The sequence below is a fragment of the Paeniglutamicibacter sp. genome (assembly GCF_046714615.1).
Lineage (GTDB): Bacteria > Actinomycetota > Actinomycetes > Actinomycetales > Micrococcaceae > Paeniglutamicibacter.
The window spans coordinates 1-85,647 of record NZ_JBKKAP010000029.1 but is presented as its reverse complement, the minus strand read 5'-3'; the positions used below and the strand labels follow the sequence as shown (position 1 = coordinate 85,647).

General features: G+C 65.2%; 79 protein-coding genes. 53 read left to right on the top strand and 26 right to left on the bottom strand.

The features are described from left to right. Nucleotides 1–163 precede the first annotated feature (163 nt). From trxA to rlmN, 8 genes are all read right to left on the bottom strand, one after another. Entirely contained in the window at nt 164–529 is a 366-nt protein-coding gene (trxA, locus tag ACLQ7E_RS03795) for a thioredoxin (RefSeq protein ID WP_411731217.1), read from the bottom strand. Nucleotides 530–881: 352 nt separating this feature from the next. Continuing rightward, nucleotides 882–1,436, bottom strand: a complete 555-nt coding sequence (locus tag ACLQ7E_RS03790) for a hypothetical protein (RefSeq protein WP_411731216.1) — start codon at nt 1,434–1,436, stop codon at nt 882–884. Beyond that, nucleotides 1,433–2,620, bottom strand: coding sequence for a signal peptidase I (locus ACLQ7E_RS03785; RefSeq protein ID WP_411731215.1), 1,188 nt, complete (start codon nt 2,618–2,620; stop codon nt 1,433–1,435). The genes ACLQ7E_RS03790 and ACLQ7E_RS03785 overlap by 4 nt, the downstream gene beginning before the upstream one ends. A 23-nt stretch (nt 2,621–2,643) precedes the next feature. Next, complete coding sequence (locus ACLQ7E_RS03780) at nt 2,644–3,252, bottom strand: SipW-dependent-type signal peptide-containing protein (RefSeq protein ID WP_411731214.1); 609 nt, start codon at nt 3,250–3,252, stop codon at nt 2,644–2,646. A gap of 7 nt (nt 3,253–3,259) precedes the next feature. Further along, nucleotides 3,260–3,907: a SipW-dependent-type signal peptide-containing protein gene (locus ACLQ7E_RS03775; protein ID WP_411731213.1), complete on the bottom strand. Its 648-nt coding sequence runs from the start codon at nt 3,905–3,907 to the stop codon at nt 3,260–3,262. Nucleotides 3,908–4,107: 200 nt separating this feature from the next. Beyond that, nucleotides 4,108–4,926, bottom strand: coding sequence for an oxygenase MpaB family protein (locus ACLQ7E_RS03770; protein ID WP_411731212.1), 819 nt, complete (start codon nt 4,924–4,926; stop codon nt 4,108–4,110). 7 nt (nt 4,927–4,933) lie between these two features. After that, nucleotides 4,934–5,413, bottom strand: a complete 480-nt coding sequence (locus ACLQ7E_RS03765; RefSeq protein ID WP_411731211.1) for a carboxymuconolactone decarboxylase family protein — start codon at nt 5,411–5,413, stop codon at nt 4,934–4,936. Between the two features lie 41 nt (nt 5,414–5,454). Next, on the bottom strand, nt 5,455–6,660 hold the full coding sequence (rlmN, locus tag ACLQ7E_RS03760) for a 23S rRNA (adenine(2503)-C(2))-methyltransferase RlmN (RefSeq protein WP_411731225.1): 1,206 nt from the start codon (nt 6,658–6,660) through the stop codon (nt 5,455–5,457). 349 nt (nt 6,661–7,009) lie between these two features. Between rlmN and ACLQ7E_RS03755 the strand changes: the two genes are divergently transcribed. After that, complete coding sequence (locus ACLQ7E_RS03755) at nt 7,010–7,576, top strand: MarR family winged helix-turn-helix transcriptional regulator (RefSeq protein WP_411731210.1); 567 nt, start codon at nt 7,010–7,012, stop codon at nt 7,574–7,576. Here the strand turns inward: ACLQ7E_RS03755 and ACLQ7E_RS03750 are convergent. Together ACLQ7E_RS03750 and ACLQ7E_RS03745 are read right to left on the bottom strand one after the other, a co-directional pair. After that, complete coding sequence (locus tag ACLQ7E_RS03750) at nt 7,573–9,045, bottom strand: SDR family oxidoreductase (RefSeq protein WP_411731209.1); 1,473 nt, start codon at nt 9,043–9,045, stop codon at nt 7,573–7,575. The two genes, ACLQ7E_RS03755 and ACLQ7E_RS03750, sit on opposite strands and share 4 nt — an antisense overlap. Beyond that, a complete protein-coding gene (locus tag ACLQ7E_RS03745) occupies nt 9,042–9,860 on the bottom strand; it encodes a tryptophan-rich sensory protein (protein WP_411731208.1) in 819 nt (272 codons plus the stop codon). The genes ACLQ7E_RS03750 and ACLQ7E_RS03745 overlap by 4 nt, the downstream gene beginning before the upstream one ends. 121 nt (nt 9,861–9,981) lie before the next feature. Here ACLQ7E_RS03745 and ACLQ7E_RS03740 point away from each other — a divergent pair, with 121 nt between their 5' ends. The 9 genes from ACLQ7E_RS03740 (at nt 9,982) to ACLQ7E_RS03700 (ending at nt 18,890) form a co-directional block, all read left to right on the top strand. Next, nucleotides 9,982–10,482: a MarR family winged helix-turn-helix transcriptional regulator gene (locus tag ACLQ7E_RS03740; RefSeq protein ID WP_411731207.1), complete on the top strand. Its 501-nt coding sequence runs from the start codon at nt 9,982–9,984 to the stop codon at nt 10,480–10,482. Then, on the top strand, nt 10,479–11,597 hold the full coding sequence (locus ACLQ7E_RS03735; protein WP_411731206.1) for a polyprenyl synthetase family protein: 1,119 nt from the start codon (nt 10,479–10,481) through the stop codon (nt 11,595–11,597). Before ACLQ7E_RS03740 ends, ACLQ7E_RS03735 begins: the two co-directional genes overlap by 4 nt. A 3-nt stretch (nt 11,598–11,600) precedes the next feature. After that, entirely contained in the window at nt 11,601–12,545 is a 945-nt protein-coding gene (locus ACLQ7E_RS03730) for a phytoene/squalene synthase family protein (RefSeq protein WP_411731205.1), read from the top strand. An 11-nt stretch (nt 12,546–12,556) separates the two neighbouring features. Next, the gene (gene crtI / locus ACLQ7E_RS03725) at nt 12,557–14,203 is read left to right on the top strand and encodes a phytoene desaturase family protein (protein WP_411731204.1); all 1,647 of its coding nucleotides are present in this window, start codon (nt 12,557–12,559) and stop codon (nt 14,201–14,203) included. Continuing rightward, nucleotides 14,200–14,580 (top strand): lycopene cyclase domain-containing protein, encoded by a 381-nt coding sequence (locus tag ACLQ7E_RS03720; protein ID WP_411731203.1) that lies wholly within the window; start codon nt 14,200–14,202, stop codon nt 14,578–14,580. Before crtI ends, ACLQ7E_RS03720 begins: the two co-directional genes overlap by 4 nt. Further along, nucleotides 14,577–14,975: a lycopene cyclase domain-containing protein gene (locus ACLQ7E_RS03715; protein WP_411731202.1), complete on the top strand. Its 399-nt coding sequence runs from the start codon at nt 14,577–14,579 to the stop codon at nt 14,973–14,975. Before ACLQ7E_RS03720 ends, ACLQ7E_RS03715 begins: the two co-directional genes overlap by 4 nt. Further along, nucleotides 14,975–15,832 (top strand): prenyltransferase, encoded by an 858-nt coding sequence (locus ACLQ7E_RS03710; protein ID WP_411731224.1) that lies wholly within the window; start codon nt 14,975–14,977, stop codon nt 15,830–15,832. The genes ACLQ7E_RS03715 and ACLQ7E_RS03710 overlap by 1 nt, the downstream gene beginning before the upstream one ends. A 36-nt stretch (nt 15,833–15,868) precedes the next feature. Continuing rightward, entirely contained in the window at nt 15,869–17,284 is a 1,416-nt protein-coding gene (locus tag ACLQ7E_RS03705) for a cryptochrome/photolyase family protein (RefSeq protein WP_411731201.1), read from the top strand. 61 nt (nt 17,285–17,345) lie between these two features. Then, a complete protein-coding gene (locus ACLQ7E_RS03700) occupies nt 17,346–18,890 on the top strand; it encodes an FAD-dependent monooxygenase (RefSeq protein ID WP_411731223.1) in 1,545 nt (514 codons plus the stop codon). On the opposite strand, the gene ACLQ7E_RS03695 is transcribed toward ACLQ7E_RS03700, so the two are convergent. Then, complete coding sequence (locus ACLQ7E_RS03695; protein ID WP_411731200.1) at nt 18,887–20,035, bottom strand: hypothetical protein; 1,149 nt, start codon at nt 20,033–20,035, stop codon at nt 18,887–18,889. The genes ACLQ7E_RS03700 and ACLQ7E_RS03695 overlap by 4 nt on opposite strands. A gap of 126 nt (nt 20,036–20,161) precedes the next feature. Between ACLQ7E_RS03695 and ACLQ7E_RS03690 the strand changes: the two genes are divergently transcribed. The 3 genes from ACLQ7E_RS03690 to ACLQ7E_RS03680 are packed head-to-tail and all read left to right on the top strand — an operon-like array spanning nt 20,162 to nt 21,813. Beyond that, on the top strand, nt 20,162–20,524 hold the full coding sequence (locus tag ACLQ7E_RS03690; protein WP_411731199.1) for a hypothetical protein: 363 nt from the start codon (nt 20,162–20,164) through the stop codon (nt 20,522–20,524). A gap of 31 nt (nt 20,525–20,555) precedes the next feature. Continuing rightward, nucleotides 20,556–21,209 (top strand): VWA domain-containing protein, encoded by a 654-nt coding sequence (locus ACLQ7E_RS03685; RefSeq protein ID WP_411731198.1) that lies wholly within the window; start codon nt 20,556–20,558, stop codon nt 21,207–21,209. Nucleotide 21,210: 1 nt separating this feature from the next. Continuing rightward, nucleotides 21,211–21,813, top strand: a complete 603-nt coding sequence (locus tag ACLQ7E_RS03680; protein ID WP_411731197.1) for a dual specificity protein phosphatase family protein — start codon at nt 21,211–21,213, stop codon at nt 21,811–21,813. A 46-nt stretch (nt 21,814–21,859) separates the two neighbouring features. On the opposite strand, the gene ACLQ7E_RS03675 is transcribed toward ACLQ7E_RS03680, so the two are convergent. Continuing rightward, complete coding sequence (locus ACLQ7E_RS03675) at nt 21,860–24,397, bottom strand: ABC transporter (protein WP_411731196.1); 2,538 nt, start codon at nt 24,395–24,397, stop codon at nt 21,860–21,862. Nucleotides 24,398–24,538: 141 nt separating this feature from the next. Between ACLQ7E_RS03675 and ACLQ7E_RS03670 the strand changes: the two genes are divergently transcribed. The 3 genes from ACLQ7E_RS03670 (at nt 24,539) to ACLQ7E_RS03660 (ending at nt 26,535) form a co-directional block, all read left to right on the top strand. Beyond that, complete coding sequence (locus ACLQ7E_RS03670) at nt 24,539–25,030, top strand: DUF6328 family protein (RefSeq protein ID WP_411731195.1); 492 nt, start codon at nt 24,539–24,541, stop codon at nt 25,028–25,030. A 159-nt stretch (nt 25,031–25,189) separates the two neighbouring features. Then, a complete protein-coding gene (locus ACLQ7E_RS03665) occupies nt 25,190–25,744 on the top strand; it encodes a Dps family protein (RefSeq protein ID WP_411731194.1) in 555 nt (184 codons plus the stop codon). Nucleotides 25,745–25,899: 155 nt separating this feature from the next. Continuing rightward, entirely contained in the window at nt 25,900–26,535 is a 636-nt protein-coding gene (locus tag ACLQ7E_RS03660; protein WP_411731193.1) for a GNAT family N-acetyltransferase, read from the top strand. Nucleotides 26,536–26,545: 10 nt separating this feature from the next. Here the strand turns inward: ACLQ7E_RS03660 and ACLQ7E_RS03655 are convergent, their stop codons facing one another. Genes ACLQ7E_RS03655 through ACLQ7E_RS03645 form a run of 3 tightly spaced genes read right to left on the bottom strand, consistent with a single transcriptional unit; the run spans nt 26,546 to nt 30,064 of the window. Then, on the bottom strand, nt 26,546–27,325 hold the full coding sequence (locus ACLQ7E_RS03655; protein WP_411731192.1) for an IclR family transcriptional regulator C-terminal domain-containing protein: 780 nt from the start codon (nt 27,323–27,325) through the stop codon (nt 26,546–26,548). A 25-nt stretch (nt 27,326–27,350) separates the two neighbouring features. Beyond that, entirely contained in the window at nt 27,351–29,192 is a 1,842-nt protein-coding gene (locus ACLQ7E_RS03650) for a bifunctional sugar phosphate isomerase/epimerase/4-hydroxyphenylpyruvate dioxygenase family protein (RefSeq protein ID WP_411731191.1), read from the bottom strand. Further along, on the bottom strand, nt 29,192–30,064 hold the full coding sequence (locus tag ACLQ7E_RS03645; RefSeq protein ID WP_411731190.1) for a shikimate dehydrogenase: 873 nt from the start codon (nt 30,062–30,064) through the stop codon (nt 29,192–29,194). The genes ACLQ7E_RS03650 and ACLQ7E_RS03645 overlap by 1 nt, the downstream gene beginning before the upstream one ends. A gap of 156 nt (nt 30,065–30,220) precedes the next feature. Between ACLQ7E_RS03645 and ACLQ7E_RS03640 the strand changes: the two genes are divergently transcribed. Continuing rightward, nucleotides 30,221–31,582, top strand: a complete 1,362-nt coding sequence (locus tag ACLQ7E_RS03640) for an MFS transporter (protein WP_411731189.1) — start codon at nt 30,221–30,223, stop codon at nt 31,580–31,582. Between the two features lie 77 nt (nt 31,583–31,659). Here the strand turns inward: ACLQ7E_RS03640 and ACLQ7E_RS03635 are convergent, their stop codons facing one another. Beyond that, entirely contained in the window at nt 31,660–33,027 is a 1,368-nt protein-coding gene (locus ACLQ7E_RS03635; RefSeq protein ID WP_411731188.1) for a plasmid pRiA4b ORF-3 family protein, read from the bottom strand. 124 nt (nt 33,028–33,151) lie between these two features. Between ACLQ7E_RS03635 and ACLQ7E_RS03630 the strand changes: the two genes are divergently transcribed. Then, nucleotides 33,152–33,970: a helix-turn-helix domain-containing protein gene (locus tag ACLQ7E_RS03630; protein WP_411731187.1), complete on the top strand. Its 819-nt coding sequence runs from the start codon at nt 33,152–33,154 to the stop codon at nt 33,968–33,970. 15 nt (nt 33,971–33,985) lie between these two features. On the opposite strand, the gene ACLQ7E_RS03625 is transcribed toward ACLQ7E_RS03630, so the two are convergent. After that, nucleotides 33,986–34,519, bottom strand: coding sequence for a VOC family protein (locus ACLQ7E_RS03625; protein WP_411731186.1), 534 nt, complete (start codon nt 34,517–34,519; stop codon nt 33,986–33,988). A gap of 154 nt (nt 34,520–34,673) precedes the next feature. Here ACLQ7E_RS03625 and ACLQ7E_RS03620 point away from each other — a divergent pair, with 154 nt between their 5' ends. Beyond that, a complete protein-coding gene (locus tag ACLQ7E_RS03620; RefSeq protein WP_411731185.1) occupies nt 34,674–35,951 on the top strand; it encodes a CynX/NimT family MFS transporter in 1,278 nt (425 codons plus the stop codon). Nucleotides 35,952–36,017: 66 nt separating this feature from the next. Here ACLQ7E_RS03620 and ACLQ7E_RS03615 read toward each other — a convergent pair whose 3' ends face one another. Genes ACLQ7E_RS03615 through ACLQ7E_RS03605 form a run of 3 tightly spaced genes read right to left on the bottom strand, consistent with a single transcriptional unit; the run spans nt 36,018 to nt 39,087 of the window. After that, entirely contained in the window at nt 36,018–36,836 is an 819-nt protein-coding gene (locus ACLQ7E_RS03615; RefSeq protein WP_411731222.1) for a carbohydrate ABC transporter permease, read from the bottom strand. Continuing rightward, nucleotides 36,836–37,777: a carbohydrate ABC transporter permease gene (locus tag ACLQ7E_RS03610; protein WP_411731184.1), complete on the bottom strand. Its 942-nt coding sequence runs from the start codon at nt 37,775–37,777 to the stop codon at nt 36,836–36,838. The genes ACLQ7E_RS03615 and ACLQ7E_RS03610 overlap by 1 nt, the downstream gene beginning before the upstream one ends. Before the next feature lie 2 nt (nt 37,778–37,779). After that, nucleotides 37,780–39,087, bottom strand: coding sequence for an ABC transporter substrate-binding protein (locus ACLQ7E_RS03605; RefSeq protein WP_411731183.1), 1,308 nt, complete (start codon nt 39,085–39,087; stop codon nt 37,780–37,782). A 313-nt stretch (nt 39,088–39,400) separates the two neighbouring features. On the opposite strand from ACLQ7E_RS03605, the gene gcvPA reads away from it, so the two are divergent. Together gcvPA and gcvPB are read left to right on the top strand one after the other, a co-directional pair. Next, a complete protein-coding gene (gene gcvPA / locus ACLQ7E_RS03600; RefSeq protein ID WP_411731182.1) occupies nt 39,401–40,771 on the top strand; it encodes an aminomethyl-transferring glycine dehydrogenase subunit GcvPA in 1,371 nt (456 codons plus the stop codon). 2 nt (nt 40,772–40,773) lie between these two features. Then, the gene (gcvPB, locus tag ACLQ7E_RS03595) at nt 40,774–42,375 is read left to right on the top strand and encodes an aminomethyl-transferring glycine dehydrogenase subunit GcvPB (protein ID WP_411731181.1); all 1,602 of its coding nucleotides are present in this window, start codon (nt 40,774–40,776) and stop codon (nt 42,373–42,375) included. Nucleotides 42,376–42,520: 145 nt separating this feature from the next. On the opposite strand, the gene ACLQ7E_RS03590 is transcribed toward gcvPB, so the two are convergent. The 3 genes from ACLQ7E_RS03590 to ACLQ7E_RS03580 form a co-directional block, all read right to left on the bottom strand. Further along, entirely contained in the window at nt 42,521–42,865 is a 345-nt protein-coding gene (locus ACLQ7E_RS03590) for a hypothetical protein (protein ID WP_411731180.1), read from the bottom strand. Nucleotides 42,866–43,209: 344 nt separating this feature from the next. Next, nucleotides 43,210–43,968, bottom strand: coding sequence for an SDR family NAD(P)-dependent oxidoreductase (locus tag ACLQ7E_RS03585; protein ID WP_411731179.1), 759 nt, complete (start codon nt 43,966–43,968; stop codon nt 43,210–43,212). Between the two features lie 19 nt (nt 43,969–43,987). After that, nucleotides 43,988–45,136: an ATP-NAD kinase family protein gene (locus ACLQ7E_RS03580; protein WP_411731178.1), complete on the bottom strand. Its 1,149-nt coding sequence runs from the start codon at nt 45,134–45,136 to the stop codon at nt 43,988–43,990. Nucleotides 45,137–45,243: 107 nt separating this feature from the next. Here ACLQ7E_RS03580 and ACLQ7E_RS03575 point away from each other — a divergent pair, with 107 nt between their 5' ends. The 24 genes from ACLQ7E_RS03575 to ACLQ7E_RS03460 all read left to right on the top strand — a co-directional run bounded on the left by ACLQ7E_RS03575 (nt 45,244) and on the right by ACLQ7E_RS03460 (nt 73,577). Continuing rightward, a complete protein-coding gene (locus ACLQ7E_RS03575) occupies nt 45,244–45,909 on the top strand; it encodes a GntR family transcriptional regulator (RefSeq protein ID WP_411731177.1) in 666 nt (221 codons plus the stop codon). A 259-nt stretch (nt 45,910–46,168) separates the two neighbouring features. Further along, nucleotides 46,169–47,758 carry an amidohydrolase gene (locus ACLQ7E_RS03570; RefSeq protein WP_411731176.1) on the top strand — a complete coding sequence of 530 codons (1,590 nt, stop codon included), beginning with the start codon at nt 46,169–46,171 and terminating at the stop codon, nt 47,756–47,758. Between the two features lie 15 nt (nt 47,759–47,773). After that, nucleotides 47,774–48,733 carry an ABC transporter substrate-binding protein gene (locus tag ACLQ7E_RS03565; protein WP_411731175.1) on the top strand — a complete coding sequence of 320 codons (960 nt, stop codon included), beginning with the start codon at nt 47,774–47,776 and terminating at the stop codon, nt 48,731–48,733. A gap of 39 nt (nt 48,734–48,772) precedes the next feature. Then, nucleotides 48,773–49,711 carry an amino acid ABC transporter permease gene (locus ACLQ7E_RS03560; RefSeq protein ID WP_411731174.1) on the top strand — a complete coding sequence of 313 codons (939 nt, stop codon included), beginning with the start codon at nt 48,773–48,775 and terminating at the stop codon, nt 49,709–49,711. Then, nucleotides 49,708–50,514: an amino acid ABC transporter ATP-binding protein gene (locus tag ACLQ7E_RS03555; RefSeq protein ID WP_411731173.1), complete on the top strand. Its 807-nt coding sequence runs from the start codon at nt 49,708–49,710 to the stop codon at nt 50,512–50,514. Before ACLQ7E_RS03560 ends, ACLQ7E_RS03555 begins: the two co-directional genes overlap by 4 nt. Before the next feature lie 6 nt (nt 50,515–50,520). Beyond that, the gene (locus ACLQ7E_RS03550) at nt 50,521–51,276 is read left to right on the top strand and encodes an SDR family NAD(P)-dependent oxidoreductase (RefSeq protein WP_411731172.1); all 756 of its coding nucleotides are present in this window, start codon (nt 50,521–50,523) and stop codon (nt 51,274–51,276) included. A 444-nt stretch (nt 51,277–51,720) separates the two neighbouring features. Continuing rightward, nucleotides 51,721–53,037, top strand: a complete 1,317-nt coding sequence (locus ACLQ7E_RS03545; protein WP_411731171.1) for an ABC transporter substrate-binding protein — start codon at nt 51,721–51,723, stop codon at nt 53,035–53,037. Beyond that, a complete protein-coding gene (locus ACLQ7E_RS03540; protein WP_411731170.1) occupies nt 53,034–54,005 on the top strand; it encodes a carbohydrate ABC transporter permease in 972 nt (323 codons plus the stop codon). Before ACLQ7E_RS03545 ends, ACLQ7E_RS03540 begins: the two co-directional genes overlap by 4 nt. Continuing rightward, nucleotides 54,002–54,904, top strand: coding sequence for a carbohydrate ABC transporter permease (locus ACLQ7E_RS03535; RefSeq protein WP_411731169.1), 903 nt, complete (start codon nt 54,002–54,004; stop codon nt 54,902–54,904). Before ACLQ7E_RS03540 ends, ACLQ7E_RS03535 begins: the two co-directional genes overlap by 4 nt. Nucleotides 54,905–54,907: 3 nt before the next feature. Then, on the top strand, nt 54,908–56,638 hold the full coding sequence (locus ACLQ7E_RS03530; RefSeq protein WP_411731168.1) for an amylo-alpha-1,6-glucosidase: 1,731 nt from the start codon (nt 54,908–54,910) through the stop codon (nt 56,636–56,638). Between the two features lie 118 nt (nt 56,639–56,756). Beyond that, entirely contained in the window at nt 56,757–58,805 is a 2,049-nt protein-coding gene (locus ACLQ7E_RS03525) for a beta-galactosidase (protein WP_411731167.1), read from the top strand. 371 nt (nt 58,806–59,176) lie between these two features. Beyond that, nucleotides 59,177–59,863 carry an HD domain-containing protein gene (locus ACLQ7E_RS03520; protein ID WP_411731166.1) on the top strand — a complete coding sequence of 229 codons (687 nt, stop codon included), beginning with the start codon at nt 59,177–59,179 and terminating at the stop codon, nt 59,861–59,863. Between the two features lie 107 nt (nt 59,864–59,970). Next, a complete protein-coding gene (locus tag ACLQ7E_RS03515; protein ID WP_411731221.1) occupies nt 59,971–60,789 on the top strand; it encodes an IclR family transcriptional regulator in 819 nt (272 codons plus the stop codon). Nucleotides 60,790–60,922: 133 nt separating this feature from the next. Continuing rightward, nucleotides 60,923–62,209 (top strand): cytochrome P450, encoded by a 1,287-nt coding sequence (locus tag ACLQ7E_RS03510; RefSeq protein ID WP_411731165.1) that lies wholly within the window; start codon nt 60,923–60,925, stop codon nt 62,207–62,209. Continuing rightward, nucleotides 62,206–63,300, top strand: coding sequence for a PEP/pyruvate-binding domain-containing protein (locus ACLQ7E_RS03505; protein WP_411731164.1), 1,095 nt, complete (start codon nt 62,206–62,208; stop codon nt 63,298–63,300). Before ACLQ7E_RS03510 ends, ACLQ7E_RS03505 begins: the two co-directional genes overlap by 4 nt. Before the next feature lie 74 nt (nt 63,301–63,374). Next, nucleotides 63,375–65,240: a PEP-utilizing enzyme gene (locus ACLQ7E_RS03500; RefSeq protein ID WP_411731163.1), complete on the top strand. Its 1,866-nt coding sequence runs from the start codon at nt 63,375–63,377 to the stop codon at nt 65,238–65,240. A 129-nt stretch (nt 65,241–65,369) separates the two neighbouring features. Next, the gene (locus ACLQ7E_RS03495; RefSeq protein WP_411731162.1) at nt 65,370–66,131 is read left to right on the top strand and encodes an SDR family NAD(P)-dependent oxidoreductase; all 762 of its coding nucleotides are present in this window, start codon (nt 65,370–65,372) and stop codon (nt 66,129–66,131) included. An 18-nt stretch (nt 66,132–66,149) separates the two neighbouring features. Beyond that, entirely contained in the window at nt 66,150–66,470 is a 321-nt protein-coding gene (locus ACLQ7E_RS03490) for a 2Fe-2S iron-sulfur cluster-binding protein (RefSeq protein WP_411731161.1), read from the top strand. A gap of 2 nt (nt 66,471–66,472) precedes the next feature. Further along, nucleotides 66,473–67,771: an NAD(P)/FAD-dependent oxidoreductase gene (locus ACLQ7E_RS03485; protein WP_411731160.1), complete on the top strand. Its 1,299-nt coding sequence runs from the start codon at nt 66,473–66,475 to the stop codon at nt 67,769–67,771. 49 nt (nt 67,772–67,820) lie between these two features. Continuing rightward, a complete protein-coding gene (locus tag ACLQ7E_RS03480; protein ID WP_411731159.1) occupies nt 67,821–68,525 on the top strand; it encodes an HD domain-containing protein in 705 nt (234 codons plus the stop codon). Further along, nucleotides 68,522–70,024, top strand: a complete 1,503-nt coding sequence (locus ACLQ7E_RS03475) for an aldehyde dehydrogenase family protein (RefSeq protein WP_411731158.1) — start codon at nt 68,522–68,524, stop codon at nt 70,022–70,024. The genes ACLQ7E_RS03480 and ACLQ7E_RS03475 overlap by 4 nt, the downstream gene beginning before the upstream one ends. 481 nt (nt 70,025–70,505) lie before the next feature. Continuing rightward, on the top strand, nt 70,506–71,099 hold the full coding sequence (locus ACLQ7E_RS03470) for a TetR/AcrR family transcriptional regulator (protein ID WP_411731157.1): 594 nt from the start codon (nt 70,506–70,508) through the stop codon (nt 71,097–71,099). 11 nt (nt 71,100–71,110) lie between these two features. After that, nucleotides 71,111–72,367, top strand: coding sequence for an MFS transporter (locus tag ACLQ7E_RS03465; protein WP_411731156.1), 1,257 nt, complete (start codon nt 71,111–71,113; stop codon nt 72,365–72,367). A 220-nt stretch (nt 72,368–72,587) separates the two neighbouring features. Beyond that, nucleotides 72,588–73,577, top strand: coding sequence for a VOC family protein (locus ACLQ7E_RS03460; RefSeq protein ID WP_411731155.1), 990 nt, complete (start codon nt 72,588–72,590; stop codon nt 73,575–73,577). Between the two features lie 219 nt (nt 73,578–73,796). Here the strand turns inward: ACLQ7E_RS03460 and ACLQ7E_RS03455 are convergent, their stop codons facing one another. Continuing rightward, a complete protein-coding gene (locus tag ACLQ7E_RS03455; RefSeq protein WP_411731154.1) occupies nt 73,797–73,970 on the bottom strand; it encodes a hypothetical protein in 174 nt (57 codons plus the stop codon). A gap of 64 nt (nt 73,971–74,034) precedes the next feature. Then, the gene (locus ACLQ7E_RS03450; protein ID WP_411731220.1) at nt 74,035–74,982 is read right to left on the bottom strand and encodes a trypsin-like serine peptidase; all 948 of its coding nucleotides are present in this window, start codon (nt 74,980–74,982) and stop codon (nt 74,035–74,037) included. A gap of 472 nt (nt 74,983–75,454) precedes the next feature. On the opposite strand from ACLQ7E_RS03450, the gene ACLQ7E_RS03445 reads away from it, so the two are divergent. Then, a complete protein-coding gene (locus ACLQ7E_RS03445; protein WP_411731153.1) occupies nt 75,455–75,940 on the top strand; it encodes a very short patch repair endonuclease in 486 nt (161 codons plus the stop codon). 93 nt (nt 75,941–76,033) lie between these two features. Here ACLQ7E_RS03445 and ACLQ7E_RS03440 read toward each other — a convergent pair whose 3' ends face one another. Further along, a complete protein-coding gene (locus ACLQ7E_RS03440; RefSeq protein WP_411731152.1) occupies nt 76,034–76,930 on the bottom strand; it encodes a LysR family transcriptional regulator in 897 nt (298 codons plus the stop codon). 164 nt (nt 76,931–77,094) lie between these two features. On the opposite strand from ACLQ7E_RS03440, the gene ACLQ7E_RS03435 reads away from it, so the two are divergent. The 7 genes from ACLQ7E_RS03435 to ACLQ7E_RS03405 all read left to right on the top strand — a co-directional run bounded on the left by ACLQ7E_RS03435 (nt 77,095) and on the right by ACLQ7E_RS03405 (nt 85,606). Further along, nucleotides 77,095–78,432 (top strand): MFS transporter, encoded by a 1,338-nt coding sequence (locus ACLQ7E_RS03435; protein ID WP_411731151.1) that lies wholly within the window; start codon nt 77,095–77,097, stop codon nt 78,430–78,432. A 62-nt stretch (nt 78,433–78,494) separates the two neighbouring features. Then, nucleotides 78,495–80,180: an acyl-CoA dehydrogenase family protein gene (locus tag ACLQ7E_RS03430; RefSeq protein WP_411731219.1), complete on the top strand. Its 1,686-nt coding sequence runs from the start codon at nt 78,495–78,497 to the stop codon at nt 80,178–80,180. A 22-nt stretch (nt 80,181–80,202) separates the two neighbouring features. After that, nucleotides 80,203–81,384, top strand: coding sequence for a CaiB/BaiF CoA transferase family protein (locus ACLQ7E_RS03425; RefSeq protein WP_411731150.1), 1,182 nt, complete (start codon nt 80,203–80,205; stop codon nt 81,382–81,384). Nucleotides 81,385–81,424: 40 nt separating this feature from the next. Then, a complete protein-coding gene (locus ACLQ7E_RS03420) occupies nt 81,425–82,615 on the top strand; it encodes an acyl-CoA dehydrogenase family protein (protein ID WP_411731149.1) in 1,191 nt (396 codons plus the stop codon). 22 nt (nt 82,616–82,637) lie between these two features. Continuing rightward, nucleotides 82,638–83,414, top strand: coding sequence for an enoyl-CoA hydratase/isomerase family protein (locus tag ACLQ7E_RS03415; protein WP_411731218.1), 777 nt, complete (start codon nt 82,638–82,640; stop codon nt 83,412–83,414). 38 nt (nt 83,415–83,452) lie between these two features. Beyond that, complete coding sequence (locus tag ACLQ7E_RS03410) at nt 83,453–84,328, top strand: 3-hydroxyacyl-CoA dehydrogenase family protein (protein ID WP_411731148.1); 876 nt, start codon at nt 83,453–83,455, stop codon at nt 84,326–84,328. 66 nt (nt 84,329–84,394) lie between these two features. Beyond that, entirely contained in the window at nt 84,395–85,606 is a 1,212-nt protein-coding gene (locus ACLQ7E_RS03405; RefSeq protein WP_411731147.1) for a thiolase family protein, read from the top strand. Nucleotides 85,607–85,647: the final 41 nt, after the last annotated feature.

Genomic DNA, 85,647 nt, shown 5'->3' with positions numbered 1-85,647 from the left:
TCCCTGCTCGAAAAGATCGACGGCAGCCAGCCGCTGCTCGGCGGTCAATGAACTATTTTGACGCATGAAAAACTCCCCGAAAGTAAGGATCTGAATTATTCAGTCCAACTTTCGGGGAGCAGTTCATATGGTGGGGCCTTCGAATCGCTGGCGCGCCGGAGAATTACGCCTTGGAGCCGGCCGCAATATCACTCTTGATTGCTTCCATGTCCAGTCCCTGGACCTGGCCTATCAAGTCTTCCAGTGCTTCAGCGGGCAGTGCGCCGGGCTGGGAGAAAACAAGGATTCCGTCACGGAATGCCATCAACGTGGGGATGGAGGTGATGTTGGCGGCAGCGGCCAGCTGTTGCTCGGCCTCGGTGTCGATCTTGCCGAAAGTGATGTCGGGGTACTTCTCGCTGGCCGATTCAAACACCGGTGCGAAGTTGCGGCACGGGCCGCACCACGCGGCCCAGAAGTCAACGAACACAGTGCCGGGTTCGGTAATGGTGGATTCAAAATTTGCGGAGTTGAGTTCAACGGAAGCCATACGTGCTTCATCCCTTCGGGAGGTTTGATTGGCGCGGATCACGAGCGTATCCGCAAATAGGTCAACCACACGCGCAAGGGTAATATTCCTAGGTAGTTCTTCCAGATTTTATTCAAAGGAGTCACCACATGTGCAAGAAAGTCACCTGCGACAGCTGCGCCAAGCCAACCTGGGCAGGCTGCGGCGAGCACATCGAGGATGCGCTCGGCGACGTCGCCGTTGCGGATCGCTGCAACTGCGCCTAACCGGACGTCTTGGACGGACAGAGTTTCAAACCGTCACCGCTACTTCCGCAGTTGAAGGCGCCAATTAGTCCAAGGACCACCGTCGACATCTAATTCGTTGATCGCTCTCAGGATGCGTTGGTGATCACGCACGTTCCCGAGCCTACGAGCAGGGGGAAGGTCGCACGAACGGTGGATGTCTTGGAAGACCAGCCCGACGCGTGCCCGGCAGATAGTCCGACGTCGGCACTTCCCCCGAGAAGCCCGGCCAGCAGGCCGCCCTGAAAGGTGCTGGTGTAGGGGCCGGGATCCAAACCTGTCGTCGATACCCCGTTTCCGTCGGACACGGGAGCCAGATTGGCCACACTCGTCCCTGACCAATATTGTGCGTTGGCACGCGTGTATCCGGTTGATGGATAGTGCCAGGTGAGCGTGACACGGGGTCTAAGGCTCAAGTTGACCAAAACGCTCTGCGCCGTGCAGCTGTCGATGACGGGCGCCGGCACCTCCAGCGCCGAGAAGCCGGCCGAGGAATGTTCGGCATCCGTCCAAGTGGCCGTCGTTGACGCGGGCGGCACAGACGCAACGAGAAGCCCCGCACACACAACCAAGGACGCGCAGATGCGCAGGCGGTTGGGGAGTTTCCGACGCGTGACCGCTCCTCGGGACATGATGGATTTCATCGGTTCCGTTTCCCTCGCCACCTTGCCGCGCCGGCCAGTGCGAGGCCGAGACCGACGGAGCCCACGGCGGCGAACAAGGCCAGTAGCGGGTTGGTTCCGGTGGGGGCCAGCGGGCCGACCAGCCCGGGTGAAGTCGTGACATCATCGCCCGATCCGGAGGCGTGCACCTGCAAGTGAACGGGCCCGCCGGCTGCATCCGGGGTGCCGTCCGCAGGCAGCCAGAGATCGAACAGCAGCCAGCGCTCCTCCGCCACGGGCATGGTCGTCAGCTGCCGTTTGGTCCCGTCAACGGCAACCGGTCCCCCAACTTGCACCCTGTCTGCTCCGCCGGCGCAGGTCCCCTCGACCCATCGCCGGTCACAGGAACGAATGGCTGCGTGCAGCCCGAGGCCCGCATTCCCTTTGCCCAGCAGTTCGATCCGGACCACGCCGGGCCCCGATTCCACGGCGGCAACGCCGACCTGCCACTGCACGGGTTCCCCGGGGGCCAGATGTGCCATTGCGGCGTGGTCGCCGATCGCGGTCAACCGCAGATGGCCACTCGCAACGACCTCCTCCGTGGCGGCCTGGGGCGGGGCGGACAGGGCGAATCCAAGGGTCAGCGGTACGACGAGGAAGACCAGCGAAGCCTGCGAGCCATTCTCGGGTTGCCCCGGCACGCGAACCTGATCGCCGTCACTGGTTTCGTCACGGCCAGAGGTTTCCCGCGGCCAGAACGCCCACGTGACCAACGCCGATGCGCCGAGGGTCAGCAGGGCCAGCACCCAAGGGCTGGACAGCCACACCACTCCGTATGCCAGGTTGGGAATGGAGCCCATGACAATCCGGACGCTACTGACGGTGTACGGGGCCGGGTCCTCTGCCTCGTTCGCGTCCCCCTTCATCGTGATGACGCGCTCGGCATTTGACGGCCCGCCGCCCACGGAGGTCACGCGGTGGGTGATGGGGAGGGCCGCCGGGCGGTCAACGGTCAAGACATCCCCGACCCGGATCTCTGGTGCAGGGATCTCGCGCACGACGGCCAGGGATCCGGCAGGAATCGTCGGACCCATGGAACCGGTCTTGAACATGATCAGGGAAACGTTGAACGCGAAAGCCAGAACGACCAGCACCACGCAGACGAATCCGCCGAAGGCCGCCAGGCTCAACACGGCATCGCCAAGGAATCTTCCTGCGCCCCGCATGCGTCTATCCATGTCCGGCCCGGCTAATCGGCCGTCGCCGCAAAGACCCAGCGTCCCGTGAGCGTGGTGCCCTGGGCGGCGTTGGGTGCGGTCGTGGGCAAGGTGACGGCGAAACAGTAGTTGGTGGTGGAGGCCCCGCTGGCCGCCAACGCGCCCTCTGCGGTGGATCCCGTGGTCAGCACGGTTCCGGTGCCGACGACCGCAGTGCCGGCGGCGAAGGTGGTGGCGTTGCAGGTGGTTCCCGCGACCGTGTTGACGCCGTAGCGCAGGTAGGATCCCAGCCCGATTGCGTTGCCCTCGTCTGCTGTCAGTTGCACTGAGCCGGCCACGCTCGAGGCTGCGGTCTTCACCGAGTACAGGGCGAACGCGGTCGTGCCCGGCGTCATGGCGTCTGGGGTCACGGTGAACACGAGCGCGGCGCCGGGCGCGGTCGGATGGTCGCTGAATTCGGTGCCGTTCGTGCTGCCAACGATCGAGAACGTGCCGGCCGTGAACGATCCTGAGGCGTGTTCTTCATCGGTCCACGCGGCAAGCGTTGTCGTGGTGCCGACGCCGAGCACGAGGCCGCCTGCGAGCACGGCCCGCAGGCGGATGAATCGCCGCCTGCGCTCCGGCGTCAGATCGCGTCGCATCCGGGCGTTACGACGTCGAGGTGCCGAGGAATTCCCAGGTGCCGACGGCCGCTGTGTCCTGGGCGATGGTCGAGCTGGCGGTTACCTGCACGCACAGGAACACGTCGGTGCCAGGGTCGGTGCCAGGCGCTGTGCTCTTCGCCAGGGTGAACGTGCTTGCGCCGATGACCGAGTCCAGGGTCGTGCCGGCCGGGACAATCTGCGTGCCGGTTGCAGTCGGTGTGCAGGCGGCCATTGATGCCACTTGCACGATTGAGTAGCTGAGCTCGTCCGCGGCGGTGCCCGAGACGGTGGCCGAAGCAACGCTGACCTGCGCGTCGTTGGTGGTGTCCTGGTCCAGGTGGAGCACGAATGGTGCGGCGACCGTGTCGGTGGGGCTGAGGCTGTCGAAGCTGAGGGAGAAGCCCAGCTGTGCCGGCGCGCCCGCTGCGTGGTCGCTGAAGTCCGTGCCGTTGGTGCTGCCCTGCATGTTGAAATGGCCGGCGCCGAATGTTCCCGTCGCGAATTCGGAGTCGTTCCATGCGGCAAGCGTTACCGCCGCACCTACACCGAGGACCAATCCACCGGCCAGGACCGCCCGGATCTTGCGGTTCTTTTCCTTCTGAGCTATTAGCTCCCCCTTAGCAGGTAATACAGCGGAGCTGCTGGAGATCACGAAGAATCCAGACCGTGAAACACCGTTTTTCGGCGTTGCATCCCACCCTCACAAGCTAACAGCGGCGAAGCGCAAGTACAGCATGACTTCAGGTGTTTGGCGAAACGATGACCAATCTCCGGGCAAGTCTGGATGATCGGCACTAACCGCTGGCCGCATGGGGGATGCCATGTGGCCAAGCATCTAGTTCGAAAGGCCGTTCAGCTACCCAGGCGGCGCAGGTAGAAGTGCATGGGAAAGTGCCGGATCCCCCGCGGCAAGATCCGCATGGAAACACGCGCGCAGCGCAATACCAGATCCATTCGGCGTTGTTGGCGCGGGCCGAATGCGAAGCCGTACATGGCACGCACCTGCTCGGGCAACAACCCGATGGTCATGAGCCGGACCAGCGGCATCGCGGCACGGATCCACAGGGGTGCATGTTCGGCGGCCAGGAGTTTTTGCGCAACTACTCGCACCGGCGCGTCGACCCGCAATTGCCCGAGGGTGTCGGCCCAGTACTCGGCGAAGTCCGCCCGGGTGGCCGGCCAGAGGTGTCCGGGCATGCCCAGCTCGGTTCCCAGTTGCGCGTAGTCGCGGTACAGCGCCTCGGCTGTGTCATCGTCGAGCGGCGGGAACACCGCGCGCTGGATCGCCATGGCTGAGTCATAGAGCGTGGCCGCGACCCACAATTGCAGCTTCGGGTCGCGTGCGGAATACGCGGGGTGCGAGCCGTCCTTGGCGGCGGCCGCCTTGACCGGCGCGTGGGCGGCGTGGACGATGTCCGTGACCTTGGCCCGGTGTTCATCGGTGCCGTTGCTCAGGGCGTAGATATACGTCAAGGTGCCATTGAGGCGGCCCAGCGGGTTGACGGCAAAATTCGAATGCCTGGCCACTCCGTGGCCGACACCGGGCAGCGCGAGCTGCAGCAGGATCGCGCGACCGCCGCCCAGCAGGTAAACCCCTTCGGGGGCATAGCGGGAGAGCACGGATTCGGGCCGCGTTTCCGCGTCCCAGGAATTGGTCGTGCCCGCGGCCATGGCGCGGCTACTTCTTGCTCGGGCGCACCGGGTGCTGGGACAGGATGGAAACGCGGTTGAAGGCATTCATGGCAATGGCAGCCCACTGGACGGCGGAGAACTGTGCGTCATCCAGCACCAGTCGTGACGCCGCGAGCTCGGCAATCCGGGTCTCCGAATCCGGCAGCTCGGTCGCGGCCTCGGCGACCGAGAGCGCGGCCGACTCCAGGTCGTCGAACAGCGAAGTTTCACGCCACGTGGAGAGCACCGCCAGTCGCTGGGTGGTCTCGCCGGCCTCCAGCGCCATCCGGCCGTGCATGTCAAGGCAGAACGAGCAGCCGTTGATCTGGGAAATGCGCACATTGAGCAGCTCGACGAGCCGGGTGCTCAGCCCGGCGGCAGCCGTGGCCTCCTTGACCTTGAGCGAGAGCCCGTTCAGGGCCTTCCAGCTCGCGGTGTCGGACTTGTCCAGGAAAAACGGTGCTGCCAATGACATCCAAAAACTCATCTCATCAATGGCGCCTTGCGCCCCAACGTGGTGGTTACAGCCTACTCAGCCGCTGCAAGCTGGCCGCAAGCGCCGTCGATTTCCTTGCCGCGGGTGTCGCGCAGCGTGGTGGGAACGCCGGCGGACTCGAGGCGGTCGATGAACTCGGCCGTGACGTCAGGTTCGGAAGCGGTCCATACAGAGCCCGGGGTCGGGTTCAGCGGGATCGGGTTCACGTGAACCCAGCCGCGGCCGCGGGCATTGAGCTTGCGCGCCAACAGGTCCGCGCGCCAGCCGTGGTCGTTCATGTCCTTGATCAGTGCGTACTCGATGGAGACACGGCGGCCGGTCTTCACGTAGTAGTTGAACGCGGCGTCCAGCGCCTCGTCGACCTTCCAGCGCGAGTTCACCGGGATCATCTCATCGCGCAGCTCGTCGTCCGGCGCGTGCAGCGACAGCGCGAAGGTGACCGGGACGCCCTCCTCGGAGAGCTTGTTGATCGCAGGGACCAGGCCCACGGTGGAGACCGTGATGCCGCGGGCGCTCATGCCCAGACCCTCGGGGGCGTCGGCCACCATGCGGTGCACGGCGTTCATGACGCGCTTGTAGTTGGCCAGCGGTTCGCCCATGCCCATGAACACGATGTTGCCCACGCGCTCTTCCGGGTGCTTCTGGCCGCCCAGGCCGCCCTCGGCGATCACGCGGTTGGCCTGGACGATCTGGTCCAGGATCTCCGCGGTGGACATGTTGCGGGTCAGGCCCGCCTGGCCGGTCGCGCAGAACGGGCAGTTCATGCCGCAGCCACACTGCGAGGAGATGCACAGGGTGATGCGGTTGCTGTAGCGCATCAATACCGACTCGACCAGCGAGCCGTCGAAGAGGCGCCACAGGAACTTGATGGTCTTGCCATCGTCGGTGGCCAGTCGCTTGACCTCGGTGAGCAGCGTGGGGAACATGACCTCGGCGATCTCGGCGCGGCGGTCCTTGGGAAGGTCGCTCATCAGCTCGGGATCGGTGGTGTAGTGCTGGAAGTAGTGCACCGAGAGCTGCTTGGCGCGGAAGGCTGGCAGGCCCATTTCCTTGAGCTTGGCGGCGCGTTCGGCCAGCGTGAGATCGGCAAGGTGCACCGGCGGCTGCGAGACACGGGCCTTGGCGGTGAACTGGAGCTGCGGGCGGCCGTCCTCGCCCATGGCCTGCTTCCACCCCTCGGCGGTGGGGCGCACCTGTGCGCGGCCTTCGGCCTTGGCACGGGATTCGGAGATGCGCATTTGCTGGGCACCCTGGGCCGCGGCCTGGGCGGCGCGGCGGGCCGCGGCGTCCTCTGCGGCGGGCGCAGTAGTGGCAGGCACGGTCACTGGGGTATTTTCGGGGGAAGTCATTGCTTCCATTCTCCCATGCATGTCCAGAATGTGGGCGGTGAGATTGGGCACCACGGATGCCGGACAGTATCGGCCATGGGCCCCGGCGTGCGTTTAGGAGATGCGATGGCTTACTTCAACGGGCCGGTGCGATTGTTCCGCCACCGCCAGACCTTGCAATGGGGTTCGAGACGAGGCGTGGTCGTATCATGAGGTGGTCACGCATATCAGCACGCCCAGGGGAAGAGAGTGGAATCCAGTGGACCGCGAAGAGCTCCCCACCATCTTCAACCTTGCCTCGAGCGACCCGCGCAGCGAATTGATCGACAGGTCGCAGCTCAGCGAGGAAACGCTGCAGCAGATCGATCGGATCATGGCGGAAATGGGCAGGTTGCGGGCCGTCGAGCGCAAGATCTCCCGTGCATCGCAAAGCTACATGAACCTGAACGAGACCGACATGCGCGCCATCAGGTTCCTGATCTCGGCGAAGAACACCAATACCGCGGTGACCCCCGGCATGCTTGCCAAGCACCTGGGCATCACCACCGCCTCGGTGACCAAGATGGTTGACCGGCTGGAGAAGGCCGGACACGTGGTGCGCGCCGCGCACCCGACCGACCGCCGGTCGCTGTGCATCACGGTCACCGCCGAGACGCACCTTGCCGCCCGCCAGCAGGTCGGGCGGCACCACGCCGCGCGCTTTGGCGCGGCCGCGCGGCTGAGCCCCGCCGAGCGCGAAGTGGTCATCCGTTTCCTCGCAGAGACGGCCATGGACCTCGAGGACAGCATCGGCTCGGTCGGCGAGCGCGAGACCACCGCCGACTAGCCGGAGTCCTTGGCAGTCAGCTCTTCCGCGGCAGTCGTGATGCGGCGTGCCATGGAGGAGAAAATCATCCCGTGGAACGGCAGGATCGCCAGCCAGTAGAGCCGGCCGGCCAAACCCTTCGGAAAGAACACCGCACGTTGCAGGTAGTGGCTCCCGGTATCCGTCGGTTCCACCGCGAGCTCCAGCCATGCCCGACCGGGAACCCGCATTTCCGCGCGCAGGCGCAACAGCCTATCCGGCACCAATTCCTCGACGCGCCACCAATCCAGCGCGTCTCCCAGGGCCAGGGATTCGCGGCTGCGCCGTCCGCAGCGCAGCCCCACGCCCCCGGCCAGCTTGTCCAGGATCCCGCGCAGCGCCCACGCACCGGGCAATGAGTAGTACCCGGTCTCTCCGCCCAGGGACTGGATGACCCGGAACAGCGCGGCAGGGGCCGCGGTGGTTTCGCGTTCCCGCACATCGGTGAAGACTCTGTGCCCCGCCCATTGCGGGTCAGAGGGCAAGGGCTCGGCGGGTGCCTCCAGGGCATGGGCGGTGGCCCATGTCGTTTCCACCGTGTCATCACGCATCTTGGCCAGCGCCAATTCAACGGAGCTCCGGTACCCGGTCAGTCCCCCGGCGGGCCGGTCGATGATCGAATCGATGTCCCGGTTTCGCATGACGCAGTCGTGCTGCAGGGACTCGACCAACGGGATGGCCAGCGAGCGCGGGATCGGGGTGACCAGGTTGACCCACTGGGCAGCCAACCACGGCGTCAGCACCGGCAGCGGCAGGATGACCGGGCGGCGGATGCCCGCCGCATCGGCATAGATCCGCATCATGTCGCCGTAGCTGTGGGCCTCGGGTCCGCCGATGTCGTAGGCGCCGGTGATCTCCGGCGGAAGGCCGGCGCATTGGCCCAGGTAGTGCAGGGCATCACGCACGGCGATGGGCTGGACGCGGTTGAGAACCCAGCGCGGGGCGGGCATCACCGGCAGCACGTCGGTGAGGTGGCGGACCATTTCGAAGCTTGCGGACCCGGAGCCGATGATCAGCCCTGCCTGCAGCGTGACGGTGGGGACGGAACTTGATTCGAGAATCTGCCCGACCTTGACCCGCGAGGCGAGGTGGCGGCTGAGTTCCCCCTCGGGATGCAGTCCCGAGAGATAGATCAGACGCCCAATTCCCGAGGCCTTGGCCGCTTCCACGATGGTGTTGGCGCAGCGTTCCTCGACGGGGGCAAAGTTGGTGCTGCCGCCCATGGAGTGGACCAGGTAGTACAGGATCGTGGCTCCCTCACACAGTTGGGCAGCGGCCTCCGGATCGGTGAGGTCTCCCTCCACGATCTGCACCCGCTTGCCCCACGGAACATCCCGCAGGGCATTGCTGCGGCGGGTGAGCACCCGCACGCTGTGGCCCTGTTCCAGCAACAGGGGGACCAAGCGCCCGCCGATGTAACCGGTGGCCCCGGTAACGGCAATGACGCTCATGCCAACACCTCGGACCTTGCCGGGGCACCTCGACGAACCCGACGTCTTGCCGCCGCGACGAGGGCGAAGAGCAACAGGGCTGCAGCCGCCCCATACGCAGCGACGGAGACGGGCGCGGATTCCAGGCCGCCGTCGCTGCGCCCCACTCCGATCCAGGCGATGCCCCACACCATGGCGAGGGCCGCTGCGATCCTGCCACCGGAATACACCACGGTCATGGCGCCGATCAGGGCCGCGACCGCCACCAGAACGCAGGCCAGGGGCGTGGCCCATTCAGCTCCGTCGCCCACGCCCCGGGCCGTCAGCCACGCGGCGATGTTGGCCACCGTCGCCACGCTGACCCAGCCCAGGTACGGGCCGAAGGTCAGTGCCATGATCCAGCGTTCGGCGGGATGTTCGATTTGCGGCCTCATCAGCATGAAGATCCTGGCCAAGACCGCGAGCAGGAGCAGCATCACCACGACACTGGCTCCCAACCAGCCAACTTGCACCACACCGATCCACAGGGCGTTGAGTATCGCGGAGCCTGCCGCCAACGGACGGATCCGCCGCTGGGTGTCGCTCCGTGCGGCGAGGGGCGTCAGCTGCCAGATCGCGTAGACAACCAGACCCAGATACACGAGGCTCCAGATGGAAAAGGCACCGGTGCCGGGAGCCAGCAAGGTCGAATCTGCGCCCAGCCTGCCGTCCGCAGCCTCGGCAATAGGGGTGCCGCCCATCGCTCCGCTGCCGATGAAGGCGCCGGCGATCGCGGCGAAGACCGCGGTGGCACAGATTATCCGGATGGTCCAGGAGGCCTTTGTTGGGGAATGCATCGGGAGATCTCCTTGGCTCGGGGGAAATTTTCACTGAATTCGTCAGTCCTACTCGACAAACACTAACTTGTTAACCCATGATGTATCTAGCTAAGCTAGTAATCAACCCTTCGAGGTATAGATGATCAAGGTTTCCACGGGTGAGACGCCCGGTCCGCACGCAGCATCGACGCTGTTACACGAGGTCCTCATGCTCAATGATGTCCTGGAACACGCGGTGTGTCGCCATCTGGGCATCAACGAGACCGACTTCTTGGCCCTGCAACACCTGATGCTTGACCGCCCGATGACCCCGGGGGAACTTGCCGGAAAACTGCATATTTCCAGCGCCGCCACCACCGCGCTCATCGACAGGATGAGCGATCGCGGGTACATGTCGAGGGCGGCCCATCCCACCGACCGACGTAGCATCCGCGTCCATCCAAGCCCCCGGGCGGTGAACCTGACCCTGACCGCACTGCGCCCTCTGTTCAATGATGCGGAACTCGGCATCCAGGAACTGGACCCCGACGAACAACGCGCCGTGGTGCGGTACCTGGAGGGCATCCTCACGGCTATGCACACCCAGATCGACACTCTGACACCTGCCGTCACCACCGAGAAACGGAACGAACGATCATGAGCCGGCCAACCCAAAGTCCCGCGCAAACTTGCGGGTCCACCGCACCCGGGAAGACGGAAGTGCTCCAGTCGCGGGTCCGCTACCAGTTGTCCTCGGTCATCGAGGAACATCGGCAAGCGGCAGGGGAATACTCCAAGGCCACCCAAACGCTCTGGTCCCGCATTGGACAGGCGCTGGAAGGTGGCAAGCTCACCCGCCCGCGCCTGGTCATGCTGGGCCACGAGGCATTCGCCCCTCCCTCGGCAGCCAACGCGGAACCCGGCGAAGATTTCGAACGCGTCGTCCTGCTGGGCTGCGCCTTCGAATTGCTCCATGGGTCGCTGCTGATGCACGATGACGTGATCGACCGCGACTTCACCCGGCGCGGGCGCCCCACGCTCTCGGCGCTGTACCGCGACGATGCGCTGGCGCGCGGCAAGTCGGCGGAGAACGCCGAGCATGCCGGGCACGCTGCAGCCATCATCGCCGGCGACCTGCTGCTGGCCGCGGCCATCAAGCTCGCCTTGCGGGCCGCCGATTCACTGCCCCAGGCAGCCATCATCGAAAACTCCTTCCACCAGGCAATCCACCACGCGGGCGCCGGGGAGCTGGAGGACCTGCTCTTCTCTCTGGATCCAGCGCCCGCCCAGGTGCAGGAGGTGCTGCGCATGGAAAAACTGAAGACCGCCGCCTATTCCTTCCAGGTGCCGCTGCACACCGGTGCCCTGTTGGCAGGCGCAGATGCCGCCGGAGCCGCCGCCCTGGCCAACATCGGCAGCCAGCTGGGCGTTGCCTACCAACTCATCGACGATGTGCTGGGGACCTTCGGGGATCCGGCCCGAACCGGAAAATCCATCGAGTCCGACTTGCGCGAGGGCAAAAGCACCATCCTCACCGCCATGGCGGCCTCCACCCCCGGGTTCACCGAGGACCTGCAGCGCTTCCGCGACCGGGGAGCGGACGTGAAGGCCATGCGCTCGGCGCTCGAATCCACCGGCGCCGAGCGCTTTGCCCGGCAATTGGCGCAGGACTTGTGCACCGGCGCCACCTCCGCCTCACGCGCATTGGGGCTGCCTGCCCATGTGTCCACCGAGCTCGAGGGCTTCGCCGGCCTCATCCTGAACCGGGGGGCCTAGGCCATGAAGCACGACACCGCAGTCAAAACCGGGGCATCGGCCGTCAACCACGCGACCGGCCAGCCCACGGCCCTGCAACGCTACTCGGCCACGGCCAGCTGCAGCGCCCAGGTGGTCATCGCCCGATACTCAACCTCGTTCTCGCTGGCCTGCCGCATGCTGGGGCGCCCCGCGCGCGAACACATCTCCAATATCTATGCCCTGGTGCGCCTGGCCGACGAGGTCGTCGACGGGGTGGCCCGCGAGGCCGGGCTGGACGCATCTGCCGTCGCTGCCGCGCTGCAACGGCTCGAGGAGGAAACCGAGGCGGCGCTGGCCAGCGGCTACAGCACCAACATGATCGTGCACGCCTTCGCCTGCACCGCCCGCTCCCAAGGCATCGACACCGCGCTGACCCGCCCGTTCTTCGCCTCAATGCGCAGCGACCTGGAGGTGTCCACTCACGACGCCGCGACTCTGGAGGGCTACATCTACGGATCGGCGGAGGTCGTGGGATTGATGTGCCTGCGCGTCTTCCGTTCCATGCCCCACGCCCCGACCGGACACGAGGCGGAAACCGAGGCCGCCGCCCGACGCCTGGGCGCAGCCTTCCAGAAGGTCAACTTCCTGCGCGACCTGGCGGAGGACACCTCCGGACTGGGACGCAGCTACTTCCCGGGCCTGGACCCGGCGGCATTCACCGACGCGCACAAGAACGCATTGGTCCACGAGATCCGGGCGGACCTGGACGCCGCGGCCCGCGGCATCCCCCACCTGGCGCCGCGCGCCGCTCAGGCAGTGGCCATGGCCCACGGGTTGTTCAGCGACCTGAACCGCCGACTCGAACACACCGACGCCGCCGAGCTCATGACCCGACGAATCTCCGTTCCCGCCCGCCGCAAGGCATACATCGCGCTGCGCACCACCATGGGCCGGCGCCCCAAGTCGGCCACGGTCAACGCGGCATGAAAGGGACACCCATGAAGAACACTGCCCACACTGCCGCACAAGAGGTGGTCGTCATCGGCGGCGGTTTCTCCGGGTTGGCCACCGCGGGCCTGCTTGCCGCCTCCGGCCACCGGGTCACGCTGCTGGAAAAGCAGAAGGTGCTCGGCGGCCGCGCCGGACGCCTGCAGCGCGAGGGCTTCAGCTTTGACACCGGTCCCTCCTGGTATCTGATGCCCGAAGTCATCGAGCACTGGTTTGAGCTCATGGGCACCTCCACGGAAATCGAGCTGGATCTCGTGGACCTCGAGACCGGCTACCGGACCTGGTTCCAGGGCGACTACACCCCGCTGGACATGCCGTCCGGAGCTGGGGCCCGCGACGCCTTCGAATCCCTCCAGCCCGGTGCCGGTGCCGCACTGGATAAATACCTGGAACATTCCGCCGAGAGCTACGACTTGGCGCTAAGGCATTTCCTCTATGCGGATTTCTCCTCCCCGGCCAGCTTCCTGGATCCGCGGGTTGTGGCGCTGCTGCCCAGGCTGGCACCGCTGCTGGCAGGCTCCCTGGACTCCTTCGTGGCCAGCCGCTTCAGCGATCCGCGCCTGCGCCAGATCCTGGGTTACCCCTCGGTGTTCCTGGGCTCGAGCCCCAAGCGCACCCCGGCGCTCTACCACCTGATGAGCCACCTGGACCTGACTCAGGGCGTGAAATACCCGATGGGTGGCTTTGCACACCTGGTCGACGTGATGGCAGGACTCTGCCGGGCCGCCGGCGTCACGATCATCACCGGTGCCCGGGTGACGGGCATCGATGCCGACACCACCGCGGGCACACCCCGGGTCGAGGCAGTGCGCTGGGTCGATGCGGGCGACCCCGGCCACGTATCAGGCGCGGAACAACGCTTGGAAGCCGACGTGGTGGTGGGTGCCGCAGACCTGCACCACCTGGAGACCGAACTGCTCCCGGCGAAACTTCGCTCCTCCTCCGAAGCCAGTTGGAAGCGGCGCGATCCCGGGCCCAGTGCCGTACTGCTCTGCCTGGGCATCCGGGGCAAGCTCCCCAAGCTCAGCCACCACAATCTGTTGTTCACCACCGACTGGGACGACAACTTCGGGCGCATCCACCGCGGAGAAGACCTTTCGGAGGAAACCAGCCTGTATGCCTGCATGCCCAGCGCCACGGACCCCTCCGTGGCACCGGCCCGACATGAAAACCTGTTCATCCTCGTTCCTTCCCCTGCCCTGCCCGCGTGGGGCAAGGGCGGCCCGGACGGCACCGGATCACCACAGGTGGAGGCGGTAGCGGATGCCGCGCTCGACCAGTTGGCCGCTTGGGCGGGCATTGCGGACCTGCGCGAGAGGGTCGTCGTGCGCCAAAGCTTTGGCCCCGGCGACTTCGTGGAGAACGTCAATGCCTGGCAGGGCGGTGCCCTGGGGCTGGCCCACACGCTGGGCCAGTCGGCCTTCTTCCGCCCCTCGAACCAAAGCTCGAAGGTCCGCGGCCTGCACTATGCCGGCAGCTCGGTGCGTCCGGGCATCGGAATTCCGATGTGCCTGATCAGTGCGGAGATCATCGCCAAGGCAGTCAACGGGGTCAAGGACAAGGGACCCCTGGTCCCTGGCCATCTGTCGCCAGTGGCACAGCCCAAGACCGAACCCACCCGAACGGTGGCACCATGACCTACCTTCTCATCCTGCTGGCACTCATTGCCTGCATGGCGGTGCTGGATGCCAAGTACCGGCTATTCGTCTTTGCCCAACCGCTGTCCGCGCTGCTCGCGCTGGCCGGTGGAACTGCGATGTTCCTGCTCTGGGACGTAATCGCCATCGACCTGGGGATCTTCCTGCATCGTGATTCGGCGCTCATGACCGGGGTGATGCTGGGCGACCAGTTGCCGCTGGAGGAAGCCTTCTTCCTGCTTTTCCTGTGCTACAACACGATGGTCCTGCTCACCGGCGCCATGGCCTGGCGGACCCGGCGGGCGCGGCGGAATGCCGCCGGCACCGACCGCCATTCCGCCGCCACGCCAAGACCGGATTTGAAGGAGACAGCATGAACTTCGCCGTTCTGTCCCTGTGCTTCATGCTGGGTTCGTTGTTGCTCTTCCTCCTGGCCGTGCGCCTGCGCCGGATCAGCTTGCGCACGGTCCTTCCGCCGGTGCGGCTCGCCCTGCTCGTGCTCTGGGTGCTGACCGCGGTGTTCGACAACGTGATGATTGGCTCCGGGCTATTTGGTTACGGGAGCCAGACGTTGCTGGGCCTCCGCATCGGGCTGGCCCCGGTGGAGGACTTCAGCTACCCGGTCTGCGCGGTGCTCTTCGTTCCTGCCCTGTGGTGGCTAGCAGGGGGCAGGGTGCCGGTGGGAACCGGAGCTTCGGTGACGGGAACCGGTTTTGCCGAGGCCCCATCGGGCCCGTCGCCAGTGATCCGGACCGGGAAGGAGCCGCAATGATGCTGCGCGAACTGCTCATGACTTCCCGCCCGGTTTCCTGGGTCAACACCGCCTACCCCTTTGCCGCCGCATACCTGTTGGCAGTCGGGAAGATCGACTGGATCTGGGTGGTCGGAACGTTCTTCTTCCTCATCCCCTACAACCTGGCCATGTACGGGATCAACGATGTCTTCGACCACGAATCGGACCTGCTGAACCCCCGCAAGGGCGGTGCCGAGGGCGCCGTGGTGGACCGCAGCCGGCACCGCGGGATCCTGGTGGCCTGCGCGGTTGCCTGCCTGCCATTCTTGGTGGTGCTGGGAATAATTGGTTCCTGGCAGGCGAACCTGGTGCTGCTGGTATCGATGGCGGCGCTCTATGCCTACAGCGCCCCGCACCTGCGCTTCAAGGAGCGTCCCTTCCTGGACTCGCTGACTTCCAGCGCCCACTTCGTCTCCCCCGCGCTCTACGGGGTCGTGTTGGCCGGGGCAACACTGGAACCCACGCTGGTGGCGATCCTGGCGGCGTTCTTCCTGTGGGGCGTGGCCTCACATGCGTTCGGCGCGGTGCAGGACATCGTCCCCGACCGCGCAGCGTCGCTGGGTTCCATCGGCACGTTGTTGGGGGCGAAGTGGACCGTCAGGTTCGCAGCCGCGGCCTACCTCGCCGCCGGCGCGTTGCTCCTGTTCACCGACTGGCCGGGCCCGTTGGCGGGTCTGCTGGCCCTGCCCTACCTGGCCAACGTGCTGCCCCATGCCGGGCTGGACGACGAGGATTCCGCCCGCGCCCATGCCGGATGGGTGCGCTTCCTCTGGCTGAACTATGCCACGGGGTTCCTCGTCACCATGCTGCTGATTTGGTACGCCCTGTCCCGCTAGTCCCAAAAACCACCGTCCGCACGAAAGAGCACGAACATGAACCAGGCATCATCCACCATCGTGTGGTTCCGCGACGACCTGCGCGTGGCCGACAATCCGGCGCTCTGTGCCGCCATGGCCTCGGGGCCGGCAACCGCCCTGTTTATCCTTGACGAGCAGTCCCCCGGCGTGCGTCCGTTGGGCGGCGCTGCCAAGTGGTGGCTGCATCACGCATTGAACGAGCTGCGTGAATCACTGGCAGGACTCGGCGTGCCCTTGCTCTTGCGCAGCGGCGCCGCGGCCGAAGTCCTTCCGGGGCTCCTGGCCGCCGCAGGCATCTCCACCATGCATTGGAACCGTCGCTACGGCGGACCGGAACGCGCCGTCGATGCAACGGCCAAGAAGTTGGCGACCGACGCCGGGCTCGAGGCCCACAGTCATGCCGGAACGCTCTTGCACGAACCCTGGACCGTGCTGACCCAGGATTCAAGGAACTTCAAGGTCTTCACGCCCTTCTTCAACGCGCTGCAGCGGCTGCCGATGCGCCCGGTGCTGGACAGGCCCGAAGCGCAGGAACCTGTGACCACCAATCTTCCCTCGGAGAAACTGGATGACTGGGGCCTGTTGCCCTCGGCTCCCGACTGGTCGCACGGACTGGCCGCCGCCTGGGTGCCGGGCGAGGCCGCAGCCCGGGACCGCCTGGGCGTGGTGTTGGAGGAAATCGCCGGCGACTACGCCACGTCCCGCGACAGGCCCGACACCGACGGCACCTCGCGGTTGTCGGCGGCCCTGCGCTGGGGACATCTGGGTCCCGTCGAGGTCTGGGAGGTCCTCAGCGGCATGCTGCGCGTCCATCCCGAGCGAGCCGAGGGCACGCGGGCCATGATGCGTCAACTGGGGTGGCGCGACTTCTGCTGGAACCTGCTCTACCACTACCCGGATTTGGCCACCCGGAACCTGCGCAGCGAGTTCGACGCGTATGACTGGGCCTGGCCCGGCGCCGGCGCACAGAGTGGGCCGGCGGGAACAACGGCAGCTCTCCACTTCAAGGCCTGGTGCGGCGGTTCGACGGGTTACGGGCTGGTGGACGCCGGCATGAAGCAACTTTGGGAAACCGGATGGATGCACAACAGGGTCCGCATGGTCACCGCCAGCTTCCTGGTCAAGAACCTGGGTATCCACTGGCGGGTGGGCGAGGAATGGTTTTGGGACACGCTCGTGGACGCGGACGCGGCATCCAACCCGGCCAACTGGCAATGGGTCGCCGGGTGCGGGGCCGACGCGTCCCCGTTCTTCAGGGTCTTCAACCCGCTGCTGCAGGCCAAGAAGTTTGATCCCCGCGGTTCCTATATTGACCGCTTTGTCCCGCTTTCCCGGGTCGAGCAGATCGTCGACCTGATGGCCTCCCGTGCCCGGGCCCTGGACTCGCTCGCACGGATGAAGGAGGTACCCCCGGCGGAAACCCGCACGTGATTGCACCGCCACAAGGCCCGTATCAGTGCTTTGCCCGGCATGGGGGCGTAGCGTGGGTTCCATGGACGCGACGCTACTGAACACAGACGTTTTGGTAATCGGTGCCGGGCCCACGGGCCTGATGGCGGGTGCGTGGCTGCAAAAATTCGGGATCGACTCCAAGGTCGTTGACCTGAAGTCGGGCCCGACCCGCGAATCACGCGCCCTGGCGCTGCAGGCACGCAGCATGGAGATCTACCGCCAACTGGGGCTGGCCGACGAGGTCAAGGCCCGGGCGGTTCCCACCGGAGAGTTGCGCCCGGGCATCGGCGCCCGCAGCTTCAAGAGCATCAAGCTCAACCGGCTCGGCTACGCCCAGACGCACTATGCGGGGCTGACGATGCTGGAGCAAAGCGCCAACGAGGAACTGCTGGCCGAATACCTCAAGAACGCGGGCAACGAAGTGCTCTGGGAACACGGCTACGAATCCTTCGCGGACACCGGGGACCGGATGCTCGTCAAGTGCACCGGGCCACAGGGGCCGGTGCATATCTCCGCGCGCTACGTGATCGCCGCGGACGGCGCCGCCTCCCCGATCCGCGAATCCCTTGGCATTGCCTTCGAGGGAACGACAGACGACGAGGCCTTCTACGTGCTCGACGCCCAGGGCGTCACGGGCATGGGTTCGGGTATCAACCTGCGATTTTCCGACGAGAACTTCATGCTCGGCTTCCCGATGGGCAACGACGAAAACGGCGGCGAGCGCCGCCGCCTGCTGGGCATCCTGCACGAAGAGAATGACTCCGGTCAGGGGAAACCCGAGATCGATGAGGACCGTGCCCGGGCCAGCCTGCGCGGTGAGTTCGGTGTCAGGTACAAGACGGCCACGTGGTTCACCACCTACCGGGTGCATCACCGCGTCGCCGAGCACTTCAGCAAGGACCGGGTGTTCCTTACCGGGGACGCCGCGCACATCCATTCGCCGGTCGGCGCCCAGGGGATGAACACCGGGCTGCAGGACGCGCACAATCTGGTGTGCAAGCTGGCCGACGTCTTTTCCGGCCGCATGGAGGAGTCCTACCTCCAGCGCTACGAACTCGAACGCCGCCCGGTGGCGCTGCGTCTGGTGGCCACGACCGACAAGCTTTTCAGCGCCGCCACCTCGAATTCTGTCTTGGCCCGCACGGTTCGCACGCGTGTGCTGCCCATTTCTTGGCCGGCGGCGGTGCGCCTGGCGGGCAGGATTCCGGCCGGGCGCCGCTTCTTCGGGTATCTCTCGCAGATCCGCATTCACTACTGGATGGATGACAGCGCCAAGGACCGTGCCACGCTGGCCACCGGCTTTGCCCGGACCCGGCGCCGCGGCCAGGTGCTGGGCCGCCGACTGCCGTGGGTGCCAAACCGCGCGGGCGAACACGCGGACAATTTCGAGGTGCTCAACGACGCCAGCTGGCAGGTGCACATCTATGGCCCGGCCGGCAGGGAGCGCGGGGAGCAGCTGGCCGCCGAATACGAGGTTCCGCTGCACGAATTTGTCGCCGCCCCCAAGCGCCGCCTGCCCAATGGCTCGGTGGTGCTGGTGCGCCCGGACATGTTCGTGGCCCACTTCGAACAGGTGCGTGCCTAGGCTCGGCCGTTGACGGCCAGCACGTCGGAAAGTTCCTTGTCCTTGACGGCGAGCGCGGCGGCGGTGGTGCGGATGAACACGACCAGCCAGCCAAAAACGATGCCCACGACCGCCAGCTCGAACGCCGTGAGATTGTAGTACGCCAGCGGCTGCCACAGCAGGGCTGCACCCACCAGTCCCACGAAGCAGGCAAACGAGAGCAGGTGGAAGATCCAGGGGAATCCCGGCAGCCAGAGGGCAGCACCCAGGAGCAGCACCACGATGAATACCGCGGCGATGCGCACCATTGCTGAGTGGACGGGTGCCGAGACGTTGAACGGGATCAGCCCGATGCCGATGACACATGCGCCCAGTCCCAGCAGGCAGGTGCGCACCACCGCGGGCCGGGGCCTGATGAAACGGGGACGCGGCTTGCCCACGGCGGCGGCATAGTCGTCGATAATGCCTGCCAGCAGGGCCACATCGCGCACGATGAACGCGGTGAGGGTGCTGAGCACCAGCCCGGAAACCACCAGGGTGACGTTGAAGGTCCAAAAGGAGGTGAGCCCCGAGGCGCGGGTCCCCAGCGCGGAAAACATCGAATGCCACCAATAGGGGTTCTCGGCGGCCAGCATGCTGATGAACACACCGGTGGCCATGAAGATCGCCAGCAGCGTGGAGAGGCTTTGCGCCGTCACCCGGGCGGCGGAGACCAGCGCGACGTAGCCGGCGATGCCTGAGCAGACCCCGACCATGAGGCTTCCCGCATATCTATCCACGGTCAACCCCAGGAAGGCGTCCTGGATGATCCGGAAGGTGACCAGGGATGCCATGGCGGAAATCGCCGCGTGGAGGATCACCAGGGCTGCGGCGTTGATGATTTGCCGGTAGCGGGGAAACTCGAGCAGCCACTTCTGGGTCCGGGTCAGGATCAACAGGTACCCCAGGATGCTTCCGGCCGTTGCCGCTACCGCGGCGATGATCGAGGCGTAGATGGCCACCGAGCGGTAGCCCGCCAGATCCGGGCGGTAGGTGGCAAAGCCGATCAACCCCGTGAGAGTGCCCAGCACCGTGGCGCCCAACCCCAGCCACAGGGCCCAGCTTTCGCCACGAAGCTGCAAGTCGGCGAGGTCTTGCCGGGGCCGGGAGGCGGGTTCATCTACCACGCCTACGATTCTGCCATTCTTTGTGCGCCCGCCCTTAGGCGCTGGGGTTCGGCCGAAAACAACGATGCGCAAAAGAACTACGCTCGCACTATTGACACACGCTCACAAACTGCGCATGATGAGTTTATGAACAAGAAGAAGCGTACCCCGATCGACGAAGCCCGCAAGCTGCTTGAGGATGTTCCATCCGATCCGCTTGGCGCGGTCGAACGACTGGGAGAGGTCCGCGAATTGATCGACACCGCACTGAATGAGGAGATGGCCAAGGCCACCCTCGAGGGCGCATCGATCCGTTCGGTGGCCGTCCGCGCCGGGCTTTCGCCCAACGCGGTCCCCCCGCGGCTGGCCCGCACCTCGCAGTTGTCCAGCTATACGGACTCCGGCGGCAAGGTGTCTAGCTCCTCCATCGAGCGAGCCCGCTACGACTCGGAAACCGGGCGCCCCGCGCCCAAGGAACCCATGACTTTCAAACCCAGGCGCTCCAGCTAGGACACGCGCCACTTCCCGAAAGGCACTCGCAATGTCTACCAATGATTCCGCACTGCTAGTCTTCCTGCTTGACCGCTCCGGCTCCATGTACGACATCAAGGCCGACATCGAGGGCGGCCTGAATGCCTATGTCGCCAAACAGCTGGCCGAGCCCGGCAGCGCAACCGCCTCCCTTCACCAATTCGATAACGTCTACGAGGACGTCTATCTGGATATACCACTGGATCAGATCCCGGCATTCAACTTGGAGCCTCGCGGCTCAACCGCACTGTTCGACTCGATCGCCAGGACCATCACAGAGACCCGCAAGCGCATTGCCGCGATGCCTGTGGACAAGCGCCCGGGCATCGTGCACCTGAACATCGCCACGGACGGCTTGGAAAACGCCTCAACCAGGTACTCGCGCAGGGCCATCCGCGATATGGTCCAGACCCAGGAGCAGGTCGACAAGTGGCTCATCTCCTATATGGGGTGTGACCAGGATGCCATTGAGGTCGGCACCAGCCTGGGTATCTCCCCCGACCGTTCGCTGACCTATACCCGCGATACCGCGGTTGCGGCCATGGACGCATACAGCCAGATGACCAGCACTGCGCGCAGGGCGCGGGCCCGCGGAGCAGACTTGGACGAGGTCCTCGCCGAGTCCGTCTTCACCGAGCGCCAGCGCAAGAACACGGGAAAGTAGTATGCGTGCCAACCTGAGCTGGGTCACCAGCGACCTGGCCGTGGGCGGGGATTTGGACTACGCCGACAAGGTCATGGTCGCCCAGGTGCTCGAGATCATCGACGTCGGCATCACCCACGTGGTGGACCTGCGCATCGAGGCCAACGACGCCGAGATCTGGGAAGCCGCCCACATCGCGTACCTCTCGGTCGGCACCAATGACGCCGACGGCCACGTCGTTGCTCCGGAGGTCTTCGACCGCGGTGTCCGCTTCGCCCGACTGGCCGTGCGCGACGGAGGGAAGGTGCTGGCCCACTGCCACATGGGGATCAACCGCGGCCCGTCCATGGGGTTCGCGATCCTGCTGGATCGCGGGTACTCCCCCATCGAGGCCTTCGACATGATCCGCGCCGCACGGCCGCAGGCCTTCATCGCCTACGCGCAGGACGCGCTCGCGGCCCACGCCTCCCGGCAGCTGCGCAAGGGTGGCCGCCCGGTCAACGCGGCGAGGCAGGCGCGGGCACTACAGAAGCACATCGATGAGGTGCTCACGCCCAGCGCCGTGGGACGCATTCGGCACGTGATGCGCCAGAACCACCGACGGGACCTGGGCTTCTCGGCCTGATTCCCCCCGCTGTCGACCGGCGAGCGCGAGGTGCCGCGCTCGCCGGTTACTGCGCGTTCGACCCCGCGAGCCCCAGGCGCTTGGCCAGGTAGGGCGCGGTCCTGGAATCCGGATGGGCGGCCAGCTGGTCCGGGGTTCCGGTCGCGACGATCTTCCCGCCCTTGTCTCCCCCTTCCGGGCCCATGTCGATGATCCAGTCGGCTGCCGCAACCACATCCATGTGGTGCTCGACCACGATCACGGTGTTGGACTCATCGACCAGCCGGTGCAGCTGGCCCAGCAGCAATTGCACGTCCGCCGGGTGCAGGCCGGTCGTGGGCTCGTCCAGCAGGTAGAGCGTGTGCCCGCGCCGGGCGCGCTGCAGCTCGGTGGCCAGCTTGATGCGCTGCGCCTCGCCGCCGGAGAGCTCGGGTGCCGGCTGGCCCAGGGAAAGGTAGCCCAGCCCCACGTCGCGCAACGTCTCCAGCGACCTGGCGGCGGCCGGAATCCCCGATAGGAACTCGGCGGCAGTATCCACGTCCAAGGCCAGGACCTCGGCGATGTTCTTGCCCTCGTAGAAGACCTCGAGGGTCTCCGGGTTGTAGCGCGAGCCGTGGCACTCCGGGCAGGGGCCATAGCTTCCGGGAAGGAAGAGCAGTTCCACCTCCAGGTAGCCCTCGCCCAGGCACGTCTCGCAACGCCCGCCCGCCACGTTGAAGGAAAATCGTCCGGCGCCGTAGCCGCGCTGCTTGGCCAGCGGTGTGTCGGCGAAGGCCTTGCGCACCGCGTCGAACAGGCCGGTGTAGGTGGCCAGGTTCGAGCGCGGGGTGCGGCCGATGGGCTTTTGGTCCATGGCAACGATTCGCTCGATCCGCTCCGCTCCACGCACCTCGCCCAGGGTCGCCCGGGGCGCATCGGCGTCCGGGCCCCCGGCGTCGGCTTCGGTGGCATCGGCGGCTCCGCTTCTCCCGCCGTCGCGCAGCTTGTCTTTGAGGCCAAGTGCCAGTGCCTGGCTGATGAGGGATGACTTGCCCGATCCGGACACCCCGGTGACTGCGCTGAGCACGCCCAGCGGGAATCGCGCATCCAGGTCCGACAGGTTGTGCAGGGAAATCCCGTCCAGTTCCAGCCAGCTCTCGGCACTCCGCGGTACTCGCGTCACCGCGGCGTCCTCGCGGGGTTCCAGGAAACGCCGGGTCACCGATTCGTCCACCTGCGACAGCCCCGCCACCGGGCCGCTGTAGAGCACCTTGCCTCCTCCGGCACCCGCCCCGGGACCCACGTCGATGATCCAGTCAGCGCGGGAGACCACCTCCATGTTGTGCTCCACCACGAAGACCGAGTTGCCGCCGGCCTTCAGCGCCTCGAGCACCTCCAGCAGCGGCCTGGCATCGGCCGGGTGCAGGCCCGCGGACGGCTCGTCGAGCACGTAGATGACCCCGAAGAGGCCCGAACGCAGCTGCGTGGCGATGCGCAGGCGCTGCATCTCGCCCGGGGAAAGCGTCGGGGTGCCGCGGTCAAGGCTCAGGTAGCCCAGGCCCAAATTCGTCAGCACCTCGATGCGGGAGAGCAGGTCGGCGGCGATCGAGACGGCGACCTCGTGTGCGGGTTCCCCGCCGGGAACCGGCCGGTTCCCGGCGACAGGCCGCAGCACCGAGGCAAGGGCATCGAGTGCGGTGGCGTTGAATTCGGCGATGTCCAACCCGGCAAAGCCAACTGCAAGTGCCTCCGGGCGGAAGCCGGTTCCCGAACAGGCAGGGCAGGGCCCGGAGCGCATGAAGCGCAGCGCCTTGGCCCGCATCGATTCGGACTTGGAGTCGGCCACGGTGTGCAGCACATAGCGTCGCGCACTCCAGAACCGGCCCTTGTAGGGTTTCGCGACCCTGTCGCGCTCGGGAGCCACCTCCACCACTGGTTGCTCGTCGGTGAACAGCAACCAGTCGCGCACCTTCCTGGGCAGCTGGCGGAAGGGCACATCCACGTCGTGGCCCAGGTGCGAGGTGATGTCACGCAGGTTCTTGCCCTGCCAGGCGCCGGGCCACGCGGCAATCGCACCCTCGCGGATGCTCAGGCCCGGGTCTGGGACCAGGGAATCCTCGGTGACGGTGTGGGCGACGCCCAGGCCGTGGCATTGCGGGCAGGCACCCACCGCGGTGTTCGGCGAGAAGGAATCCGAGTCCAGGCGCGGCGCCCCCGCTGGATAGTCCCCAGCCCGGGAGAAGAGCATCCGCACCGAGTTCGACAGCGTGGTCAGCGTGCCCACGGTGGAGCGGGAGCTGGCAGTGCCGCGGCGCTGCTGCAGGGCCACGGCAGGGGGCAGGCCGGAAATGAACTCGACCTTGGGCGTGTGGCCCTGGGCGATGAGCCGGCGCGCATAGGGCGCCACGGATTCCAGGAATCTTCGCTGCGCCTCGGCAAAGATGGTGCCGAAGGCCAGCGAGGACTTTCCTGACCCGGAGACCCCGGTGAAGGCGACGATGGCATCGCGCGGGATGCGCACCTCCACATCCTGCAGGTTGTTCTCGTTGGCGCCGCGCACGTGGACGAATCCGTCATGGGTGTCTGGTGCCGGTGTGTACTTGGTGTCCTGCCCAATGCTGTTCACCTTCCCCACCCTAGGCCCGGCGCACGCACGAATTCCAACCGCCCGGCCGTTTCGACGCCGCCCAACGGCCGTGTTGCCGGGTCGGACCGCGGTGCGTCGCATAGGGTTTTCCCACAAACCATCCCCAACAGAGGAACCGACATGGCCAAGCACAGCGACACCGGCAGGAAGACCGAGGACAGCGACGAGGAGCTGCACCGCAAGTGGAACGAGCTACTGCAGGAGATGCGGGTGATGCAGACAGGTGCGCAGATCCTTGCAGCCTTCCTGGTGGTCCTTCCCTTCCAGTCCCGATTCGACACCCTGGAGGTGCCGGATGAAAGGTTCTATCTGGTGCTGCTGGTCGCCTCGGCGCTGTTGATCCTTCTGCTGGTCACTCCCGTGGCGGTGCACCGGCACTTCTTCGGGCAGCAGCTGAAAGCCACCACCGTCCATCTGGGCCACAACATTTCCAGGTTTGTTGTCGTGGGGGTGGGCGTGTTGGTGGCAGGGTGCGTCTGGTTTGTCATCCAGGTCCTGCACGGCTGGCAGATGGGCCTGATGGTGGGAGGAGTCCTGATGGCGGCAGCACTGTTCCTGCTGCTCATCCTGCCGCGGATTGTCACCCCGCGCTCGACGCTTCCGGCGGAATGATCGGCTGACCGGACCCAAGAGGGGATTAACCCATCAGTGTTTTCTGTTCGCGAAATCCCCGGGCGTTTCCCTCCCGGTGCGTGATACGTTGCTGGTACCGCTACATCACATGGATATCCACGGAAGACTGCGCGGCAGTCGATTATCGAGGAGGCAGTTATGGCAGCAAAAACAAACGCAGGATTCACGGTTCCGGGCATGAGCCTGGCCAATGGCCACAAGGTCGCGGGCGCCCTGCAGATGCGGATCCACGCATTCAACGACCTGCAACTGACCCTCAAGCACGCCCACTGGAACGTGGTGGGACGCGACTTCATCGGCGTCCACGAAATGCTTGACCCGCAGATCGACCTGGTCCGCGCCATGATCGACGCACTGGCCGAACGCATGGCCACCATGGGCGTGGCGCCCAACGGCCTGCCAGGCGCCCTGGTCAAGGCGCGCAGCTGGGACGACTATGAGATTGGCAGGGCCAGCACCAGCGAGCACCTCGCCGCGCTCGACCTGGTCTACACCGGAGTCATCACTTCCATGCGCAAGACCATCGCAGAGGTCGGTGAGCTGGACCCGATCACCGAGGACATCCTCATTGGCCAGACCGGCGAGCTCGAGCAATTCCAGTGGTTCATGCGCTCGCACCTGGAAAACGACGAGGGCGAACTGGCCAACAAGGACGCCCGGACCGAAAAGGGCGCAGCCAAGAAGGCCAAGTAGCACGGGCCGCACGATGAGCCGAGGGGACGGAAGAGCATGCTCTTCCGTCCCCTCCTTTTGCTCTTGACCGGCCCCTGCGGCGGTGGCAGTCTCGAAACCGGAAGGACCCAAGTCTCGACGGCAAGCACACGCCACCCCGGCAGGAGAACACTGGCATGGAACCGAACCCCGAAACCACCACGGCCGCCGCCCTGCGCATTGTTCCTGCCAACCAGGCCAGCAGCGAGGATCTGGGGCTGATCTTCGGCACCCGGGGCGAGCCAGGGCACTGCCAATGCCAGTGGTTCCAGAATCCCGGAAAGAGCTTCGGCGCGCTCACCGACGAGGAACGGGCTCACCGCCTGCGCGTCCGGACCGCGTGCGGAAACCCGCGGGCAGCAAACACCAGCGGGCTTATCGGCTACCTCGACGACGAGCCGGTCGGCTGGTGCGCCGTCGAGCCGCGTACCGCCTACCCGCGACTGCGCACCTCAAGGATCCCGTGGAGCGGCCGCGACGAGGACAGGGACAGTGAGGACGTCTGGGCGGCGGTCTGCTTCGTCACGCGCACCGGCTACCGGCGCATGGGTGTCAGCCGGGCCATGGCGCTCGCGGCCGTGGACTTCGCACGCGACCGCGGGGCCAGCGCCCTGGAGGGCTACCCGATGCTCCTGCCCGAGGGCAAGGCGGCGATGTGGGGCGAGATGTATGTGGGCAGCCGGTCCATCTTCGAGGAGGCAGGTTTCACCGAGGTCAGCCATCCGACACCTCGCCGGCTGGTCATGCGCATCGACTTCGGCGGCGCGCAGTAGGGCAGACGTGTCAGTTCCGCGCCTCGGAGCGCCCGCCGAAGTCGTCGGCAATGTCCTGGGCGACCCGGCGCATCAGCGGCACCATCTCATCGGTGATCGACGCGGAGCCGATGCGCCCGGGCTGCACCGAGACATTCAGCGCACCGAGCAGCTGCGCGCCCCGGTAGACGGGAACCGCCAGCCCGCGCAGCCCCTCGTCCAGTTCCTGCGCGACCAGCGACCAGCCCTGGGCGCGCACGGTGTCGAGCTCGGTGCGCAATTCATCGATGCCGGCCACCGTCTTGGAGGTGAAGTGCGTCAGCTTGGCGTTGGAAAGGAATTCCTCGCGTGCAGCCTCCGGCAGCTCGGCGACCAGCACCCGGCCCATGGAGGTGGCCCAGGCCGGGAGCCGGTTGCCGATGGACACGTTCATCGAATGCAGGCGCGGGGCGGAGATGCGCTCCACGTAGAGGATGTCCTGGTCATCGAGCACGCACAGGGCGGTGGTCTCGGAGAGCTCGGCGGCCAGGGACTGCAGGTGCGGGCGCGCCACCTGGGGCAGGGTCAGCCCGGAGAGGTAGGAGGCACCGATGTCCAGCACCCGCGGGGTCTGCCGGAAGGCATTCCCGTCGGCCTCCAGGTACCCCAAATCCACCAGGGTGAGCAGGAAGCGGCGGGCCGCGGCACGCGAAACGCTGATGGCCTCGGCCACCTGGGTCACGGTCAGCAGCGGGTGCGCGGCGTCGAACGCCAGCAACACCGCCAGCGTCTTTTCCGCCGACTTCACATAGTAGTCAGGCTGCTCGGCCATGGCTCACCAATCCCCTTGTTCTTTCCTAGTACGTCATCAAACGGTTGCGCTCGAATTGCGCTGCCAGGCGCACCGGTGCGTTCGGTGCCCCGTAGCCGTCGTAGCCGCCGCGGCGCTGCACGACCTCAAGGAACATCGAGCCCACGGTTTCGGTGTAGAAATGCAGGAATTCGCCGTGCTCGTCGCGGTCGTAAAGCAGGTTCAGTTCCTGCAAGTGCGCCAGCGTGGCCCCATCCAGCCCGAACCGTGCCGCCAGGTCCTCATAATAGTTGTTCGGCACGGCCAGGAACTCCATGCCCGCCGCCACCGCGCGGCGGGCCAGGGCGATGATGTCATCGGTGTGCACCGCAATGTGCTCGGGATAGCCCGGGGCGCTCTCGCGGGTGTCCTCAAGCCCGTGCGGGACGATGTTCAGCGCCAGGCGCACTGCGCCGTCTTCGGTGCGCAACACCTGGGAGCGGACCAGGCCCATGGGGCTGGGGACCTCGGTGCCGGGACGGGCCGAAAGGTTCAGCGTGGAGGTGTAGAAGAGGACCGATTCGTCAAAGGCCTGCCAGGGCTGGGCCAGGTTGATGTGGTCGATGCCGGTGATGCCCCCGGTGTCCGCGGGCTTGGTGCCGTCGCCGAATTCGGCGGCCCAGGCCGGCTCGTTGGCAGTGGTCCCGAAGAACACCTCGGTGGCATCGGGTGCCGTGATGCCGTGCAGGGGCTGCTCGCCAGCGGTGTGGTGGCGCGGGACGGCGGGTGCCTTCAGCGCGGTGGCGCGCATCGTGCCCAGGGCCGCGTCGGGGACCTGGATGCCGAAGCCGGAGACCTCCGCGGTGATCCCGCGGCTGCGCTGGGTGTTGATGATGATCCGCGCGTCCCCTGCACTCCACAGCGTGACAGGCTTGCGGCGGTGCTGGCCGCGGAAGGCGAATCCCAGCTGGGCCAGCATCCCCGCAACCGCTTCCGGGTCCTCGGTGCGGATCTCCGCGTAGTCGAAGCCGGAGGCTATCTGGGCCCCTGGCAGGGCGGAGAGCCCCAGCGGGTAGTCCTGCGCCCCGGCACCCAGGTGCGCGGCGGTCTTGTCCTGCAGCCAGATCAGCGAGCGCATCCCGTCCACGGCGGTGCGCTCGACGTTGGACTGGCGGAAGACGTCGTTGAAGATCTCCAGAGAGACGATCCCGTCATAGCCGGAACGGACCAGGTGCCCCATGAAGGCATCGAGCTCGAAGCCGCCCTCGCCGGGGAACACCCGGTAGTGCCGGGACCAGGAGAGCACGTCCATGGACAGCACCGGGGCGTCGGCCAGCTGCACGAAGAAGATCTTTTCCGCCGGAATCTCCGCGATGCCCGCCGGGTCGTCCCCGCGCGAGAGGATGTGGAAGGAATCCAGGCAGAGCCCGACGTTGGGGTGGTCGACCAGTTCCACGATGCGCCAGGAGTGCATATAGGTGTTCACGAACTTGCCCCAGGCCAGGGCCTCGTAGGCGATCTTCACCCCGTGTTCGGCGGCGAGTTCGGCCAATTGGCGGATCTGCGCGGCGAAGAGCTCGTCGTCGTCGATGGTCGCGGTGCCCACGTTGGAGCACAGCAGCATGGTGTCGATGCCCAGCCGGTTCATGAGCCGGAACTTGGCCTCGGCGCGGGCCAGATTTGCCTCCAGGGTCGGTGCATCCACGCCCTCGAAGTCGCGGAAGGGCTGGAAGAGATCCAAGGTCAACCCGAGCCGGTTGGCCAGGGCGCGGACCTCCTCGGGGGACATGGGTGAGACGGTGAGGTCTTGTTCGAAGATCTCGATGCCGTCGAAGCCGGCCTTGGCGCAGGCGAGCATCTTCTGCTCGAGGGTGCCGGAGATGCAGACGGTGGCGATGGAGGTGCGCATTAGAGGCCCGCCTCCAGCATTTCGAGCAGGTGGTTGCGCATCCGGGAGGTGTCGGGCGTGATGCCTGTGATGATCCCAAAGGCGTCGACGGCCTGGCCCACGGCCATGTGCCCGCCGTCGAGGGTGCGGCAGCCCAGGGCCTGGGCGGCTCGGATCAGCTCGGTGTCCACCGGCCGGTAGACCACGTCGGCCACCCAGTGGTCGCCAGTGAGCCCGGCGATGTCCAGTGGCAGGCCGGGGTGGTGGTGCATGCCGATGGGGCTGGCGTTGAGTACGCCGTCCACGCGCGGCAGCAGGGCAGGGACCTGGTCGATGCCACAGGCCATGATGGTGCGGTCGGGGAATTGCATGGCCAGGGTTGCTGCGCGTTCGGCGGCGCGGGCGGTCTCGGGGTCCACCAGCAGCAGTTCCTTGACCCCGGAGTCCAGCAGTGCGTAGGCCACCGCTGAGCCGGCCCCGCCGACGCCCAGCTGCAGTACGGTGTTCAGCGTGGCTCCGGGCAGGCCGTTGGCCAATGCCCAGGAGAAGCCCGAGGCGTCGGTGTTGTGGCCGTGGAACTTTCCGTCGCGGATGATGACGGTATTGACCGCGCCAATGGCGCGGGCCTCGTCGCTGATTTCATCGAGGTGTTCGAGCACCAGCTGCTTGCAGGGGTGGGTGATGTTGAAGGCGTTGAATCCCAGCATGGCCCCGGCACGCAGCAGCTCTCCGACATCCGTGGCCTCCTTGCCGATGACGGCGAGGTCAATCGGGCGGTAGAGGTAGCGCAATCCGTGGGCGTCGGCCTCGGCCTCATGCATCGGCGGGGTCAGCGATTGTCTGACCCCGTCCCCGATCAGGCCTACAAGGTACGACTGCGTGGTGGTGCTCATGAGTGTTCCAGTCCTTGAGATTTTTCGCGTGAGGATTGTCTTGGATGTGATTTAGCTCTACTCTAATGGTTGTACGCAATTCGTACAACTGTACGCTTTGCGCACAACGAGCCGTTCAGCTCCCCCCACGATTCCCGTCATACCTAGGAGTACCCGATGCCAAACACCGATCACCCACCGGCGCAGTCCGCGCCCGGCACCGGGGGCAGGACGCCGGTCAAGGCCGCGCTTGCCAGCTTCATGGGCAGCGCCGTCGAATACTACGACTTCTTCATCTTCGGCTCCGCAGCCGCCCTGATCTTCCCGCACGTATTCTTCCCCGACGCGGGCGCCAACGCAGCGGTGATGTCCCTGGCGACCTTCGGGTTCGCCTACGTGGCACGCCCCGTCGGCGCCGTCATCCTGGGCCACTTCGGCGATCGCATCGGACGGCAAAAGGTCCTGATGTTCACCCTGGTCCTGATGGGTGTGGCGACCTTCATGATCGGCTGCCTGCCCACCTTCGACCAGGTTGGCTGGCTGGCCCCGATCCTTCTGGTGCTCGCGCGCCTGCTGCAGGGACTCTCGGCCGCCGGCGAGCAGGCGGGCGCCTCCTCGCTGACCCTGGAGCACGCGCCGGATGACCGCCGTTCCTTCTTCACCTCCTGGACGCTGACCGGCACCCAGGGCGGCCAGATCCTCGCCGCGCTGATCTTCATCCCCGTGGTCGCGATGCCGGACGAATTCAAGTACTCGATCGGCTGGCGCATCCCGTTCTGGCTCTCCGCGGTGGTAGTCATCGTCACCTTCTTCATCCGCCGCTCGCTGCACGAGACCCCGGAGTTCGAGGAAGCCAAGAAGAACAACGAGATTGCCAAGCTGCCCCTCGGCGTGCTGATCCGCTTCCACTGGCGCGACGTGCTGCGCGTGGTCTTCTGCGCCTTCATTGCCGCGGTGTCAACCGTCTATGGCACCCTGGCCATTTCCTATGGCAAGACCGTAGGGGACATGGATTCCTCGATCACCCTGTGGCTGGTGGTTGCCGGCAACGTCGGCGCCCTGTTCACCCAGCCGTTCTTCGGCAAGCTAGCGGACAAGATCGGCCGCAAGCCGGTGTTCATCTACGGAGCCCTGGCCTCGGCCGCGTTCATGCCGTTCTACCTGCGCTCCATGGAAACCAGTAACACCGTACTGCAGTTCGCGCTCTCGCTGCTGGTCTTCTCCTGCGCCTACGCCGCCGCCAACGCCGTCTGGCCGTCCTTCTACGCCGAGATGTTCTCCTCCCAGGTCCGTTTCTCCGGTCTGGCCATCGGCACCCAGCTCGGCTTCCTGATGGCAGGCTTCGCCCCGTCCATCGTCGCCGCCCTCGGCGGCCTGGAGCCAGGCGGCTGGGTGAAGATCAGCCTCTTCACCGTCGTGATCGCACTCATTGCCTCGGTCTCGGCACTGACCGCCAAGGAAACCTACAAGGTGCCCACGCACCTTTTGGGCCGCACCGCACACAAGGTGGAGAACGCTTCCGGCGCCCACGTGCAGTAGGCCGGCGCACCACGACCGAGGCCCCGGCGCATCTCCAGGACGGGAAGCGCCGGGGCCTTCGCGCGCCACGGCAACTTTCAGGAGCGCAGCACGGCCAGGGCGAAGGCTCGCTCGAGCCCAACGGCACGGCCCTTGTTGCCATTTTTCAGCACCGCCATCCGGAACGCCTTGGTGATGCTGACGTAGCGGTCGCCGAGCCGGTTGAAGTCCTTGTCCTCGATCCGGCGCCCGTCGCGGTGGACGTATTCCAGCAGGCGCATGCCCTCGTTGGTGCGCGCCTCGATGGTCTTCCGATCCGCGTCCCCTGCCCCGGAGGCGGCCATCAGCGCCAGCATGGTCGCGTCGTAGGTAACCTTGTCCCGGGCTGAATTCCTGGCCCGCTTGGCCAGGTGCGCCCACAGCTTGGCCGGGTCCTGGGCGGCGCGCAGCGCTGCGGGAGTGGCCACCAACTTCTTGCCCTGGGCCTTGAGCAGGCCGATGTCCATCAGCATTTCGCGGAAGTCCAGGATGCCGTGGAGATGGACCTCGGTCTTGCCGCCGAATTGTACGAAGTCCTCGTGTTCCCAGCCGATCCCCTCGATCACTTCCGGCAGCACGGACGGGGACAGGTAGCCTGCAGCGGTCAGCGGCAGTCCCGTACCGTCGCAGGCGTTGATCCACCAGAGGATCGATGCCATGGCGCGCGGTGCCTCCTCGGGCATCGGCGTGGTCGCCGGAGAGGCAAACACATCGATTCCCATGGCGTACAGGAACTCGGCCAGCATCAGGCGTCCGTACACCGGGAGGGTGGAAAGCCACTTGCCGGTCGCGGTCCCCTCCGGCATCCCGCCGAGCAGCAGGCGCACCCGCATGTTCGCCGCTCCCGCGTCGAAGGCCTCGGGGTCAACGGGAGTGAAGTAGCCGAAGTGGGCCCTGAACCAGTCCAGGATGTAGCTGCGGTCAGGGTCGGCGGAGGCGGCCTGGGCCAGCTTGAGCATCTCGTACCAGCCGCCCAGTCCCCCGCTGTCCTCCAGCGGAACGCGCAGTGCACCGTCGAGCACGCGGGCTTCGGGGTCCTCGGGGTCCAGGGCCCGGGAGGATTCCTCGGTGATGAGGTGCATCCAGCTGTCGCCGAGGTCGTATTCGTACCAGAGCGTGCCCCCGGAGCGGGCCAGCGCTTGGGTGAGGGTCGTGCCGGCTTCGTCCTCGCCTTCCAGCCCGTCCTCGATGCTGCCGGCCATCAGCCAGGTTGTCGGTTTCTCGCCTGCTGCAACCTGGCCGCGGATGAAGGGGTTGCTGTCCATATAGAGGTGCAGGTGCGAGTTGGTCCAACCCAGTGCACCTTGGAGGACCTCGTGGAAACGTTCCAATGTCATGGATCCGTCAACCTCGATGCGCCGCCAGATGGCTGGCTCCGAGCCGTGGAGTTCAATGTGCAGCGTGTGTTGGGTACGCAGGTTCTTCATCGTTCCAGTCTGGTGCACCAGGTACCGGTCGAGGTAAATCGGCACACCCGTCCGACACACAGCCCATCGAACTAATCGCGCCGAATCATCGAGTTCGCCTCGTCGTGGCGACATAATGTCATTCATGGACATCCCTCGCGGACCGCTGCTGCCCACAGGAGAAGGAACTGCGCACGTCGTTCGCTGTGAGCCGCCCGAAGCGCTGCGTGATCTCGTGGTCCATTACTGGCTCCCCACCTGGCAGATCCCGGCCGGGGCGATCCACGAACAGCGCATCCTTTCCTATCCGAGCTGCAACCTGGCCGTCGAGGACGGCATCGGGACGCTCTATGGGCCGGTGACGCAGTTGTCAATCAAGCGACTTTCGGGTGCTGGCCGCGCATTCGGGGTGCTGTTGCGACCGGGTACCGGCGCCCTGCTCAGCGCCGTGCCCATCTCGGAGCTGGTGGACGGCTCGATACCGGCCATCGATTGCGGACTGGACCGCGCCGAGTCCATCCAGGCCGCCCTTTACGCGGAGGGAACCACCGGGCAACGGCACCGGGCGGCCATCAAGATCTTCGAGGACTGGCTGGTGCGCAGACTCCCCGATGGATTGGATCAGGAAGGGCAGCTGCTGAACCGGATTTGCGCGGACATCGAGTCCACGCCGGGAATCCAGCGGGTCGCGCAGTTCTGTGAGCGCTCGCAGGTCGGCGAGCGCAGCCTGCAGCGACTGATGGCCTCACGCATGGGCATCACCCCGAAGTGGCTGTTGCAGCGCCACCGACTCCAGGAGGCAGCGGCGCTGATGGGCAGGGGCGCGGGCCCGGACCTGGCGCGCCTGGCCCATGCCCTGGGCTACGCGGACCAGGCGCATTTCACCCGGGATTTCGCCGCCGTCACCGGAATGAGCCCCGGCGAGTACGTGCGGCAGGTCCAGGCCAGTCCCGCCGGCAATTGATTCGCACAGACGCCTTTACTCGGTGCCCGTGGCGTTGAAGGTCTCCAGCCAGGTGCTGACCCGGCGTTCGGATTCCTCCCGGGATAGGTCCTCCACGCGGGTCATGACGTTCCAGCGCCGTCCGAATGGATCCGCCAGGGTGGCAAAGCGGTCCCCGGAGACAAAATTCGCGGGTTGCTCCACGGCGGTGGCGCCGCGTTCCACTCCTCGGGCAAAGACCGCATCCACGTCCTCGACGTACAGCCCGATGGAATTGTTGGTGTGCTGCGCATCGGCCGCAACCAGCCCGTAGCTCGGCTGCGGGTCCGAGAGCTGCAGGATGCCGTTGCCGAAATCGAGTTCCGCATGCGCGATGGTGGTGCTTCCGTCCTCCCGCGGGGCGCCGGGCATCACCGAGAGCACGGTGGCGCCAAAGACCTCGCAGTAGAACTCGATTGCCTCGTGTGCCGGGTCAACGACGATGAACGGTGTCAACGCCGTGTAGCCGCGGGGCACCCCGTTGGTCGTGTGCTTGCCGGTTGCTGCCGTGGTGGTTGGTTCCGTGGACATGATCGGTCGCCCTTCACTGGTGCGGATGGTTGGTCGTCATTCCATTGAACGCCTCGCGGTGGCCTTGGTCTTGGTCTTGAAGGAATCCGACAGGCCTCGGGCAGTCCCACACCCGGTTGCGGTTCGACACATCTTCGTGTTCCGGATCACCGACATGGAAGAATCCGATCAACTGCCCAACGAAGGACCTGTTCCATTGACCCTGATCCAACCGAGCCTCCAACGCACTGCCCGCGGCAACGCCGCCTGGATCGTGGTGGTTGTCGCCGGCATCACCGCCGCCCTGCATATCTGGAAACTGCCCGCGGCGCTTCCGAAGATCCAGGAGGATCTGGGCCTGTCCCTGCTGGCCGCCGGCGTGCTGCTGGGTGTTGTGCAGGTGGCCGGCATGGTCGGCGGCCTGGCGGTGTCGTTGTTGGCCGAGGTCATCGGCGAGCGCCGGACCCTGCTGTTGGGGCTGCTCTTCCTGAGTGCCGGTTCGATCTTTGGCGCCCTGTCGATCGGCGCGAACACCCTGTTGGCCTCCCGGGCGGTTGAAGGAGTCGGGTTCATTGTGGCCACCGTGGTGGGGCCCGGGTTGATCCGCCGCCATGCACCGTTCCGCCGAGTCAACATGGCCGTCGGCTGCTGGAGCGCCTACCAGGGCACCGCGACCTTCGTGGGCTTGATCTCCAGTGCCTATTTTCTGCGGGTCGGCACGTGGCAGGCGTGGTGGTGGGTCATGGCCGCAGTCAGCCTCGTGCCGATTCCGCTGGTGCTGCGCATGGTCCCGAAGGACCACCCCGCCGGTGCCGGAGGCGCCAAGGCCGCAGCCGGACGCATCGGCATCACCGCCCGTTCGCCCAAGGTGTGGATCGCCGGGGTGGTCTTCGGTTGCTACACCGTACAGTGGATGGCCGTGGTGGGTTTCCTGCCCACTCTCTACGGGGAAAGTGGCCTAAGCGGCACGCATGCCGGGGTCTTGTCCGCCGTTGTCGGCGGGCTCAACGGCGTCGGCGCCATCATCACCGGGATGCTGCTCCAGCGCGGCGCCCCGGCCCGCGCCCTGTTGTTCCTGTCCTTCGTGCTGATGGCCGGAGCCGGCCTGCTGACCTTTGCCGTTGACTGGTCGCCGGTTCCCGGCGGGCTGGCCTGGCAGGTCGCATGCGTCGGATTCTTTTCCTTTTCCGGTGCCATGATCCCGGCGACCATGACGCGGATGGCGGTGGATCTGGCTCCGGAGGGCGGTTCGGCCCCGGCGGCCATGGGATTGATGCAGCAGATCTACAACATCGGCAACTTCACCGGCCCGATGATCGTGGCATGGTTGGCCATGAGCACCGGCGGATGGTCCTCCACCTGGTGGATGACCTGTGGCTTCGCGGTCTTGGGCATCATCCTGTCCGCGGTCCTGGTCGGCCGCCGCGGGAGCATGCATTTCTCGCACGTCTAGAAACCGCGCAAACGCGCAGGCTTCCCATGCCGGCCAGTCGGCCTCCGGCACGATTGAAACCACCGGCTACCCCTTGACCGCGCCACCCATGAGCCCGGAGATGAACTGCTTCTGGAAGAGCAGGAAGACGATGAGCAGTGGCAGTGTTGCCAGCAGCGAGCCGAGCATCAGCCCCGAGTAGTCGACGCGGGACAGCCCCACCATGGTGTTAAGCGCGACGGGCAGCGTGTACTTCTCCTCGCTGTTGAGCATCAGCAGCGGCCAGATGAAGGAGTTCCACTGGCTGATGAAGGTGTAGATCACCAGGGCGGCAAGCTGCGGCCGGGCCACCGGCAGCACGATCCGGTAGAAAGTCTTGATCTCGCTGGCCCCGTCGATCCGCGCGGATTCAATGAGGCTGTCGGGGAAATCGAGGAAGGCCTGGCGCATCAGGAAGATGCCAAAAGCGTTGGCCAGAAACGGCAGGATGAGCGCCTGGAAGCTGTTGATCCACCCGACGCTGGCCATCATCTGGAACAGCGGCACCAGCAGCACCTGGCCGGGAATCATCATGGTCAGCAGCACCCCGCCGAGCATCAGGCCCCGCCCGCGGAAGCGGTACTTGGCCAGCCCGTACCCGCACATGGCACTGACGATGCAGGAGAAGACGGTGTAGAGGGTGGCCACCAGCACACTGTTGAGCATGACCCGCGCGAAGCCGGTCTCCGCCTGGAGCCGGGCCAGGTTGGTCCACAGCTCTCCCCCGGGCAGCAGGGGCATCGGCGTGGAGAAGATCTCCGCCGTCGTGTGGGTCGAAGCGATGACCATCCACAGGAACGGGACCAGGGACACCGCGGCGCCCAGGGCCAGCAGCACGTAGAGCGGGGAACGGCGCAGTGTCTGCATCACGATTTTTCCCTCATGATTCGGAATTGGACGACGGAGATGACGGCGATGATGGCCACGACCAGCCAGGCGATGGCCGAGGCATAGCCGAAGTCGAATTGCTGGAAGCCGACCTTGTAGAGGTACAGCACCGGGGTCAGGGTCGCATTGTTGGGTCCTCCCCCGGTCAGGATGAAGTTCTCGTCGAAGAGCTGCAGCGCGCCGATCGTCGAGGTGATGGAGCTGAATAGGATCACCGGGCGCAATTGCGGCACCACGATCTTGGAGAACACCGCCCAGCGGCCGGCCCCGTCGATCCGGGCGGCCTCGTACTGTTCCGCGGGGATCGCCTGCAGGCCTGCCAGGATGATGATCATGTTGTAGCCGGTCCAGCGCCAGGTGATGGAGGCGATCAGTGCCACCCGTGCCCAGCCCTCGGAGTTCAGCCAGTCGATCGGGTCCATCCCGATCAGTCCCAGCAGCTGGTTGGCCGCTCCCCCGTCGGTGGCCAGCATGACCCGGAAGACCAGCGAGTAGGCCACCAGCGTGGTGACCGCGGGCAGGAAGTAGATGGCCCGGAACCCGGTCCGGAAGCGCACCCAGCTCTGGTTCAGGATGTATGCCAGCCCGATGGCGATGCACACCATCAGCGGCACCTGGATCACCAGGATCAAGAAGACGTTGAACAGGCTTTGGGCCACCAGCGGATCCTCGAACAGGCGCCGGTACTGGGCCAGTCCCACCCAGCTGGTTTCCCCGCCGGATATCGATTGGAAGCTTTGGATAAACGAGGAAATCAACGGGTAGATGAAGAACAAGGCAAAGAGAGCGAACGCCGGAAGGATGAAGAAGTAGCCGGGACGATGGCGCCGGGCGGCCCGCCGGGCGGCCTGGCCGGCTGCCGCGCGTGCCGTGGAGCGGCCCTCCTTCGGTGCGGAGGGCCGCGTCAACGTGGTGGTCATGGTTACTGCGCGATCTTGCGGCCGGTGGCGGTGGCGATCTGGTCGGCGGCGGATTTCAGCTCTGCTGCCGGGTCGGCGCCGTTGAGCACGGCCGAGACCACGGCGTTGGCCACGATGTCCCCGGCCTTTGCGCTGTCTGCGTTGGTGTTGCCTGCAGGGATCTTGGCCGTCTGCTCGGCGAAGAGCTGGTAGACCTTCTCGCCTCCGAAGTACTCCTGCGGTTCGGCGAAGAGCGGGTCGCTGAATGCCGGCAGGTAGGACGGGAACAGGCCCTCGTCCTTCATCATCGAGACCTGGTTGTCCTTGTTGGCCAGCACGTACTTGACGAACGACCCGGCCAGTTCCGGGTTCTTTGCCTGTGTGGGAACGGCCAGCGTCGAGCCGCCGTTGTTGGAGGTGGTTCCGCCTCCGGGCGTAAACGCAGGCAGGGGCAGCACTCCATAGCTTCCGGAGAGCTCCGGCGCCTCCCCGGTCAGCGTGCCGATCCACCAGACGGCTTCGGGGTTGGTTGCCGACTTGCCGTCCTTGGCGGCCGTGACTTGTCCGTCCCAACCCTTGACGTTGTGCAGCAGGCCCTTGTCGTTCATGGTCTTCATCAAGGTCAGCGCTTGCACCGCCTCCGGTGAATTCAGGTCGATTTCGCCCGCTGCGTTGAAGGTGCCCTTGCCCTGTTGCTGGAGCAGCATGGCAAAGATCCCGCCGCCCGACAGATCGGTGGAGATCAGCGTGTGGCCGGTCTTCTGCTTGATGGTTTCACCGGCGGTCACCAGCTCGTCCCAGCTTTTGATCGCTGCCGGGTCGATGCCCACCTCGGCGAAGTAGTCGGTGCGAACGAATAATCCGACGGTTCCCGAGTCCCACGGTAGGGACAACAGGCGCCCGTCACTGTCCGAGGACGCCGCGATTTTCGACGGGTCGAAGTCCTTGGTGGCATTGTCGATCAGCGGCGCCAGGTCGGTGAACCCCTTGGGGAACTGAGTGACGTAGGCCGGCATCCGGTCGGTTTCGACGGTGATGACGTCGGGCAGTCCGCTGTTGGCCTGCAGGGAAACCGACATCTTGTCGTATGCATTGTCGTATCCGATGTCCACGACTTTGATGGTGGTGCCGGGGTGGTCGGCCGAATAGGAGGTGGCCAGTCGCTTCAGCGCCGTCGCGGCGACATCCCAGCTCCACACAGTGATTTCACCCGACACTTCCGCATCCGGCTTGAGAGTCGCACCCCCCTGCGCGGGGACTCCTCCACCGGCGCAGCCCGTCAGCAGGGCAAGGGCAATGGCTGGTACGGCCAACTTCATGGGTTTGAACATTTTGGAGCTCCTTGTCATTAGGAAGACCTCGTCTTTTGTCGAAACTGTACACAGTATTCAGAACATTTGGGATGGTTTTCAAACTTTTTCCATCAGACCCAAACAAAATGGCACGAACGGCCCTGCGCCCAGGCCTCCACGCGGCCTGGTGCGCACGCGTCAAGAGCCACCCCAAAAGCGCCATGGGTCACAATTGACTCTCACTTCGAATCCGCATAATGTGCACTGTATACAGAATTTCATCAAAGTTATCCCGCGCTACAAGCCTCAGGGCAAGCACCCGGGTCATGACAAAAGCAGGAGGCGACCTTCCATGCAAAATTCCACAGTTCACCCCTACATTCCCAATACGGTACCTTCGGTCATCGAGGAGATGCTCGCGGTCACCGGAGCAACCAGCATCGAGGATTTCTATGAAGACATTCCCCAAAGCCTGCGCGTCAAGGGCCTGTTGAACCTGCAGGAACCGTTCCTTGCCGAGGCAGAACTGGAAGAACACGTCACCGGGCTGTTGAACAAGAACCGCAGCACACGTGAGGTCACCAGCTTCCTGGGTGCCGGGGTCTACAACCACTACGTTCCGTCCGTCGTGGACGAAGTCATCAACCGCAGCGAGTTCCTCACCGCGTATGCCGGCGAGCCCTACGAGGACCACGGCCGCTTCCAGGCGTTGTTCGAGTACACGTCCATGATGGGCGAAATGCTCAACATGGACGTGGTCAACGTGCCGACATACGACGGCATGCAGGCCACGGCCACGGCATTGGCCATGGCCGGGCGCATCACCGGACGTTCGAAAATCATCGTTGCCTCGGATGTGAACCCGGATCTCCTTTCAAAGGTCACCGACTACGTGCGCAGCCACACCGAGTTCGTCTTCGTGCGCACCGTCAATGGCATGGTCGACACCGCTGCCCTGGCAGCACAGGTCGATGCCGCCACCTCGGCCGTCTGGATCCAGACCCCAAGCTTCCACGGAGTGCTGGAAACCTCCGGCCAGGTGATCGCCGAGTTGGCGCACGAGTTCGGTGCGCTGCTAGTCGTGGGCACCGACCCGATCGCCTACGGAAGCCTCACTCCCCCGGCGGACTGGGGAGCCGACATCGTCTGCGGCGACATCCAGTCACTGGGCATCCACCAGTGGTTCGGCGGCGGACGCGGCGGCTTCATCGCGGTTCACGACGACCCGAAGTTCATCATGGAGATGCCCTCGCGCCTCTTCGGCCTGGCCAGCACCTCGGTCGAGGGCGAGTACGGCTTCGGCGATGTTGCCTGGGACCGCACCTCCTTCGCGCTGCGCGAAGAAGGCAAGGAATGGGTGGGTACCGCTGCGGCACTCTGGGGCATCGCAGCCGGCGTCTACCTCGCGTCGATGGGCCCGACCGGCATGTCGGATCTGGGCAACACCGTCCTGGCACGCACCGCCTACGCCCAGCAGCAGCTAGCCGCCATCGACGGAGTTGCACTGGGAGATTCGGCCGCACACTTCCGCGAATTCGTGCTTGACCTCTCGGCCTCCGGCAAGACCGCCGCCGAGGTCGTCACGGCCCTGCGCGCACGCGACATCGAGCCGGGCGTCGTTATCGGCGAGCACGGACTGCTGGTCTGCGTCACCGAACGCCTCACGACGGCACACATCGACACCCTGGCATCAGCCCTCACCGATTTCCTGAAGGAGAAGTAACCATGGCCCTTCCAGTCAGCCCCAAGCCAGCCCACCGCCGGTTCCACCAGGCCCGTTGGGATGAGCCGATCATCTTCGAACTCAGCACCCCGGGCGAGCGCGGCATCCTGGTGTCGCAGCCCGAACCCGAAGCAGTCAAAGCCCTGGGCGGCATCGAGAACAAGCTGACTTCCCTGCGCCGCTCCAGCGCCCCGGCGCTTCCCGAGCTGGCCCAGATGCGCGTGGTCCGCCACTACCTGCGCATCAGCCAGGAGAACCTGGGTGCCGACTTCAACGTGGACATCGGGCAGGGAACCTGCACGATGAAGTACAGCCCCAAGGTCAACGAAACGATCATCCGCACTCCGAAGCTTTCCGAATTGCACCCGATGCAGGACGAAGCCTCGTTGCAGGGAGTGCTGGAGATCTTCTGGCGCACCGAGCAGGCGATTGCCGAGATCTCCGGCATGCACTCGGTGAGCCTGCAGACCCAGGGCGGCTCCGCCGCGATCTGGGCCAACATCTCGATGATCCGTGCCTTCCACGAATCCAACGGCGAGGGCGCGGTGCGCGACGAGGTCATCACCACGATCTTCTCCCACCCGTCCAACGCGGCCTGCGCCAAGGCAGCCGGCTACAAGGTCATCACCCTGATGCCCGATGCCAACGGCTACCCGGACATCGAGGCACTGCGAGCCACGGTTTCCCCGCGCACAGCTGCCCTGATGATCACCAACCCCGAAGACACCGGGATCTACAACGACAAGATCCGTGAATTCGTGCAGATCGTCCACGATGCCGGCGGCCTGGCATCCTACGACCAGGCCAACGCCAACGGGATCCTGGGCATCACCCGCGCCTCGGATGCAGGGTTCGACCTGTGCCACTTCAACCTGCACAAGACCTTCTCCACGCCGCACGCCAGCGGCGGCCCGGGTGCCGGCGCCAGCGCCGTCTCGGAGCGGCTTGCCCCGTTCCTGCCCAACCCGCGCATTGAAAAGACCGATGCGGGTTTCACCGTGAACTACGGCGGCGAGAAGTCCATCGGCAAGGTCGCCCCGTTCTTCGGTGTCGCCCCCAACGTGGTTCGCGCCTACGCGTGGATCATGGCGCTGGGCGCCTCCGGCCTGCGCCAGGTCGCGGAAATCGCCGTGCTGAACAACAATTACCTGCTGGCCCTGGTCCGCCAAATCCCGGGCGCCAGCGCACCGTACGCGACGGGCAAGCACCGCATTGAGCAAGTTCGTTACTCGTGGCAGGGATTGTTCGAGGACACCGGCATCAGCTCAGAGGAAATCGGCATCCGCATGAGCGACTACGGCATGCACTACTGGACGAGCCACCACCCGTATCTGGTGCCCCAGCCGTTCACGCTGGAACCGACCGAATCTTACTCCAAGACCGAAATCGACGAGTACGTCGCGGTGCTGGCCCAGGTTGCCGCGGAGGCCCGGGAGAACCCGGAGCTGGTGCGGTCGGCTCCGCACAACCAAACCGTGCACCAGATCGACCACGATGACCTGGACGATCCGGAGCGCTGGGCCATCACCTGGCGTTCGTACCAGAAGAAGTACTTCAGCGGCGCCGTGGCACGGGTCGCCGCCGAGCCGGTTTCGGTGGGCTAACCAGACGGATCGGTAACCGTTGGGGGCTGTCGCCGGGGTGACCGGCGGCAGCCCCTTTGGCATGCCCGCTTCTTCAATCACGTCCTCGAAGCGGACGGCAGGTGCCGCCCGACCCGGCGGGCAGTATGGCGCGTCGGACCGTCTCCTATTGCGGTTCCCAGACGGCCAGGACGCGGCGCAGCCGCGGATCATCATCCGGACGCATGTCCGCCAACGCAGCCTGCCGGATCAGGACCTGCTCCCCGGGCACCAGGCGTGTTCCTGCATGGGTGACGTGCGGGCGGTAATTCGGGCCGTTGTGCCGCGCACCGGGCAGGTCGGCCTGCGGCCCCAGCGCCTCCGGCGCGGCGGTATGGAACCGTTGCAGGGCCGGCTCCGGCTCCACCAGCGAGACCGGCACTGACCCGTTGCGGCCGAACTGCGCGTCCGGCCCGATGCGCACCCCGAAGCCCAGCCGCGCCGGCACCACCATGTCTAGCCGGGCGCGCACGACGTCGACGGTTTCCCGGATGTCGAAGCGCCAACGTGATGTGCAGCGGCCAGCTCGACCGGGGGAAGACCATGCGGGCCTGTACAGGGACCGCAAAGGCAACGAGAACATAAACGCCCATGGTTCATAGATAGGCTCACGACCCGGGCAGGCCCACTGCCCCGGCCCCGCGCTTCGGGAATGACAGCCGTCGGGGCGGACCGGATCATTGCCGCCGAGGTTTCGCCCCGGTCCGAGCGCCGAAAGGGGGTGGTGCCAGGCAAACCTCGAGGCGGCACGCGGAATCCCGTCGCGCGAAGCCGGGGGGCTCGCACGACGGGAATCCGCATTGCGTTCTGCGGGGGTTAGGCGATGCCTCCGCCGTCGACCACCAGTGCCGATCCGGTGACGTAGCTGCTGGCATCGCTGGCCAGCCAGACGACGGCCTCGGCGATTTCCTCCGGGGTGCCCATGCGCTTGAGCGGGCGGTCGTTGGATTCCTCGAGGAAGGCGGCTTCGGCCTGGGAAAGCTGCCGTGCCTCCTCGCGGAGCATCGGGGTGTTGGTGTCTCCGGGGTTGACCGAGTTGACGCGGATGTTGTCAGGTCCGTGGTCGATGGCCAGGGCGCGGGTCATGTTGACCACGGCGGCCTTGGAGGTGCAGTAGGACAGCGCGTCTCCCCCGCCCTTGAGGCCCCACCCGGAACCGGTGTTGACGATCGCTCCGCCGCCTGCCTCGATCATCAACGGGACAACGTGCTTGCAGAGCAGGAAAGGTCCGCGCACATTCACGGCCATGACCTGGTCCCACTCTTCAAGGGTGGTGTCGATGACATTGGCGCGGCGGATGATGCCGGCGTTGTTGAACAGCACATTGATGGTCCCGAACTCGGCCGCGGCGGCTGCAACTCCGCGTTTCACGTCCTCCTCCGATGCCACGTTGACCGACAGGCCCAGCGCCTTCACGCCCAGGGCACCAACCTCTGCCGCAACTTTCAGGGCTGCTTCCTCGTTGATGTCAAAGATGGCGACGTTGGCGCCTTCGGCGGCCATGGCCAGTGCGGTGGCCCGGCCGATGCCCGATCCGCCGCCGGTGATGATGGCTGACTTGTCCTTCAAACGCATGAACTGCTCCTTGGTGTGATTAAGCGGAAACCAGGCCATCAGCGGTGTTGCTGATGGGGTAGATTATTTCGGCATTCGGTCCCGTAAAGACCTTGGCAAAGCCACACAGGGTGGCATCAATCTCGGGATGACCCGAATCAACCCAGAGCGGTCGCCCGCCCAGGGAGATGATTTTGGAGGGCGTGGCCACGATTTTCAGTTCGCTGCGCCGCAGCAGGCGGTGGTCGATCTGTTGGTTGCCGCGCCCGATGACGAATCCCTGCTGCCCCAGCGGGGTGACCACCACTGTGGCACCACAGTCAGAGATCAGGGTGTTGAGCGAATCCGCGTCCACGTCCCGGGCCACGAGTTGGCCGTTGCGCACCACGTCCACGCCCAGGCGGGTCAGCTCAAAGCCCAAGGCCCGGCCGATGGCCAAGGTGGTTCCGCCCGGGCCAAGCACGTAATGGCGATCGGGAAGCATGCTGGCGGCAAAGGCCCTCCCGAGCGACTCGACGGCGTTGGCGTCGGACGCCGGGCTGGCCGCCTTTCGCGGCTGGAGACGGCGGGAATCCTCCGGCACGCGCAGCGCACCATAAAGGCTGGGAGTCGCCACGCCGCGACGTAGTTCGTCCTCGTCGATGTCCACCACTTCACGCACAACGGTTGGCCGGTCACTGGAGGAAAGCCATCCAGCCGCCAACAACCCGGTCTCGGTGGGGGTCAATCCAAAGACGGCCGAATAGATCTTCACCCCGGCCGGGATGCCCAAGACCGGGACTGCGAAACCGACAGCGTCAATGACATCACGTGCAGTCCCGTCGCCTCCGGCGAAAAGCAGGAGGTCCACCTCGGCCTGCACCATGCGACGGGCAATCATCTTTGTATCGGAAGAAGTCGTGGCTCCGGGATGCGCCTTGCCGGCCGCAACGGCCTCATGGGCGATGTGGGAACCCAACGCGTCGGCACCCATGTCGGCCGCGCCTGCCAGTATCCGTAGGGGGATTCCTGATCCCGCCAGGGAGTCACTCAGGCGTTGAATCGCCAGACGGGCGCGGTCCGAAGCCACGGAATCAAGGCCTGCCGCCCGCGCTAGATCGCGGATATCTGCAGCGTCGCTTCCCTTTTGAGCGGTGGGCCCACCGAGTCCCGCCACGGGGTTGACGATCAATCCGATACATACGCTCACTTGAGGACTTCCTCTCACATTTCTGTATACAGTATACTGAGTCCAGCTCCGAGTACAATAAGTCTCTCGGGAACCGCACGTCATCAACCTAGAATCGGGGAGCGGCAGTGGCCATCCAACGTCAATCGCTACGCGAACAGATAGAAACCGAAATCATGAACCGCGTAGGCGCGGGTGAGTTCGACATGGGCGAGAGCATCAACGAAGTAACCCTCTCCGCCGATCTCGGTGTCAGCCGAACCCCGTTGCGGGAGGCGCTCATCTCACTCGCCCAGCAGGGCGTCATTACACGCGTTTCCGGCAAGGGCTTCCGATGGGCTCCGATTAGCGAACGGGATTTCACGGAGGCGGTGCAGATCATTGCGGCACTCGAATGCCTGGCACTGGACCTCAGCCCGGCATCGGAATTGTTCGCCATCGCACCGAAGATCCTCAGTCTGGCCAACTCCTTCACCGCCACGGAAGCGCCGGCACATGAGGTTGACAGCCACGACGACACCTTCCACGAACTGTTGACCTCAAAGTGCCCCAACCGGCGCCTGCTTGAGACCATCGCCTCGCACAAGGTTGCGTTGCGGCGCTATGAGAAGTTCTTCGTCAGCGCCACCGACCGCATCGAACGCGCGGCATCCGAACACTCGGCCATCGCACAGGCCCTCATCAACGAAGACCTCCCCGCAGCACGGGCGGCCCTCAGCGCCAACTGGCTCAACAGCACCTCGCGCATCGCCAAGGCATTGGCCAACAAGGAAAGCGCCAAGATAGCCAGCTAAGGCGGCGCATGGCCGAGCCGCGCCAACATTCCGCCCTCCTCCATGGGATGGAATGTGGGCGCGGCCTTGTCTTGCCCCAGGTCAGACCAATCAGGGATCGCGCAACACTCGACGCACCCCCACCAGGCCCACCATTCCACCGCCTGATAAATGAATGGCAAATTACCTTGAATGCCATCTGTATGCGGTATACAGTACAACGTATTCGATGCACAGACGCTTCGGATGGCGAATATTCACCGCATGATGGGGGCCTTGCATGAAGTTCACGGTGTACGAGAATGCCGCATTCCACACCTTTGACCCGATGAACCCCACGGCGAGCGCCCTTGTCACAGGTGGGGGGCGGATCCGCTTTCTGGGAACCGTGGGCGAGGCCCGCGAATTTGCCCCGCAGGCACAACGCATCGACCTGGGCGGGGCTCACGCGATGCCAGGACTCGCGGACAGCCACATCCACACCGCCCAACTGGCATTGCGCCAAGCGGAAGTCGACCTCTCCCCCGCCACCACATGTTCCGGGGTCGTCGCACTGGTCGCGGAACGCATCGCACAACTCGAACCCGGCGACAGCACCAGTTGGATCTTCGGTGGACGCTGGAACCACCGCAGCTGGACGCACCAGGACCTCCCCGACCGCAGGGAACTCGACGCCGTCACCGGAACACACCCAACCGCATTGCACCACGCGGACCTGCACACGTACTGGTTGAACTCCGCGGCACTGGGATATCTGGGCATCGACGCAGCAACTCCCGATCCGGTCGGCGGGACCATAGTCCGCGACGCGTCAGGTTCCGCGACAGGCATCCTGCTGGAGGCAGCTGGTTTCAACGTCGGTCGCGCCCTGGAGGAAGTCACTCGGGACGACCTGGCAACGCTGCTGCCATCCACGCTGCGCGCCCTGGTCCGCCAGGGCATCACCTCCATCCACGACATTGACGGCATGGATGCCTGGGAGGCCTTCTCGGGCCTTCACGAACGGCGCGAACTGCCCCTGCGGGTCAACAAGATCATGCCCGTTGCGGTGCTGGACCAGATCATCGAACAGGGCGTGCGCACCGGACAGGGCGATGAGTGGCTGCGCCGTGGAGGCGTGAAGATCTTTTCCGACGGCTCCCTGTCATCCGGCACTTGCCTCATGCACGCACCCTACGGTCATTCGCGCTCCGAGGGCCTGGCCGTTACGGCACCGGAGGAGCTGAACCGCCTGGTCAAGCTAGCCAACCACAACGGATTGGCAGCCGCGGTCCACGCCATTGGCGATCGCGCGGTCTCCAACGCCCTGGATGCCTTTGAACAGGCGGCGGGAAACTACCCCTCGATGCCGGCCGGTTCCAACAGGATCGAGCACGTCCAACACATCGCCCGCCGCGATCTGCCCCGGCTCGCCGCCAGCGGCGCGCTGGCCTGCATGCAACCGGCTTCATGCACCTCGGACATCGAGCTGGTCGATTCCCTGCTCGGCGAGCACGATGTGCTCTCCTATGCCTGGGCCAGCATCCTGAACGCGGGCGGGGCCGTGTCCTTCAGTTCCGATGCACCGGTCGAGGGAACCAATCCCTTCCACGGCCTCCATGCCGGAACCACCCGCCAACGTCCGGACGGCTTCCCGTCCGGGGGCTGGCAGCCCCAGGAAATCCTCACTCGTTCCCAGGCCCTGCATGCAGCGGCAACCTCGCATACCCGGGCCACCGGCGAACAAAAGCTCAAGGGAACCCTTGAAGCCGGCAAGCTTGCCGATTTCATCGTCGTGGACCGCGATCCGGTTTCCTGCCCGCCCCTGGAGCTTCACTCAACCTACACATTGCTGACAGTCATCGACGGCCGCATCCACTGGTCCGACTAACTCAAGGAGAAACCCATGAAGTCCTTCAAACGAGGAATGTTTTTCGCTGCCGTACTCACCCTGGGCTCCGCGGCCCTGACCGGCTGCGGCGGCGAGTCCCTGGCCGAAACGCCCTCGGCCGCCGGTTCCGCCGGGGCAGGCGCCTTCAAGAACGAGGCGCCGGCCGGCGATCTCGCGGCCGCCCAGATCGCGGCCATCGGCGTCGATACCGATCTTGCCGCCCGGGTCCCCGCCGCCATCAAGGCCGGAGGCCTGAAGATTGCTGCGGCCGAGGGCTACCCGCCCATGGAAATGTTCGACACCGACGGCAAAACCATGGTCGGCGTGGACATGTCGCTGGCCCGAGCCATGGGCAATCTGCTGGGAGTCGAGGCCAAGATCAGCAACTCGGATGTATCGGGGATGATGCCCGGTGTCGTCTCGGGCCGCTTCGACGTGTTGATGTCAGGCTTCAACGACACCGCCGAACGTCGTGAAAAGGTCGCCTTCGTCGACTACGCCAAGTCCTCGGGTTCGATCATGGTCGCCAAGGGCAACCCGGAGGGCATCACGTCCCCCGCCGATCTTTGTGGCGAGACCATGGCCGTGCTCGACAACGGCTACTACATGCAGCTGGCCGAGCAGTTCAGCAAGGACTGCCAGGCCAAGAACGAGAAGGCAATCAAGGTCTTGGGCTTCGCCAACGACCCCGAGGCCCTGCTGCAGGTGCAAAACGGCCGCGCCGTCGCCGGCCTGAACGACTACCCGGTGGCGGTGTTCCGCGCTAAGGAATCCAACGGGGCATTGGAGGCCATCGAGATCCCGGGCAGCTCCCTGTTCGGCATCGCCATCGACCCCAAAAACGAGGAGCTGGTGAAGCTGGTCCAGGACACCATGAACAAGCTCATCGCCGACGGCACCTACACCGAGATCCTCGGCGCCTGGGGGCTGGACCAGATGGCGCTTCCCGAGGCCACCGTCAACCAGGGCAAGTAAGCCGTGGTCCAGGAACACGTTTCTGCACCTCCGAGGCGGGTGGAACAACCCGAAACGTCAAACACCGTAAGGCTGCGCCATCCGGGCCGCATCCTTGTGGCGTTGCTGTGCATTGCCGCCATCTCCTGGTTCGTCTGGGTGTTGGGCACCAATGACCACATCAGCTGGAAGGACGTCCTGTACTACCTGACTTTTCCGAAGATCCTGGACGGCGTGCTCGTCACCATCCAGCTCTCCATCCTGGCCACGATCATGGGCCTGGCCATTGGGGTGGCGCTGGCCATCATGAAGCTCTCGGCCAACCCCGTTGCCGTGTGGATCAGCAACCTCTATATCTGGTTCTTCCGCGGCACCCCGGTGCTGGTGCAGTTGATCTTCTGGTTCAATCTTGCCTTCCTGTTCCCGCAACTGGTCATCAAGGTTCCGTTCACGAGCATCGGCTATATGTGGGACACCAACGTGGTCATGACCGGCTTCACCGCCGCAATGCTGGGCCTGGGCCTGAACCTGGGCGCCTACGCGGCGGAAACCGTGCGCGCCGGCATCCAGGCGGTGGATCCGGGGCAGGCCGAGGCCGCCGCCTCCATCGGCATGACCCCGTTCAAGCGGATGTGGGTCGTCGTGCTGCCGCAGGCCACGCGCATCATCATCCCGCCGATCGGCAATGAATTCATTTCGATGCTCAAAACCACCTCGCTTGTATACGTGGTCGCGGGCAACGACCTGATGACCAACGCCAGCCAGATCTACAAGCAAAACGGAAAGATCATGGAACTGCTGATCGTTGCCAGCATTTGGTACATGGCCATGACCGTCATCGCCACGTACTTCCAAAGCAAGCTTGAAAAGAAGTTCGGCACGGCCGATCGACCCATCACCGGCAAGCGCCAGAAGTTCTCCAAACCGTTCATTTCCCGCAACAATCTGGCCTTGCTCGGCCAGCGTCTTCGCACCGAACCGCTAAGGAGCACTCCATGAGCAGCATGGCACCCCCAACCTTGGAGACCGAAACCGTTAGGGGACTTCCCCTGGTCATGGCAGAGCGGGTCACCAAGAACTTTGGCAGCCACCAGGTGCTCTCCGGCATTGACTTCTCGGTCGAGGCTGGAGAAGTCGCCTGCATCATCGGCCCCTCGGGCTCGGGCAAATCCACGTTTCTGCGCTGTCTCAACGCACTGGAAAAAGCCAACGGCGGCCGCATCAGGATCGACGGCAAGGATGTTGGATACAACTACCGCAAAGGCAAGTTCCACGAATGGAATTCCGCCGAGTTCGCGAAGTTCCGCCTCAATGTCGGCATGGTCTTTCAACGCTTCAATCTCTTTGCCAACATGACGGCACTGGAAAACGTGGCCTGCGGCCCCGCCCGGGTCAAGGGTGAGCCCAAGAAACTCGCCCTTGCCCGAGCCGAGGAACTCCTGGACCGTGTAGGCCTTGCTGGACACGGCCACAAATACCCCATGAAGCTCTCCGGGGGCCAGCAGCAACGCGTCGCCATCGCCCGTTCCCTCGCCATGGACCCACAAGTGATGCTGTTCGACGAACCGACCTCGGCGTTGGACCCGGAGCTCGTCGACGAAGTGCTGGAGGTCATGAAGTCCCTGGCCCTCGGTGGCATGACCATGGTGCTGGTAACCCACGAAATCGGGTTCGCCCGCGAGGTCGCCGATTCGCTGGCCTTCATCGACGGAGGCCTTGTGGTGGAAAAGGGAAACCCCCGCGAGCTCATTGCCAACCCGCAACACGAAAGGACCCAGCAGTTCCTCTCGAAGGTGCTGTGAGCGATCATGACTACATCCACAACAAACCAAAATCGGGTGGTCCTGGTGACAGGAGCTTCCTCCGGCATCGGGGCGGCCACCGCCCATCGCTTCGCGTCCGCCGGAGCGAGGGTCTTCAACCTGGACCGGCAGCCACCGGCGCACAGCACCGAGGACGTGAGCTGGCTTGAATGCGATGTCACGGATGCGGCCATGGTCCGCGCGGTGGTGGAGCAGATCGCCACCGAGGAAGGCCGGATCGATGCGGCAATTGCCAATGCGGGCATCAGCACCCGCCACGCATTCCTGGAGATGAAGCCGGTCGACATACGCCGGTTGCTGGAGATCAATCTCTTCGGCGTGATCAACCTCTGGCAATCCGCAGGCCGGGTGATGTTCGAAGCGGGGTCCGGGACCCTATTGGCCACTGCCTCCACGAATGGATCCGCGGGGTATCCCTGGTATGCGGACTACAACGCCTCCAAGGCAGGAGTCCTGGCACTATGCCGCAGTGTGGCGTTGGAGCTTGCCCCGCGGGTCCGCACCGCCTGCGTCAGCCCGGGCTACGTGCTGACCCCTATGCAGCGCAGCGAATATACGGATGACATGCTGGAAGAGGTGAACGAACGGATTCCGATGCGTCGGCACGCCGATCCGGCGGAGATTGCCGATGCGTTCTTCTTCCTGGCCTCGGATCAGGCACGGTTCATCACGGGGCAGCAGCTGGTCGTCGACGGCGGGGAACTGGCAGGCGGGACGGCCTCGTCATATCGGACCCAGTAGCCGCCAGACCGGACGATGACCGATGACGCTTTTGGGCGGCGCAGGCCCTGGGAACGACTCCCCTGAAATTGGGCCGGATGATCCGGTCCAATTTCAGGGGAGTTTTTCACGAAACCGGAGCACCGTTCGGCCGGAGACTTACAACGGGGTCCATTTTCAGTTTCGAACAAAACAACCCACCTACAAAGCGCCTCCGACAGGAGCGTTGCACTACGAGCTCCGCAATCCCCAGTCTTCATGCGATTATCTACGCACCGGTAGGTAATCGACTGGATCACTTCCGAACAGAAGCAAACAGCTCAAAACTTGACACGACACCCCTTCTGTACACAGAATACAGAGTATTGTTGTGGTGCTGCTCACGTTTTATCCGTGGCGCGGAGAACCCTACCGGGGCATCGGCAGTCGGCAAGTGCTCGTTTTCCATCGAAAGAGGTATTTGGCATGTGGCGTTCAAAGAACTTTACAAGAAGAGGCATCCTGGCCCTCGGCGCTGCCGCGGCTTCCGCCGCCGTGCTGACCGCGTGCAGCGGCAGTTCCGGCGCACCGGCACCGGCGGCCGGCGGAAACAGCTCCATCGTCTGGAGCACCTGGGGCACCCCGGAGGAACTCACCCGCTTCAACGAGTTCAACAAGCAGTTCATGGAACGCCACCCGGACATCAAGGTCAAGCTTCAGCCCGTGGCCAGCTACGGCGAGTACCACTCCAAGCTCCTGGCCCAGCTCACCAGCAAGACCGCACCCGACGTCTTCTACGTGGGCGATGACAAGCTCGGACAGTTCGTCAGCTCCAAGCGGCTCATGCCGCTGGATGAGATGATGGGCTCCGCCACCAGCAAGACCAAAAAGGAAGACTTCTTCCCCGGCACCTTCGGTGCAGCCCAGCAGGACGGCGTCACCTACGCGGCCCCGAACGACGTGAACAACGACGCCCTTTGGTACGACAAGAAGGTCCTGGCCACGGCCGGCATCACCGAGGACCCGGCGGCACTGGCCGCCGAGGGCAAGTGGACCACCGACAAGTACCTGGAAATGAACGACAAGATTGCTGCCGCAGGACTGACCGGCTCCATGTTCTGGAACTACTGGGCCACCCACTATGGCTGGATCTCCGCGCAGGGAGGCACGGCCTACGACGCCTCCGGCAAATTCGTTGGCAACTCTGATCCCAAGACCCTTGCAGCCGTTGAAACACTGGGCAAGTACTTCCAGGACAAGAAGTTCATCGCCGCAGACACCCTGCCCGATGGCGCCGGGGCAGACAGCAGGTTCGTGACCCACAAGGCCGGCTTTTTCGCCCAGGGTCGCTACACCATCGGCACCCTGAAGGGCGCCGGCGTCGAGGCCGACTACGACGTCGTCGACTGGCCGACCCCGGACGGCAAGCCCGCCCCGACAGGCATCGCAGCCTCCTACCTGGCCGTGAACGCCGACACCAAGCACAAGGATGCGGCGTTCACCTTCTGGACCGAATTCCTTAGCGCCGAAGGCCAGACGTTCCGCCTGACCGGCGGCGGCAATGCCGTCCCTTCCATCAAGGGCGCCGACGAGGTCGTTCTCGAGGACAGCTACCCGACCCACGCCCAGACCTTCCTGGACATGCGTGACATCGGCTTCGCCAACTACCCCGCCGAAGCCGCCGTCCCTGCCCTGTCCACCGACATTTCCGACCTGTTCCTCGATCTCTACGAGGGCAAGAACGACGCCCGCGGGACCCTTGACAAGGTTGCGGCACTGATCGAAGCGAAGACCGCCAAATGAGTGCCTCACTCGCGGAAAAGCCAACGCGGGTGAGCGACATGGCGACTCCCGCCACCGAACCGGGTTCCCTTCGCAAGGAGGCTTCCTGGCGCAAGCGCGACCGCGCCTGGGGCTATATCTTCATCGGCCCGCAGGTCATCGGCATGGTGCTGTTCGTGCTCATCCCGTTTGCCGCGAGCCTCGTGCTGGCCTTCGCGTCCTGGGACGGGCTGACGGACCTGACCTGGGTCGGATTCAAGAACTTCGCCGACCAGCTTCAAGACCCGCTGCTGCTGAAGTCGATTGTCAACACCCTGCTGCTGGCGGTCATCACCGTGCCCGTCGGCCTGGGCCTGGCGATCGTGATTGCTGTGGCACTGGAGAAACTCAAGACCAGGACCCTTTACCTGATCCTGTTCTTCGCTCCCGTGGTCACAAGCACCGTGGCCGTTGCCATGATCTGGCAGCAGATGTTCCGTTCCGACGGGATCTTCAGCGCCACCATCGGCAAGATGTTCGGCATCACCCCGCCGGACTGGCTGGGCGACCCGAAGCTGGCGCTGCTCGCAGTATGCATCGTCTCGGTCTGGTCCTCGCTGGGCCTGAACGTAGTCATCTTCATGGCGGGACTGCAGAACATCTCCCCCTCGGTCATCGAGGCGGCCCGGATCGACGGGGCAGGCGCCTTCAAGCTGTTCACGCAGATCCGCCTGCCCCTGCTCTCCCCGATCATCTTCTTCTCCTCGATCGTGGCGTTCATTTCCTCGATGCAGACCTTTGACACGGTTTTCATCCTGACCCAGAACGCCGGACCCGACAACGCCACCCGCACCATCGTTTACCACATCTACGACCTGGGCTTCGGGCGCTTTCAGTTCGGACCCTCCAGCGCCGCGGCAGTCATTCTGCTGGTCATGACGCTGCTCATCACCGCCATCCAATTCGCCGCGCAGAAGAAGTTCGTTCACTACGAGGATGATGCAGCATGAGCACCCTGGATTTCGACACCAAGCCCTCCCTCGCGCAGCCTGGCAAGCAGCAGCTCCGCAAGGAGAAGCTGGCCTCCCTGGGCCTGTCATCGGCGCTGCACCTGGTGCTCATCATCGCCGGGCTGGCCATGGTCTTCCCGTTCCTGTGGATGGTCGTCACCTCGCTCAAGGGGCTGCCGCAGCTACTGCAGGATCCGCTGAGCTTCTGGCCTGCACCCTGGACATTCTCCAATTTCGCCGACGCCTGGAATGCCGTCCCGTTCGGACAGGCCTACCTCAACAGCCTCTACATCGCGGTCTTGTCGATCCTCGGGACCCTGGTCACCGCCTCGATGGCCGGCTACGCGTTCGCCCGGATCAAGTTCCGCGGTTCCAAGGCCATCTTTGTCGTCTTCCTTGCCACGCAGATGATTCCCGCACAGGTCACCCTGGTGCCGTTCTACCTGCTCATGAGCAAGATGGGGTGGGTCGACTCCCACCTGGCGCTGATCGTTCCGGCGATGATGGTCAACCCCTTTGCGGTTTTCCTGATGCGCCAGTTCGTCCTGGCCCTGCCCAAGGAGCTCGAGGAGGCCGCAGTCATCGACGGGGCCAGCCGCTGGCGCATCTTCTGGAGCGTCATCCTGCCCAATCTCAAGCCGGGCCTCGGCGTGCTGGTGATCATCACCGCGCTCAGTGTGTGGAACAGCTTCCTGTTCCCGCTCGTGCTCCTGAATTCCCCCGAGCTCTACACCGTGCCGTTGTTGTTGGCCAGTTTCACCGGCCAGTTCGGCTCGGTCAACTACGGGATGGTCATGGCCGCATCGGCCATCGCCACCATCCCGATCCTGATCGCCTTTGTCATCGGCCAGCGCCGCATCCTGAACAGCATGGCCGCATCCGGCCTGGGAGGAAAATAGCCCATGTCACTGCCAACCGGCACGCCAATGGCCATCGGAGCCCGCGAACACCTCGAGGCGGCCGGAACCCACTTGGATCTCATCCAGGCCCCGTTCACCCTGCCACGTTCGCGGTTGATCCTCTTCGCGCAGAGCGATGGCCTGCGCGTATGCACTTCCGAGTACGAAAAACGACTCCAGGACTGCGTGGTCTTCGAAAGCCTCCGGGTGCTCGACGCCCGCGGCATCGCGCTGTCGGTCACCCGGGTGCTGCCCCATGTGATCGAGTTCGGTAATGGCGCCATCACGCTGACCTTCTCCGGCGCCTCGGGCCTGAGCATCGGGCATGGTTCGGTCCGTGCCGGCTCGACCTCGATCCATTGGGAGACCACCGACGGCCTGACGCATTCAATGGCTGTTGGAGATGACCCGACCGATTCAATCCTCTTTGCCATCGATTCCGACCGCCGGGCCGAGGCGCGGCGCTCCGGCCACCATGAAACGCACGTGGCCGCGACCGAAGGAATATGGCTTCAGTGGTTTGCCAAGTGCCCGCCGGTCCGCGAGGACCTGCGGGACATGGTTGCCTTCTGCTGGTGGGTGCTGGGTGCCAACATCGTGGAGATGCCGTCGCTTGGTTCGGCCCGCGCGGTGGTTCCCTCGAAGATCGGCTACGTGGGATTGTGGCAATGGGATGCGTATTTCATCGCCGTGGGACTGCGCCATGGCGATCCCGAACTGGCCCGCGAACAACTTTCCCTGGCTTTCGGCTTCCCCGGAGCCGACGGTCAACTGCCGGATGTGGTCCATGAACTCGGTATCCTGGCCAACAGCGACGACCTGCCGGCTTCCGACCGTGAAACCCTGCGCCGTGCTGGGTCCTCGATTGCCGACCCCACGGCCCCGGTGCCGCTGACCAAGCCGCCGCTGGGGGCGTGGGCCCTGCGCAAGGTCCTCGAGGTCCAGCCGGCGGCCGAGTTTGGCGGCGAGGCCTGGGTGGATGCGCACCTGGATACACTGCGCCGCTCGCAGGACTGGTGGTTTGCCGCATCGGACCTGGATGGAGACGGAATGCCCGAATACGGCCATCCGTATTCCTCGGGACTCGATGACAGCCCGATCTTCGACGGACCGCTTCCCACTACCTCTCCCGATCTGGGTGCCTATCTGGTGCTGCAGGACCAGGAGCTGGCGGGATTCGCCGAACGCCTGGGCCATGACGGGGCACAGGAACTGGCGCGGATCCACCGTGCCAGGGCCGCCCGCACCCAAGAACTGCTCTTGGGCATGTGGGACGAACGCACCGGGTTTTTCCACGCCCGGGCCGCAGGGGAAACGATGCCCAGCCATGCGGTGGTCAGCCTGATGCCGTTGCTGACAGGTTCGCTGCCCGAACCCGTCAAGGAGCGGATGCTCGGCGACCTTGACGACCCCGAAAAGTTCGGCACCCCGTGGTCCATTCCCACCGTCGCCGCCGACGATTCCGACTTCTCGGCCGAGCGCATGTGGCGCGGACCAGTATGGATCAATACCAACTCGCTGGTCATAGAGGGGCTGCTTAACTCGGGCGAGCCGGAACGCGCCCGCGCCTTGGCCGAGCAGACGGTGAAACTGGTCATCCATGGCGGCGGACCGCACGAGTACTTCAACCCTTCCACGGGCCAGAAGGCCAAGACGGCCACCACCGCGTTCGGCTGGTCCGCCGCGCTGTTCATCGACCTTGCGGTCCAGCTCTCGAATGACGAGAGTTGGTAGCTCCCTAAAGGGACCGACCACGACACCGCCAACCCGTCCCGGGTCGGCACTCCGGAGGGGATCCTATTTCCTCCGGGCAAATACCTGGCGGCACCTGCCGCCACAGAGAGGAACGGACATGCTCGAACCCCGGCCTATCCGGCTTGACGCCCTTGCCTACGGCGGGGACTACAACCCCGACCAGTGGTCGGAAGAGACCTGGCTGGAAGATGCCCGGCTGATGGTGGAGGCGGGAGTCAACATCGTCAGCCTTCCAGTCTTCTCCTGGCCGCAGCTGGAACCCACACCCGGCGTGTACAACTGGGGCTGGCTGGACCGGGTCATTGAGGTGCTCTGGGGCGCCGGCATCAAGATCGACCTGGCCACCGCCACGGCCACCCCGCCGTCCTGGCTCATTCGCCGGCACCCGGAGATGCTGCCCCACAACGTCCATGGCCAACGTCTGGAATTCGGCTCACGCCAGGCCTATTGCCCCAGCTCGCCGATCTGGCGCGAACACGTGGCCCGGATGACCAGGGCCATGGCCGAACGCTACGGCGACCACCCCGCGTTGGCCTTGTGGCACGTGTCCAACGAATACGGCGACCACGTTTCCCGTTGCTGGTGCCCCGCCTCCGCCGTGCATTTCAGGAGATGGCTGCTCCATCGCTACGGTACGCTCGATGGCTTGAACGAGGCCTGGGGCGTGGGCGTGTGGGGCCAGCGCTACACCCAGTGGGAACACATCGAACCGCCGCGGACCGCCACCGGCCCCATCAACCCGACCCAGCTGCTGGACTTCGAGCGCTTCTCCTCCGATGCGCTGCGCGAACTCTTCCAGGTGGAAATCGACGTGCTTCGCGAGGTCACCCCCGATGTTGCCGTCACCACCAACTTCATGTCGCTGCTGCGCGATCTGAACTACTGGGACTTCGCCGCCGTGGAGGACCTTGTCACCGACGACGCCTACCCCGATCCGGCGGATCCCTTGGCGCACGTTTCGGCGGCCCTGAACTACGGGTTGATGCGCTCGCTGAAGGGCGGGCGGCCGTGGCTGCTGCTTGAACAGTCGGCCAGTGCGGTGAGCTGGCGCGACGTGAACGTTCCCAAGGCCCCGGGACAGATGCGCATTGATTCGATGCAGGCCATTGCCCACGGTTCGGACGGGGCCATGTTCTTCCAATGGCGCCAGGCCAAGTTCGGCCAGGAAAAGTTCCACTCGGCGATGCTCGGGCACCGCGGCGAGGAATCGCGCAGTTTCAAGGAGACCAAGGCACTCGGTGCGGAGCTCAAGTCCCTTGAGCCGGTCCGCGGAACGCGGGTGCGTGCCTCGGTGGGCCTGGTCGTGGACTGGGATTCCTGGTGGGGTTCTTCCGCCACCGAATCCCTGCCCTCCCAGCGGCTGAACTTTGCCGAACAGGCGCGTGCCTGGAACGCCGCGTTCTTCCGACTAGGACACCCGGTGGACACCGTGCGAGCCACCGATTCCTTCGAGGGCTACGACATCATCGTGGTCCCGAACCTCTACATCGCAAACGATGAACAGGCGGCCGCCCTGACCTTGTTCGTCGAGCGCGGCGGCCAGCTGATGGTCGGCCCGTTCAGTGGCGTCGTTGATGAGACCGAGAAGGTCCACACCGGTGGTGCCCCCGGACCGCTGCGCGAACTGCTGGGGATCGAGGTCGACGAGCACTGGCCGATTCCGGACGGATTGCAGGAAAAGTTCGAGGTTGCCGGCGAAACGTTTGCCGTGTCCATCTGGAGCGAATGGCTGGAACTCCTTGACGGCACAGAGGTGATTGGTTCCCACACGACCGGCGAGCTGGCGGGGCGCGCTGCGCTTACCCGGCGCACCGGACCCACTGCCGGTGCCGCATGGTACCTGGGTGTGGTGCCCGAGGCCGCCGGACTGGACGCGCTCTTCCGCAGGGTTCTGGACGCCGCGGGACTTTCCGCGCGCACGGTTCCCGACACTACCCTTGAGGTGGTGACCCGCAGCGACGAGGACACCGACTACACCTTCGTGCTGAATCACGGGACCGAGCCGCTGACGGTGGTGGCCCCCTTCGAAGCCGTCGACCTGTTGGGAGCCACGCTAGCCGACGGTGTCCTGACGTTGCCGCGGTACGGTGTCGCGGTCCTGGCCTCGGCTCGGACCGATGCCGTTCCGTTTGTTCAAAGGGCCTGATTGGCATCCACCATCCGGATAACCAATCCCGGAGCGGACGAACCCCCATCGTTCGTCCGCGCCGGGCCGAGGTCCACCTGACGCCTCCCCACACCTCCATCAGTCACATGAAACACGATGCCGTTGCCCATGGAATGCCCAGAATTGTTCCTTATAGTTTTAGATACCTCTTGAAGGTGCGAGTGATGAGAGCACCGGTCGGAAGAATTGCCCCCATAATCTTCCGGCCGGTGCTCACCCATTTAACGCACCAATTCCTGTCCGACCAGGATTTATTGCAGGCCTGCTCCCGGCCCATTCTTGCGGGGAAGGATTCCACTGCCCGGAATTTACCCCTTGGGTTTCCGGTCTGTTGGTGCAAGCATGTGCCCATGACTAAAGTTCACCCGCAGGCCAACCACTTTGGGCTCGACTCCTCCGAGCACATCCCGTCACCGCTGCCCGACCTCTTTGAGACCCATCCGTTGCTGGGCGAGATCTGGGGACAGGCGCGGGGCCTGCTGGCGGTGCGTGACAACGACGCGCACACCCTCTACGCCGTTTCCCTGGCTTCCGCCCTGCTCGATCAACGGCCGCAGGCCGACCCCGGAGTGGTGTTGCCGGCAATGGTGCTGCACGACATCGGTTGGTCACAGGTGGAACCCGGGCTCGTGCTCGCCGCCATCGCCCCCGGCGGCGGACGTCCGGACCTGGTGTTGCAACACGAAAAGGAGGGTGCCCGGCTGGCCACGGAGGTCCTCGAATCGCTCCACGTGGATACGCTGGTGATCGACCAGGTCGCCGCGATCGTCGACGGCCACGACTCCCGCCCCCACGCCCTGAATCCCGATGACGAAATCGTCAAGGACGCAGACAAGCTGTGGCGGCTGACCCCGCACGGCCTGGACACCGTCATGGACTGGTTTGGGCTGCACCGCGGCCAGGCCCTGCGCCTGTGCGCCTCGCGGGTGTTGGGCAAGCTCTTCACGCCCGAGGCCACCATCATGGCCCACGGATTGATCGCCCTTGAGCAGGCAAACCTCTGGCCCCGGAGCCGGGAACTGCACCCCGAACGATAAGGACACTTTCGCTTTCTTCCCTGGCCCTTCCGGTCACTTCCGAGGGGGCTCGCCTACACTCAAGGGTGCGCGGCGGATATCTGCCGCAGAAGGAAAGGACTGCGATGATGGCCGGTGGAAACCGAGTGCCCGGAAGCACCGTGACCTCCAAGGTCCTTGCCATCATGGAAGTGTTTGAAACATCGCGCCGGGCACTGAGCCTGACCGAAATCGCCGAGGCCTCCGGGGTCCCCCTGAGCACCACCCATCGGCTCGTGGGCGAACTGGTCGAGTGGGGCATGCTCAGCCGCGGACCCAACGGCGGGATTCAATTGGGGATGCGCTTGTGGGCCATTGCCCAGAATGCCGGGCGCCAACTGCGCGACACGGCCCGTCCCTTCGTCCAGGACTTGTTCTCCCTGACCGGGGAAACCAGCCAGTTGGCCGTGCGGGACGGCAACATGGCCCTGTACATCGACCGCGTCTACGGCTCCAAGAGGGTTCCGCGCGCCTCACGCGTCGGCGGCCGCCTGCCGTTGCATGCCACCGCGGTGGGCAAGGTGATCCTGGCATACTCCGAGGACTGGGTCACCGATGCCTACCTCAACCACCCGCTGGCCACAGTCACCGGGCACACCCACGTCAACCCGACCCGCCTGCGCGCCGAGCTGGCCCAGGTGCGGGAGCAGGGCTATGCCACGACCCAGGAAGAGGTCATCCTCGGTTCGTGCTCCATTGCCGTGCCGGTCTTCCACACCGGACGTCTGGGCTGCTCGATCGGGCTCGTGGTTTCCTCAGCCAATGCCGGCACCATGACCCGGCACCTGCCCGTGCTCAAGGGCATTTCCCAACGCATCGAGGCGGCCACGGCACGCATCCCGCTGGAGACCCTGCTCGGCAGCGTCACCGGCGGTGCCCCGCTGCCGCCCACAGAACCCCGGCCCTGAACCTCCTTCCACTGAGCGGGAAATGATCCATACCGTTTCGGTGTGTCATGGGTAACACTTGAGGCAATGAATGTTGCGCAGCCCACAACCGGGCGGCGCAACCCCGATCTTCTTTCCTCAAGGAGTCCGTTCCATGTCCAGCAGCAACGTTGCAGCCGGGGTTTGCCCCATGGGGCACGGCGCCACGGCACCGGCCGACCACCACGGTTACGAACCGTTCACCATGGAAAACCCGTTCCCCTCCTACACGAACCTCCGCAACGAACAACCCGTGATGTTCGACGAACGCGTCGGGCTCTACGTCGTCACCCGCTACGACGACGTCAAGGCCGTGTTCGAGGACTGGGAAACCTTCAGCTCGGAAAACGCCCAGGCCCCGGTGCGCAAGCGCGGCCCGCAGGCCACCAAGATCATGGACGACGGCGGCTTCACCACCTACTCCGGGCTCTCGGCCCGCCGCCCGCCGGAGCACACCCGGATCCGTGCGATCGCGCAGAAGGCCTTCACCCCGCGCCGCTTCAAGGCCCTGGAACCCTCGATCCGTGCAAATGTCATCGAGTCGATCGAGACCATGCTGGCCCGCGAATCGGGCACCGGCGACATCGTCAAGGACCTGGCCTACGCCATTCCGACCATCACCATCCTCACCCTCATCGGCGCCGACACCTCCCAAGTCGACACCTACAAGCGCTGGAGCGACTCCCGGGCCGCCATGACCTGGGGAGACCTGAGCGACGAGGAGCAAATCCCGCACGCCCACAACCTCGTGGAGTACTGGGCCGAATGCATGCGCCTGGTGGCCCACGCACACGAACACGCCGGGGACAATCTCACGGCCGACCTGGTCAAGGCCCAGACCGAGGGCGCGGAAATCACCGACCATGAGATCGCCTCGCTGCTCTACTCCCTGCTTTTCGCCGGCCACGAAACCACCACCACGCTGATCTCCAATTGCGTGCGCGTGCTACTGGCCCACCGCGAGGCCTGGGAACAGGTGGTCCAGAACCCCAAGGCCATCCCCGCGGCCATCGACGAGGTGCTGCGCTACGCCGGCTCCATCGTCGGTTGGCGCCGCAAGGCTCTGAAGGACACGGAGGTCGCCGGGGTCAAGATCCCCGAGGGCGCCGAGCTGCTGCTCTTGATGGGTGCGGCAAACCGCGACAAAAGCCGCTTCGAGGACCCCGAGGCCTTTGACATCGCCCGTCCCAACGCCCGCGAGCACCTCTCCTTCGGCTTCGGCATCCACTATTGCCTGGGCAACATGCTCGCCAAGCTGCAGGCCAAGATCGCCCTGGAGGAACTGACCTCCAGGATCCCGAGCCTTGAGCTCGTCGACGGCGAGGGCATCGAGTTCCGCAAGAACCTGTCCTTCCGCGTCCCCGAATACGTCAACGTGAGCTGGAAGGAATCCCAGGCATGAGCAACAACGACTTCATCGAATTCTTCGACGGCGGTGCCGAACCGAAGCTGGAAAACCTCGGCGGCAAGGGCGCCTCGCTTATCACCATGACGGCCGCCGGGATGCCCGTGCCTCCCGGATTCGTCGTCACCACCGCCGCCTTCGACGCCTTCATGGAAGGTGGCATCACTGACGAAATCAACGCGCTGTTGGGCGACCTCGACCCTCAAGACGTGAGCGCGGTGGACGCCGCCAGTGCCAAGATCCGCCTCATGATCACCCAGCGCCCGGTGCCTGCCGCCTTGCGGGAAGTCACCAAGGACGCCTACATCTCGCTGCAGTCGAACTTTGCCCAGGAGGTGCCGCTGGCGGTGCGTTCCTCGGCCACCGCGGAGGATTTGCCCGACGCCTCCTTCGCCGGGCAGCAGGACACCTATCTCTGGCTCAACGGCTACAACGCGGTCACCGAACACATCCGCGCCTGCTGGGCCTCGCTCTACACCTCCCGTGCCATCCTGTACCGGCTGAAGAACAACATCCCCGACGAGGGCCTGTCCATGGCGGTGGTCGTGCAGAAGATGGTCAACTCGGCGGCTTCCGGCGTGGCCATGACCTTGGATCCCACCAACGGGGACCGCTCCAAGATCACCATCGACGCCTCCTACGGCGTGGGAGAAATGGTCGTCTCCGGAACCGTCACCCCCGACAACATCCAGTTGGACAAGGTCACCCTGGCGATCATCACCGAACACATTGGCGCCAAGCACGCCGAGCTGATCCCCGATGCCGCCACCAACTCCCTGGTGGAAGTCGAGGTCAGCGACGAGCGCCGCGCGGTGCGCTGCCTCTCGGATGCGGACCTGGCCCTGGTGGCGCAGCTGGCCAAGCGCGCCGAGAAGCACTACGGCTGCCCGCAGGACATCGAGTGGGCGCTGGATGCGGATCTACCCGCAGGCGAAAACCTGCTGCTGCTCCAGTCCCGCCCGGAGACAGTGCACTCATCCAAGGCCACCGTGAAGCCGACCGGCGGCGGCTACGCCTCCTCCCTCGGACTGGGCTCGGGCTTCAACTTCTCCTCGATCACCTCCTCGTTGTTGAACACCGCGTCCTAGCCCCTTTGCTTCAACCACCATCGTTCGTCGATTTTCCCCAACTCCGCAGCATCTTTTGAAAGGCATCCACCACCATGAGCATGAAATCCTTTCCCAAGCCTTCCGATCTCCAGGTCCCCCCGGGCGCCGAGGGCTGGGAGGAGCTCTACCCGTACTACCTCGTCTTCCAGGACGCCCTGAAGGCGGAGGAAGACGAGAAGTTCTGGTTCTGCGACTCGCAGCACTGGCCCACCGTCTTCAAGCCCTTTGAGACCATCGGCGGCGAGTTCGCCGTCAAGTGCCTGGGCCAGTACAACGCCCGCCACCTGATGATCCCCAACGCCAACGGCATCGACTTCCGCATCCACCTCGGCTACCTCTACATGTCCCCGTTGCCTGTGCCCAGCGAGCAGATCGCCGCCCGCGTCCCGGACTTCGAGGCACGCATCGGCCACTACTTCGCCAACTGGGAAAAGCTGCTGGAGGCCTGGCACGTGAAAGTCAAGGGCACCATCGCCGAAATGGAAACCCTCACCTTCGAGGCCCTGCCCGAGCAGGTCCCGATGGCGGACATCCTCTCCGGCAAGGCCAAGGACGGCTCCGAGGTGCTGCTGGAGAACTACGACCGGCTGATCCAGCTCTGCTACCAGAACTGGCAGTACCACTTCGAGTTCCTGAACCTGGGCTACATCGCCTACCTGGACTTCTTCAATTTCTGCAAGGAAGTCTTCCCCAACATCCCCGACCAGTCGATCGCCACCATGGTCCAGGGCGTGGACATGGAACTGTTCACGCCCGACGACGAGCTCAAGGAGCTCGCGGCACTGGCCGTGGAACTGGACCTTTCCGGCGCCTTTGCCAACACCGATGACCCGGCCGCCACGCTTGCAGCCATCGCAGCTTTGCCCTCCGGCGAGCGCTGGCTGGCACGCTGGGAGGAGGCCAAGGACCCGTGGTTCAACTTCACCATCGGCAACGGCTTCTACGGGCACGACAAGTACTGGATCGAGCACCAGGAGATCCCGCTCGGCTTCATCGCCGACTACATCCACCGCCTGCAGGGCGGGGCGAACATCCTGCGCCCCACCGACAAGCTGATCGCCGAGAAGGACCGCATCGTCGAGGAATACCGGGATCTTTTGGATCCCGAGGTCCGCGAGGTCTTCGACGCCAAGCGCACCCTGGCCGCCACCGCCTACCCGTACGTGGAAAACCACAACTTCTACATCGAGCACTGGACCATGGGCGTGTTCTGGCGCAAGGTGCGCGAGCTGAGCCGAATGCTCCACGCCCAGGGTCTGTGGAACGAACCCGAGGACATGCTCTACCTCGGCCGCAACGAGGTCCGTGACGTGCTCTTCGACCTGGTCACCTCCTGGGGCATCGGCTCCGGCGCGCCGATCGGCAACGTCGTGTGGCCCAAGGAAATCGAACGCCGCCGCGGCATCGTCGATGCGCTGAAGACCGCCCGTCCGGCCCCGGCCCTGAACACCCCGCCGGAGGTCATCACCGAACCTTTCACCCGGATGCTCTGGGGCATCACCACCGAACAGGTGCAGCAGTGGCTGGCCAGCGATGAAGAGGGCGAATCCGGTGTGCTCAAGGGCATGGCCGCCTCCCCCGGCCTCGTCGAGGGCATGGCCCGGGTGGTCATGGACGCCGATGACCTCTCCGCGGTGCAGGCCGGAGAAATCCTGGTCGCACCGATCACCGCGCCCAGCTGGGGACCGATCTTCGGCAAGATCAAGGCCACGGTCACCGACATCGGCGGGATGATGAGCCACGCTGCCATCGTCTGCCGCGAATACGGTTTGCCGGCCGTCACCGGAACCGGCAGCGCCTCCACCACCATCCGCACCGGCCAAATGCTGCGCGTGGACGGCACCAAGGGCACCGTCGAAATCCTCGAGGAGGCGCCCGTGGTCACCGGCCCCGGGGCGCACTCCCACTCGCACGTCTAGGACCGCTCTCCCCCCTAGCGGTTCCGGATGTCCGTTGGTGGGCGGAGCACCCCAAGGTTCCGCCCACCACCTACCCCCGCTTCCCCAACCCACAGCATTCGCCCCAGTGAAAGGCCCCCGGTACAGATAATGACCACCGAAGCAAACACCCCGCCGGGCACGGTGTTGGTCACCGGCGCCGCCGGAGGCCTCGGCCGGGCCTTCGCCCTCGGATTCGCCAGGCGCGGCTATGCGGTCGCCGCGGCGGACATCGATCCGGCCGGCACCGCCCAGACAGCGGAGATGGTCCGGGCAGCCGGTGGCCGCGCCGAGGCCTTCACCGTCGATGTCACCAGCCCCGCCTCCACCGACGCGCTCGCGGCCCAGGTTGCAGGCTTCGCCGGCGGCCAGGTCCAGGTGCTCATCAACAATGCAGCCATCTACGCCACCGTCACCCGCTCGCCCTTCGAGGACATCGACTTCGACGAATGGGATCGGGTCATGGCAGTGAACCTCAAAGGCCCCTGGATGATGGCCCGGGCGCTGAGCCCGCACCTGGGAGCCGGCTCGCGCATCATCAACCTGGCCTCGGCCACCGTCTACTCCGGTTCCGAGCAGTGGGCCCACTACGTGGCCTCCAAGGGTGGGGTCATCGCCCTGAGCCGGGTCATGGCCAAGGAATTGGGCCGGCGCGAAATCACCGTGAACACCATCGCCCCGGGCTTCACCCTCACCGAGGCCAGCTTTCGCCTGATGGACAACGCCGAAAACTACGGGGTCGACCGCGGTGCGCTCAAGCGGGCCAGCCAGCCCGAAGACATCGTGGGCGCCGCGCTCTTCCTCGCCGGCCCCGACTCCTCCTTCATCACCGGTCAGACGCTCGTCGTCGACGGTGGCCGCCAGTTCATCTAGAAAGGTCGATTGATCATCATGCCTACAGTCCACGTCACCGATGCAGCAGGTGCCACCACCACCATCAACGCCAACACCGGGGACTCTGTCATGGAGACCGCGGTGCGCAACGGCGTCACCGCCATCGTCGCCGAATGCGGCGGCTCGCTCTCCTGCGCCACCTGCCACGTCTTCGTCGCCGAAGCCGACCTGCCGACCCTGGAACCCATGGGCGAGATGGAGGACGAGATGCTCTACGGCACCGCCGTGGACCGCGAGGACAACTCCCGGCTCTCCTGCCAGATCCGCCTGTGCGAGGGCCAGGACCTTCACGTCACCACCCCCGAAACGCAGGTCTAGACATGGACACCACCACCATTCCCTCCCTTGCCGGGGCCAACGCGCCGGAAACGGGGACCGCCACCGGACTGCTGATCATCGGCGCCTCCCAGTCGGGCGTGCAACTGGCCATCTCGCTGCGCGCCCTGGGCTACACCGAACACATCACGCTGCTGGGCGATGAGGACCACCGCCCCTACCAGCGCCCCGCCCTGTCCAAGGAATTCCTGCAGGACAAGGTCGGTTCCGAATCCCTGATCTTCCGCACCAACGACTACTGGATCGAACATCGCATCACCCTGGTCAAGGGCGAGCGGATCAAGAGCCTCGACTCCAACCCCGACGGCAGCGGAACCGCCCACGGCACCTCCGGCACCACCTACCCCTATGCCCGCCTGGCCCTGACGGTCGGTGCCCGCCCGCGGCACCTCGAGGCCCCCGGCGCCAAGCTGGACGGGGTGGTCTACCTGCGCAACGCGGACGATGCGCTGCGGCTGAAGGAGCTGGCCCCCGCCACCACCGACGTGGTCGTGGTCGGCGGCGGGTTCATCGGCTTGGAGGCGGCCAGCTCCCTGGCTGCCATGGGCAAGCGCGTTACGGTCCTGGAATATGGGCCCCGCCTGGTGGGCCGGGCCGTGGGTGAGGCCACCAGCGAATACTTCCTGACCCAGCACCGCAAGCGCGGCCTGGACATCCGCATCGGGGCCCGCATCGAGCAGATCCTCGACGACGGCAACGGCGCCCTGCGCGGGGTGCGGCTGGCGGACGGGTCGGAACTCAAGGCCCAGATCGTCTTGGTCGGCATCGGGGTCATCCCCAACACCGAGCTCGGTGAGGCGCTGGGTCTGGAGGTCAACAACGGCATCGTCGTGGACGCCGGCGCGGTGGCGTCCGACGGCACCACCATCGTCGTCGGCGACGTGGCCAACATGCCCAACCCCGTCCCCGGCGCACCGACCGGCGAGCGCATCCGCCTCGAGTCCGTGAACAACGCCATCGAGCACGCCAAGGTCGCCGCCTATTCGCTCATGGGACGCAGCGAGGAATATGCAGGCATCCCGTGGTTCTGGTCAAACCAGGCGGACATGAAACTCCAGATTGCAGGGCTCTCCACCGGATTCGATTCCACGGTGATCCGCCAAGACCCCGGCAAGGGGAAGTTCACTGTCCTCTACTACCGCGACGGGCGCATCATCGCCGCAGACGCCGTCAACGCCCCGCTGGACTTCATGGCCGTCAAACAGGCCCTGGCCGCCGGCAAATCCATCGACCCGGTGGCCGCGGCCGAGCCGGCCACCATGCTCAAGACCCTCATCATTTAGACATTTCTCCCCCCATCCTTCTTCCCGGACGCAAGGAGCATCACGCGCCATGAACACCCTCACCGACACCGATCCCGGCGCCGCCTTCGCCGCGGCCTACCCGCAACGTCCCATCCCGGCCCCCGGGCCGGTGGACACCACGCCCATCTGCCTGACCCCGGGCATCGAGGCGGACCTTCTTCCGCTCTGGGCAGCTGTGGTCCCGGAAACCCGGGCCCGCGGCAACGACATCCACCTGCCGATCTCCCTGGCCTTCGCCCGCCGCCTGTGTGATGCCTACCCCGTGGCCAACCGCGAACTGGTGCTGGTCTCGACCCTGTTGCACGACACCGGGTGGGCGCACGTGGATGAAACCAAGATCATCTCCGAGGGCTTCCGCGGCGACTGGCGCAAGGCAGACATCCGCTTTGAGCACGAGCGCCTGGGCTGCGACGTGGCCCGCCGGGTCCTTCCGCCCGTGGGCTACGAGCCGGCGTTCATCGAGGCGGTCTGCGCCATCATCGACGGGCACGACACCCGCCCGGTGGCCCACTGCCTGGAGGACGCGCTGATGCGCGACGCCGACCGGCTCTGGCGCTTCGACCACGCCGGCATCGCGCTGGCCGCCGGCTGGTTCTCGCAGAACCCTGCCGCCTATACGGACCGACTGGAAACCGAGATCATCCCCGAGCTCATCACCCGGGCCGCGGTGGACATGGCCACCACCGACCTGGAACGCTCCCGCGCCCTGCTGCAAACGGCGGTGCTGCGATGAGCACGCAACAGCAGCTTGGCGCCGCAGCCGCGCGCTCGGCCCTGGCCATTCCCTACCGCCACGTCGACACCCACTTCATCGACGGTGCCTGGGTTGCCTCCACCGGCGACGCCCGCAACGACGTCACCGACCCGGCCACCGGATTGGTGTGGGGTTCGGTCGCCAACGGCACCACCGAAGACCTCGAGAAGGCGGTGGACGCGGCACGGACTGCCTTCGACTCGGGCCCCTGGCCCCTCCTTGCCCCTTCCCAACGGGCCGTGGTGCTGCTGCGCATTGCCAATCAGATCGAGGCACGAACCACCGAGCTGTCGCTGACCAACACGCTGGAAAACGGCTCCCCGGTCTCCGAGACCAAGGGAGCGGCGGCCAACGCCGCGTCCATCTTCCGCTACTTTGCCTCGCTGGCCCCGTTGCTGGAATCCGAGGACGTCCGTCCCTTCCCCAACGGCCTGGGCGAGTCCCTGGTGCGCCGGGACCCGGTGGGCGTGTGCGGACTGATTGCCCCCTGGAACTTCCCGATCAACTTGATGGTCATCAAGTTGGCGCCCGCGTTGCTGGCCGGGTGCACCGTGGTGATGAAGCCGGCCTCCCCCACGCCGTTGTCATTCAGGATCATCATGGATGCGCTGGCTGCCGCCGGTGTTCCGGCCGGTGTGGCCAACCTGGTCACCGGGTCCGGCCGTCTGGGCGATGCGCTGGTGCGCCATCCCAAGATCAACAAGGTCGCCTTCACCGGCTCCACGCCGGTGGGCCGCAAGATCGCCGCCGCCTGCGGGGAACTGCTGCGCCCTGTCACCCTCGAGTTGGGAGGGAAGTCCAGCGCACTGGTGCTGCCGGATGCGGATCTGGGCGCCATGGGGGACGCGTTGATTCGCTCCTGCATGCGCAACACCGGGCAGACCTGCTACATTTCCACGCGCATCCTGGCCCCGTCGGAGCGCTACGACGAGGTCGTGGACCTGGTGACGTCAACGATTGCCGCCGCACCCCAGGGCGACCCGCTGGATCCGGCCACTGTCTTTGGCCCGTCGGCCACCTCCAGCCAGTACCGGACGGTGCTCGAATACATCGAGTCGGGCCATGCCGAAGGAGCCCGCGCCACCACCGGCGGCCGGGCGGCACAGCTGGGCGGAGACCTGGACGCCGGTTACTTCATTGCCCCGACGGTGTTTGCGGATGTGTTGCCCGGGATGCGGATTTCCCGTGAAGAGATCTTCGGGCCGGTGGTTTCGATCCTGCGCTACGACGGGATCGAAAAAGGCATCGCGCTGGCGAACAACACCGAGTTCGGTTTGGGCGGCCTCGTCTTTGGCTCCGACACCGACGCGGCACAGGCAGCGGCCCAACGCATGGATACCGGAAGCGTCGGCATCAACTTCTTCGCATCCAACCATGCTGCGCCCTTTGGCGGGCGCAACGATTCGGGGCTGGGCACCGAATACGGTCCCGAGGGCCTGGCAGCCTATTTGAGCTACAAGTCGATTCACCGCCGCTGAGGACGGCAAGCCGCGAACGGCCTTCACACCCAACGTCATGGCCAGGCACATCAGATCCATAGGCTCGGACCATAGAGTCATAACTACCTCATGAAGGTGCGAGTGATGCGAGCACCGGCTGGATATACGATTCATTCCCCCGAATCTTCCGGCCGGTGCTCAAACCTTTAACGGCGGCTTCGCCGGTTCGCCGACATTTGAGTCCCGCCTGCCCATCACGAGGGTCACTTGGGAAACGGATGCGCGCCTGCGGGCAGCTCGCCTCACGGGAATCGTCCCTACGGCACTCGGCCGGGTCGCGCTCTTCGACCCTGGGGACAACTCCGCCGCCGGATCCCGACGCCGGGAAAGGCACGGGATTCGACACGACCAAACCGCCATGCCCGACATACTGCGGGTGCCCCGGATCACCCCGTATTTTCATCGCGCAATGCGCCCCGAATGCTAAAGTAAAGTGTCACTTTACTTTAGGGATTCCTGCATGAGCGAACGAATTTGGCCCGTCAGCGCCCGCCCCAGAAGCCAAAGAACGCACCAGGCGGTGCTCGACGCCACCAATGACTTGTTGCGCGAGGCGGGCTTTGCGGGTGTCACCATCGAGCGCCTTGCCGCCAGGTCCGGCGTCAGCACCGCAACCATCTACAAGCACTGGCCCAGCAAGAATGCCATCGTGGCCGAGGCCTTCGGACGCACCGCCACCGAGGCCCTCAAGATTCCCGGAGGCGGGGATCCGCTGGAGGACCTGGTGGACTTCGCCGTCGCGTCGTTGACCTTCCACAGCATCGAAAGCGGTCGGGTGTTCTTCCAGTTGCTGGCCGCCTGCTCCATGGAATCCAGCGGTGCCCGCTACTTCCAGGAGTACTACCTGGGCCCCCGTCGCGAAACCATGCTCCCGCTGTTCACGCGGGCCATCGACGCGGGTGAGATCAAGGCCGACGTGGAGATCAACGTCGCCATCGACGTTATCTTCGGTGCGGCCATCTTCCGCCTGATGCGCGATGCCACCGCATCGGACGAATCCACCATCCGCAAGACCATCGAGCTCTCCGTCAGCGGACTGCTCACCAACACGTGAAAGGCCCAGCCGTGGCGCAGCCCAAGAGCGCAATCGAAACCAACGAACGACCCGTCGCAACCGCAACCTACACCGCGGATCGCCGCGGGTTCGCCATTGCAGCGGCGGGCCTCGCCCTTCTGGCTGCCCACTCGGGCGCCCCGTCCCCGCTTTTTCCGCTCTATGCCGAACAATGGGGCCTGACCCCGCTGGCCATCAGCACCGTCTTTGCCGCCTACATCCTGGGGCTGGTTGCCACCCTGCTGACCGCCGGCGCGCTCTCGGACCACATTGGCCGGAGGCCCGTCGCGGTGGCCGCACTATTCTTTGCCGCCGCATCGATGGCGGTGCTGGCGCTGGCGAGCGGCTTCGGCGATCTGGCCGTTGCCCGCATGCTGCAGGGCATCGCCTCGGGGCTCGGGTTCGGCACGCTCGGCGCGGCACTGCTGGACTACACCCCCGCGTGGAAACACGCCAAGGTCGCCATGATCAACGGCGCGCTGCCGCCCATGTCGCTGGGGCTCGGCGCACTGACCAGTGGCGTGCTGGTGGAATTCGCCCCGCACCCGTTCCAGGTTCCCTACCTGGTCATCTTTGTTCCCCTGCTGCTGGCCTGCGCCGCCGCCTTCACGCTCAAGGAGAAACACCCGCGCCGCCCCGGCGTGCTGCGCTCACTGGTTCCCACACTCATGATCCCCCGGGAGGTGCGCGAACGGTTCTTCGTGGCAGTCGGCGCCTTGTGCGCCAGCTGGGCACTGGTCGGCCTGTATCTGGGCATCGGCCCCACGGTGAGCAAGACGCTGCTGAACATCGACTCGCCCTCCATCGGCGCGCTGGCCATTCTCGCGATGACCGGCACCGGCGCACTCACGGGCCTGCTCAGCTTCGGGATCAAGAGCGAGAAGGTCATGGCCATCGGCGCCTCGGCACTCATCCTTGGGGTTGGAGCAATTGCCGCCGCGGTGGCGCTGGAAAGCACGTGGCTATTCTTCGCCGCCAGCGTCATCGGCGGAATCGGCTTCGGTGCGGGGTTTCAGGGTGGACTTCGCTCGGTGCTCGAACTACTCCCGCCCCTGCAGCGCGGCGGTACACTCTCGTCGCTCTACCTGGTCAGCTACATGGCGTTCGGCGTGCCGACGCTGGTCGCCGGACTGCTCATTCCCACGCTCGGACTGCAGAACGTCGTCAACGGGTACGCGGCATTGGTCATAGTCCTCTCACTGGTGGCGCTCGCACTCCTGCTTCGATCGCGCACCAAGCGCATCCGCCGGGCCGCCACCGCGACCTGAGCGACAATCCGGCTTCGTCCCATGTCGGACGGAGGATCAAGGCGCCGGAACGGCCGGCACATTCCGGGTGGCCGCTCTGTCACGGATGCCCCGCTCTCCGGCCGACGGCGTCGCCGGTCGAGCGTCCCGACCGCCGGGCCAAGCACTGTTTCGCCACATAAGCTAGAATTTAGTTGAAACATCAACTTTATTTCTTTCCGGCAACGACGGGGACCTCACCATGGGCAAAACTTCAGCGCGCCGCGCCGACCGCTTTCGACCCACGCGGTGGGTGATCGCTGCGATCCTGGCGGCCCTTGCATTCGTGCTCGCGGCCTGCGGCACAAACGCCGGGGCCGGCGACGGTCCCTCGCCCAGCGAGCTGGGCCCCGGACTGCGGATGGGTCCGGTCGAATTGGTGACGGCTGATCTCGACGGGCTCCACCGCTTCTACACCGAAGGCGTGGGCCTCACCACCATCAGCAGCGATGAGGATGACGTTGTCCTGGGCACCGAGGACACCGAGCTCTTCCGCCTGATCGCGGCCGACTCCCCCGATGCGGCGCCGGATGACTACACCCAGGCCGGGCTCTACCACTCCGCATTCCTTTTCCCCGACGAGGCCGAGCTGGCCGCTTCCGTGCTGCGCACCGCGAACCTGGCAGCGGCCTCGTTCCAAGGTTCCAGCGACCACAAGGTGAGCAAGGCCTTCTACTTCACCGACCCCGAGGGAAACGGCGTCGAGCTCTATGTTGATACGCCCGAGGACACCTGGGAGTGGAACGACGGACTTGTCACGATGGGTTCTGCGGCGCTGGACCCGAATGCCTTCATCGCCGAGCATCTTGGAAACCGTGCTCCCGCTGCCCGCGCCACGGCTGTTTCGATGGGGCATGTGCACCTGCGCGGCGGCGACCTGCAGCAGGCCGAGGAGTTCTACGAAGACGGGCTCGGATTCGCCGTGACGGCCCGTTCGGAAGGCGCCATCTTCCTGGCGGCCAATGGTTACCACCACCACCTTGCCGTCAACACCTGGTCCTCATCCGGAGCGGGCAAACGCCCAGAAAGCCTCGGCCTGCGAGTCGTCTCCCTTCAGGTGGCCGATGATGCCGAACTAGACGCCATCGCCGCCCGTCTCACCGCGAACCAGATCCCGCACGAGCTCGGCAACCTGTCCCTGGCCACCAACGACCCCTGGGGCACCCGAATCATGGTGCGAGTTGCCGACTGACCAGGCGTGTGTAAATCTCGCGCGGACTTCTCACACCCAACGCCATGGCCCGGCACAAGAAATTCATAGGCTCGAACCATAGAGTCGGCAGTACCTCATGTAGGTGCGAGTGATGCGAGCACCGGCTGGAAACACGATTCGTCCCCCGAATCTTCTGGCCGGTGCTCAAACCTTTAACGTCGGATTTCGTGAATTTACACGTGCGGATTCACCACCAGGTCAATCCTCGTCGTTCAAAATTTCCGGATCTGGCAATTCGATTTCCCGGGGCACCGCAGCTTTTCGTCGTTCCTCCGTGAAATATTCAAGTTGCTCCTCAGGCGTCGCGTTCAGTTTGAAGACGGATGCTTCGATGCCCTTCGATTCGTTGTTCGTGTTATCGCCGGATTCCATGTTGCACGTCCTAAACGACGGTGGGTGGAATGCCATCATGGCACTCCACCCACCGTTTGGACTACTAGTTTTGTGCTGCCTGGTATGCCTGCTCGATGACCGAGCCCCAGTATGGGCCGAACATCGTATTGCGGATTCCTCCGTAGCCGAAGCTGTTCACGGAGTTCTGGAACCCATCCGATCCACCAAGGAACCATGGCCCGCCGGAAGAACCGCCGGTCATGTTGCACGGAATTCCCTGCGACTGCGTCTGCCCGTAAGGATCGTCTGTCGCGGCTCCACTGCATGATTGCAGGGTCTCCCCATCAAACGGCCGTGCGGCCGGATAGCCAAAGGCGGTGTAGGTCAGTCCCCTGGCCTGGTTGAAGGCGACGCCGGAGGCACCGACCTGATCTGCAAGACTCACGCCGCTCTGGTCCGAGACCACTGCGAAGGCCGTGTCGTAGGTGATGTCCCCGCTTTGCGTCCACTGCGTCGGAGCGACGAGCTCAGTTGCTGCGAAAGACCCATAGGGAGCGCTGCCGTTTTCATAGGCAGGAACAAAGACCCAACGAGTCGCGAAGGCACCCGGTCCCTCGTTGACACAGTGGCCCGCAGTCGAGACGGTCGCTTCGTTTGCGGCGACAACGGCGTTTCCGGAACATACGTAGTTCGCTCCACTCAAGGTGAAGAACACCTTGCCTATATGGGACACGGGTGTCTCGGCCACGTTCTTGACCGGTTTGCTTGCAGTTGGCTTTGCCTTGCTTGCGCTTCGCCCGGCAATCTTGGTTGATTCACCGATATCCAGCAGGGCGTTCGACGCCGATTTGCCGCGGGTAAGGCTATCGGCGGGCTTGGCGTCCTTCATTCGCTGGGGTGTCCAGTAGTTCATTGCCGCTTCGGCCTGCGTCGAAGAGATCTTCTTCATGTCGACCGAATCGGTTTCGGACAGCGGGGCGGAGGTTGCCGTGGATGCGGTTCCACCGATCAGGGCGCCTGCGAGAAGAAGCCCGGCTACCATCCTGCTCATGGATTTGCCCTTGGGATTCTGACTTACGTACGTTGCTTGCACGTTTTTTCCTGTCCGGTGGCGTCATTGCCACCTTCAAAAGTGTGTGCCGGGGCACTGGAGGACAACAGTCAAACACATGCTTCAAACAGTGACTAGAGACTTTTGGCTAACATTTTCGGGGCCGAATATTCTGGGGCCCGGAAATTTATGAAACGAATCAGAGTCCAAAATTCGGGGATTACCCCCGAGTAGGGTAGCCATCGAAATTGGCAGCTTTTCCCCAAATTCACGCTTCTTGGGGCTGACGCAACAGAATGTAGGGCATGTCCGGGTTCTTGTTTGGCCAAAGTTGCGAAGCCACATTGCACAATGAGCCCGTTCTTGGAATGTGAAGGAAATCGGCGGCAACGATAGTGGCGGCGGCAAGAAAAAAATCTTCCTCTGACGATTGATCGTGCCCTTTCGGGAGCAGCGGGTGCACAATCAAGTCATGGACAGCATGTCCAAACAGGCGCGCTCGCAACTCATGGGCAAGATCCGTGGCAAGGATACGAAGCCCGAGCTATTCGTGCGAAAGTTGCTCCACGCCGCGGGGTACCGTTACCGGCTACACGGCCGCATTCCACGTGGAACACTCGAGAAGCTGAAGCGCGAGAATCCCGAGACACTACTGCGCGGCGGCAGGCTCCCCGGCGCCCCAGACATTGTCTTTCCCGCGCGTCGCCATGCCGTCTTTATCAACGGCTGCTTCTGGCACCTACACGATTGTCCCGCCGGACAGCACGCGCCGGCGACCAACGCGCAATTCTGGGCGGACAAGCGCAACCGCACCCACGAACGGGACCAGCAAAACGCTGCAGCACTGCACGCGCTGGGTTGGGAGACGATCGTGCTGTGGGAGTGCGAACTGCGCGACCCCGAGTCCACGCTTGAAGCCCTCGCCGATTTTCTGGGGCCGCCATTGTGGATCGAGTAAGCGCACCCTGCAGCACCCTGGGTGGCACCGAGTCTTCTGTGCCACCCAGGGTGCTGTTAGCCGCGGATTCCACGACTAGAAGCAGTCACGGGATCAGTCGTCAACAGCGGGCGGGAATGCGCTATGTGCCAGTCCAACCACTGTGCGCAGCGCCAGGGACGGATTCGAATCCCGCCATGCCAGCGCGATGGGCAGCACGATGTCCGAGTCGACGAGTGGAAGGTAGGAGACGCCGTCGACCTGGATATGCTTCGACGAGCCGACCACGATCGCAACCCCGACATCCGCCCCGACCAGTGCCAGCATGCTGTAGGGATCCGGGGCCTCCTGGGCAACGTGCGGCACGAAGCCGGCTGCCGTGCACAGGGAAAGCATGGCGTCCCGGACTCGGGATCCGTGCGTGGCAGGATAAGCGATGAATCGCTGGTCCCGCAGCTGCCCAATATCGATCTCTTGCTGGCCGGCCAGGCGATGGTCACTGGGAACAGCGACCATTAGGGTCTCGTTGCGCACCAGCAGCGTGGAGATCCCTACGGGGGCCGGAGAGCTGATCACACCCAGGTCGATCTCCCCGTCACGGAGCATGGATAAGGCCTCGCCCGAGTACATCTGGGGCTGGAGGTCGAGGCTGATCCCGGGGTGCGCGCGAGAGACCTCCCGGGCCAGGATCGACATGATCGAATACCCGGTGGTTCCGGCGAAGCCGACCTTGACACTGCCGATCTCGCCTTGTTGGGCGGAACGGGCAATCCGCTTCACGCCGTCGACATGGACATGAATGGCCTTGGCAGGTTCCAGCAGCGCCTCGCCGGACGGGGTCAGCCGGACCTTGCGCGTGGTGCGTTCGAACAACTCCGTACCCAGCTCCCGCTCCAGCAGACGAATGATTCGGCTCAAGGCGGGTTGGGCCATGTGCAGCTTTTCCGCTGCCCGCCCAAAGTGCAGTTCCTCCGCCACGGCCAGAAATGCCTCGAATTGCCGAAACTCCATGTCCAGTTCCCTTCCCATATTGGCGCCGACCAGCAGTGTTTTGATTATTCTAAAATCTACATCAATGAGTGGTAAATGTGGTCTTGGACTATAAAGATCAATCCTGAAAGAGTGGTATCCGACACAGGGGTGAGTGAGACCCCTCACCCCCACGGAGGAGCACCATGAGCATCAGGAACGCATCAACGTCGGACGCGCCGACGGTGGCCGGGATCGATCCGGCCCAGGGACGCAAGGCGGGTATCGCCGCCTTCGTCGGCACCACCATCGAGTGGTTCGACTTCTACATCTACGGCACCGCCTCGGCCCTGGTGCTGGGCAAGCTCTTCTTCCCCGAAGCGTCAGCGGCCATCGGCACCCTGGCCGCCTTCGCTACCTTCGCCGTCGGCTTCCTGGCCCGGCCCCTGGGCGGAATCATCTTCGGCCACTTCGGCGACAAGTTCGGCCGCAAGAACACCGTCATCACCACGCTGCTGCTGATGGGAGCCGCCACCGTCGGCGTCGGACTGCTGCCGACCTACGCACAGATCGGTGTCGCCGCCCCGATCCTGCTGATCCTCCTGCGCGTGATCCAGGGCGTGGCCATGGGCGGTGAATGGGGAGGTGCGGTGCTCATCGCCACCGAATTCGCACCGCCAAAGAAGAAGATCCTCTACGGTGCCTTCGCCCAGCAAGGCTCGCCCGTGGGCAACCTGCTGGCCACCCTGGCCTTCCTGGGCCTGACGTTCCTGAGCAACGAGGCGTTCAACTCCTGGGGCTGGCGCCTGCCGTTCCTGGCCTCCGCCGTGCTGATCATCATCGGCCTCTACATCCGCCTGCACATCACCGAGACCCCGGAAATGGTTAAGGCCGTCGAGTCCAAGGCCCAGAAGCGCGTGCCGCTGGCCGAACTCATGAAGGACCACTGGCGCGTGGTGCTGCTGGGAGTTGGGGCCGTGGTTGCCGGTGTTGCCATCACCTACGTGAAGACCACGTTCGCCCTGTCCTGGGCCACCAAGGACCTGGACTTCGGACGCACCGAGTTCCTGCAGATCATCACCGTCGCACTCATCGCCCAGGTCATCATCCAGCCCTTCGGCGCCATCCTGGCCTCGAAGATCGACGTGAAGAAGGCGGTGCTGTGGATGCTGCTGCCGGAGATCGTGCTGCTGCCGCTGATGTTCTTCATGATCCAGACCGGCAACTTCGCCCTGGCGATGATCGGCATGGTGCTGGCCACCGCACCGCATGCGATGTACTACTCGGCCCTGGCCGGGGTGCTGGCCCAGCTCTTCCCCACGCACATCCGCTACACCGGGATCTCCGTGGCGTACCAGCTCTCCACCGCCGTCTTCGCCGGCACCGCCCCGTTCGTTTCCCAGGCGTTGCTCACCTCCACCGGCTCGATCTGGCCCGTGGTGTTCCTGGCCCTGGGCTACGTGATCCTGTCCATCATTTGCATGAGCATCCTGCTGCGCGGCAAGGCCTGGGCCAACCGCGAAGTCGACGCCGTCACGAGCTGACAGCCTCGATCCGGTCCCTCCCCACGCACACCCCCTCGATTCTTGAAAGACACGTGAACCCGATGAACTTTGCCACCAGCGACCCGGCACTGCTGCCCCTCGTCGAACGCTACCTGGACACCGAAGACCGGGACCTGCTCGTCCCGGTGCTGACCGAACTCGGCGCCGACGTCGCCAACCGACTGGCCGCGCTGGCCGATACGGCAGACAAGAACAAGCCGACCCTGGAGCACTTCGACCGCGACGGCAACCGCGTGGACGAGATCACCTACCACCCCAGCTACATCGAGCTCTCCAAGGCCGCGTACGAGACGTACGGCCTCTCGGCACTCTCGCACCGCGGCATCCACGGCTGGGAGAACACTCCCCCGCACCTGGCCAAGTACGCCATGAGCTACGTCTTCGTGCAGGCCGAATTCGGTCTGGCCTGCCCGGTCTCGATGACCGACGCCGCGGCACGCACGCTGCGCAAGTTCGGGGACCCCAAGCTCTTCGGTGCCTACATCGACGGCTTGACCTCCACCGACGCGGATACCCGCTACACCGGCGCGATGTTCATGACCGAGACACAGGCCGGCACCGACATCGCCATGACCGAAACCCAGGCCGTGCCCGATGGCGAAAACTGGCGGCTGTCAGGCAAGAAGTGGTTCACCTCCAACCCGGATGCCGACGTGGTGCTGACCCTGGCCAAGTACCCGGGCGGGGATGACACCACCCGCGGCGTGGGCCTGTTCATGCTGCCCAAGGTCCTGCCCGACGGCACCCGCAATTCCTATGTGATCGACCGTCTCAAGGACAAGATGGGCACCCGCTCGATGCCCTCGGGCGAGATCACCCTCGATGGCGCCTACGCGCTGCAGGTGGGCCGGCTTGACCACGGCTTCAAGCAGATGGCGGAGATGATCAACACCTCGCGCCTGTCCAACGCCATGCGCTCGGCGGCTTTGATGCGCCGCGCGGTCTCTGAGTCGGTCGAACATGCTCGCCAACGGGTGGTCTTCGGCAAGCCGCTGATGGAACAGCCACTGATGCGCAACACCATCCTGCCCCTGGCCCTGGAGGCCGAGGCGGCCCTGGGACTGATCTTCCATTCGGGCGACACCCTGCAGAAGGCCGACGCCGGGGATGAGAACGCCAAGTCGCTGATCCGTGTGCTGACCCCGATCGCCAAGCACTACATCTGCAAGAAGGCCCGCTGGGTCACCGGCGAGGCCATGGAGATCCGCGGCGGCAACGGCTACATCGAGGACTGGCCGAGCTCGCGCTTGCTGCGCGACTCGCACCTCGGCTCCATCTGGGAAGGTTCCTCCAACGTCATCGCCCTGGACGTGCTGCGCTGCATGAGGCAATACGGTGCGCACCAGGTCGTCACCGACTCGATGCTTGAAAAGCTCTCCGCCCTGGAAGCCACCGACGCGGCCCCCGGGGCCCAGCAGCTCACCGAGGCCTGGCACGAGGCGCTCACCCGCGGAGACGCCATCCTCGCCGGCGAAAACCAGGACGCGCAGGCGCTGATCGGCCACTACACCAACACCCTGGCCCAGCTGATCATGGCCACCCTCCTGCTCGAGCAGGCCATCGAGGAATCGGCCACCGGCTACCGCAAGCTGTTGGTCGCCAACTCCTACCTCGATTCGGTTGTCAACGGCAGCACCGGCACGCTGCCGGTGGCCCTGCAATGGCTTGATGAACTCGTGGACGGTGCCGAGGTGCCCCGCGAGGCCGCTCTCAAGGTTTTCAAATAAGCACCGGAAAAGGCTGAACACCATGGAAAAGAACGTGAACCCCACCGCCGGCGGCCCGCTGGCGGGCATCAAGGTCGTCGACCTCTCCAAGATCCTCGCCGGCCCCTACGCCACCATGTCCCTGGCAGACCTGGGCGCGGACGTCACCAAGGTCGAACACCCCGAAGGCGGGGACCCCACCCGCTCCTGGGGCCCGCCGGTCGAAGGCACCGATGCGACCTACTACCTGGCCATCAACCGCGGCAAGAAGTCGGTCACCATCGACCTGAAGTCCGAGGAGGGCCAGGAGATCGTGCACCGCATGCTCGCGGATGCAGACGTCTTGGTGGAGAACTTCCGCCCCGGCTCCGGCCTGCAGCGCATCTTCGACTACAAGGTGCTCTCCGAGCGCTACCCGCACCTTGTCATCCTGCACATCTCAGCCTTCGGCGACCACGGGCCGCTGCGCGACGAGCCGGGCTACGACATGATCGCCCAGGCCGCCGGCGGACTCATGTCGCTGACCGGGGAACCGGGCGGGGCACCGCTGAAGGCCGGCTTCGCCATGGGTGACCTGGGCGCCTCGCTCTTCGGAATCATCGGCCTGCTCGCGGCGCTGGTGGAGCGTTCGCGCACCGGGCTGGGCCAGTATGTGACCACCTCGCTGTACGAGTGCCAGCTGGCCCTGCACGTGAACTGGGCAACCAACTACTTCGCCGACGGGGTACGCCCCGGCCCGCTGGGCTCCGGCCACCCGAACCTGGTCCCGTACCAGGGGTACCAGGCACGGGACGGCTACTTCGTCATCGCGGTGGGCAACGACGCGATGTGGCAGAAGCTCTGCGCCGCGATCGACCGCCCGGATCTGGGCGCGGATGCGGACCTGGTCACCAACAACGGACGGCTTGCCCACCGCGAACGGCTCAACATCGAGCTGGAGAAGGCGCTGAAGGCCAAGACCGTGGCTGCCTGGTGCGAATTGTTCGCCGAACGCGGCGTCCCCGCCTCCCCGATCCGTTCGCTGGATGAGGTCTATGCCCACCCGCACACCGCGGCCCTGGACATGGTCCAGATTGCGGACCACCCTGTCATCGGGGATCTGAAGCAGGTCGCCTTCCCGGTGAACTTCCGCGGCGAACGCCCGCGGGTAGGCACCGCTCCCCCGATGCTGGGTGCCGACAACGCCACGGTGCTTCCTGCCTACGCCCCGCAGCCCACGGCCTAAGCGCCACCCAAGAATTCAGTTCCAGAAAAGAGATACCGCCATGAACACCCTTGCCCTCGAACGCGACCCGGCCCTGGCCAACTCCGACGTGCTGAACCTCGACGCGCTGTTCAGCGCCGAGGAACTCGCCTTCCGCGACACCGTGCGCGGATTCGTCAACGAACGCATCAAGCCGAACATCAGCCATTGGTACGAGGCGGCCCACTTCCCGGTGGAGATCGCCCGCGAAATGGGCGAGCTCGGACTGCTCGGCATGCACTTGAAGGGCTACGGCTGCCCGGGCCGCTCCTCGGTGGAGTACGGCATCGCCGCCATGGAGCTGGAGGCCGGGGATTCGGGCCTGCGCACCTTCGTCTCGGTGCAGGGCTCGCTGGCCATGACCGCCATCCACAAGTGGGGCTCGGAAGAGCAGAAGAACACCTACCTGCCGGGGATGGCCAAGGGCGAGATCATCGGCTGCTTCGGGCTGACCGAACCAACCGCCGGCTCGGACCCCTCCTCCATGCAGACCCGAGCCGTGCGCACCGAGACCGGCTGGGTGCTCAACGGCGCCAAGCGCTGGATCGGCCTGGCCAACATCGCCCAGATCGCCATCATCTGGGCCGCTACCGACGAGGGCGTGCGCGGCTTCCTGGTCCCCACCGACACCCCCGGCTTCACCGCCACCCCGATCGAGCCGAAGCTCTCGATGCGTGCCTCCATCCAGTGCGACATCACCTTCGAGAACGTCGTCCTTCCGGACACCGCGCTCCTGCCGGGAGCCACGTCCCTGCGCGGACCGTTCTCCTGCCTGAACGAGGCACGCTACGGCATCATCTGGGGCGCCATGGGCGCGGCCCGCGATTCCTACGAGGTCGCCCTGAAGTACTCGCTCGAGCGCATGCAGTTCGACAAGCCGCTGGCCGCCTACCAGCTGACCCAGCTCAAGCTGGCCAACATGCTCCTTGAAATCCAGAAGGGCACCCTGCTGGCCATCCACACCGGCCGCATGAAGGACGCAGGAACCCTTCAGCCGGTGCAGATCTCGGTGGGCAAGCTGAACAACTGCCGCGAGGCCATCGAGATCTGCCGCGAGGCCCGCACCATCCTGGGCGGCAACGGCATCACCCTGGATTACTCACCGCTGCGCCACGGAAACAACCTGGAATCGGTGCGCACCTACGAGGGCACCGACGAGGTCCACACCCTGATCCTGGGCAACCACATCACCGGCCAGCCGGCCTTCCGCTAAGGAGGAACCCCCAGTGAAGACCATGGCCTTTGAGACGATCCTCGTTGAGGTTTCGGGCAACCTCGGCATCATCACCATCAACCGACCCGATGCCCGCAATGCCCTGAACCCCACGGTGGTGCGCGAACTGCTCACCGCCCTGGAGGACTTTGCAGAGAACGGGCAGGTACGGATCGTGGTCTTCACCGGTGCCGGGGACAAGGCCTTCGTGGCCGGGTCCGACATCACAGCGCTGGCCACCTACTCGGCCATCGACGGGCTGAACGCGAAGATGCAGCGCTTCTTCGACTACCTCGAGGACTACGAGCTGCCGACCATTGCCGCCATCAACGGGTTTGCGCTCGGTGGCGGCAACGAGCTGGCCATGGCGTGCGACATCCGCATTGCCGCGGAGGGCGCACGCTTCGGGCTGCCGGAAACCAACCTTGGAATCATCCCCGGGGCCGGGGGCACCCAGCGGCTGTCCCGGCTGGTCGGCAAGGGTCGTGCCGTGGAACTGATCCTCACCGGCCGGATCTTCGACGCGGCGGAGGCCATGCGCATCGGGCTGGTCACCGAGGTCGTACCGGCCGCGGGCCTGTTGGAAGCGGCACGAAGGACGGCAGGGCAGATCACGGCCAAGGGCCCGCTGGCCATCCGGCTGGCCAAGCTCGTGGTCAAGAACGGCGCCGAGACCGACCAGCGCACCGGGCTGCTGCTCGAGCGCCTGGCCCAATCTCTGCTGTACACCAGCAACGACAAGGCCGAAGGCCTGAACGCCTTCTTGGAAAAACGCCCCGCCAGCTTCACCGGCTCCTAAACCCGCACGCCCACGCACTACCTTCAAGGACAACACTTATGCATATCAACAACATCCTGGTCATTGGATCCGGTGCCATGGGCTCGCAGATCGGCATGCTTGCGGCCCTGGCAGGCTACCGGACCACCATCCAGGACATCGCCGAAGTTTCGCTGGCCGCGGCCCGCGCACAGCTGTCCTCCCGCATGGACAACTCCGTGGCCAAGGGCCGGCTTTCCCGCAAAGATGCCGACGCGGCGTTGGGCCGCCTGCGTTTCACCACCTCATTGGAGGAGGGAGCGGCGGATGCCGACTTCGTCATCGAGGCCGCCACCGAGAAGCTGGAAATCAAGCGGGCCATCTTCGCCGCCCTGGACGTCGCGGCACCTGCCCACGCCATCCTGGCCACGAATTCCTCCACGCTGGGCTCCTCCAAGGTCGCCTCGGCCACCTCCCGCCCGTCCAAGGTGTGCAACATGCACTTCTTCAACCCGGCGCTGGTCATGAAGTGCGTCGAGGTGGTCAGGCACGAGGAAACCAGCCAGGAAACCATCGACGCCACCATGGAACTGGCTCGTTCCCTGGGCAAGTCCCCGGTGCTGGTCAACAAGGAGATCCCCGGCTTCGTGGCCAACCGCCTGATGGGTGCGCTGCGTGACGAGGCGCTGCGCCTGCAGGAGGCCGGCATCGCCAGCATCGCCGACATCGACACGACCGCCAAGACCGCGCTGGGCCACCCCATGGGCCCCTTCGAGCTCATGGACCTGGTGGGCCTGGATGTCAGCTACCTGATCCGCATGGCCACCTATCAGGAGACCGGGAACGAGTCCGACCTGCCGCACCCCGATGTGAAGGCGCTCTACGAGGCCGGCCGCTTCGGCAAGAAGACCGGCTCGGGCTGGTACGACTACGACGGCACCGGAGCCAAGAAGTAATCCCCCTCCCGGTACCGCCGGCCGGGGCCCCCCACGCGCACGACACCGACTCTAAGGAACAACACCATGGCAGAGGCATTCCTCATTGGCGGGGCCCGCACCCCGGTCGGCAGCTACGGCGGTGCGCTGTCCTCGGTGCGCCCCGACGACCTGGCAGCCATCGCCATCAGGGCCGCGGTCGAGCGCGCCGGCATCGACCCGGACACGGTGGACGAGGTCATCTTCGGCAACGCCAACGGCGCCGGTGAGGAAAACCGGAACGTCGCACGCATGGGCTGGCTGCTGGCCGGTTACGGCGAGAACGTCCCGGGCATCACGGTCAACCGGCTGTGCGCCTCTGGCCTGAGCGCCATCATCATGGCCAGCCACATGATCAAGGCGGGCGCCGCGGACGTCGTCGTCGCCGGCGGCGTCGAGTCCATGAGCCGGGCCCCCTGGGTGCAGGAAAAGCCGACGAAGGCCTTCTCCAAGCCCGGCGAAATCTTTGACACCTCCATCGGCTGGCGCTTCGCCAACGACCGCTTCACCACCGGGGACCTGTCCCGCAACGGCAAGATGACCCACTCCATGCCGCAGACCGCCGAGGAAGTCGCCGAGGTCTACGGCATCAGCCGCGAGGACGCCGACGCGTTCGCCGTTTCGTCCCACGAGCGCGCGCTCGCGGCGATGGCAGGCGGCAGACTCGAGGCCGAAATCGTGCCGGTGACCATCCGCGGCCGCAAGGGCGAGACCGTGGTGGACACCGACGAGGGTCCGCGTGCCGGCACCACCGCTGCGGTGCTCGCCGGGCTGCGACCCATCATCAAGCCCGGCGGCGTGGTCACCGCAGGAAACTCCAGCACCCTGAACGACGGATCCTCCGCGATCGTGATTGCTTCCGAGGCCGCGGTGAAGAAGTACGGGCTGGTTCCGCGCGCCCGCATCGTCGACGGCGCATCGGCCGGAACGGCCCCGGAAACCATGGGCATGGGCATGGGCCCCTCCACCTTGAAGGTGCTGGAACGTGCCGGCTGGGGCATCGGGGACCTGGGCGCGGTCGAGCTCACCGAGGCCTTTGCCTCCCAATCCCTGGCAGTCATGCGGGAACTGAAGCTCGATGCGGGCATCGTCAACAACGACGGCGGCGCCATTGCGCTGGGCCACCCGCTGGGCTCCAGCGGTTCGCGCCTGGTGGTGACCCTGCTGGGCCGAATGGAACGCGAAAACGCCAACCGCGGCCTGGCCACCATGTGCGTCGGCGTGGGCCAGGGAACGTCGATGCTCATCGAGCGCGTCTAGGGATTCATTGGTTCGGCGCTGGCCGTGCACCTGCAATTGCA

What these genes read in the sequence shown, in the direction of transcription:
- ACLQ7E_RS03735 (WP_411731206.1), top strand. Translation starts at nt 10,479, where the DNA reads ATGAGCCGGCCAACCCAAAGTCCCGCGCAAACTTGCGGGTCCACCGCA.
- ACLQ7E_RS03585 (WP_411731179.1), bottom strand. Translation starts at nt 43,968, where the DNA reads ATGCGTTTGAAGGACAAGTCAGCCATCATCACCGGCGGCGGATCGGGC.
- ACLQ7E_RS03480 (WP_411731159.1), top strand. Translation starts at nt 67,821, where the DNA reads ATGAACACCCTCACCGACACCGATCCCGGCGCCGCCTTCGCCGCGGCC.
- ACLQ7E_RS03445 (WP_411731153.1), top strand. Translation starts at nt 75,455, where the DNA reads ATGGACAGCATGTCCAAACAGGCGCGCTCGCAACTCATGGGCAAGATC.
- ACLQ7E_RS03515 (WP_411731221.1), top strand. Translation starts at nt 59,971, where the DNA reads ATGGCCGGTGGAAACCGAGTGCCCGGAAGCACCGTGACCTCCAAGGTC.
- ACLQ7E_RS03730 (WP_411731205.1), top strand. Translation starts at nt 11,601, where the DNA reads ATGAAGCACGACACCGCAGTCAAAACCGGGGCATCGGCCGTCAACCAC.
- ACLQ7E_RS03405 (WP_411731147.1), top strand. Translation starts at nt 84,395, where the DNA reads ATGGCAGAGGCATTCCTCATTGGCGGGGCCCGCACCCCGGTCGGCAGC.
- ACLQ7E_RS03650 (WP_411731191.1), bottom strand. Translation starts at nt 29,192, where the DNA reads ATGCGCACCTCCATCGCCACCGTCTGCATCTCCGGCACCCTCGAGCAG.
- ACLQ7E_RS03435 (WP_411731151.1), top strand. Translation starts at nt 77,095, where the DNA reads ATGAGCATCAGGAACGCATCAACGTCGGACGCGCCGACGGTGGCCGGG.
- ACLQ7E_RS03570 (WP_411731176.1), top strand. Translation starts at nt 46,169, where the DNA reads ATGAAGTTCACGGTGTACGAGAATGCCGCATTCCACACCTTTGACCCG.
- ACLQ7E_RS03475 (WP_411731158.1), top strand. Translation starts at nt 68,522, where the DNA reads ATGAGCACGCAACAGCAGCTTGGCGCCGCAGCCGCGCGCTCGGCCCTG.
- rlmN (WP_411731225.1), bottom strand. Translation starts at nt 6,660, where the DNA reads ATGCGCATCTCCGAATCCCGTGCCAAGGCCGAAGGCCGCGCACAGGTG.
- ACLQ7E_RS03490 (WP_411731161.1), top strand. Translation starts at nt 66,150, where the DNA reads ATGCCTACAGTCCACGTCACCGATGCAGCAGGTGCCACCACCACCATC.
- ACLQ7E_RS03555 (WP_411731173.1), top strand. Translation starts at nt 49,708, where the DNA reads ATGAGCAGCATGGCACCCCCAACCTTGGAGACCGAAACCGTTAGGGGA.
- ACLQ7E_RS03625 (WP_411731186.1), bottom strand. Translation starts at nt 34,519, where the DNA reads ATGTCCACGGAACCAACCACCACGGCAGCAACCGGCAAGCACACGACC.
- gcvPA (WP_411731182.1), top strand. Translation starts at nt 39,401, where the DNA reads ATGCAAAATTCCACAGTTCACCCCTACATTCCCAATACGGTACCTTCG.
- ACLQ7E_RS03565 (WP_411731175.1), top strand. Translation starts at nt 47,774, where the DNA reads ATGAAGTCCTTCAAACGAGGAATGTTTTTCGCTGCCGTACTCACCCTG.
- trxA (WP_411731217.1), bottom strand. Translation starts at nt 529, where the DNA reads ATGGCTTCCGTTGAACTCAACTCCGCAAATTTTGAATCCACCATTACC.
- ACLQ7E_RS03410 (WP_411731148.1), top strand. Translation starts at nt 83,453, where the DNA reads ATGCATATCAACAACATCCTGGTCATTGGATCCGGTGCCATGGGCTCG.
- ACLQ7E_RS03495 (WP_411731162.1), top strand. Translation starts at nt 65,370, where the DNA reads ATGACCACCGAAGCAAACACCCCGCCGGGCACGGTGTTGGTCACCGGC.
- ACLQ7E_RS03680 (WP_411731197.1), top strand. Translation starts at nt 21,211, where the DNA reads ATGCGTGCCAACCTGAGCTGGGTCACCAGCGACCTGGCCGTGGGCGGG.
- ACLQ7E_RS03690 (WP_411731199.1), top strand. Translation starts at nt 20,162, where the DNA reads ATGAACAAGAAGAAGCGTACCCCGATCGACGAAGCCCGCAAGCTGCTT.
- ACLQ7E_RS03510 (WP_411731165.1), top strand. Translation starts at nt 60,923, where the DNA reads ATGTCCAGCAGCAACGTTGCAGCCGGGGTTTGCCCCATGGGGCACGGC.
- ACLQ7E_RS03645 (WP_411731190.1), bottom strand. Translation starts at nt 30,064, where the DNA reads ATGAGCACCACCACGCAGTCGTACCTTGTAGGCCTGATCGGGGACGGG.
- ACLQ7E_RS03630 (WP_411731187.1), top strand. Translation starts at nt 33,152, where the DNA reads ATGGACATCCCTCGCGGACCGCTGCTGCCCACAGGAGAAGGAACTGCG.
- ACLQ7E_RS03670 (WP_411731195.1), top strand. Translation starts at nt 24,539, where the DNA reads ATGGCCAAGCACAGCGACACCGGCAGGAAGACCGAGGACAGCGACGAG.
- ACLQ7E_RS03610 (WP_411731184.1), bottom strand. Translation starts at nt 37,777, where the DNA reads ATGACCACCACGTTGACGCGGCCCTCCGCACCGAAGGAGGGCCGCTCC.
- ACLQ7E_RS03705 (WP_411731201.1), top strand. Translation starts at nt 15,869, where the DNA reads ATGAACCAGGCATCATCCACCATCGTGTGGTTCCGCGACGACCTGCGC.
- ACLQ7E_RS03640 (WP_411731189.1), top strand. Translation starts at nt 30,221, where the DNA reads ATGCCAAACACCGATCACCCACCGGCGCAGTCCGCGCCCGGCACCGGG.
- ACLQ7E_RS03635 (WP_411731188.1), bottom strand. Translation starts at nt 33,027, where the DNA reads ATGAAGAACCTGCGTACCCAACACACGCTGCACATTGAACTCCACGGC.
- ACLQ7E_RS03520 (WP_411731166.1), top strand. Translation starts at nt 59,177, where the DNA reads ATGACTAAAGTTCACCCGCAGGCCAACCACTTTGGGCTCGACTCCTCC.
- ACLQ7E_RS03745 (WP_411731208.1), bottom strand. Translation starts at nt 9,860, where the DNA reads ATGCATTCCCCAACAAAGGCCTCCTGGACCATCCGGATAATCTGTGCC.
- ACLQ7E_RS03685 (WP_411731198.1), top strand. Translation starts at nt 20,556, where the DNA reads ATGTCTACCAATGATTCCGCACTGCTAGTCTTCCTGCTTGACCGCTCC.
- ACLQ7E_RS03710 (WP_411731224.1), top strand. Translation starts at nt 14,975, where the DNA reads ATGCTGCGCGAACTGCTCATGACTTCCCGCCCGGTTTCCTGGGTCAAC.
- ACLQ7E_RS03415 (WP_411731218.1), top strand. Translation starts at nt 82,638, where the DNA reads ATGGCCTTTGAGACGATCCTCGTTGAGGTTTCGGGCAACCTCGGCATC.
- ACLQ7E_RS03550 (WP_411731172.1), top strand. Translation starts at nt 50,521, where the DNA reads ATGACTACATCCACAACAAACCAAAATCGGGTGGTCCTGGTGACAGGA.
- crtI (WP_411731204.1), top strand. Translation starts at nt 12,557, where the DNA reads ATGAAGAACACTGCCCACACTGCCGCACAAGAGGTGGTCGTCATCGGC.
- ACLQ7E_RS03660 (WP_411731193.1), top strand. Translation starts at nt 25,900, where the DNA reads ATGGAACCGAACCCCGAAACCACCACGGCCGCCGCCCTGCGCATTGTT.
- ACLQ7E_RS03605 (WP_411731183.1), bottom strand. Translation starts at nt 39,087, where the DNA reads ATGTTCAAACCCATGAAGTTGGCCGTACCAGCCATTGCCCTTGCCCTG.
- ACLQ7E_RS03505 (WP_411731164.1), top strand. Translation starts at nt 62,206, where the DNA reads ATGAGCAACAACGACTTCATCGAATTCTTCGACGGCGGTGCCGAACCG.
- ACLQ7E_RS03620 (WP_411731185.1), top strand. Translation starts at nt 34,674, where the DNA reads ATGGAAGAATCCGATCAACTGCCCAACGAAGGACCTGTTCCATTGACC.
- ACLQ7E_RS03790 (WP_411731216.1), bottom strand. Translation starts at nt 1,436, where the DNA reads ATGAAATCCATCATGTCCCGAGGAGCGGTCACGCGTCGGAAACTCCCC.
- ACLQ7E_RS03540 (WP_411731170.1), top strand. Translation starts at nt 53,034, where the DNA reads ATGAGTGCCTCACTCGCGGAAAAGCCAACGCGGGTGAGCGACATGGCG.
- ACLQ7E_RS03455 (WP_411731154.1), bottom strand. Translation starts at nt 73,970, where the DNA reads ATGGAATCCGGCGATAACACGAACAACGAATCGAAGGGCATCGAAGCA.
- ACLQ7E_RS03720 (WP_411731203.1), top strand. Translation starts at nt 14,200, where the DNA reads ATGACCTACCTTCTCATCCTGCTGGCACTCATTGCCTGCATGGCGGTG.
- ACLQ7E_RS03545 (WP_411731171.1), top strand. Translation starts at nt 51,721, where the DNA reads ATGTGGCGTTCAAAGAACTTTACAAGAAGAGGCATCCTGGCCCTCGGC.
- ACLQ7E_RS03700 (WP_411731223.1), top strand. Translation starts at nt 17,346, where the DNA reads ATGGACGCGACGCTACTGAACACAGACGTTTTGGTAATCGGTGCCGGG.
- ACLQ7E_RS03785 (WP_411731215.1), bottom strand. Translation starts at nt 2,620, where the DNA reads ATGCGGGGCGCAGGAAGATTCCTTGGCGATGCCGTGTTGAGCCTGGCG.
- ACLQ7E_RS03450 (WP_411731220.1), bottom strand. Translation starts at nt 74,982, where the DNA reads ATGAGCAGGATGGTAGCCGGGCTTCTTCTCGCAGGCGCCCTGATCGGT.
- ACLQ7E_RS03780 (WP_411731214.1), bottom strand. Translation starts at nt 3,252, where the DNA reads ATGCGACGCGATCTGACGCCGGAGCGCAGGCGGCGATTCATCCGCCTG.
- ACLQ7E_RS03615 (WP_411731222.1), bottom strand. Translation starts at nt 36,836, where the DNA reads ATGCAGACACTGCGCCGTTCCCCGCTCTACGTGCTGCTGGCCCTGGGC.
- gcvPB (WP_411731181.1), top strand. Translation starts at nt 40,774, where the DNA reads ATGGCCCTTCCAGTCAGCCCCAAGCCAGCCCACCGCCGGTTCCACCAG.
- ACLQ7E_RS03460 (WP_411731155.1), top strand. Translation starts at nt 72,588, where the DNA reads ATGGGCAAAACTTCAGCGCGCCGCGCCGACCGCTTTCGACCCACGCGG.
- ACLQ7E_RS03530 (WP_411731168.1), top strand. Translation starts at nt 54,908, where the DNA reads ATGTCACTGCCAACCGGCACGCCAATGGCCATCGGAGCCCGCGAACAC.
- ACLQ7E_RS03525 (WP_411731167.1), top strand. Translation starts at nt 56,757, where the DNA reads ATGCTCGAACCCCGGCCTATCCGGCTTGACGCCCTTGCCTACGGCGGG.
- ACLQ7E_RS03750 (WP_411731209.1), bottom strand. Translation starts at nt 9,045, where the DNA reads ATGAGCGTCATTGCCGTTACCGGGGCCACCGGTTACATCGGCGGGCGC.
- ACLQ7E_RS03655 (WP_411731192.1), bottom strand. Translation starts at nt 27,325, where the DNA reads ATGGCCGAGCAGCCTGACTACTATGTGAAGTCGGCGGAAAAGACGCTG.
- ACLQ7E_RS03425 (WP_411731150.1), top strand. Translation starts at nt 80,203, where the DNA reads ATGGAAAAGAACGTGAACCCCACCGCCGGCGGCCCGCTGGCGGGCATC.
- ACLQ7E_RS03440 (WP_411731152.1), bottom strand. Translation starts at nt 76,930, where the DNA reads ATGGAGTTTCGGCAATTCGAGGCATTTCTGGCCGTGGCGGAGGAACTG.
- ACLQ7E_RS03500 (WP_411731163.1), top strand. Translation starts at nt 63,375, where the DNA reads ATGAGCATGAAATCCTTTCCCAAGCCTTCCGATCTCCAGGTCCCCCCG.
- ACLQ7E_RS03740 (WP_411731207.1), top strand. Translation starts at nt 9,982, where the DNA reads ATGATCAAGGTTTCCACGGGTGAGACGCCCGGTCCGCACGCAGCATCG.
- ACLQ7E_RS03485 (WP_411731160.1), top strand. Translation starts at nt 66,473, where the DNA reads ATGGACACCACCACCATTCCCTCCCTTGCCGGGGCCAACGCGCCGGAA.
- ACLQ7E_RS03765 (WP_411731211.1), bottom strand. Translation starts at nt 5,413, where the DNA reads ATGAGTTTTTGGATGTCATTGGCAGCACCGTTTTTCCTGGACAAGTCC.
- ACLQ7E_RS03470 (WP_411731157.1), top strand. Translation starts at nt 70,506, where the DNA reads ATGAGCGAACGAATTTGGCCCGTCAGCGCCCGCCCCAGAAGCCAAAGA.
- ACLQ7E_RS03715 (WP_411731202.1), top strand. Translation starts at nt 14,577, where the DNA reads ATGAACTTCGCCGTTCTGTCCCTGTGCTTCATGCTGGGTTCGTTGTTG.
- ACLQ7E_RS03420 (WP_411731149.1), top strand. Translation starts at nt 81,425, where the DNA reads ATGAACACCCTTGCCCTCGAACGCGACCCGGCCCTGGCCAACTCCGAC.
- ACLQ7E_RS03430 (WP_411731219.1), top strand. Translation starts at nt 78,495, where the DNA reads ATGAACTTTGCCACCAGCGACCCGGCACTGCTGCCCCTCGTCGAACGC.
- ACLQ7E_RS03665 (WP_411731194.1), top strand. Translation starts at nt 25,190, where the DNA reads ATGGCAGCAAAAACAAACGCAGGATTCACGGTTCCGGGCATGAGCCTG.
- ACLQ7E_RS03535 (WP_411731169.1), top strand. Translation starts at nt 54,002, where the DNA reads ATGAGCACCCTGGATTTCGACACCAAGCCCTCCCTCGCGCAGCCTGGC.
- ACLQ7E_RS03770 (WP_411731212.1), bottom strand. Translation starts at nt 4,926, where the DNA reads ATGGCCGCGGGCACGACCAATTCCTGGGACGCGGAAACGCGGCCCGAA.